Below are 112756 nucleotides of genomic sequence, written 5' to 3' on the forward strand. Positions count from 1 at the left end.
GCAAGGACCCGGTGCCGCCCCTAAGGGCAGCACCGGCGCTATGCTTTGGTATGAATTTACAGATACCCCAGCTCCGCAAAGGAGACACATCCCTCGCTCCCGACCACGATGTGATCGATGACCCGGATCTCCACCAACCCCAGCGCTTCCTTCAGCCGCTGAGTGATGCGCCGATCGGCGTCGCTGGGGGCTGGATCCCCGCTGGGGTGATTGTGGACCAGCACCACTGCGCCGGCGTTGTGGGCCAGCGCCCGCTTGACCACCTCGCGGGGGTAGACGCTGGCCGAGTCGAGGGTGCCGCGAAACAGGGTCTCGAAGCGGATGACGCGGTGCTGGGTGTCCAGGAACAACACGCTGAACACCTCGTGCTCGTAGCCCTGGAACAGCACCTGCAGGTAGTCGAAGACCAATGCCGGCTGGGTGAGCTTGCGGCCCCGGGCCAGCTTGCGTTTGGCGAAACCCTGGGCGATGCCCATCAGCTCGGCCTCGGTCACCGGGGCAGTGACGTGGTAGGTGCCGGCGACTTCGCCAGCGGTCAGTTTACGATGATTCATGGTCTCGCTCCTCAGGCCGCCATCACCAGCGCCATGCGGCGCTCCAGTTCGTCGTAGAACGCCGCGACCCGCTCGGCGATGGTGCGAATCATCACCTCGTCGCGGTAGGCCCGCTTGACGAACAGCGGCATGCCGGGCCAGTAGCTGACGAAGTCGATCCACTCGCGCTCGCTGACCCACAGGCCGCCCTGGCACTGCGCCACATGCTCCGGGGGCAGCTCGTCGGCCAGCAGCAGCTCGATCTGATACCTGGGTAGCTTGGTCTTGATCTCGACCAGGCCGTGGCTGTCGACCAGGCAGTCGGGGGAATAGCCGACCCCGTGGTTGAGAAGGATGCCGACCTGCTCGAGCCGCGGCAGGCCCGTCGCCTCCTGGTAGAGCTCACGGGCGACGGGCTCCAGTGCGTGACCGCGCTGGGTGTGGCCATTGCCCGAAAAGGCATCGCTGGGTTCACCGGTGATGCGCTCACCGATCAATTGGTGCATGTAGCTCAGCGCCCCGGCACCGAAGCCGGCCGGTCCCTTGCCCTTGACCAGCAGGGTCTTGAGCTCGGACATGGTGACGATGCCCAGGCGCGCGGCATGCCATTCGGGCGTGCCCTGGTCCAGGGTGAGGATCTGCATGACGCTCTCCTTATGAATAGAGGATATCTCGCGGGGTGGTGAAGTCGGCATAGACGGCATAGCGGCGAGGGCGCTGCCCTCGCCTGCCGTCAGTGGTGCAGTGACGTGATGGATCAGTGGCGATCCACGGGCTCAGTGGTTCAGTGACGTCATGGATCCGTGGCGATCCACGCGGTCAGTGGGCTTGCCGGTGGGGTTGAGCCCGCTTGTGCAGCGAGGCGCGCAGCTTGTCGAAATCGCCGCGGGGGACCCGCTCGGCTTCACCGTACTTGCCGACGAACCATTCCTGGGTGGTGGGCGGACAGGCAGCGATCAGCTGCTTGAGCTGACTCGCCTGAAAGGTCGTGACGCCCTTGACCGCGGCCGCGGTCTGGCCGTTGTCGTCCTGGCCGCGGGTGGTGATGTTGAGCAGCGCACACAGCACGTAGCGCTTGCCGTAGCTGGTCGAGGAGCCGAAGGCCTGTACGGCGTTCTTGCTGCCGCTGGTATCGGCCGGCAGCAGCATGCTGGTTTCCTCGCGGTGGCCGTCCTGGTGCATCAGCACCCCGGTGATCTGGATACCGCGCTCCTGGGTCTGGATCCGGAAGCTCACCGCGAAGCCGTGGCGTTGCATGATCGGGCGCACGGTATCGACGATGTCCTCCAGGGTGGCGTAGGCGCCGTTGTTGCCCTGGCCACGTTCGGCAATGCTCGGCAGCTCGGTCTGCATGGCCGCCATCGCGGCGCTGTAGGCCATCAATGCCTGGCGATCCATGACGCGCTCCTGCATCTGCAGCAGGCGCTCCATCTTGTCGATGTCGACCTCGGGATTGAGGGCGGCCCTTTCGATCACCTGGATGATCGCGGTGCTTTCCTGGAGCGGCTGAGCCGCTGCGCTGGTGGAACGCTGGCCGTTGGCCGGGGGGTGTTGAGGTTGAATCCGGGTTGCCATGGGGCTCTCCTTACAAGTATTGGGTGATGACGTCCTGAAGCTGGTCCTCCGGGACCGGCTCCAGCGACACGACCACGCGATAGACCCGGCCCTGGGCCAGCACGTGGGTGTGGGTCTGTGACTCACCGGCCTCCAGCAGCTGACGCGTCAGCAGGGTCAGGGCGTGGCAGGTCTCGAATGACAGGGACGGTGGCATGGGTGCCTCCTATCAACGCAAACGCCCGGCCGTGAGGGACCGGGCGCGATGCCGTGGTGGGGGAAGGAAATAAGTGAATAAAGGGAGTGAAGAAAGTAGAGGAAACGAAGGGTAGGAAGCGCGGGGAAGAAAGCAGCACGCCAAGCACGCGAGCCGTGACGAACGGCCCCCCGAAGCTCAGCTCACCAGCGCCATGGCCGAGGCCAGCGCCTTGTCCTTGAGACTCGCCCCCTGGCCGAACCAGGCGGAGTCCATGCGGGTGTCGTTGCTGCGTGCGCGCTTGTCGTGGTCCACGTACTCGGTCACCGCGTTGAGCAGCCCCCAGGCGGTGTCCCGGGCGGTACACAGCTTGGAACCGCGCCCTTCGCCGTGGTAAAGCGCCTGCACGCGATTCATGGCGCGATAGTGGGGCAGCTTGGAAGGATCCTCCAACGGTGCCTCGGCGTTGCAGATCACCGACTGGAAGTACGCCTCAGCCTCGGCGCGGGTCACCCGGCGCTCGGCCAGCGCCTTCATGCGCTGCATGAAGTCGTCCCATTGCGAGACCGAGATGCCCAGCTGCTGCTTGACCAGTTGCGGGCGGAACGCGGTGCTGTGCGGGACCCTCACGCCTTGGGTCATACCATCGACGGCGATGGTCAGGGTGTTGTTGCACACCACCCGTACCGAGGTGGGCGTGGCCACGGTAGCCAGTGAGCCATCACAGGAGGTGGCCAGCAACAGGTAGGCATTGACCTGATCCTGGCCTTTCAGGGCCGTGCCCAGCCCGCTACGCGCCAGCGCCCAGAACTTGCGCCCGCCCTTGAGCACCCCGGCGGTCTCCAATTCGTAACCGGCGTACTCGGTCAGATCGCGGTAGAACTCCAGCACCTCTTCGGGCTGGACCACCTTGTAGCGGTTTGAAACGACCGAAAGCGGTGCCTGCGTATCGGAGCGATAGAGCACCTTCTGCTCGGGGAAGGCATGGATGCTGCCCAGATGCCCCGCCCCCTCGGCGATAAAACGCACTGCGGCCTCCTCGATGTGCCAGTCCATGCCGGCCTGCTGCCGCCAGATCTCCAGCGGTTGATGAGGCGAAAGTTGCTGCCCCAGGCCGTGCCAGGGGGTGTCGCCGACGTAGGCCATGTGTTCGAGTTGATGGGCCATGAGAAAACTCCTTGACGAAAAAAAGCCGGCTGAGGGCCGGTAAAGGGAATAACGGGAGGGTGGAAACCGGGGTATCGGGGAACCGGGTCAGGCCAACTCGCGGAAGGCGTGACCACACCCCAGGCACAGCCAGGGGGTACCGTCACCGGGAGGAAACAGATGCTTGACCAGACGATGCCCGGCGGCGGCACCGGCGATGCCACCCGAGGCGCCGGCGACGACGGCCACGGCGATGCGACTGAGCGGGAAGTGCGGCGACGCGACGAGGGTCTCGCTTCCATGAGCATAGAGCGACACATAGGCGCTCTGGAGGGTCCCGACCAGCGCACCGGTCGCGACCCCGAGCTGGCGGGCGGTCTCGAGGTTGATGACGCGCCGCGATTCGCAGCGCAAGCAGGATGGGGACATGTCACAACTCCTGTGCCGGTGGAAGAAGCCCGGGGAAAGGCTTTGCTCACAGGAGTGATATAGATCTGAAAAAAAGTACAAACGTCGCCTATGTTGTGAGCGTATACCGAGCCTCCCCGGCTCGTCGCTATCTCATAGATAAAAATGGAATTATTTTCCAGCGTTCAGGCTGGATAGATAGCGGGGATCGAAACGACGCAATGGCTCATGGAAAGCGGGATACCTCTCGATATTTCCATCGGTCAGTCCACTGCGAGAGTGACGGTACTTAGTAATATGCATACGCAGAACCTAGGGGGATACCACCAGGGAGGAGGAGGCCTAACAGAGCCGACGACCCCTCCCCATAGAACCAGAGGAGATACCCCGTAGGGGGAAGGCAATGGACAATCGTAGGAGGTCGCTAGAATAAGCGACCCTTCCTGAGAGATATCTACCGACAGAGGCACCAGCAACGAACCTTCCGGAGAACCAGGTGACCGGAACCCGTCAGGGATACTGACTCCCCTATCAGGGCTTTAAAGTAACTGAGTGCCTGACACGTGGCGTGGGGCCGAAGGCCATGACCACGCTCGTATCACTACTCGCCAGGACCTATCCCTTCCTGCACCGGACGATGGCTACGCGTTGTGGCGCGCCATCGCCTGGGTATGGGCTAACCCTTCGCCTCTTTCACAATGACACCATCCCATGAAGGACACGGCCTCAGTGCCGTGGGCATCCGCGTGGGTGTGTACCAGGAGACAGATGACCATGGATTTTACGCCAAACGTCGGACTGCGCTTGCGCAAATGCCACCCGGACAATCCCCACCTACGCCTGTGGTTTGATCCGACCTACCATGACATGCGGGTCCAGACCTCACGGGGACCGTTGATCGAGAACTACCTGCATACCCTCCGCCGAGTGATGAACCAGGCTCGCCGTGCCAATAGCCGAACCTTTGCGATTCGCATAGATCTGCGCTTCCCCGCGGCCATGCCGGTCAGCTCCCTGCATGCCAGCAATGCCGCGATGAACAAATACTTTACGAGACTGTGCTGGGAGCTCGATCTGATCAAGCTCAAGTACCCGCATGACATGCGCTACGTGTGGGTTCGGGAGCAGAAGAACAGCGACAAGCCCCATTACCACGTCTTGCTGTTGTTCAACGGCAATGCCCTGCGCAGCCTCGGGACATTGAGCGCCTACGCCGAGGAGGGAGACATGGAGGCGTATGCAGGGGACAACCTCTACCACCGACTCGTGCGCGCGTGGGAAGGGGTCGTTGGCTGGCCAGCGGAGCAGATGAAGGGACTGGTGGAAGTCACCGAAGATACGATCACCGAAGAGATCGTAACGTATCACTTTTATCGTGATGACCAGGCCACGTTCGAGAAGCTCTTCTACGCGGCTAGCTATATGTGCAAGGCGCACACCAAACCCATCGCCCAAGGGATGCATTGCTGCGATGGGAGTCGTCGCTAGGCTTTTCAATGAGGTAGCCCCCATCCTGCGAACCACCTGACAGGTCATCTTCAGACCGGGTCATCATCAGTATCCAGCCGTGATTCCTCTACTCCCTGTACCCCTCTATCGACAGTCCGCGACAGCTTCCACTCTCGGTGGCAAAGCACTCAACATGCCAAACAGCGACCCTCGGAAAGCCTATAAAATAAATTGCATATAACAAAAATATCTAAACCACTTTTTAACCAACCAGCAGGCCAGGTGCTCAGCGACATGGAGCCTGACTCCAAACGTCCACTGGAAACCGGTTATTTCGGCTATCAATAGCCGAAATAACCACTTCGGTTGGCCTCGCAATCTTAGCGCCCTCATTTCCGCACAGCATTTATCGCCTAATGTCAATAGCTCTTCTTATTCAGCTTCCGCTTTTTAGGTAGCGCCTATTTCATGCCGCACTCAAAGCGTCACTCTCTGCCCTGCCACTGGAAAAGGTCTGGTGGCACACCCCAACCCGTAATAGGAGAGTGACAATGAGCTATCCCTTTCACCCGATACTGCCTGCCCCCGGCAGCTTCAATCCTCAGCGCGTCGGACCCACTCTATTGTGGCGATCCAGCCATGAGCTCAGTCAGAAATGTCAGGTGCCGTTGGACCTTACTGTCCTGACCCTGTTAGCAGGGATCAGCATAGTGGCTCAAGGCCGCTACGCCCTGAAAATGCCCAATGGAGCGTTCAAACCGACCACAGTCAACGCACTGGGTGTCGCCGGCTCCGGTGATGGCAAAACGCCGCTTGTCGACAACGTGCTCAACCCCATTCAGGAAGTGCAACGTGAACAGCGCCGTGAGTGGCGCGGGCGATTGGATACCTATCAGGGAGAGTTAGAGGAGTGGCGCACCGAGGAAAAGGTGCTGACCCAGGCGATCTACCGTAAGCAGACCAAGGGCGGTACGGCGGAGAGTGAGCGTCAATCGCTGCGTGAGTTGTATCAGCGTCGGCCCGAGCCGCCCCGCGAGTTCCGACTGCTGTATGAGGACACTACACCGGAGGCGCTCTTCTTGGGGCTGGAGAAGGCGATTCCCACCGCCGCTCTGGCCACTGACGAGGCGGAGGTCTTTTTCAAAGGCGCCATGAACCGGGCACGCAGCCACATCAACTCACTGTGGAGTGGCGGCAGCACGGTCATTACACGGGCCACCAAAGAAGATATCGTGCTGGACGATGCTCGCCTAATGCTGCTGCTGATGGTGCAGCCCGGCATCCTGCAGAAGTACATGGAGACACAGGGTCAGCAGGCTAGGGACTCTGGAATGCTCGCCCGTTTCCTCGTCTGCGCACCGCTATCGATTCGCGGCCAGCGCTTCTACTCGCTAAATACCCCCACGGAATGGAAAGCCTGGGAGCAGGCTGAGGCACGCTTGACCACCTTGGCGCGGGAGAACCTGGTCCTGGTCCACGCGCCTGACACGCCGCGCGAAGTGCTTGAGTTCACACCAGAAGGGGCGGCCTGTTGGGTACAGGTGGCCAATGAGATCGAGCCACAGATGGGGCCGGGGGGGTACTTCGAAGCGTGCCCCGACCATGGCTCGAAGCTGGCAGAAAACGTGGCTCGCGTCGCGGCGCTGATACACTTGTTCGAAGGGCATGAGGGTGGCATCACCCCGGAGACAGTGTTGATGGCAATGGATATCTGTCTCTATTACTCCGGACACTTCCAGCAGGTGTTCATGCCAGCTCCCCAAGAGGAACAAGATGCCCATCAGCTAAACGAGTGGTTTAACGAGCTACGCCAATTCAACTGGCGCATTATGCGGTACAACGATGTGCGTCAACGCTCCCCACGCCCGCTGCGTGATAAAAAGCTCCTCAAAGCTGCCCTAGAAGTGCTGATTGCCCATCAGCAGGTGGTGGTTTTTACTCACCACCGGACGCGTTACATCGACTTGATGCCTTGGCTGGGGCCGCCGGACCTGAGCATGCTCTGATATTCGCTTTCCCTTGCCGCCCTGCGGGGCGGCAAGTGCTAACCAACTGAGCAGGCACGATGCAGTGCTATCTACCCAAATGCCTTCAATCATTCCGCCAGCTTTCCCAGTAAGACTGCCATGAACTTCACTGCGCATTTCACACAAATTTAATGGAAATCGATCAAGCTTCGCGCCTGCTTACCTTTCAACTACTCTTGATCATTATAACCAAATTTCACGATAACTCTTCGCATCTTTACAGGATCAACAATCGGCTCTTTAGCATTCGTTTCGTAAGCCTTCCTAAATCTTGAATCCTTAACAATTAACCGATGGATTTCCTGAGACATTTCATCTTTTCCCATCGAAAAACTTAGCGGCAAGTTATCGAAAATATCCACAATATATTTCGCAATATCTTGCGAAGCAAGGACTGGGGTTAGCCAACCACCCGGCGGACGTAGCCGTTCGATTGATGGCTCAATCATGCTGCGCAACATTACCTTTTTCTCTTCTTTTATTTCGTCCTTTACCCGGCTTGCATTCCGAGACCTTGCCTCAAAGCTCTTGTCACGCACCTCCTTCAGCAAACGCCATGCTGTTGCGTGCTGCTGAGCACAGGAGAGTGCATCAAGCATTTCTTCACCTGACCTCAAGAGCATACTACGCTGCGAAACTTCAGGGAAATTCGCTCTTATTTTCTGCATGTCATATTCAAAAATAACACGGACGAACACAGCCTGCCGCAATGCAATTTCGAAATGCTTTTCAATTTCCTCATCGAGCTTACTCTTTTTATTAACTGGCCGTATGATCACCGACCAATCTTCTCTCGGGTTGACCTCTCCGTATGCAATTTTCTTCAAGACGCTGACCACTTTCTCTTCAAAGTCCACCGCATCGAACTCACTCTTCGGTTGTTCGTGCAAAAGAGAGTCGGCTAGGTCACCGGCTTTATCAAAGATCATCTGCCAAGGGTCTGTTGTAGTCACGTCACTCATGCCTCTCTGCTTAATCCAGTGACTCTTATATAGCATCCGCTTCTGGCTGCGGCCACCTTGACCCACCCTCAGCCACATCGATGCAACGATGTCAATGGCGGTCCCTAAAATTCCGGATCGATTTAGGAGCGCTGATTCGCAGGCGACGGCGGGTCACTAAGATTGGGCCATCAAGGATAGCGAATTAGGGAAACTGCAATGGCAGGAGCACTACTACGCCCCGAGCAGGTCGCCGAAAGATTGGGCATGAGCCTGAGCTGGGTATACAGCAACAAGCACAAAATCGGGTTCGTCCATATTGGCACTTCGGTGCGCTTTGAGCAGAGCGCAGTTGAGAGGTACGCTGAGAGCTGCAAGCGCGGCCCTCAGCCTGAGGAACGCGACACATGGGAATTACAGTCAGATACAGGGAAAAAAGGATCCGGTGGGTGGTCACGGAAACTTACGACGGTCAGCGATATCAACGATCGTTTGCGGGGGATCGAGAGGGGGAGCGGCAGGCGCGGGAATACGCAGCGAAGCGCCAAGCCGAACTGAACGAAGCGGCCTTCCAGGGGGAGGCCATGGGGCGCCAGCCGCGGCGTACCTTCATCGAGGGGCTCGAACGATGGATCGACGAATACGACGTGGCCAGCCAGGTGAAGGCCATCCGCCCGGTGACCCACTACATGGGCGACCGGGTACTGCTCGGCATGGACAGCGTCGACAAAGCCCGCGAGATGGCCCGCGACCTTCGCAAGCAAGGACGTGCGCAGAGCACCATCAACAACCATCTGCAGGTGGTAAAGCGGGTTCTGAACCTAGCCTATCGGGAATGGGAATGGCTGGATCGCCCCTTGGGCGACAAGATCCGCAAGAAAATGCCGAAGAACGAGCGGCACGTGTACCTGACCATCGAGCAAGTGAGTCAGCTGCTACAAGCCATCCCCGATCACTCAATTGTCGAGAAACGGGTGATCGCCCTGGCAGCGCTCACCGGGCTGCGCCAGGGCGAGCTGCTGGCCCTGGATGCGCAGAACGTCCACGCTGGTCGCATCCTGCTGCGACCAAATCAGACGAAGAGTGGGAAGGCCCGGGTGGTGCCGGTACCGCAAGACGCCCAGGCTTGGTTGGAGGACCTGCCATTCGCCACGACCTATGCCCGACTGCGCAAGGTATGGGAAGACGCTCGCCAGGCCGTAGGGCGGCCCGACCTGCGCTTCCACGATTTGCGTCACAGCTATGCCAGCATGCTGGCCCAGGCCGGCGAGAGCATGACCACGGTGCGCGATCTGCTGGGGCATTCCAGCTTGATCGTCACCAGCCGCTACTCGCACATGTTCGATGCGGGTCTGGACGATATTGGCTCACGCTTGCCGAGCTTGAGCGCGGCCTTCTGCGACCAAACTGCGACCACGCAATAGAATGAGGGAAGACAGAAACGCAAACAGCCGCTCGTAAGCGACTGTTTTCTAAGTGGTGCCGGCGGTCGGACTCGAACCGACACACTGTCTCCAGCGGCGGATTTTGAATCCGCTGCGTCTACCAATTCCGCCACGCCGGCAGCGCGAAAGCATTATACGTGGCACGCGTGTCAGGTCAATCGCTCGGCTGACTTCACCGGCCTGAGACGGTATCCTTGCCCGCTTTGGCGGCTAAGCCATCCGGCCGCAAACCCGACTTTCTGGACTCAGGGACCGAAACGCCCCCATGCAGCGCGCCGCTTTCCACTTCGACCTCCCCGACGAGCTGATCGCCCGATACCCTTCGCAGCAGCGCAGTGACTGCCGCCTGCTGTGCGTCGAGGGTGAACGCGGCGCCATGGCGCATCGCCGCTTCCCCGACCTGGTCGATCTGCTCGAGCCCGGCGACCTGCTAGTGTTCAACGATACTCGCGTGATCCCGGCCCGGCTGCACGGGCACAAGGCCAGCGGCGGCAAGGTCGAGATGCTGCTCGAGCGCCCACTGGACGCCCACCGCGGCCTGGTCCACCTGCGCAGCAGCAAGTCGCCGAAGCCCGGCACCGAGATCCGCTTCGAGGGGGACGTTCGCGCCGTGGTCGAAGGCCGACGCGACGCACTCTTCGAACTGCGTTTTCTCGGCGAGACGCCGCTGATTGAGCTGCTGGAGCGACACGGCCATATGCCGCTGCCGCCCTACATCGACCGTGCCGACGAGCTCGCCGACCGCGAGCGCTATCAAACTGTCTATGCCCGCCGAGATGGCGCCGTGGCCGCCCCCACGGCGGGACTGCATTTCGACGAGCCGCTGCTCGAGGCGCTCGCCGCCAAGGGCGTCAATAGCGCCTTCGTCACGTTGCACGTTGGGGCCGGCACCTTCCAGCCGATGCGCGTCGACGACATCCGCGAGCATCAGATGCACAGCGAATGGATCGAGGTCACCGAGGCGGCCTGCGAGCAGGTGCGCGCCACCCAGGCGGCCGGGCGCCGCGTGGTGGCCATTGGCACGACGAGCGTGCGTTGCCTGGAAAGCGCCTGCCTGATGAGCGACAGCGGTGAAATCGCCCCGCTTCGCGGCGAGACCGATATCTTCATCTATCCGGGATATGCATGGCGCTGCGTCGATGCGCTGGTGACCAATTTCCACCTGCCGGAATCGACCCTGATGATGCTGGTGGCGTCCTTCATCGGATTCGAGACCACCATGGCGGCCTACCGCGAAGCCGTGACCGAGCGCTACGCCTTCTTCAGCTACGGCGATGCGATGTTTTTAACCCGCCAGCGTTCCTGACTCGAGACTTACATGCGCGACGAAAGCTTCATGACCTTCGAACACTTGGCAAGCGATGGGCGCGCCCGTCGCGGCCGCCTGTCCTTTCCCCGTGGCAGCGTCGAAACGCCGGCCTTCATGCCGGTGGGCACCTACGGCACCGTCAAGGGCATGACGCCCGCTTCGGTGGAGGAGATCGGTGCCGAGATCATCCTCGGCAACACCTTTCACCTGTGGCTGCGCCCCGGCACCGAGGTCATCGAGGCTCACGGCGACCTGCACGACTTCGCCCAATGGCAGAAACCGATCCTCACCGACTCCGGCGGCTTCCAGGTTTTTTCCCTCGGCGAGACGCGCAAGATCACCGAGCAGGGCGTGCATTTTCGCTCGCCGGTGGATGGCGCCAAAGTGTTCATGGGTCCCGAGGAGTCCATGGCGGTGCAGCGCGCATTGGGCGCCGACGTAGTGATGATCTTCGACGAATGCACGCCCTATCCGGCCACCGAGCAGGAGGCCGAGGTGTCGATGGAGCGCTCGCTGCGCTGGGCGAAGCGCTCCCGCGAGGCCCATGGCGACTCGCCCTCGGCGCTGTTCGGAATCATCCAGGGCGGCATGTACCCCGAGCTGCGCCGCCGTTCGCTCGAGGGCTTGCTGGAGATCGGCTTCGACGGCCTGGCCATCGGCGGTCTGTCGGTTGGCGAGCCCAAGCACGAGATGATCGCCGCGCTCGACACCCTGCCTGACTGGATGCCCGCTCAGTACCCGCGCTACTTGATGGGCGTGGGCAAGCCCGAGGATCTGGTGGAGGGCGTGCGCCGCGGCATCGACATGTTCGACTGCGTGATGCCCACCCGCAACGCGCGCAACGGCCACCTGTTCACCTTCGATGGCACCGTGAAGATCCGCAATGCCAAGCACCGCCACGATACCCGGTCGCTGGAAATCGGCTGTGACTGTTACACCTGCCGGCATTTTTCGCGTAGCTATCTCCATCATCTGGAGCGTTGTGGCGAGATGCTTGGCTCGATGCTTAACACTGTCCACAATCTGCGTCACTACCAGCGGCTTATGGCCGGTTTGCGCGGTGCCATCGAAGCGGGTACATTGGCCAACTTCGTGGAAGGCTTCTATGCGCAGCGTGGGCTGCCGGTTCCTCCCGCACCGAACTGATTTCAGGGCCGGTGCCATCCTGGATGGCACTGGCTAGCGTAGACACGAACCTCGTTCCTGTCGCGCCAATCTCGGCTCTCTCACGCCACTTTCCGTCAAACCATCAGGAGACTCACCTTCATGCTGGACTTCTTCATCTCACCGGCCATGGCCCAGGACGCGGGCGCCGCGGGCGGCGGTATCGCCCAGATTGTCATGCTGGTCGGCTTCGTCGCGATTTTCTACTTCCTGCTGTGGCGCCCCCAAGCCAAGCGCGCCAAGCAGCACAAGCAGCTGATCGCCAGCCTCTCCAAGGGTGACGAGGTTGTCATCGGTGGCGGCATGCTGGGCCGGATCACCAAGGTCTCCGATGACAGCGACTTCCTGACCATGGAAATTGCCGAGGGCACCGAGATCAGCGTGCAGAAAGCCGCCGTTGCGCAGGTGCTGCCCAAGGGCACCATCAAGTCCATCTGACGCCCGCTGACACCGTCGCACGCCCTTCCCGATGGCGCACGACCCCGGAACGAGGCCATCTGCGGATGGCCTCGAGCTATTATTTCCCTGCGAGCGCACCACGCTAGCTACGAGGCAGGCCTTGCATGCTTAACCGTTATCCCCTGTGGAAGTATCTGCTGATAGTCGTTGTCCTTCTTACCGGCCTGATCTACTCCCTGCCCAATCTTTTCCCCCAGGACCCAGCGGTACAGGTCAGCAGCGCTCAAGGCGATATGCGTATCAACGAGCGCCAGGTCGAGCGCATCCGCTCCGCACTGGAAGACGCCGACATCGCCATCAAGGCCATGGATGCCGAGGACGGCCGGCTTCTGGTGCGCCTGGATGATGACGATGACCAGCTCGACGCACGCGACCGTATCGCCGAGATCCTCGACGACGATTTCGTGGTGGCCCTGAACCTGGCCGAATCGACACCGTCATGGCTCGAGGGCCTCTCTGCGTCGCCGATGACCCTGGGTCTGGATCTGCGGGGTGGGGTGCATTTCCTGCTCGAAGTCGATATGGCGGCCGCCCTCGAGCAACGCCTCGAAGTCAACGCCAGCGCCATGCGCGAGACGCTGCGCAGCGAGCGAATTCGCTATCGCGATACCGAGATCGACGATCGCACCATCTCGATGACCTTCGCCAATGCCGAGGATCGCGATCAGGCCCGCAGCCTGATCAGCCGCGAATTTCCCGACTTCGACTACGCCAATGAAGGCGAGGACCGTGGCGCCCGGCTGGTGATGACCATGACCGATCAGGCGGTGGACGCGCTGCAGGACTATGCCATCAACCAGAACCTCACCACCCTGCGCAACCGCGTCAATGAGCTGGGCGTGGCCGAGCCGCTGGTCCAGCGCCAGGGTCCGGATCGCATCGTGGTCGAGCTGCCCGGCGTTCAGGACACCACCGCCGCCAAGCGCATCGTGGGGGCGACCGCCAACCTGGAGTTTCGTCTCGAGGCGCGCTCCGACACACCGGACAACGAGACCCAGAGCTTTCCCTTCCGCAACGACGAATCGCGCAGTGCCGACCTGATGCGCGATGTGATCATCACCGGGGACAGTGTTTCGAGCGCCAACCATAGCTTCGACGAGAACGGACGTCCCCAGGTCAACATCGACCTGGACGGCACCGGCGGCACCCTGATGAACCGTGCCACCCGCACCAACATCGGGCGTAACATGGCGGTGCTGTTTATCGAGCACAAGAGCCGCGACATCACGGTGATGGAGGATGGTGAGCCGGTGGTCGAGCGCGAGACCTATACCGAGCGCGGTATCATCAGTCTGGCAACCATCCAGAGTGCGCTGGGCAACAGTTTCCGCATCACCGGACTCGACTCGCCCACCGAGGCCGCCGAGCTGGCACTGCTGCTGCGTTCGGGCTCGCTGGCCGCACCGATCTACTTCGCTCAGGAACGCACCATCGGGCCGAGCCTCGGCGCCGAGAACATCGAACGCGGACTGCTCTCGGTGCAGATCGGCCTGCTGCTGGTCGTGGCGTTCATGCTGGTGCGCTACAAGGTGTTCGGCGTGTTCGCGACGGTCGCGCTCGGTCTCAACCTGACGCTGCTGATCGCGGTCATGTCGATGCTCGGCGCCACCCTGACGCTGCCCGGCATCGCCGGTATCGTGCTGACGCTGGGCATGGCGGTCGACGCCAATGTGCTGATCTTCGAGCGAATACGCGAGGAGTTACGCACCGGCCTGTCGGTTCAGCAGGCGATTCAAGCCGGCTACGAGCGTGCCTTCACCTCGATCGTCGATGCCAACATCACCACCCTGCTCGTGGCGGTGATCCTGTTCTCGATCGGCACCGGGCCGGTCAAGGGCTTTGCCGTGACCCTGTCCATCGGGATCCTAACCTCGCTGTTTACCGCACTGATGGTGACCCGGGCGATGGTGAATCTGACCTACGGTGGCAAGCCGGTCAAGAAGCTCTGGATATAAGAGGTGGTAATGAAAACCCTCGTGACTCGACAGTTCGACTTCATGGGCAAACGCCGCATCGCCTTCGCGGTATCGGGTCTGATGTTGCTGGTGTCTTTGGCCGCACTGCTGCTACAGCAGCTCAACCTCGGCCTGGACTTTACCGGTGGCACCCTGGTCGAAGTGCAATATGCGACAGCACCGAGCCTGGATGCAGTTCGCCAGCTGCTTGAGGACGCCGGCTTCCGCGATGTCTCGGTGCAGACCTTCGGCGCCTCCACCGAAGTATTAATTCGCCTGCAGCAGGCCTTCGACCCCGACGTCGGCGAGCAGGTGGTCCGCATGCTGCGCGACACAGGCGAGCAGGTGGAGCTGGTGCGCGCCGAGTTCGTCGGCGCCCAAGTGGGCGACCAGTTGCGTGATCAGAGTGGCATGGGCCTGCTGGTGGCCCTGGGCGTGGTGATGCTCTATGTCGCTTTTCGCTTCCAGTACAAGTTCGCTATCGGCGCACTGCTTGCGCTGATCCATGACGTGATCATCGTGGTCGGCATCTTCTCGCTGTTCCAGTTAGATTTCGACCTGACGGTGCTGGCGGCCTTGCTGGCGGTGATCGGCTATTCGCTCAACGACACCATCGTGGTCTACGACCGCATCCGCGAGACCATCCGCAAGTCACGCATCGACGACATGCCGGCGATCTTCAACGAAGCGATCAACATGACCCTGTCGCGCACCCTGGCGACGTCCGGCACCACCGTGCTGGTCCTCCTGGCGCTTCTGCTGCTGGGTGGCGACATGATCGAAGGCTTCGCCATCGCCCTGCTCATCGGCGTCGTGATCGGCACCTTCTCGTCCATCTACGTGGCCTCGGCCCTGCTGTTGACCGTGCATCTGGATCGCGAGGACCTGATTCCTCCAAAGAAGGAAGCGGACGACGAGGAAGAACAGCTGCCCTGAGGCCTACCTTGCGCCGCCAGTAGGCGTTACTCATGCGAAGACGCCACCCGGCTAACCGGGTGGCGTCTTTGTTTCATGCACAACTATATATCAGGCGGCTCTCGCCAGTGTCAGGAGGCCTCGCTGAAGCGGATACGCGGTCCGAAGATCTCGTAGTGGAGCTGGTCGTCACCGTAGCCCATCCGCTTGAGCAGGATGTTCAGGCCTGACATAAAGGCGGTGGGCCCGCAGAAATAGACATCACCACGACCCTCGAAGGGCAACCACTTTTCGAGGATGTCCGTGTCCAGGTAGCCGAGATGGTCGGCTCCCTCCCCCTGCTCATAGGCGACATAATACTTGAAGCCCTTCTGCGCACTCAGCGCACGAAGCTCGTCGTGCATGACATGGTGCGAGCGGTCGCGACAGCAGTGGATAAATACCAGATGCTCGAGTTCCCAGCCTTGCTGTACAGCATTGAGCAGCATACTGACCAGCGGCGTGATGCCGATCCCCCCGCCGATCAACACCGGCCTCTCGGAACGCTTTTCGACGACAAAATCGCCGGTGGGCGGCCGTAGCCAGATCCTGTCGCCGACACTGGCATCGTGCAGGAAGTTGGAGACCTGGCCGGGGGCCGAGGTGCCGGCGGCCTCCGCCTTGACGGTAATACGATAGTATGGATCCCCCGGGGCACTGGACAGCGAGTACTGGCGGATCTCGTCAAATTCCGAGGAAGGCGGTTGGGTCTTGACCCCCACGTACTGACCGGGGCGGAAGCCCGCGATCGGCTGGCCATCTTCCGGCCGCAGGTAGATGGACTTGATCTCGTCAGTCTCGGGTTCGGCCCTGTCGATGATGAAGGTCCGATCGCCTCGCCAGCCACCGGGCGCGGCCTCGTTCGCCTGGTAGATCCCCTCCTCGGTCTGGATGAAGATCGCCGCCAGGGCCTCGTAGGCCTCTGCCCACGCCGTAAGCACCGGATCGTCGTCGTGCAACTTGAGGTGGTCACGGATCGCTTCCAGCAGGTATTTGCCGACAATGGGGTAGTGTTCCGGGGCTACCTGAAGGCTGGCATGCTTCTGGGCGATGCGCTTGACCGCCGGTCCCAAGGCTTCCAGCTGGTCGATATGGCTGGCATAGGCGAAGACCGAATCGGCCAGGGCGCGCGCCTGATCACCCTTCGCCTGGTTGGCCATGTTGAAGACGTTCCTGAGCTCGGGGTGATGATGGAATAGCTTTTCGTAGAATAGCCGGGTGATTTTTTCCCCTTCATCCGCGAGTAGCGGGGCGGTGCTCTTGACCGTATCGATGGTGGACTGGGTCAGCATACAACCCTCCGGGATGATGTGCGGGTTTAAAATGGTATATAAAATGCCTCTTTCAGGCTAGTCAAACAAGAGGCGACCACGCATCGTGCTCGATGGAACGGTCTCACGGGGCCGGTGCAGCCTGTCCCACTGCGCGGCATCGAGGCAATCGTCCCTGCTGTTGGCCGTGTATCTGGGGCGCGGGAACCCGATTCCACCGAAAAGGGAAGTGGACGATGGAGAAGTTCAGCTAGCCTGGCCACCGCCATGATAGTAGTTGATGTTGATGTTGAGGACGGGCCCATTAGCGATGATGGGCCCGTCTTTGTTTGCCAGCCTTGAAAGGATCGGTGATGATTCGCCGATAGTCACTACATCCCCAACCCTTCGCCACCCCCCGAGGCACCATGTTCCTGCTGGCTACCTTTGCCATTTTATCGATCAGCGTATCCTTTGTTTGCTCCCTGCTCGAAGCGGCGCTGCTCTCCCTGACCCCAAGCTATATCGCCAGGCTGCGCGATACCCGGCCCGCACTGCATACCCGGCTCGCCAAGCTGAAACAGAATATCGACCAGCCACTGGCGGCGATCCTCACGCTTAACACCATCGCCCACACCGTGGGGGCAACCGGTGTCGGCGCTCAGGTGACGGTGGTGTTTGGCGAAGCCTGGCTGGGGATTGCCTCGGCGGTGATGACACTGCTGATCCTGGTGCTTTCCGAGATCATCCCCAAGACCATCGGCGCCAGCTATTGGCGTCAGTTGTCGCCTATGCTCGCGCCGACGCTGGATGGCATGGTGTGGATTCTCAAGCCCTTCATCTGGCTCTCCGAGCGAATTACCAACCGTATTGGCAAGGATAACCAGGACACGGACATGCGCGGCGAAATCAAGGCACTGGCGCAGATCGGCCTGGAGGAGGAGTCGCTGGACCCCGACGAGACCCGGGTGATCACCAACATCCTCAACCTGCACGATATCCCGGTGAAGGAGGCGATGACCCCGCGCACCGTCTGCGTGACGGTCAAGCCACAGATGACCGTAGCCGAGTTCGACAAGGCACTCGGGCGCTCGGCGTTCACCCGCTTCCCGGTGATGGATGGCGGTGAAAACGCCATGGGTTACGTGCACAAGGCCGACACCTACCATGCGGACGATACGGCCGAGCTCAAGTCGATCATGCATCCGGTGACGTCGGTGAACGCCGAGGATAACGTCGAGCACATCTTCACCTCGATGGTGCTCGAGCGGCAGCATATCTGCGTCGTCTACGACGAACTGGGCACCTGGGTCGGGATCATCAGCATGGAGGATGTCATCGAAACCATCCTCGGTCAGGACATCGTCGACGAGACCGACAACGTGGCCAACCTTCGCAAGTACGCCAAGCAGCGCTGGACCAAGGGGCGCCGACACCAGGGCGCCTGAATCAGGCCATAACGCAGCACGTAACGTCGCCCCAACCAACACCGCCCCCGCAGCATCGCTGCGGGGGCGGTGTTATTTCGGCGTCAGACGTCGCGCCGTCTCTACTTGGCAATGCGTCAGAAATGCCTCAGAAATGCGGTTTGAGCTGCTGCACCAGCGACTTGTAGAGCCGCGGGCCGGCGGCCATCAGTTGACCTTCGATCTTGATGTCGGGCTGGCCGTCGGGGGTGCCCATCAGCGCGCCGGCTTCCTTGAGTAACAGCGAACCGACGTGCATGTCCTGCTCCTCGAGGCCCAGTACGAAGGCGGCGTCGACGCGGCCCGCGGCCAGGTCGGCCAAATCGAGCAGGCCGCTGCCGGAGGCGCGCTGCACCTCGATCTGGGGGCCGAGTTGCTGCGCCAGTGTCAGGTAGGTGGGCATGTGCCGGGCGCGCAGCCAGGTCTCGGGCAGGCCCAGGGCGACTCGCGCACCGGCGACGGCCGTGGTGCGCGGCACGCGGATGCGCTTGCCGTTGAGCTGAGCGCCCCGACCACGGCTGGCCAGGTACTCGTCGTCGCTGAAGGGGGAGATCACCACCGCATGCTCGGGACGGCCCTTGACCAGGCAGACCAGCGACAGCGCGAAGGACGGCGCGGCCACCGTCAGGTTGGAATAGCCATGGAAGGGCTCGATCCTCCAGAGGGTGTCCTGGCCCTCACCTTCCCCGTCCCGGTGGGGCGTGAAGCGACCCACCACGCCATGCTGGGGATAGCCACGGGAGAGCTGATGGGCGATCAACGACTCGGCATTGCGGGCGGCGTCATCGAGGAGGCGGTCGAGGTTGTGCTCCTGGTGGGAGTTCTCGATTCTCTCGCGGATGCGCAGAAACTGTTCGGCGGCGCTGCGCGAGGCGCGCAACGCGAATTGGACCATCGGGTGCATGATCGGGCCTAGGCGTCGGTGGTGTTAAAGAACGGATCGGCGCGAATCCTAGCAGAAGCCGAGAGGCTTCGCCATTCGATGCGCCTCGCCGACATGCTAGAATCGCCCGCCATTGTTTCGACACTTCGACCCGAAGGCTCCCCCATGCTCGAGCGCATCCGCATCGTCCTGATCGGCACCAGCCACCCCGGCAATATCGGGGGCACCGCGCGCGCCATGCACAACATGGGACTCGCCGACCTGGCGCTGGTCGCCCCGCGCTGCGAGCCGATCAGCGCCGATACCGTGTCGCGCGCCTCGGGAGCCGATCCGATCGTCCATGCGGCGAGCCAAGTGGCGACGCTGGAAGAGGCGGTGGCCGACTGCACCCTGGTGGTAGGCGCCAGCGCCCGTTCGCGCACCCTGCCCTGGCCGATGACCACGCCACGCGCGCTCGCCGAGTCGCTGCCCGACGAGCTCGCCGACGCGAGCGCCCGGGTGGCCCTGGTGTTCGGACGCGAGGACAGCGGGCTTTCCAACAGCGAACTGCAACGCTGTCATGCCCACGTCAATATTCCCGCCAACCCTGACTTCAGCTCGCTGAACCTGGCGACGGCGGTCCAGGTGCTGGCCTACGAGTGCCGGCTGGTCTGGCTGGCGCAACAAGCGGCGGAGACAAGCGACACCCCCGAGCCCGCTGCGCGCACGCCCCACGCACTGGCCAGCCACCAGGAACTCGAGCTTTATTTCGCGCACCTGGAACGCACGCTTGTCGCGATCGGCTTTCACGACCCGGCCACCCCGCGACAACTCATGGCCCGGCTGCGGCGCTTCACCCTGCGGGCCCGTCCCGAACGCATGGAGCTCAACATTCTGCGCGGCATTCTCACCGCCACCGAGCAGCGCACCCGACGCCCGAGTGCCGATGAGTGAGCCGGCTTGAAGCCGGCTCGCTGCGCCCCCACTATTAAGATTGCTCAAGTAAAATTGCTCAAGCGAAACTCAGCCAATAGTGAGCACCAGCCAGAGCGCTCCTCTTCGCCCCGCCACCCAAGGATCGCCGCATGTTTCAACGTCTGCGCGAGGACATCAACAGCGTATTCACCCGCGACCCGGCGGCACGCAATTTTTTGGAAGTCCTGACCAACTACCCGGGGCTGCACGCGCTGCTGATCCATCGCCTCGCCCACTGGCTATGGCAGAAGAACCTCAAATGGCTGGCGCGCAGCCTTTCGACCTTTTCGCGCTGGCTAACCGGCATCGAGATCCACCCCGGCGCGGTTATCGGCCGCCGCTTCTTCATCGACCATGGCATGGGCGTGGTGATCGGCGAGACAGCCAAAGTGGGCGATGACGTGACCCTCTACCAAGGCGTGACGCTCGGCGGCACCAGCTGGAGCAAGGGCAAGCGCCACCCCACGCTGGAGGATGGTGTGATCGTCGGCGCCGGGGCCAAGATCCTCGGCCCCTTCAGCGTCGGCACCGGCGCCAAGATCGGCTCCAACGCCGTGGTCACCAAGGAAGTGCCCGCCGGGGCAACGGTGGTCGGCATCCCGGGAAAGGTTGTCCAGCGCCTCGACCCGGACCAGGCCGAGGAACTGGACATCGACCCGGCCAGGCGCGAGGCCATGCAGGAGAAATTCGGCTTCGATGCCTACGGCATCAGCCAGGACATGCCCGACCCGGTGGCCCGCTCGATCCAGGCCATGCTCGACCACATGCACGCCGTGGACGAGCGCATCGAGCGCATGTGCACCACGCTGCGCAAGGTCGATGCGAGCTATCGCGATGGCCAATTGCCCGAACTGCGTGACGAGGACTTCGCCGACATCCTCGCCGATGTCGACAGCTGCTGCCCTCCCCCCGATCACGACGCTCCGTCGCAAGCGGACGAGACAAGCCATCGGTCCGCCGGGCCTCGTCGGCGCAATGGTTGACCGGAACACTCGGTCTTTCCCATAATGCGTGTATAATTCCTTCGGTTCTCTGCCTGCAGAATGCCGCTTTCGTCATCAGTCGCCGACTCGGCGCCGAGGTTCCTACTGGCATGCGCCTGACCACCAAGGGACGTTACGCCGTCACCGCCATGCTTGATCTGGCCGTGAACGCTGCGGCAGGGCCCATCAGCCTCGCCGATATTTCTCGGCGCCAGGAGATTTCGCTCTCCTACCTAGAGCAGTTGTTCGCGAGACTGCGGCGTGCACGTCTGGTGGAAAGCGTGCGCGGCCCAGGTGGCGGCTATCTGCTCGCCATGGCCCCGGAGCGCATCTCGGTGGCACAGGTGATCGATGCGGTCGACGAGTCCGTGGACTCCACCCGCTGCGGCGGGCTCTCCGATTGCCAGCAGGGTGATACCTGCCTGACCCACCACCTGTGGTGTGAGCTATCGGAGCAGATCCACGGCTTCCTCGATGGCATCACCCTGGGTCAGCTGGCCGTTCGCCAGGAGGTTCAGACGATCGCCAGCCGCCAGCGGCGACGCCTGGGCAACGACGGCATTCTAGCCTCGGCGCCCTGATGGCCCGCCGGCCCGTCTGCCAACCCGAGATGATCCCGAGCCCATGAATGCATTCGTCTATCTCGATTACGCCGCTACTACGCCCGTCGACCCGCGTGTCGCCGAGGTCATGAGTCGCCATCTGACTCAGGAGGGCATCTTCGCCAATCCCGCCTCGCGCAGCCACATGCTGGGCTGGCAGGCAGAGCAGGCGGTGGAGATGGCCCGCCGCCAGGTTGCCGAGCTGATCGACGCCGACCCGCGCGAGATTGTCTGGACCAGCGGCGCCACCGAGGCCGACAACCTGGCGCTGACCGGTTTCATGCGCGCCAATCGCGCCCGGGGCCGGCATCTGGTGACCTCGATCATCGAGCACAAGGCGGTGGTGGATACCGCCAAGGCACTCGAAGCCGAAGGCTTCGAGGTCACCTGGCTGACACCGGGGCGTGACGGACGGATCACCCCGGACCAACTGCGCGAGGCCATGCGTGGCGACACCGTGCTAGTCTCGCTGATGGCAGTGAACAACGAACTGGGCAGCATTCACGACCTGGCGGCACTGGCCGAGGTCGCCCACCAGGGCGGTGCCGCCTTCCATACCGATGCCGCCCAGGCGGTAGGCCGCACGCCACTTTCGGTCGACACGCTCGGCATCGACCTGATGTCGCTGTCGGGCCACAAGGCCTATGGTCCCAAGGGCGTCGGGGTCTTGTATGTCAGGCGCAGCCCTGACATCCGCGTGGAAGCGCTGATCCACGGCGGTGGACATGAACGCGGTATGCGCTCCGGCACCCTGGCCACCCATCAGATCGTCGGCATGGGTGAGGCCTTCGCGCTGGCAGCCGCCGAGGGGGAGGCCGACCAGCGTCGCATTGCTGCGTTGCGCGACCGCCTGCTGACGGGGCTGGCGGCCCAACCAGGTGTTCATCGCAATACCGATATACAAGTGGCGGTGCCCAACATTCTCAACCTGGCCTTCGAGAGCGTGGATGGCGAGTCGCTGTTGATGGCACTGCGCGACGTGGCGCTTTCGACCGGCTCGGCCTGCAACTCGGCGAGCGTCGAGCCGTCCTATGTGTTGAGGGGCATCGGGGTCACGCGCGCGCTGGCGCTTTCCTCGCTGCGCTTCAGCTTCGGCCGCTTCACGACCCCGGCCGACATCGACCACACACTGAATGCCCTGCGCCATGCCCTCGACGGGCTGCGGCGCCGGGCCGTCTGACCCATCACCCGAGCAGGAGTTACATCATGGCGCATCTTTCTATCACCAACGCCGCCGCCGACCAGATCCGCCGGGTACTCGACGAACGCGGCCACGGCCTGGGGCTGCGGGTCACGGTCAAGCCCAGCGGCTGTTCCGGCTACAGCTACGTGCTAGACTTCGCCGACGAGGCCGCCAACGACGACGTGACCTTCGAGGATCACGGCGTGACCGTCTACGTCGCCCCCGAGGCCCTGGAAATGCTCGATGGCAGCGAAGTCGACTATGTCTCGGAAGGGCTGAACCGCTTTTTCCGTTTCAACAACCCCAACGTCAAGGACCAATGCGGCTGCGGCGAAAGCTTCAGCGTCTGACCATCATTGGGCGTCAAGCGACGCCGCGCCCGGCCTGAGCTCCCGGAAGGGAGGGCGAATAGGTCGACGATTGTTCAACGCCCTTCCGGACGGTATACTCATCGCCCCGTCGGCGAGCTTGCCGCAACGCCGGAACGCTTTATTCGATTCGCCGCGCCGCCCCTCGCTCTCGATTCAGGAGCCAACGGGGCGGCGTGGTGCTATTCAACGCTTACTCGCTTTTTTAACCGGAGATATGCCCATGGCTAACCAGCGCACCCTGTCCATCATCAAGCCCGATGCCGTCGCCAAGAACGTGATCGGCGAAATCGAGACCCGCTTCGAGAAAGCGGGCCTGAAGATTGTGGCCGCCAAGATGCAGCAGCTAAGCCAGGCACAGGCCGAAGGCTTCTACGCCGAGCACAAGGAGCGCCCCTTCTTCAAGGACCTGGTCGGCTTCATGACCTCCGGTCCGGTGGTGGTTCAGGTGCTCGAAGGCGAGAACGCCATTGCTGCCAATCGCGACCTGATGGGCGCCACCAACCCCAAGGAAGCCGAGGCGGGCACCATCCGTGCCGACTTCGCCGACACCATTGATGCCAACGCCGTGCACGGTTCCGACTCTGCGGAATCCGCCGAGCGCGAGATTGCCTATTTCTTTCAGGATAGCGAGATCTGCCCGCGCGGTTGATCGACGCCCAAGCGGGGGTCGATCGCCCCCGCGCCCTGCCCCACCGAACGCTGACTGCCATGACCTCCACGACCGCTCCCCGCCTCACCAACCTGCTCGGCATGTCCCGCCAGCAGATGGAAGCCTTCTTTCTCTCCATCGGCGAGAAGAAATTTCGAGCCGCTCAGGTGATGAAGTGGATTCACATCGAAGGCTGCGACAACTTCGCGGCCATGACCAACCTTTCCAAGGCGCTGCGCACGCGACTATCCGAGGTCGCCGAAGTCCGTGGCCCCGGAGTGGTCTACGAGGGCAGCTCCAGTGACGGCACCCGCAAGTGGGTCCTGGAGGTCGAAGACGGCAGTTACGTCGAAACCGTGCTGATCCCTGCCGACGACGGCAAGCGTCGCACGCTCTGCGTTTCCTCCCAGGTGGGCTGTTCGCTGGATTGCAGTTTCTGCTCCACCGGCAAGCAGGGCTTCCAGCGCAACCTGACCGCCGCCGAGATCATCGGTCAGGTGTGGGTGGCGCAGCGCAGCGTGGGCCCACGCCGCGACACCGCCAACCGGCCGGTCACCAATGTGGTGATGATGGGCATGGGCGAGCCGCTGATGAACTACGACAACGTCGTGCCGGCGATGAAGCTGATGCTCGACGACGACGGCTACGGCCTCTCCAAGCGTCGTGTCACACTCTCCACCTCCGGAGTGGTGCCGATGATCGACAAGCTCGGCGATGAAATCGACGTCAGCCTGGCCATTTCGCTGCATGCCGCCACCGATGAGTTGCGCAGTGAACTGGTGCCGCTCAATCGCAAGTACAATATTCGCAGTCTCCTCGATGCCTGCCATCGCTATCTCGCCAAGTGCGCCGATACACGCATGATCACCATCGAGTACACTCTGATCAAGGACGTTAATGATCAGCAGGCGCATGCCGAACAGCTTGCCGCGCTGCTCAAGGAACTGCCGTGCAAGATCAACTTGATCCCTTTCAACCCTTTCCCGCACTCGGGTTATGAGAAACCCTCGCGCAACCAGCAGATGCGCTTCCAGCAGTGGCTCTACGACCTGGGCTACACGGCGCACATCCGCACCACTCGAGGCGATGACATCGACGCTGCCTGTGGCCAACTGGTAGGTCGCGTCAAGGATCGCACACGACGTCACGAACGCTACATCCAGTCGATCCAGATCGATGCCGACTGAGCGGAGGATGGCTTGACTTCAACCGGACTCGACGCTTTGATGGACAGGCATTTTTTGCTGGCGGCGCGGCGCCTCTCCGGCGAGCCGACGCCCACGACCGAGAGGATGCCATGATCCCCCGCTCCCGTTCACCCGGACGCCTGCAGTCCCCCGCTGTCATCCTGCTGGGGTCGATGTGGCTGGCCGGCTGCGTGAATCAGGACATTCGTCCCGGGGGCAATGAAGGCAACCCGTCGGAGGCCTATACGCGTCTTGGCGTGGCCTACCTGGAGCGTGGCAATATTCAGCGGGCCATGAACGCTCTCGACCGTGCGCTGGCGGTGGACCCCGACGATGCCGAGGCGCTGCAGGCCATGGCCATCGTCTATCAGCGTCAGGGCGAGGAAGACCTCGCCGACGCGACGTTTCGCAAGGCGATCGAGGCCGATCCAGGCTACACCCGTACGCGCAACAACTACGCCGCCTTCCTGTTCGATCGCAACCGCATACGCGAGGCCTGCGAGCAGCTCGAGCAGGCCTCGCGGGATACGCAATACGACAATCGTGCCCAGCTTTTCGCTAATCTGGGCCAGTGCCAGCGCGAGTTGGGCAACCCCGAGGCCGCGAGGCAGAGCCTCACCCGCGCGCAGTCCATCGACCCCCGAAGCGCCCTCAGTTACCTGATGCTGGCTGAGCTCGAGTTCGCGCAAGGCAATCTCGACCGCGCCGAGCAGCAGCTGGAGCGTTTCATGCGTTTGGCAGGCCCCAATGCAAATGCCCTGCGCCTGGCCCGTGATATTGCCCGGGAGCGCGGCGACCCGGCCACCGCCAGCTTTTATACCGACCAGTTGGAGTGATGCCATGCCGGGTCCTGACCACCGTTTTCTTATGAAGGATGCTCAGCCATGAGCGACACCCATTTCCCCGAGGAGGCCACCCTGTCCTCGCCGGGCGAGCAACTGAAACGTGAACGCGCTAACCAGGGGTTGACGCTCGAGGAGGTCGCCGCCTACCTGAACCTGCGTCCCGCCGTGATCCAGGGGCTTGAGAACGACAGCTACGCGGAAACTCCCGTCGCGACCTACCGACGTGGCTACCTGCGCGCTTACGCCCACTTGTTGGGCATCGACGATGGCCCGGTGCTGGAGGCCTATCGGGCCCGATTCGCCATGGAGGACGCCGAGGAGCGCAAGGTAACGCCGGTGCACATCACTCGCCCCCCTTCACGCCTGGGCGCTTGGCTGTTCCGACTGGTGACCCTGCTGGTGATTGCCGGTCTGATCGGCCTGACCTTGATGTGGTGGCAGAGCCGCGGCGGCAACGAGGTGCCTGACGTGAGCAATAATGATCCGGTATCGGTCGATAACATGGACGGGACTGCCGCCATCACCGAGCGCGACGCGCCGGGGGTGGCCGACGACCCCGACGCCCCGGTGGCCCCGGCGGAAAGCGGCGATGGCGACTCCCTGCCGCCACTGCCCCAGGAAGAGAGCGAGCTTGGGCTGGTCACCACCCCGGAAGCCGAGGGCGAGGCCACCTCGTCCGACGACGAGACAGTCGCCTCCGAAACGCTCGCCGCCGATGGTGAAGGCGCATCGGTTACCGATGAAGCGGCTAGCGATGAAACGAACGCCGAAGGGCCGGGCGCCGCTGCGTCGGGCGCCGATAGCGACACCGCCAGCGCCGATGACTCGACCACTGACGACACGTCTGGTGATGAGGGTCGAGTCATCGAGTTGACCTTCAATGAGCAGTCCTGGACCGAGGTCTTCGACGCCGGCAATGAGCGCGTCTTCGTGGGCCTGCAGGAACCTGGTACCACGGCACGCATCGAAGGCGAGCCCCCCTTTCGCCTGACCGTGGGTAACGCCACCGGCGTCGAGATGCGCTGGCGCGGCGAGAGCATGAACCTCGGCCCGCGCGCCGGTGCCAACAACGTCGCCCGCTTCACTCTGGGAGAATGAACAAGCCGCCATGCATTCCCAATCGCCTATCATTCGTCGCAAGTCACGCCAGATCCATGTCGGCAAGGTACCGGTCGGGGGCGACGCCCCCATTTCCGTGCAGAGCATGACTAATACCGACACCCTGGACGTGGCCGCCACCGTGGCCCAGATACGCCAGCTCGAGAAGGCCGGTGCCGACATCGTGCGCGTCTCGGTCCCCGACCTGGACGCTGCCGAGGCCTTCGGGCGCATCAAGCGCGAGGTCGAGATACCGCTGGTCGCCGACATACATTTCGACTACAAGATCGCCCTGCGTGTCGCCGAACTCGGCGTCGACTGCCTGCGTATCAACCCCGGCAACATCGGCCGCGAGGATCGCGTCCGGGCCGTGGTCAGCGCTGCGCGCGACAACGGCATTCCGATACGCGTCGGCGTCAACGCCGGCTCACTGGAGAAAGACCTGCAGAAGAAATACGGCGAACCGACCCCAGCCGCACTGGTCGAGTCCGCCATGCGGCATATCGATCATCTGGAGCGTCTCGACTTCCCCGACTTCAAGGTCAGCGTCAAGGCCTCAGACGTCTTCATGGCCGTGGCCGCCTATCGTGACCTGGCCGCTCGCATCGAACAGCCCCTGCACCTGGGCATCACCGAGGCCGGCGGGCTGCGCTCGGGCACCGTCAAGTCGTCGATCGGGCTTGGCATGCTGCTGATGGACGGCATCGGCGACACGATTCGCGTCTCGCTGGCGGCCGACCCGGTCGAGGAGATCAAGGTCGGCTTCGACATGCTCAAGAGCCTGCGCCTGCGCAGCAAGGGCATCAACTTCATCGCCTGCCCCAGCTGCTCGCGCCAGAACTTCGATGTCATCGGTACCATGAACGCCCTGGAGGAGCGCCTCGAAGACGTCATGACACCGCTTGATGTCTCGGTGATCGGCTGCGTGGTCAACGGCCCGGGTGAAGCCAAGGAGGTCGATGTCGGCCTCACCGGCGGCAGCCCCGCCAACCTCGTCTACCTCGACGGCAAACCCGCCACCAAGCTGCGCAACGACCATCTGATCGACGACCTGGAGCGGTTGATTCGCGACAGGGTCCGCGAGAAGCAGCAGGCCGAACAGGACGTGATCGCCCGCGAGACGTGAGGCGGACGATGACAAGGAGCATGCATTGAGCACGAAGAAGATCCAGGCCATTCGGGGCATGAACGACCTGCTGCCGGAGCAGTCGACTCTCTGGCAGTATTTCGAGGGACAGGTACGCGCCCTGATGCAGCGCTACGGCTACGACGAGATTCGCACGCCCATTGTCGAGCTGACGGCGCTCTTCAAGCGCTCGATCGGTGAAGTCACCGACATCGTCGAGAAGGAGATGTATACCTTCGAGGATCGCAACGGCGATAGCCTCACGCTGCGCCCCGAAGGCACGGCGAGCTGCGTGCGCGCCGCCATGGAGCATGGCCTGCTGCACAACCAGACCCAGCGTCTCTGGTATCAGGGGCCAATGTTTCGACACGAGCGTCCCCAGAAGGGCCGCTACCGCCAGTTTCATCAGATCGGTGTGGAAACCTTCGGCCTCGAGGGCCCCGACATCGATGCCGAGCTGATCCTGCTCTCGGCGCGGCTCTGGAAGCAGCTCGGTCTCTTCGAGCATGTCACCCTCGAGCTCAACTCCCTGGGCTCGAGCGACGCGCGTGCCGCCTATCGCGAGCGGCTGGTGGCCTATTTCGATCAGCACTTCGACCAGCTCGACGAGGACTCGCGGCGCCGGCTGTCGAGCAACCCGCTGCGCATCCTGGATGCCAAGAATCCCGCCATGGCCGACATGCTGGCCGGGGCGCCGCGGCTGATCGATCACCTCGACGAGGAATCCCGCAAGCACTTCGCGGCGCTCACCGGCATGCTCGACGCCGCCGGCATCGAGTACCTGATCAACCCGCGACTGGTGCGCGGACTCGACTACTACGGTCGCACCGTCTTCGAATGGACCACTAATGCGCTCGGCAGCCAGGGTACGGTCTGCGCCGGTGGCCGCTACGACGGCCTGGTCGAGCAGCTTGGCGGCAAGCCAACGCCCGCGGTGGGCTTCGCCATGGGCATCGAGCGGTTGATCCTGCTGCTCGAGACCCTCGCGCTGGTGCCCGATGCCGTCCGCGGCGAGCTCGACCTCTACCTGCTGCCTATGGACGATAGCGCCACGTCTCAGGCGCTGTTGCTCGGTGAGCGGCTACGCAGCGCGCTGCCCGAACTGGCCCTGCAGCTGCACTGTGGGGGGGGCAGTTTCAAGAGCCGCATCAAGAAAGCCGACAAGAGCGGCGCGCGGCTGGCTCTGCTGATCGGCGAGGATGAGCTGGCCAACGGGACAGCGACCGTCAAGTTCCTGCGCGACAGCCGCGACCAGCTGACCCTGGCCCAGGACGAGTTGATCGCCACACTGACATCCCTGCTGGCAGACGCCTCCGCCTGATGCCCGACCCACAGGCGTGCAAACACGCGTCTCACGACGCTGGAAGTTCAGTCCCTGTGTCGCCAGGCCCTATTCTCCAGACCAACAGACCCTATTCTCCAGACTAAAGAGGAGACCGCCCGTGGCGGAGCTGAGAAGCGAAGAAGAACAGCTTGATGCGATCAAGCAGTGGTGGAAGCAGAACGGTACCTCGCTGATCGCCGGCGTAGCCCTCGCGGGCGCGGGGGTTTTTGGTTGGAACGCCTGGCAGGATTACCAGGCTAACCAGGCCGAAGCGGCTTCCATGCGCTACCAGCAACTGCTCTCGCTGAGTGGTCAGGACGCGCTGGACGAGTCGGCACGCTCGCGCGCCAACGAATTAGTCGCCGAGATCACCGACGAACACGACGGCACCCTCTATGCCGACCTGGCATTGCTGATCGATGCCCGCCTCGCCGTCGGCCAGGGTGATCTTGCTGCCGCACGGGATGCCCTCGAAGCAGTGATCGACACCAGCAGCCGCGACTACCTGCAGGGACTGGCTCGGCTGCGATTGAGTCGCCTGCAGGTCGCCGATAACGATGCCGAGGCCGCCCTCTCCACCCTCGAGACCGGCGTACCCGAGACGCTGGCCGCCCAGCGCGCCAATGTACGCGGTGACGCCCATTTCGCCCAGGGCGACGAAGACGCCGCACGACAAGCCTGGGAGGAGGCCTTGACGCTGGCGCAGGAGCGCGGCCAGCCGCTCTACGGCGTAGAACTCAAACTCGATAACCTGGGTCATGATGAGGCCACGCTATGAAACCGATACTCCTGATCGCTGCCATCACCAGCGTCGCCCTGCTCGCCGGCTGTGCCGGTAAGGTAGAGCCCCAGTATCCACCCAAGGAACTGCGCGACTTTGCGGAGAGCGCCACCCTGGATAGCGTCTGGAGCGAGCAGATCGGCGATGGCCTGAGCCGCGCCACCTACCCCATTACCCCGGCGCTTGACGGTGATCGTGTCTTTGCTGCTGACGCATTCGGCACATTGATGGCGCTCGACACCAATGATGGCGATACGGCGTGGGAAACTGACCTGGAAGTACCCGTGTCCAGCGGCCTGAGCGCGCTTGTCGGGGAGATCTACCTGGGTACCCGCGATGGCGAGGTATTGGCCATCGACCAGCGCGACGGCAGCGTCAACTGGCGTGCCCGCGTGCCCAGCGAAGTGCTGGCTGCGCCACAAGCCAACCAGCAGCTGCTGGTGGTGCAGAGCATCGATGGCAGCGTCACCGCGCTGGACCGCAACACTGGCCAGCAGCGCTGGGTCTACACCGCTAATCGGCCGTCGCTGACCCTGCGCGGCACCGGCACGCCCCAAGTCATCGACCCGGTCACCTTCGCCGGTTTCGCCAATGGCCGCCTGGTGACGCTCGACAATCGCAATGGCCAGGTGTTGAACGAGCAACGTATCGCCGTGCCTCAAGGCCGCAGTGACATCGAGCGCCTGGTCGATATTGCCGGCCAACCGGTGCTGACTCAGGATGGTCGCCTTTTCGTCACCAGCTATAACGGCAGACTGGTGGCGCTGGACGCCACTCGCGGCGAGCTGTTATGGGAACGCGAACATTCCAGCTACCTGACCCCGGTGCTGGTCGGCGACACCCTCTTCAGCGTCGACGAGTCGGGCGAAGTGCTGGCGTTTAACGCCGAGAATGGCAACGAACTCTGGCGTAACGACGACCTGACGGGACGCAAGCTTACCACCGCCGCTTACGCCGGCGACCATCTGGTCTTCGGTGACTTCGAAGGCTATCTGCACCTGATCGAGCCGAGTACTGGGGCGATCGTCGGGCGTGAGCGGATCGACGGCTCAGGCATCAGCGTTCGCCCCCTCACCGAGGGCCGGCGCATTTTCGCACTGGCCAATGACGGCAGCCTCGAGGCTCTGGACATCGCTGAATGACACCCGTGATCGCCCTGGTCGGCCGCCCCAATGTGGGCAAGTCGACCCTGTTCAACCAGCTCACCCGCACCCGAGACGCCCTCGTGGCCGACTTTCCGGGTCTTACCCGTGACCGCAAGTACGGCAACGGCATGCTGGGCGGCAAGGCCTACACGGTGATCGACACCGGCGGCATCAGCGGCGACGAGGAAGGCATCGACGGCGCCATGGCCGAGCAGTCCCTGGCGGCCATCGACGAGGCCGATATCGTGCTGTTCATGGTCGATGCCCGGGCCGGCCTCAACATGGCCGACGAGGCCATCGCCAACCACCTGCGCGTCAACCAGAAGAAGACCTGGCTGGTGGTCAACAAGACCGACGGCCTGGAAGAGCACAGTGCCATGGCGGACTTCTGGGCGCTGGGCATCGGCGCCCCTTATCCCATCGCCGCCACTCACGGCCGCAACGTCACCGGCCTGATCGATATCGTGCTCGAGCCCTTTCCCGAGCGCGACGAGAGCTTTCCCGCCGATACCGGCACCAAGGGCATTCGCATTGGCGTCATCGGCCGGCCCAATGTCGGCAAGTCGACCCTGGTCAACCGCCTGCTCGGTGAGGAGCGCGTCGTGGTCTTCGATGAGGCGGGCACCACGCGCGACGCCATCGAGATTCCCTTCGAGCGGCGCGGTAAGCCCTATGTGCTCATCGATACCGCCGGTGTGCGACGTCGCAAGAACGTCAGCGAGATCGCCGAGAAGTTCTCGATCATCAAGACGCTTGAAGCGATCAAGCAGTGCCATGTCGCAGTGACAGTGCTCGATGCGCGCACCGGCCTGGTGGAACAGGACCTTCACCTGCTCGACTATGTGCTTACCTCCGGCCGTGCGCTGGTGCTGGCGGTCAACAAGTGGGACGGCCTGGAGCACGAAGCCAAGGACAAGATGCGCGCCGAGATCAAGCGGCGGCTGGGCTTCGCCGACTACGCCGAGATGCACTTTATCTCGGCGCTTCACGGCACCGGCGTCGGTGATCTCTATCCGTCCATCGAGCGCGCCTTCGACTCGGCCAACAGCCACTGGTCGACCAATCGCCTGACCAACATCCTTCAGGACGCCGTGACCCAGCATCAGCCGCCGTTAGTGCATGGCCGGCGCATCAAGCTGCGCATGGCCCACCAGGGCGGCAGCAATCCACCGATCATCGTCGTCCACGGCAACCAGACTGGCTCGCTCCCGGAGTCCTATCGCCGCTACCTGACCAATACCTTTCGCAAGGTGCTCAAGGTGCGCGGGACCCCCATGCGCTTCGAGTTTCGTTCGGGCAACAATCCATTCGATGCCATGGCCGGCGCCAGCGACAAGGAAAAGGCCAAGAAGCGCGAACTCGGTCGCACCCGCGAGGCGCGCAAGAGCCGCCGTTGAGCTCAAGTCAAGTGCCTCCTACGTTTTATCTGAGCGCTATTCCGACCGGCATGCCCGGCCTGGCCAAGAGTAAAGGGGCGCTGCTGCCATTGCCGCCTGCCGCCAGACACAGCAGGGGCTCAGCGCTCGGTATCGAGGCGGCGCGCGCCGACCCACTGGCAGGCAAACTGCCAGGCCACCCGGCCGCTGCGCCCGCCACGCAGGGTCGCGAAACGCACCGCCGCGTCACCGGCCTCGGGATCCCAGTCATCGCCGTGGCCCAACTGGCCGACCCAATGGCGACAGGTTTTCAGGTAGGTTTCCTGGTTGAAAGGACGAAAGCCGAGCCAGAGCCCGAAGCGATCCGACAGGGATATCTTTTCTTCCACGGCGTCGCCGTGATGGAGTTCGTCGCCCACCAGCCGCGAGCCCTCGTTGTCGCTCATCGACTCCGGCAGCAGGTGCCGGCGGTTCGAGGTGGCATAGAGCAGCACATTGGGCGGCGGGCCAGTCAAGGTGCCATCGAGCACGCTCTTGAGCGCTTTGTAAGCATCGTCGTGGCCCTCGAAGGAAAGATCGTCGCAGTAGACCACGAAGGAGTGCGGCTGATGGCGCAATTGCTCCACCAACGTCGGCAGGCCGGCCAGATCGTGGCGGTCCACCTGCACCAGACGCAGCCCCTCGGTGGCCAGGCTGTTGAGCAGCGCACGCACCAGCGACGACTTGCCGCTACCCCGCGACCCCCATAACAGGGCATGATTGGCCGGATGGCCCTGCAGGAAAGCACGCGTGTTATCGATCAGAGCGCGTTTCTGGCGCTCGATACCCAGCAGGTCATTGAGGCTCAGCGCATCGCGCGGCGGTACAGGTACCAGTCGACCGCCCAGCGGGTGGCGTTGCCACAGGGCAGCCACATCACGTTCCCAATTCACGTCCACCGGCGTCGGCGGCAACCAGTGCTCAACGTGATCCAGCAGTGTCAGCAGGCGGCGCGATAGCTCTGCATCCATAAATCTCTCCTTGGCTGTCGATAGGACAGAACGGTGTTGACCCGACAAGTGGTCGGGGTATCTTGTAGCGAACTTTCATTTCACGTCCAGCATCGTCAGGTGCCTGGTCAACGGAGGAATCACCCCATGCGCTGGACGCATTATCTCGCCATCGGCATCCTGAGCCTGTCGCTTGCCGCCTGCACCACCTCGCCGACCGGCCGCTCGCAGCTGACCCTGGTCTCCGACGATCAGCTCAACCAGATGGGCGCCCAGGCGTTCGAGCAGTATCAGCAGGACCTGCCCGCGGCCGATGCCGCTGCGCAGCGCTATGCCCAGTGCGTGGCCAATGCCCTGGTGGCACAGCTTCCCGACAGCCAGCGCGACCAGAACTGGCAGATTCGCGTGTTCGAATCGGAGCAGGCCAACGCTTTCGCCCTGCCGGGCGGGTACATGGGCGTCAATACCGGCCTGCTCGACGTCGCCGACAATCAGGACCAGCTGGCGGCCGTAGTCGCCCACGAGATCGCCCACGTGCTGGCGCGCCACGCCAATGAGCGGGTTTCGACCGAGACGGCGACCAAGATGGGCCTATCGGTGCTGTCATCGGCGTCGGGCCTGCAGGGCGCCGGTGGCCAACAGCTGATGGGCGCCCTGGGGCTCGGGGCCCAGTACGGCATCCTGTTGCCTTTCTCTCGCAGCCACGAGAGCGAAGCCGACGTCATCGGCCTGCAATTGATGGCTGACGCCGGCTTCGACCCGCGCGCGAGCCTGGCGCTGTGGGAGAACATGAGCGCCGCCAGCGGCGGCCAACCACCGGCCTGGATGTCGACCCACCCGAGCCACGGCCAGCGCATCGGCGGCCTGCAGGCGCAGATGGATAGCGCCCTGGCCCGCTACCAGCAGGCCGGACAGCACCCCAACTGTCCTCGCCCATGATGCCTCTATCCTTGGCATGCCCCTGCGAACAGGCTAATTAATGTTGAAACTTGGACTCTTGCTGTTGATCCTTCCCATCTTCGCACTGATGGGGGTGTATTTCTGGGAACTCGGCGACGTGCGCGCCTGCACCCTGGACGGCGGCTACTGGGATTATCAGGTCGGCACCTGTCGGGAAGCGCCGCAACCCTTCGTCTCCTGGCTCGAGCGCTATCCCTTGCTGGTCAATGGCGGCATGCTGCTCTCGGTCGCCGGGATGGCGATGTGCATGGTCGGGCTCTACGTCAAGCGACGCTGAGACCTCGTCCGGAGGCGCCTCACAGCGAGCGCCTCAGCCTCTCCAGAACCGGGGCAGTATGAGGGCGCTTGCCCCGCCATTGGAAAAACGACTCAGCGGCCTGCTCGACCAGCATACCGAGTCCATCCATGGGCGTTGCGCCCTGATCGGCCGCCCAGCGCAGGTAGACCGTCGGCTCGGCGCCATACATCATGTCGTATGCGCCGGCACCCGTTGAAAATAGCGCATCCGGCAGCGGCGGCAACTCACCGGAAAGACTCGCACTGGTGCCGTTGATCACCAGGTCGAACGGGCCTTCAACCGCCTCGAAGCCGCTGCCGACGATCGCCCCCAGATCGTCGAAGTCATTGGCAAGCGCCTCGGCCTTGGCCGCCGTGCGGTTGGCTACCTGAAGCGATCGTGGCGCCGCCGCCAGCAGCGGCTCAAGCACGCCGCGCACCGCACCGCCGGCCCCCAGCACCAGGATTCGGGCACCCTTGAGTTCAATGCCGTGATGCGCCAGGTCGCGCACCAGGCCGACGCCATCGGTGGTGTCGCCATAGACCTTGAAATCGTGGTTCTTGCCGTTGCCACCGAGAATCAGGGTATTCACCGCCCCAGCGCGCCGCGCGCGATGGCTCAGCACCTCGCAGCAGCGAAAGGCGTCTTCCTTGAAGGGCACCGTGACATTGGCGCCGCGACCGCCTGCGGCGACGAAGCGCTGCCAGGCGCCGGCGAAGTCGTCCAGCGGCGCCTCGATGGCGATGTACTCGAGGGCCTCTCCGGTCTGCTCGGCGAAGGCGGTGTGGATCGCCGGGGATTTGGAGTGGCCGATGGGATGGCCGAACACGCAGTAGCGATCCGTCATGGGGTCTCCTCCCGGTCCTCGTCTTCCCCCAGCCAGTCGCGGGGGCGTAGATAGTCGTCGTAGAGGCGCGCCTCGGGGCTGCCCGGCTCGGCTTGCCAGTCGTAGCGCCAGCTCGCCAGCGGCGGCATCGACATCAGGATCGACTCGGTGCGCCCCCCGCTTTGCAGGCCGAACAGGGTACCGCGGTCCCACACCAGGTTGAACTCCACGTAACGGCCACGTCGGTAGAGCTGGAAATCGCGCTCGCGCTGGCCCCAGGCGGTGTCGCGACGGCTTCGCAAGATGGGCAGGTAGGCGTCGAGGAAACTGTCAGCCACGGCCCGCTGGAAGGCGAAACTGCGCTCGAAGCCCCAGTCATTGAGATCATCGAAGAAGAGCCCGCCGACGCCGCGCGTCTCGTCGCGATGCTTGAGCATGAAATACTCGTCGCACCACGCCTTGTAGCGCGGATAGACATCCTCACCGAAGGGCGCGCAGGCGTCACGGGCCACGCGATGCCAGTGCAGCACATCCTCGTGAACCGGGTAGAAGGGCGTCAGGTCGTAGCCACCACCGAACCACCATACCGGCGCCTCGCCCAGTTTCTCGGCGATCAGAAAGCGCACATTGCCATGGCTGGTCGGCACGTGGGGGTTCTCGGGATGCAGCACCCACGACACCCCGACCGCATGGAAGCTACGCCCGGCAAGCTCGGGTCGCGCCGCGGTAGCCGAGGGCGGCAGGCGCTCGCCGAACACATGCGAGAAGTTCACCCCGCCTTTCTCGAACACACCACCATGCTCGATCACACGGGAGCGGCCGCCACCGCCCGCCTCACGGGTCCAGGCGTCCTCGCGAAAGTGGCTACCGTCCTCGTCGGCCAGGGCCGTGCAGAGGCGCTCCTGGAGATCGAGCAGATAGGTCTTGACGTCTTCGAGATTGGCGTAGGCCAACGCAGCCTCCGGCAGTGGGTCAGGAACGCAGTACCCGGCCGGTCGCCAGGTCGCGAATGGTACTGGGACGCTCGAGGCCACCCAGGGAGCCGTCAAGCACGTTGTCGAGCTCATCGCCGAAGATTGCGCGAACTGCTTCGGCGGTCATGGCCGGGGGCTCGTCCGCGCGATTGGCCGAGGTGGAGACGAGCGGGCCACCGAAGGCCTGGCACAGCGCCACCACCAGCGGATGGTCGCTGACGCGCAGCGCCACGCGGTCGTGTGCACCACGCACCAGCGGGCGTGAGCGGCCATTGTCGGGGACCAGCCAGGTAGTGGGCCCCGGCCAGCTGGCCACCAGCGGCGCATGCTGCCCAAAGGGCAGCCCCTCGAGCCAGGGGGCGAACTGGTCGATGCTCGCCGCTACCAGAATCACGCCTTTGATCGGATCCCGCCGCTTGAGGCGCAGCAGGCGGATCAGAGCCAAATCGTCATCCGGGTCGCAACCCAGCCCCCAAACCGCCTCGGTGGGATAGGCGATCACGCCACCCCCACGCAGGGCGGCCACGGCGCTGTCGAGCTGGCGGGCCTCGGTCATGTCGCTCCTCACAGTGTCTGTGCTCCGATACGGTACCCGAGTACGCGTTGCTGTGTTTCGCATAGCCGTCTTGGGCATTTTTGGGCGGTCGCAGTCGTCGACTCGCTCGGAGCCGTAGCAGAGGGGCTTATGCTATCACGCTGACGGATGGTGAGGCAGGCGAACCCAACCACCCGCTGCCTGGGTCGCCTGCCCCTCCAGCTCGAGTTCCAATAGCCCTCGCTGGCACTCGGCGATCCCAAGCCCCGAGAGGCCAACCAGGGTATCCACCGGAGTCGGCGAACTGCTCAACCAGCGCAACAACGGACCCGACGGAGCACCGGCTTCGTCCTCGGCTCGAGTCACAGGAGGCGCAGTCGTTGAGGTGGCGTGGGGTGCCGGCTGCGCCCAGTGGCCAAGCTCGGCGAGCATGTCGTCGACATCGCGCACCAGCACGGCCCCGTCGCGGATCAACTGCAGACATCCACGACTCTGCGGATTGTGCAACGAACCGGGCAGCGCGAAGAGTTCGCGATTCTGTTCGCCGGCCAGCCGTGCACTGATCAGCGAGCCGCTCTTTTCTGCCGCCTCGACGACCAGCACGCCAAGCGAGAGGCCGGTGACGATGCGATTGCGACGCGGAAAGAAACCGGCGCGGGCGCGCGTACCCGGGGGATGCTCGGAAAGCAGCAGGCCGCCCGGTGCCTGCAGGCGCTCGTGAAGCCGATGATGGCGCGGCGGATAAACCACATCGACCCCGCAGCCCAACACCGCCACGCTGCTTCCACCTGCCTCGAGAGCGGCCTGCTGGGCCGCACCATCGATACCCAACGCCATACCACTGACCACGCGCCAGCCGCGCCGCGCCAGTTCGCTGGCGAAGGCCACGGCATTGCTCTGGCCTTCCCGGGTCGGCTGTCGCGAGCCGACCATCGCCAAGCGGGGCGGCTCGAGGGCGGCGAGGTCACCCATCGCCCAAAGCACCGGTGGTGGGTCGGGAATCTCGTCAAGCAGCGCCGGCCAGTCGGGATGACCTCGATACAGCAGCTCGCGCGCCGGCGCGGCCTCGAGCCAGGCCATGTCGGCATCGAGGCGCGCCGACAGAGGACTCTTGGCGGGATGGTCGAGCCATAGTCGTAGGGCGCTCGCCGCCTCGCCGGGCAGGGCTGCGAGCCAACCGTGTGGCCAGTCGGGGGTGCTTTCGGCCAGCAGCGATAGCTGCCGGCTACCCACCCCGGGTAGCCGCGCCAACGCCAGCCATTCACGAGCCTGCATCGCGCCTCCCTCTCTCGTCTGCGCTATTCGCATCGCTTCCCTTAAGTACCAATGTCAGCGCAGGGCGGCACCCAGAACGCGGCGGGGATTTTGCACCCGATCGCCCACGGCCAAGGTGCGGGAGGCTTCCATCACCAAGCCATAACTCATCTTGTCGTAGGGACGGAAGATCATCACCAGACCGGCATCCTCGCCGGGCAAATTCAGCATCTCGCCGGTACGGGGGTCCTCGACCAGCTCACCGCGCTGCTCGACCATCAGCACATGCCCGCTTTCCAGGCCATCGCGCCGACCGCGATCAATCGCCACCACTTGCAGCCGGCCAATGAAGCGCACGCCGCCAGGCACCGCCAGGATGGTGCCGTCGACGTCCCGTTCGGGGGGCCGGGGGTAGAACTGGCTCGTCAGCCCACGATCTTCCAGCGGCAGGACGATATCGTTGTTGCGCACCTCCTGGTTCGCCGTCGTGACCTCGAGCACCACGATGTCATCCTCGTTGCGTTCGCGACGCGCCTGGCCAATGCTTTCCAGCTCCAGGCCCAGAGTTTCACCGCTGGCACTATCGAAATAGCGCTCACCGATGCGATAAAGGCCGACACGGCCGGCTCGTTCGACGCTGCCCCGGGCGTAAAGCCGGTCGCCCGCCCCGCTGATCAGCCGACGATCGTCGCCACCGACCACGTAGGCCAGTTCGTCGAGCGCGTCGGGATTCTCGATCACACGATGCTCGCGCAGGAACTGACCGATCGCCTCCATGGGGATCGGTTCGACGGCTTCGCGATGCGGCGTGGTGCGCATGGTCGGCGAGAGCGTCACCTGGCCCTGACCACGCTCCAGGCCCAGACAGGGGCGCCCGTTGCAGTCATATAGATAGACCACATCGCCGGGATAGATCAGGTGCGGATTCTCGATCTGCGGATTGACCTGCCACACCTCGGGCCACTGCCAGGGACGGCGCAGGAAGCGCCCCGAGATGTCCCAGAGGGTATCGCCTTGGCTGACGGTGTAGCGGTCGGGAGCATCGCTGCGCAGGCCATCGTCCCAACTCAGCGCCTGAGCACGGGCGCTGCCCGAGTCGGACATCATCGCCCCGGGCATCACCGCCGGCACCAGGCTCAACGCCACGATCAGGCCCAGCCCCGCCGCCGAACAGCCCCACCGCCGGCGCCCTGCCTTGCCATTTGTCCTCTGCTTCATCCCGTCTTCCCCTGCGTTGATCGCCTCGCGCACCGCCATGGAACCGCGGTGACGTGATATAATCCAAGCATTATTGATGACATCGACGCTCGCCTGCATTGCCCGGTCACGTCTTATCATGACCGTCATGTTTCTGCCCATGCACCGGTAGGACGTCTTGGTGGCATGCCTTACTGAACAGTGTGACGCTAAAACAGCCCCAACTTGTAAACGACAGCATAACGGTGATTTCAACGCCATGGCCAAATTACCCATCCTCGAATTTCCCGATGAGCGGCTGCGCACCAGAGCAGCACCGGTCGAGGCGGTCGACGACGAGGTGCGACGGCTAGTCGACGACATGCTCGAGACCATGTACGACGCTAGCGGTATCGGTCTTGCCGCCACCCAGGTCGACGTGCATCGCCGCGTCATCGTCATGGACGTCAGCGACGACCGTTCAAGCCCGCGAGTCCTGATCAACCCCGAAGTCACGACGCTCGGTGACGAGCGCGAGCCGCTGCAGGAAGGCTGTCTGTCGATCCCCGAGTACTACGCCGAGGTGCCTCGTGCCTTGCGCGTTCATCTCAAGGCCCTGGACCGTGATGGCACGCCCTACGAACTCGAGGCAGATGGCTTGCTGGCGCATTGCATCCAGCATGAGCACGACCATCTCGAGGGCATCCTCTTCGTCGACTACCTCTCGCCGCTCAAGCGCGATCGGGTGGCGAAGAAAATGCTCAAGCGCCACAAGCAGTCGCAGTCGGCCTGACGGCCTGACCCTCATGCGATGACGAAGACCGATGCTCGAGCGTCGGTCTTCGTCGTTTGTGGCCGCCTCCGCTATCATGAACCCTGTCTCTCACCGGCAAGGCCATCCGAGATCATGTCCCAACCCCTTAGCGTCATCTTCGCCGGCACCCCAGACTTCGCCGCCGAAAGCCTGGCGGACCTGCTGGCCAGCCAGCACCGTGTCGTCGCCGTCTATACGCAGCCGGACCGGCCCGCTGGTCGCGGTCGCAAGCTCACCCCGAGCCCGGTCAAGCGGCTGGCGCTCGCCCACCAGCTCCCGGTACATCAACCCGAGACCTTGAAAGCCCCCGAGATTCAGCGCGAGCTGGCCGCCCATGCGGCGGACGTGATGGTCGTGGTGGCCTACGGCCTGATCCTGCCCCGCACTGTGCTGACGATCCCCAGGCTGGGCTGTCTCAACGTGCATGCCTCGCTGCTGCCGCGCTGGCGCGGCGCCGCCCCCATCCAGCGCGCCATCGAGGCCGGTGACGATGAGAGCGGCGTGACCCTCATGCAGATGGACGAGGGACTGGATACCGGCGATATGCTGCTGGTGCGTCGCACGCCGATCACCGCCACTACCACCGGCGGCGAGCTTCATGACCGCCTTGCCAGCCTCGGTGGCGCAGCCCTCACCGAAGCGCTGGACGCCCTGGCCGCGGGCGAACTGTCCGCCACACCCCAGCCCGAATCAGGCGTCACCTACGCCGCCAAGCTCTCCAAGGCCGAGGCGGAGCTCGACTTCGGCCGCCCCGCCGCCGAACTCGCCAACCGGGTGCGCGCCTTCAATCCCTGGCCCGTGGCCTGGTGCGCCCTCAGGGAAGAACGCCTGCGCTTGTTGATGGCCGAAGCCGCGCCTCTTGCCGAGGGCGAATCCCCGGCGGCGTCCGGCACCCTGTTTTCTCCCGATGCCGACGCATTGCGCATCGCCGCAGGCCCCAAGGGCGACCAGGTGTTGCGCGTCACGCGGGCCCAGCTGCCGGGCGGCAAGCCGCTGCCGGTCCGCGAGTTGCTGCATTCCCGCGCCGAGCGCCTGCCACCCGGCCTGCGCCTCGGCCGTTATGACGAGGAGACGCCGGCATGAGCAACGATCGACCCGGCAACCGCCGACCGCCTTCTCGCGGCCTGCACAACGATACCGGGGTGGTCGTGCGCGCCGCGGCCGCCAGCGCCCTGGTGCCAGTCATCACCGGCAAGGGCTCGCTGAACGATCTTGACGACCATCAGGTCGTCGCCCGCGACCGTGCCCTGTTCAAGGCGCTTTGCTACGGCTGTTGTCGCACCCTGCCGCGGTTGGAGGCGCTGGCCAGCCAGCTGCTGGTCAAGCCCTTCAAGGCCCGCGACGCCGACATCCAGGCACTGCTGCTGCTCGGCATCTTCCAGCAGCTCTACCTGCGGGTTCCGGCGCATGCCGCCGTGGGCGAGACCGCCGGCGCCGCGCGCCTGCTCGGCAAGGAGTGGGCGACGCGGGTCCTCAATGGTTGTCTGCGCCGGCTACAACGCGAGTCCGCCGCCCTGCAGGCCGAGGTCGACCGCGACCCGGCGGTGGCGCTGCTGCACCCGCGCTGGCTGCTCAAGGCCCTGCGCCAGGCCTGGCCCGATGACTGGCGTGACATCGCCATGGCCAACAACGACCCCGGCCCCATGACCCTGCGCGTCAACCGCCGCCACGGCGACCGCGAGGCCTATCTGGAACAGCTGGCAGGCGCCGGACTCCCGGCTCGTCTTTGCTCCCATGCCCCCGACGGCGTGACCCTCGAGACGCCCTGCGACGTTCACCAATTGCCGGGCTTCGAGGAAGGGCTTGTCAGCGTACAGGACGAGGCGGCCCAGCTTACCGGCGTGCTGCTCGGGCCGGCGCTGGCGCCACGCCCGGGAGCGCGGGTGCTGGATGCCTGCTGCGCGCCCGGCGGCAAGACCGCCCAACTGCTCGAGGTCTACGATATCGATCTCTGCGCGGTGGACAGCGATGCCGCGCGCCTATCGCGGGTCGAGGACGCCCTGGCGCGGCTGGGACTGGCCGCCACACTGCTGCATGGCGACGCGACCCAGCGTGATTGGTGGGACGGCTCCCCCTTCGATGCCATCCTGCTCGACGCACCCTGCTCCGGCAGCGGCGTGATTCGCCGCCATCCCGACATCAAGCGACTGCGTCGACCCTCCGATATCGTCAAACTGGCCCAGCTCCAGGAACACCTACTCGACAACCTCTGGTCGCTGCTGCGGCCCGGTGGGACGCTGCTTTATGCAACCTGTTCGGTGCTGCCCGAAGAGAATGCCGAGCAGATCGCGGCCTTTCTCGAACGCACGCCCAACGCCCGCGCCACCACGCCCGATGACGTCGCCTGGGGGCGCCCTGCCGGCCCCGGCCGACAGCTGCTGCCGGCCCCCGGCAGTCACGATGGCTTCTTCTATGCCAGACTGGTCAAGCAGGCCGGCCGAAACCGCCGACCGGCTTGATGACAACACACAGTGAAAGCGATAGCGAAAGGAGATAGCCATGAGCCAGCACGTCTACAAACACATCGAACTCACCGGGTCCTCCGAAAAAGGCATCGAGGACGCCGTCAACAACGCCATTACCAAGGCCTCGGACAGCCTGCACAACATGCGCTGGCTCGAGGTCACCGATACGCGTGGCCACATCGAGAATGGCCGCGTATCCCACTGGCAGGTGTCCGTCAAGGTCGGCTTCACGCTGGACTGACCGGCGGCTGACACGCTTGCCCCTGTTCCCGGAGCGACGCCTGGTTTAAGCTGCTCTTTCTGTTGCGGCGCACAAGAGGCGTCCCCGGGAACGGAAGCGGACACAACAATCATGAAAATCATCATTCTCGGCGCCGGCCAGGTGGGAGGCACCCTGGCCGAGCACCTGGCCCGCGAGGAGAACGACATCACCGTGGTCGACACCGACGGCGATCGGCTGCGTGAGCTGCACACCCGGCTCGACATCCGCACCGTGGTTGGGGCGGGCTCTTACCCGATGGTATTGCGTCAGGCCGGCTGCGAGGACGCCGACATGCTGATCGCGGTGACCAGCCGCGACGAAGTCAACATGATCGCCTGCCAGGTCGCCCATACGCTGTTTCGCACGCCGACCAAGATCGCCCGGGTGCGCGCCACCGCCTACCTGACCCGCAAGGGGCTATTTGCCCACGAGGCGGTGCCCATCGACGTGCTGATCAGCCCCGAGCAGGTGGTCACCGACCACATCCGCCGCCTGATCGAGCACCCCGGCGCCCTGCAGGTGCTGGAATTCGCTGGAGGCCTCGTGCAATTGGTGGCGGTCAAGGCCATCTACGGCGGTCCGCTGGTCGGCCAGGACCTGGCCTTCCTGCGCCGCCACATGCCCAGCGTCGATACTCGCGTGGCGGCCATCTACCGCCGCAACCGCCCGATCATTCCCCGTGGCGACACCGTTATAGAGGCCGACGACGAGGTGTTCTTCATCGCCGCGCGCCGCGACATCCGTGCGGTGATGAGCGAGCTGCGCCGCCTCGACCGTGACTTTCGCAGCGTGGTCATCGCCGGGGGCGGCAACATCGGCGAGCGCCTCGCCGAACACCTCGAGCACAGCCACCAGGTCAAGATCATCGAACATAGCCTCGAGCGCTGCACGCAGCTTTCCGAACGCCTCGACCGCACCGTGGTGCTGCATGGCAGTGCCACCAGCAAGCGGCTGCTCGAGGAAGAGAACATCGAGGACTGCGACATCTTCTGTGCGCTGACCAACGACGACGAGGTCAACATCATGTCGTCGATGCTCGCCAAGCGCATGGGTGCCAAGAAGGTACTGACGCTGATCAACAACGCCGCCTATGTCGACCTGGTCCAGGGTGGCGAGATCGATATTGCCATCTCGCCGCAGCAGGCCACCATCGGCAGCCTGCTGACCCACGTGCGCCGCGGCGACATCGTCAACGTGCACTCGCTGCGGCGCGGCGCCGCCGAGGCCATCGAGGCCATCGCCCATGGCGACGTCCAGTCCTCGAAGGTCGTCGGCCGCCCGATCGGCGAGATCGACCTGCCCAAGGGCACCACCATCGGGGCGGTGGTGCGCGGCAAGAACGTGCTGATCGCCCACGACGACGTCGTGGTCGAATCCGGCGATCATGTCATTCTGTTCGTGATCGACAAGCGCCGCATCCGCGACGTGGAACGCCTCTTCCAGGTCGGACTGACATTCTTCTAATGCAGCCAAGGCATTTGCTGCCGCCGTCACGGTGTTTTCGATGAGGAGAGCCGCGCAATGAGCCTGCGCATGATCCTGCGCATCCTGGGCCTGCTGCTGATGCTGTTCAGCCTGACCATGATGCCGCCGATCCTGATCTCGCTGCTTTACGCCGACGGCCTTTGGGATGCCTTCGCCACCGCCATCGCCATTACCGTGGTGACGGGTGCGCTGATGTTCCTGCCCAATCGCAACGCCCGGCGCGAGCTGCGCACCCGCGACGGCTTTTTGATTGCCGTGCTGTTCTGGAGCGTACTGGCTCTGTTCGGCTCGCTGCCGTTGATGCTGACCGGCACCGATGCGCTGTCAATTACCGATGCGGTGTTCGAGTCCTTCTCGGGGCTCACCACCACCGGGGCCACGGTGATCACCGGCATCGAGTTCCTGCCCAAGTCGATTCTCTACTACCGCCAGCAGCTGCAGTGGCTGGGGGGGATGGGGATCGTGGTGCTGGCGGTGGCGATCCTGCCGACTCTGGGCGTCGGCGGCATGGCGCTATATCGCACCGAAATACCGGGGCCGCTGAAGGATTCCAAGCTGACCCCGCGCATCACCGAAACGGCCAAGGCGCTGTGGTACATCTATGCGAGCCTGACGATTACCTGCTTTCTCGCCTACCTCGCCGCCGGCATGGACTGGTTCGATGCGCTGGGCCACAGCTTTTCCACCGTCGCCATCGGCGGCTTCTCCACGTATGACGCCAGCATCGGCTACTTCGACAGCGCCGCCATCGAGCTGATCTGTACGGGCTTTCTGATCATCTCGGCGATGAGCTTCAGCCTGCACTTCGTGGCCTGGCGCCAGCGCAGCGTGGCGCACTATTTCCAGGACCCCGAGGCACGCTTCTTGCTGCTGTTCCTGAGTGGACTGACGGTGATCACCGTGATCTCGCTGTGGCTCTCGGGTCAGTACGGCACCGAGATGGGGCTGCGCCACGGCTTCTTCGAGGTGGTCTCGATCGCCACGACGGCGGGATTCGCCGTCGCCGACTTCTCGGCCTGGCCCGGCGCCCTGCCCTTCCTGTTGTTCGTTGCCGCCTTCGTCGGCGGCTGTTCGGGGTCGACCGGCGGCGGCATGAAGGTGATCCGCATCATCCTGATACTCAAGCAGGGCATGCGCGAAGTGATGCGCCTGATTCACCCCAACGCGGTGATCGCGGTCAAGGTCGGCAAGGTCAGCGTGCCTGACGGCATCGCCCAGGCGGTGTGGGGCTTCTTCTCGGCCTACGTGATGCTGTTTTTCCTGATGCTGGTGGGGGTGATGGCCACCGGTGTCGACCAGGTCACTGCCTGGTCCTCGGTGGCCTCGGCGCTCAATAACCTCGGCCCGGCGCTGGGCGATGCCTCCGCCAACTACGGCGACCTGCCGATGGCGGCCAAGTGGATCCTCGTGGTCGCCATGCTGCTCGGGCGCCTGGAAATCTTCACCGTCCTGGTACTCTTCACCCCCGCCTTCTGGCGTCGCTGACAAAGGGGTATCGAGAGTTTGGCGTGACCAAGCCCTTCATGGATAATCACCCTCTTCGACCATTGCACACCGAGCGTCCATGACCGACTCCCAGGAATCCGTGATCGCCGAACACCAGGATGGTAACACCAGCGGCCCACGCCGCATCGTTCAGGTCGGCGACACCCGCTACACCCTGCTGGGTACCGCCCATGTCTCCGCCGAGAGCGCGGCTGACGTGCGAGCGATGATCCGTTCAGGGGATTATGATGCCGTGGCGATCGAGCTTTGCGACTCGCGACGCCAGAGCCTCGCCAATCCGGACGCCATGGGCGAACAGGACCTCTTCCAGATCTTTCGTCAGGGCAAGGCCGGCTTGGTCGCCGCCAGCCTGGCGCTGGGCGCCTTCCAGCAGCGCCTCGCCGAGCAGTCCGGCATCGAGCCCGGCGCCGAGATGCGCGCCGCCCTGGAGGAATCGCGCCGCTCCAGGCTGCCGCTGGTGCTGATCGACCGCGATGTGGGCGTGACCCTCAAGCGCATCTACCACAACGTGCCCTGGTGGCAGCGGTTTGGGTTGTTCTCGGGCCTGCTCGGCAGCGTGCTGTCACGCCAGGAAGTGTCCGCCGCAGACATCGAGCGACTCAAGGAAGGCGACGTGCTGGAGTCTACCTTCAGTGAGTTCGCCGCCGAGTCGAAGAACCTCTATGTGCCGCTGATCGCCGAGCGCGACCGCTACATGGTGCTGCGCCTGGCCGAGGAATGCCCGCCGGATCGCTACCGCAACGTGCTGGTGGTAGTTGGCGCCGGTCACATGAAGGGCATGGCCGAGCAACTGGAGGCTGAGATTCCCGCCTCGCCGGTTGCCGAACGCGAGCAGTTGGAGGTCACCCCGCCGCCGTCGAAACTCTGGAAGGCACTGCCTTGGCTGATCACCGCGCTGGTACTGACCGGCTTCGCCATTGGCTTCTCGCGCAATACCGATCTGGGCTGGCAGCTCGTCATCGAGTGGTTCCTGATCAACGGCGTGCTCTCGGGGGCTGCCACCCTGGCGGCGCTAGCCCACCCGGTGACCGTGGTGGCGACCTTCTTCGCCGCCCCGCTCACCTCGCTCAACCCCACCATCGGTGCCGGGTTCGTCGCCGCAGGTGTCGAGCTCTACATGCGCAAGCCCAAGGTGCGTGACTTCTCGACACTGCGCCACGATGTCACCGAACTCAAGGGCTGGTGGCGCAACCGTGTCTCACGCACCCTGCTCGTGTTCATCCTGGCCACGCTAGGCTCGGCCGCCGGCACTTGGATTGCCGGCTTTCGCATCGTCGGGGCGCTTTTTGGCTGAAGGTCATGTTTAGTTCACAGCTCCTTGGCCCAGCTTTCGCGCCCTAGTGCCATGACGCGCTCCACCTCGTCCGCCGACACCACCTCGGTGTTGCCGAGTTCCAGCGGGTCGTAATGAAAGACATACAAGCGGGAGGTAAACTCGGCGATGGGCAGCGAGGCTTCGCCAGGGCGCTCGCCGTGGCCTTGGGTTTCGCAGGTAATGTTCTGCCCCCAGTCCTGACCGCTGTCGTTGTTGGGGTTGAAGAAATACACGCGCATCTCCGCATCCGGATCCAGCGCCACCCGCAGGATGGTAATGGCGTGCCGGCCGACGAAACGCGCGGCACTGTCGGTCACGGCGATACCTGCGGGCTGAGGGTGGATCAGCGGCAGATTGCCATTGTAGTAAGGGTGATAGCGCACGTAGAACTGCCGCACGAAGCCTTCGTAATCGTCGAGCTTGCCGGTGTGAATGTCGGCCACGACCCGAAAGCCGTAGCCCACCCACCAACCGTAGAACTCTGGATTGATCCAGCGATGCAAGTCGTCATCGCGCTCTCCGCAGAGCCGCCCCATCTCCATGTAGATGCGGTCGAGGTGAGGCACCAGAATCAGTGACACCGGGTCGACATCCAGCGGCGCCTCCTTGGCCAGGCCCGCTTCCAGACCCCGGGACGACACGTGTTGACCCTCGAAACGCGCCAGCACCTCATCGTCGCGCGCCGCCCAGGCCACCAGCTGCAACAGGTAATCGGCATCGTTGTAGGCCCACATGGACAGCCCGATCACCGACTGACAAGTTGGGTTGTTGCCCTGCCCGACGCCCAGTGGCTGACCCAACAGGCTCAGCACTCCCGCGAGCAGGAATACCCTTGGCGACCTGGCCTCGCCGAAGACGCGCCGCAAGGCAGTCGCGGGCTGCTCGGCCAACGGTAACTCGATCTGGCGCCACAGCGCCGCGGCGACCGGCGGTGTGAACAGAGCGCCGCGCTCGAGCAGCTGCGTCAGGCCGTAGACTGCCTGACTGGTCTCGGGAAATATCGCCTTGTCGATCAGCGCTTGCACCAGTTGCGGGTAGCACCGCAACACCTCATGGCCGGTACTGCTGAGCCCCAGGGCCGCCGGCAGCAGGTCGTCGCGTTGATGCAGGTGGCGCACCAACACCGGGTGGTAAGGCGATACCAGCCCGGTGTCATGCACGGCGCGCGCGAAGCCGCTCGCCTCCTCGCCCAGCGCGGCATCGTCCATGCCCGCCAGGCGTTGGGCATAGATATCAAGGCCCGGGTCCTCGCGACAGCCCGGGGTCGGGCCGAATACTGCACTCACCAGGCGCGCGGCGCTGTGCATGCCGGCGGTTTCGATGGCGGGATCGAAAAGGCACTTGGCGATCTGGCTGATCATCTGCTTGATACCGTCGGCCTGCAACGGGCGCTGGGCCAGCAGACGCCAGACCTCCTCGACCAGGCTTTCAAGGATGCTCTCGTAACCCAGACGCGCCAGCATGTACTGGTAAAGCATGTGGACGAGAGTACCCAGACACTCAGGTCGCTCACGGTCGGCCTCGCTCATCTGTTCCGACAACAGATCCAGGTTCAATGCCATCACCTGGGTCAGGAAGTTTCTCGCTTGCTCGGCCGAAATGCCCGGATGGAAATAGTCGCCCGACGCGACCGCCAGCAGGCGGATCTCGCTGAGCGCTTCAATAGCCGTATAACTCGGCTCGCCATGGCGAAGGGTGCGCTCGGCCAGAACGGGCTGGAGAATGGACGGCTGCCCCCAGTCGCTGTTGGCAAAGACCCCGGCAGACTCGACGGCGGGCACGCGGGCGTAAAGCGCCTCAAGCCCGCCAGGGACGATCATCAGGGCCTGCGCCGAGGACAGAACCTCGGTTTTTGGTGCCTTGGGATCGGCCAGGCGGGTCTGCACGAAGCGTTCGAGCGCGGTATCGAACTGCTCAAGCGCCGGTTGGAGCGCGTCATTGCGGTAGTCAGGGGTCATGAGGGCCAAGTTCCTTGCCTTGCGGTGATCTTGCCGAATCATTTCGGCAGCATAGTGGACGACGAGCCCATAGCCTGAGCCAGCGATGTCAGCCTTCAGGCCAAGGGGGCCACCGTGATAATTATCACAAGATAGCGACCTTCCGCACGCGTCGCACGGCGCCTTGTGCAGCGTCGACTGGATGACTCCTAAGGGTGGGCATTCTGGCAACGTCGCCTCAATCAGGCATCGACCTGGCGCGAGCGCAAGCGCCGCATTGCAGCTGTCGGCGTCTCGAGCTTCTCGAAGCCACGACTGGCGGCATAACTGTCGTTGAAGACGTCGAAGTAGTCGTCGAGCACCTCGCCCGCCACGACGTCGCCAGATTGCGTCAATAACTCGGCGGCGACCTCGGCGGTGCAAAGATGGGCCGCGGACGCCGGCTTACGCAGCCGGTAGCGGGTCAGCCGCTCGGTTGCCAGGGGCAGCACCGGCAGCGAGTCGAGGTAGGGGCTCTTGCGAAAAATGCGCCGGCACTGCCGCCAGGTGCCGTCGAGGATGATGAAGACCGGAATCCGCCCATGCGCCTTCTGCGCTGCCACCGTGTCCATCCCCACCACGCTGGCGGCGTAGTCCGGCTGGTCGTCAGGAAAGATCACGAATGGCGCGTAGCGGCTGTCGGCGAGCAGGGCCAGCAGGCGCTCGTCCGGCACCGTGCGATACCAGGTGAAGACCTCGGTATCGGGCAGCACGTCACGGATCAGCCGACCGGTGTTGGTGGGCTTGTGATGCTCCAACGGGTGCGTCAGCAACCAGACCCGCGCGGTGCTCTCTGCGCCGACCCGGTAGGGGCACAGGCAGTTGAGCGCCGGCAGGTTGCAGCCCGGACAACGCCGGACCAGACTGCCGCGCGCCTTGAACTCGCGGCGTGGCGGTCGGGGATGGCCGGTTGCGGGGTCGCGTTCGATAAGCTCGGAAGAGGCGTCGTCTTGCATGGCACGGCTCGAAGAAATGGCCGGGCATTCTAGCATATCCGCCGTCTCAGCCCAGTAGCGTCTCGGGCAGCCAGAGGCGACCCTCGCGCTGCCAGTGGCCGACTAGCGCCGGCACGCCCTGGCCCGCTGACTGGCTGAGTCGCGCCACGCCGGGAGGCGCCAGCATCTGAGCGTCGGGGTCGACCAGCACGCAGGGCGCGTCCAGCGGGGCATGGTCGAGCAGCAAGGCGGCCGGCATCACGGCAAGCGAGGTGCCGACCACTAGCAGCAAATCCGCCTCGGCGGCGATCTCGCAGGCCTCCACGAAGTGCGGCACGGCCTCCCCGAACCACACCACGTCGGGGCGCAGCTGACTGCCCTTGTCACACAGATCGCCGAGGGCGATGCCGCCACGGGGCAGCGGATAGTGCATGCGCGGATCGATTGAGGAGCGCGCCTTGAGGATCTCGCCGTGCAGGTGCAGCACCTGGCGCGAACCGGCCCGCTCGTGCAGATCATCGATGTTCTGGGTGACGATGCTCACCCGAAAGCCCTGCTGTTCCAGGCTGGCCAGCGCCTGATGGGCGGAATTGGGACGTGCTCGGCGTACCTGGTCACGCCGCTGATCGTAGAAACGCAGCACGCGCCCCGGGTCGCGTCGCCAGGCCTCAGGCGTGGCAACATCCTCGATAGCATGATCGGCCCACAGGCCATCGCTGGCCCGAAAGGTCTGGATGCCGCTCTCGGCGCTGATTCCCGCGCCGGTGAATACCACCAGATGCGGCGCTCGCTGCTTCGCCATTTACCACCTCCCGCCAACTACTCGCTTTCCCTGAAATTATCATTCTGGACCCCAGTGCGACCAGAGAGCACCGTCCGGCCCGGAAGTGGGTCGAAGAAGTCATCAAGAAAGGTGGGTAACGATGGCCAAACATCAGCCTTACTTGGCGAATCGGTCGCCGTGCGGCAGATTGTGATGATCTCGATGAAATGCTAATCTGTGTATAGATAACGCAAATCATACACACAGGTGTCACATGAGAACCAACATTGTCATTGACGACCAGTTGATGGCGGAGGCTCTGAAGGCTTCTGGCTATACCACCAAAAAAGAGGCCGTCGAGCAAGGCCTGAAACTCTTGGTGCGACAGAGCAAGCAGCAGGAAATTCGAAAGCTACGCGGTAAGATCAAGTGGGAAGGCGACCTGGATGAAATGCGGAGTGCTAGATGATACTGGTGGATACCAGCGTCTGGATCGACTATTTCAACGGACTCGTTAACCCACAGACTGATCTGCTGGATGCCTCGATAGTCGAGGGCTCAGTTGCTATCGGCGATCTAATATTTCTGGAAATCCTGCAAGGCATTCGCAACGACAAGGATTACCGCAAAACCAAACAAAGCCTGCTGACGCTGGATCAGTATGAAATGTTTGGCAAAGAAATGGCAGAAAAGTGCGCCGATAATTACCGATCACTTCGCAAAAAAGGCATTACGATCAGAAAAACCGCTGACGTCATCATCGCGACTTTCTGTATAGAGAGCCGGCTGCCCCTGCTTTTCCTTGATCGCGACTTCATTCCCTTCATTGATCACCTTGGGCTCGAACCTGCTCTGAGAGAAATATAATGCCTGCAGCATGCGCACCCTTGTAATGAAGCCGAAGGCGCAATCTTGCTCTACCGTCCCCGTTTTGTGACGGCAATATCCACACTCTAGCTCAATAAACTTTAGTTCGTTATCGGATAGAGAGCAGTTAACTTTGGCGGAAAAACGGTGTCGCCTGGGCGGTAAAACGCCAGCCGCGGCTGGCGTCCTGGTTGGCGGATGGCGCGGCAACGTCAGGCTCCGTGATAGCCATCCTCTTCGGGGCTCTCGTGATTCCCCTTGGGCAATTCCCCGGCCCAGGCCATGGCCGCAACGTGATCGCGCATGGGAAAGGTGCGGATCTCCACGGCCTTGAACAGTCGCTTTTCCAGGTGGGCGAGTTGCTTGACCCACTCCTGGTCGGTGACCACGGCGGCTCGGTGATAGTGTTCGAGATCGCCAAGCTGGGTCAGGCCGTAGCCGACATCCTTCATCAAGGCGGTCAGGGTCATAAAACGCAGGGTGTCGATCTCGACCACCAGGCTGACCTTGGGATGCGCCTGCTTGGCGGCCTCGATGGCATCGATGGCGCGCTGCAGCTCATGGGCGGTCACGACACCCCCCGCTTTCATCGCCACGACATGGTCAGCCGGATGGGAGATGAGGTCCAACATGGGCGTTCTCCTTGGGGTTATGGGAAAAGCAAAGCAGCGTCGGTCTCTTTCAGCATAGCGCGCCGTGACAACTACTGGTGCCCAAAGGACGCTGCTGGGAAAGTCACGAAAACGTCACCTAACCGCGCAAGCATAGGGCTGAATGCCACAAGAGAGTCACACAGCATGCCTCTGCGCGCGCGCGAACCGCTTAGCGAAGCGGAAGTTGAGCAGCTGATCCGGCTGGCTCGCGGCAATGCACTGACCCAGCATCGCCAAGCCGAGCGAGCGGCCCAACAGCCCGCGGCCACCACCGCCTTGCGGTCGAACACGCCGAGCTCAAGGACAGATTTTCAACCTCTGAGAATCCTGATGCTAGCGGATGTGTTCTTTCCACGCATCAACGGGGTCTCCACTTCCATCGCCAGCTTCCGTGGGGCGCTCGAACGTCAGGGCCACGCGGTCATCCTGATCTGCCCCAACTACCCGGTGGGCCAGATAGACGCGCCGGGCGTGCTGCGCATCCGTTCGCACGGATTGCCAGGTGACCCTGAAGATCGCATGATGCGCTACCGTGAGCTGATGGCTCTGACGCCGCAGCTCGCCGCAACAGCTTTCGACCTGATCCATGTGCACACGCCCTTCGTGGCCCACTACGCCGGCATCGCCCTGGGGCGCCGGCTGGGCATTCCAGTAGTGGCCACCTACCACACTCTCTTCGAGGAATACCTGCACCACTATGTGCGCTGGCTGCCGCGTCGCTGGCTGCGCTTCGCCGCCCGTCGCCTATCGGTGCGCCAATGCCAACAGGTTAGTGCCCTGGTAGCGCCCTCCCTGGCCATGCAAGAGGCGCTGGAGCGCTATGGCGTCACCACGCCCATGGCAGTCATTCCCACCGGCCTGGCACTGGAGACCTTTACCCATCCCCATGAGGCGAGCGATTTTCGCCACTGCTACAACCTGCCGCCGGAGGCCAGGCTGCTGCTCTTCGTGGGCCGTGCGGCCAACGAGAAGAACATTGGCTTTCTGATCGAGATGCTACCCCAGGTACTGGCCAAGCACCCTGCCACTCGGCTGATCATCACCGGCGAAGGCCCGGCCCAGGCGGCGCTGGCCCGACAGGCACGTCAGGCAGGGCTTGGCGAAGCAGTGATCTTTCTCGGCTATCTCGACCGCGATGGCCCCTTGCAGGCGGCCTACCGCGCCGCTGATGTGTTCGTGTTCGCGTCACGCACGGAGACACAGGGGTTGGTGCTGCTGGAAGCCCTTGCCCTCGGCACTCCGGTGGTCTCCACCGCAGTAATGGGCACCCGCGATATGCTGGAGGACGGCGCCGGCTGCCTGATCGCCGAAGAGCGCTACGACGACTTCGCCACCAAGGTAAACCGCGTACTCAGCGACCCGGTGCTGCAGACAGAGCTTGCCCGCCGCGGCCCCATCCATGCCGCTCGGTGGCACGAAGATGCCCTGGCGGCGGAACTGGCACGGGTGTATTGGCAGTGCGTTGGGGCGGCAGCAAGCGGAAGGTGACGCACCACAGCCTGACTAGTAGACCAAGGCGTTGCCTTCGGCGCCGGCGAAGCGCTGCTTGTTGCGATACGGGTAGACATCAATCACCCGACCGTCGCGGATCGCCTGCTGCAGGCTCTTCCAGTAGTCGGCATCGAAAAGCTCAGGATGCAGCTCGAAAAACAGCTTTCGCAACCGTACGTCGGCGAACAGGAAGGGGCCGAATTCCTCGGGAAAGACATCATTGGGTCCCACCGAGTACCACGGTTCGTCGGCGAGTTCCTGCTCGGGATACATGGGCTCGGGAATGTGGCGGAAGTTACACTCGGTCAGGTAGCTGACCTCATCGTAATCGTAGAAGATCACTCGGCCGTGGCGGGTCACGCCGAAGTTCTTGAGCAGCATGTCGCCGGGAAAGATATTGGCCGCCGCCATCTGCTTGATGGCGTTGCCGTAGTCCTTGAGCACCGCGCGGATCTCATCGGCGTCGCACTGCTCCACGTAGAGGTTCAGCGGCGTCATCATGCGTTCGGTGTAACAGTGCTCGATGATCACCTTGTCGCCCTTCAGATGCACCGTCGATGGCGCCACCTGAAGCAGGTGCTCCAGACAATCGGGGGCGAAATGGTCCTGGCGGGCGATAAAGTGCGAGAACTCCTGGGTATCGGCCATGCGTCCCACCCGATCGTGGCGCTTGACCAGTCGGTACTTCTCGCGCACGTTCTCGCGACTCATCTCCTTGGTAGGGTCGAAGCGATCCTTGATGATCTTGAACACGGTGCGATAGGACGGCAGCACGAAAACAGCCATCACCATACCCCTCACCCCGGGAGCGATGATGAACTGGTCTTCACGCTTGGCAACATGGTGATTCAGCGCGCGAAAGAACTCGGTCTTGCCATGCTTGAAGAAACCGATGGCGGCGTATAGCTCGCCTTCCGGCTTGTCGGGCATCAGCTCCTTTAGGTAGCGGACGAACTCGCGAGGCACCTGGACGTTCACCTGGAAATAGGCGCGGGTAAAGGAAAAGATGATCGACACCTCGTCGGGCTCGATGATCACGGTATCCAGATGCAGCCCCTTGCCGTCGTCGTGCAGTACCGGCAACACCAGCGGCACCTGCTCCCCGCCCCCCTTGATGCGACCCACCAGATAGGCGCCCTTGTTGCGGTAGAACACGCTCTTGAGCAGTTCGATCTCGGCATCCGGGGCGTCGAGGATGGCGCCCGGCAGATGATGGCGGAGAAACTCCCCGCCCTGGTGGGCGTCGTGCTCAAGATCGTCGTAGTCCGTCTCGAACGGCGCCTCCTTCAGGGCCCAGCGAATCGCCGCCTCCCAGTCGCTGTTGATCTTTACCCGACGGCAGCGCTCGATGCCCGAATGGTGGGCAGCGCCGTCCCGCGAGCTGTAGACGAACATCCAGTCATTGCGGATATGACGATGATGGAAGAGCGAGCAGAACATTGAATTGAAGTAGGTCTCGGCCAGCTCGTAGTCGAGACGCTGACTGATCAGCTCGGCATAGTGCTGCTTGGCCTCGCGCCAGCACTCGCAGTGGAGCAATACATCCTCGTCGAAGGATCGCCTCAGGCGTTCGCGAGTCTCGTCGACTTTCTCGCCATAGAGGTTGATCCGCTCCGCCGAGGCTTGCTGAGCCTCCCGCCAGGCGGCGTCACGGAAGCGCCGGCTGGCATCCGCGGTAATCTGCTTGAAACGTGAACGATACTCGTCGAAACCGTGCAGCACGGTGGCGGCGAGTCGATAGGCGGGCGAATGCTTCATGGGTTCACTCCTGGCAGCGTCGACGTCAAGCATCCCCGATATCGCAGCGCAGCGCGAGACGACCATGGTGGGGATAACTCCGGAGGCGATAACGGTTAAGTGTCATCGTCGGGTCACGGGATGGTCACGCGAACAACCTAGATATGTCATCAAGGACTTCCACGATGAGGACTGTCGTTCGCAAATCTTGATCATCATCCTTTCCAGGAGACTCTCATGTCGACCGTCCCGATGCCCCGCCCCCTGCTCTGCGCCGCCGTTGCCGCCGCGCTCTTCACCGCCGGCACGTCCGTCGTTCACGCCGAATTCTCCCTCGGCGAGGGCTATACCGATGACGACGGCGACATGGTCGCCGATATTCCCGAAGACGAGTCCCAGTGGCTCGACCCCGACACCCTGGTGTTCGCCTATACGCCGGTGGAAGACCCGGCCGTCTACGCCGATGTCTGGGCCGACTTTCTGGATCACATGGAGGAAGTCACCGACAAGAACGTACAGTTCTTCCCGGTGCAGTCCAACGCCGCCCAGATCGAGGCGATGCGCGCCGGTCGCCTGCACGTCGCCGGCTTCAATACCGGCTCCAACCCGCTGGCCGTCGCCTGCGCCGGCTTCCGACCCTTCGCCATGATGGCCGCCGAGGATGGTTCCTTCGGTTACGAGATGGAGATCATCACCTACCCCGGCTCGGGCATCGAGGAGGTCGAAGACATTCGTGGGCGCACCCTGACTCACACCTCGGAAACCTCCAACTCCGGCTTCAAGGCCCCCACCGCGCTGATGGCCTCCGAATTCGACATGGTGTCCGGTGAGGACTATGAGGTCGACTTCTCCGGCAAGCACGACAACTCGGTGCTCGGTGTGGCCAATCAGGACTACGAGGTCGCCACCGTCGCCAACTCGGTCAAGAACCGCATGATCGACCGCGACGTCGTCAGCGACGACCAACTCGAGGTCATCTACCAGTCCGACACCTTCCCCACCACCGGCTACGGCACTGTCTACAACCTCGCGCCGGAACTGCAGGAGGTCATTCAGGACGCCTTCTTCAGCTATGACTGGGAAGGCACGCAGCTGGCCGAAGAGTTCGGCCGCAACGGCGAGTCACAGTTCATCCCCATTACCTTCGAGGAGCAATGGGCGGTGATTCGTCAGATCGATGAGGCCAACGACGTGTCGTATAACTGCCAGTAACGCGTCCCTACCAGTCGACATGCGGGCGGCCCAACCGTCCGCATGTCGGCGTTTGCATCGGGGGCTCCCGTGTTAGAACTTCACCATCTTTCCAAGACCTATCGCTCCAAGACTGGCGCCACCGGCGACACGGCATTGAGCGATGTGTCATTTCGCGTGCCGCGCGGCGAGGTCGTGGGCCTGATCGGCCCCTCCGGGGCCGGCAAGTCGACGCTGATCCGCTGCATCAATCGCCTGGTTGAACCGACCCAAGGCGAGATTCGCCTGGGCGACACGAACCTGGTCGGCCTGGGCACCGGCGAACTGCGCCGCCAACGCCGTCGCATCGGCATGATCTTCCAGGAATACGCCCTGGTCGAACGGCTGACAGTCATGGAGAACGTGCTTTCCGGCCGGCTCGGTTACGTGCCCTTCTGGCGCAGCTTCACGCGGCGATTTCCCGGCCAGGACATTGAACGCGCCTATCGCCTGCTCGACCGCGTCGGCCTGCTCGACCAGGCCGACAAGCGCGCCGATGCCCTTTCGGGCGGCCAGCGCCAGCGGGTGGGCATCGCTCGCGCCCTGGCACAGGAACCGGAGCTGCTGCTGGTCGACGAACCCACCGCCAGCCTCGATCCCAAGACCAGCCGCCAGATCATGCGTCTGATCACCGAGATCTGCGCCGAGCACCTGCTACCGGCCATCGTCAACATTCACGACGTGCCCCTGGCGCAGCAGTTCACGAGCCGCATCATCGGGCTGCGCAGTGGCAAGGTGGTGTTCGATGGGTCACCGGCTTCGCTCAGCGACGCCGCACTCACCGAGATTTACGGCGCCGAGGACTGGACGGCCATGCAGCAGGAGCACGAACAGGACGAAGCCGCCGATGCCGACGCCCGGCTGCGTCTCGCGGGAGTCGTCAAATGACCACGGCCTACCCGCGCCGCTGGCGCCGCCCGCCGCAGATCGTCCCCGATCGCCGCTGGCGAATTGGCCTGCAGCTCTTGATTCTCGCCTACCTGGTGCTCGCGGTAGGCTCGGTTGAGGTCGACTGGACCCGCGTCGCCGAAGGGCTGGTGCGCGGCCAGCGTTTCGCCATGGGCTTTCTACAGCCCGACTTCACGAGCCGCTGGACAGACATTCGCCAGGGCCTGATCGAAAGCCTGACCATGACCCTGACCGCCACCGTGGTAGGCGTGCTGATCTCGGTGCCCATCGGCATCGGCGCGGCGCGCAACCTGGCGCCGCCGCCGGTCTATCTGGTCTGCCGTTCGATCGTCGCGGTGAGCCGCTCGCTGCAGGAGATCATCATCGCGATCTTTCTGGTGGCGATGTTCGGTTTCGGCCCTTTCGCCGGCTTTCTGACGCTCTCCTTCGCCTCGATCGGCTTCATTGCCAAGCTGCTCGCCGACGACATCGAGGAGATCGACGCCAGCCAGGCCGAGGCAATTCGCGCCACCGGCGCCAGTTGGTGGCAGCTGGTGCACTACGCCATCCAGCCTCAGGTGATGCCCCGGCTGATCGGGCTGTCGCTGTACCGCCTGGACATCAACTTCCGCGAGAGTTCGGTGATCGGCATCGTCGGCGCTGGCGGCATCGGTGCCACCCTCAATACCGCCATCGACCGCTACGAATACGACAGTGCGGGCGCGATCCTGCTGATCATCATCGCCATCGTCATGGTCGTCGAATACAGCTCCAGCTATCTGAGGAAGTTCCTGCAATGAGCGATGCCAATCCGTTCTACCGCGAGACGTCTCACCGCAAACCCGGCTCGCGACCCGGCGAGCCCAGGCACTACTCGCAGATATGGACCTTCCGCACCCCGCATACCCGGCTGGCGATGTGGGTCGGCTGGCTGGCGCTGGTGGCGCTGTTCGTCTATTGCTGGCAGGTCATGAACGCCAACACCATGTGGGTGTTTGTCAACGATACCCCGAGCCAGGCCGCCGACCTGGGCAGCCGCATGCTGCCGCCAAGCCTTGGCTACCTGCCGGAGCTGCTCCCACCATTGTGGGACACGCTCAACATCGCCACCCTGGGCACCCTTGGCGGGGTGATCATGGCGGTACCCGTGGCCTTCCTGGCGGCGCGCAACACCACGCCCTCGATCGCCTTCGTGCGGCCCATTGCCTTGTTCATCATCGTCACCTCGCGATCGATCAACTCGCTGATCTGGGCACTACTACTGGTGGCAATGATCGGCCCCGGCATCCTCGCCGGCATCGTCGCCATCGCCCTGCGCTCCATCGGCTTCGTCGGCAAGCTGCTCTATGAAGCCATCGAGGAGACCGACGCTCGCCAGATCGAGGCCGTTACCGCGACCGGCGCCGGCAGGGCCCAGGTACTCAACTACGGCATCGTGCCCCAGGTGATGCCGGCCTTCTGGGGCATCTCGGTCTTCCGCTGGGACATCAATATTCGCGAGAGCACGATCCTCGGGCTGGTAGGCGCCGGCGGTATCGGCCTCAAGCTCCAGGCGTCGATCAACACCCTGGCTTGGCCTCAGGTCAGCACGATCCTGATCGTGATACTCGCCACGGTGATCTTCAGCGAGTGGGTTTCCGCCCGCGTGCGCCACGCCATTCTCTGACTAGGCAAGCCTGCTTGTGAAGTGGCTGAAATCGGCGTTTTTCAAATCGGTACCTTTTTGGTACTCTTTGAAACGCGTGGCCATCCGCGCCCCGGACACCACCCCGTTCAGGAACGCCTTAGATGTCGACCCACCCAGAGCACCATCAGGCCACCCGCCGGGTCACTTACCTGTCCATCTGGGTCAACTGCCTGCTGGGCATCGCCAAGGTCATCACTGGAACGATTGTCGGCTCGGCCGCACTGGTCGCCGACGGCGTGCACTCCTTCTCCGACCTGGTCACCGACAGTTTCGTGCTGACCGCCGCTCATTACGGCCGCCAGGGACCCGACCAGGACCACCACTATGGCCATGGCCGCATCGAGACGCTGGCCACGCTGTTCCTGGGGAGTGTGCTGATCTTCGTCGCCGGCGGCATCGCCTGGTCGAGCCTCAACCGCCTGCTGGTGGGGGCCGATATCCCGCCACCGGGGCTCTGGGCGATGCTGCTCACCGCCTTCGCTCTCCTCGCCAAGGAGTGGCTCTATCATGTCACCCGCCGGATAGCGCGGCGTATCGACTCCAAGCTGCTCGAGGCCAACGCCTGGCACCACCGTAGCGACGTGCTTTCCACCGGCGTGGTGATGATCGCCTTGGTCGGCAGCCAGTTCGGCGTCGCCTGGCTCGACACCGCCGCGGCCATCCTGGTCGGCCTGCTGGTCGGCAAGGTCGGCTGGGAGCTGCTGTGGGATGCCGGCCGCGAGCTGGTCGACACTGCCCTGCCGGAGGCCGAGCAGCAGCGCATGCGCGAGGTGGCCTGCGAAACGCCTGGGGTGGAGGGCGTGCATGACCTGCGTACCCGCCAGTCCGCCGGCCGCACCATGCTCGACCTGCACGTGGTGGTTTCGCCGCGCATCAGCGTCTCGGAGGGGCACGAGATCGGCAATGAGGTGAGTCGACGCCTGCGCAATGCTTTCCCGGCGCTGACCGACCTGACCTTTCACGTCGACCCAGAAGACGATTCCGGTGAGGGCGACCCTAGCCGCTTCCCCGGGCTGCCACTGCGTCCGGACATCGAAAGCGAACTCGCCGATCGCTGGTCCGGGCACGAGGTCTGGCCCCAGATCCACGAGCTGGAACTTCACTATCTCGATGGTCGCGTGACCGTGGTGGCCTGCCTTGAGGAGTCCGCCGCGGTGGATAGCGAACAGGCCCGCCGAGAACTCGACGCCGCCGCACGCGACCTCACCTGGTACTCACATCTGGAATTTCGTCGCCTGCTCACCGCCAAGGCGTCATGATACCGCTCGCGCGCCTCACTGCTGCTGCTCGCCCAGCCTCAACACATGATTGACGGCGCGCCATAGCCCCCAGCCGTCGCGCCATCCCGGCGACACCGCCACATGCTCAAGCCCACTGGCCTCGAACAGACGCGCCTGCCCCTCCGGCAGCGCATCGCGTAGCCGCCGGCTATGGCTGAACGGAATCACCCGATCCTGCGGCCCGTGGATCAATACCAGCTCCGCCTCCAGCCTGTCGAGGTCGCGCTTCGAGAGATCCAGCGCCTCGAGCTCGGCGATCAACGACGGCGGCAGCGCGTCGATCAGCACCTCCACCCGCGCCGGGTCCTGGTTGGTCACCAGGGCGTAGAGCGCCCTGCCTTGCGGGCCGAGTCCTTCCAGTTCCTCGGCTGTTTCTGTCACTACTGGCTCGGCTTCTGCTGAATCAGCCTCGGAAGCCAGCCTGCGCCTCGCGATGGCGCTAAGCTGCTCTCGGTCGCGTTCGTCATCCAGCCAGTGCAGCTGGCTCATAAGCACCGCCCAGCGCGCCTCCCGCTGTGGTGGCGGTGCCGCCTCGCCCGCGCCGTGGCGATCCTCACCGGTGGTGACATAGCGCAGCATGTCCGTCAGGTCATAATAGCCGCCCACGGAGACTATGAAGCTCACCCGCGCCTTGGTGTCCTCCTGCAGGGAGGCAATCACTGCCGGCCCGACCGCAAAGCTAATGGCCGCCAGCGCCGCCTTGGACTCCTCCTCTGGCAGTGACTGCGTGGAGTGGCGAATGGCGTCGGCGATGGCCTCGACCTCGCGCGTGCTGATCGAATAATCGCGCAGCCCCTCAAGCTCAGGCACCATCACCGTGAAGCCCACGCGCGACAGCGTGGTCGCGAACTCCACCAGGCGCGGGTCGCGACGACCGTCCTCGGTGAAGCCATGCACCAGGATCATCACGCCCCGCTCTGGCGTCGCCGGGTGATAGACATCCGCCCGGTAGTCACGACCCTCCTGCGCATAACGGATGCCCTCGCGGGTCGGGGCCTGGGTACGCGCCTTGAGCCGGCTTTCCTCGCTGCCTGCGGATAGATCACCCAGCACCAGCAAGGCCTCATGACCCCGACTGAGGCTGCTGCACCCCGCTAGCGGGAAGAGGATGACGACCAAGACCGCCAGAAAGACGGATTGGCGCAGAGAAAGACGCAACGCGGCTCGGCTCGCTTGTGCCGTCAGGTGACATCCTCCCGGTAGGTCGCGTCCGCGAACTCGATGAGACAGAACCCATGGCCGAAGGGGTCCGAGAAAGTGACGCATTCTGGAATTGTTCTTACGGCTTTAAGGCGTATCGTTTCAAGCTAGTGACCCGCCGTAAGGGCGTCAAACGGGGGCGAAAGGCCTGGGTGAAGGACCATCAGCAGAAGGCAAGAAATAAATGAAGCTCCGTAACATTGCCCATTACGCGACAACCCGCAGGATTACAGCCGTTGTGGCCCTAGCCATCCTCTTCCTCGCTTTCAGGTTCTTCCTGACGGAGCGCATGGAGGGCGGGCCCTTCGTCAGCATGCTGACACTTGGACTGGGCTTGCTTGGCATTTCTTTGGTATGGGATCGGGTCGAGCAGTTCACGCTGTTTGGAAGCGAGATCAAGCTTAGAAACTTGACCAAGAGTGCCGAGCACATGCTTTCGAACCTGAGTGAGAGCAGGGTCTCTCTGTATCGAATTGCACTACACCTCGTTAAGCGGGAGGCTGGGGGTCCTGATGACCTTTTTGACTCTCGCGACGAACGAAGCGTTGATGCTTTAGACCTGCTCAGGGAAATCGACAAAGCCGACCTGATTGAGCCGCTAGCGTCCGATATTACGGCAACGCTTGATGTGATCATCGACAAGACGCATTCCAGGCTACTCGAAGCCCCGTTATTCGAGCGGCAAGGCGCGGCGCCAGGTCCTGACGAGATACTCAGGCTCTATGACGAGCACGCCATTGGCAATTTCACCGCTGTACGCCAGGAAATACCGACCGACACACGCCTCTCCGAAACCGTCGAACAACTCCGGCTGATGCTTGAGTACCGCCACAAGGCGTCTACTGCGCTCCGGGCCAGTAGACACTAGCACTGCGCCGATTCCATCCATGAAGCGGGCGTGGCGGTTCAAGGGGCATTGGCGAATGGCGCGGGAGGCATCACACTGGTGGCACGCCCCAGAGGGGCGATCATTCGTTTCATTACCCAGCGCACAGGAAAATCCATGACCATTAGCCAGGGCGACAAGATTCCCGACGTGACGATCAAGACCAACGGCCCGGAAGGCCCGCAGGATATTTCCACCGGTGAGCTCTTTGCCGGCAAGCAGGTGGTGCTCTTCGCGGTGCCCGGGGCCTTCACGCCCGGCTGCTCCAACACCCATATGCCGGGGTTCGTGGTCAACGCCGACAAGATCCTCGCCAAGGGCGTGGACACCATTGCCTGCATGGCGGTGAACGATGCCTTCGTGCTCGACGCCTGGCAGAAGGCCCAGAACGCCGAGGCTTTCACCATGCTGGCCGACGGCAACGCCGAGTTCGCCCGGGCGCTGGGCACCGAAATGGACGCCTCCGGTGGCGGCATGGGCATCCGCAGCCGGCGCTTCGCGCTGATCGCCAATGACGGCGTGGTCGAGTACATCGGCATCGACGCCAAGGGCGTAGACAAGAGCAGTGCCGACAGCGTGCTTGCCCAGCTCTAGCCAACCGGGTATTAACTGGTCTACTCGTTACCCGACATCCACACGGCTAGACAACGCATCACGCATCCCAGCTGGGGGCGAAGTCCGGGTCGGCGATGCGCTCGCCGCGATCCAGGGCGGCGATGGCGTCGCGTTCGGCCTGGCTCAGCTCGATCCGCAGGGCCTCCATGTTGCTCTGCAGGTTCTCGGCCTTGGTGGAAGACGGAATCGCCACGATGCCCCGCGAGACGACCCAGGCCAGGGCGATCTGCGCCGGGGTGGCGTCGTGCTCGTCGGCGATGCGCTTGAGGGTGTCGTCCTTCATCACCTTGCCGACCGCCAGCGGCATGTAGCCGGTCACGGTGAGGCCCAGGCGCTGACAGTGCTCGACGAGCTTGTGGTTCTGCAGGAAGGGATGCACCTCGACCTGGTTGGTCAACAGGGCATCGGCGCCGAGGAGTTCGACGGCCTGGTCAACCTGAGCGATGGTGAAGTTGGACACCCCGATATGCCGCGCCTTGCCGGCCTGCTGTACCTCCCGCAGGGCGCCCAGGTATTCGGCCATGGGCACCGCGTCATCGGGTGAGGGCCAGTGGATCAACAGCAGGTCTACGTAGTCGGTACCGAGCTTGGCCAGACTCTCGTCGACGCTGGCCTTGAGCACCTGAGGCTCGAGCCTGTCGTACCAGACCTTGGTGGTGAGGAAGATGTCCTCTCGCGACAAATCGCTTTCGGCAATCGCCGCCCCGACGTCGGCCTCGTTTCCGTACATCTGGGCCGTGTCGATGTGGCGAAAGCCGCATGCCAGCGCGGCATGAACCGACTGCTTGAGGGTGTCGCCCTCGAGGCGGAAAGTGCCGAGACCGGGATTGGGTAGGGTGGTGAAACTCATGGGGACTCCTTGTCCAAGCGAATGGCGAAACGCGCGATGGCCATGTTAGGTAGATGCGGGAGCCTCGCCCCAACTTCAAGGCCATGATATAGGCTGTCGATGAGATACACCGTTCATCCCGAGGATGGCCATGAAGCATCTATTCCTGATCCGACACGCCAAGGCACGCCGCAGCGCTACCCCCGACCCACAACGCCAGCTGCAAAAGCGTGGTCAGCGCCAGCTAGCTGCCATGGGGACACCGCTGCAACGGCTCGGTGCCTTCGCGGGAGACATTCATGTCAGCACGGCGACCCGGGCACAACAGACCCTTCAGGAGCTGGATGCCGCCCTTCCCGAGCTCGACCTGGCCAGGCGCGCCCAGCACGATGGCGCCCTGTATACGTTCGACGAAGCGACGCTGCGCGGATGGCTGAAAACCACCAACGCCGATCCTGCCACCCTCACCCTGATTGGCCATAATCCGGCCCTGCTGGACCTGGCTCGGCGACTTGCCGACTCGCCACCCGAGCGCTTGCCTACGGCGGGCATGCTCCATATCACCCTGCCGAGCGAGACCTGGCGCAAGCTCGGCAAGGGCCACGGTACCCTGGTGGCAAGCTTGACACCCGCAGAGGCGAGTCATGCGCTGTTCAAACGCCGCGCCCCCAAGTCACCCAAACTCTCGGGTAGCAACCTCCCCAAGCGCATCAGAGGGCAGCTGCGCCATCAGTACCGGATGATTCGTGCCCTCGAGCCCGGCGTCCGCGCCGGCTGGGACCCCGAGTTCCTGCACCAGTACCGAGTCAATCTGCGTCGCAGTCGCGCCATCACTGAGTCGCTGCTGGCCGTCGCCCCCGCGCCCAAGGTGAAGAAGGCACTCAAGGGAGTGAAGCGTCGCGCCCGCGCCACCAGCCGGTTGCGTGACCTCGAGGTCTTCCTCGAAACCGTGGTGAAAACCAAAACCACTACCGAACACGACAACGATGCCATCCAGGCCTTACGGGACTGGTTGCGACAAGAGGCGGCGGCAGAACACGCCGGGCTCCGCCGGCAACTCGCCTCACGAGACTACGCCAGGAAAATGCAACACTGGCGACGCTGCCTGGACACGAAGGCTTTCCACAACCTGCTGGCCGCCGCCAACCAAGAACGAATCGAAGCGGTGCTGGACCAGCGCATCGCTCGCCACGACGACCAATGGCGAGACCTGGACGCGTCGTCTTCGGACGAGGCCCAGCATGAGCTGCGCAAGACGGTGAAGCGCATCCGTTACCAAGCAGAGCTAGGCCCCGATCGACACCACGACCTACTCCAGCGCCTCAAGACCCGCCAGAAACTGCTTGGTGACTTCCAGGACCTGACCACTCAACTCGGGTTAATGCTTGAATTCAGCGGCTCGGAAATGGCCCGGCGCCTTTCGACTGAGGCAAACCAGGCTTTCGAAAACTGGCAAGAGCAACTGAGCGCGCGGCACCAGACCTTGCGACAGGAAATCCGGCAACTGGGGCCACTAGGATGACAGTACCGCCTCGGGCAGCGACAATAGTGCCCTCTCTATCGTTTCTTTACCCTTGCCCTTGTGCCTTTTATCCTGTGCCGACGCTGCCATGACACCACCGCTGACTCTACTCTACCGCGACGATCACCTGGTCGCTGTGCACAAGCCGGCGGGCCTGCTGGTGCATCGAACGGCACTCGCCCACGGCGAGCGCGAGTTCCTGTTGCAGCAGCTGCGTGACCAGATTGGCCAGCGGGTCTATCCGGTGCATCGGCTGGACCGCCCGACATCCGGGGTGATGGTGTTCGCGCTGTCGCCCGAGGTGGCCACCCCCTTGGTTGCGGCCTTTTCGGCGCGCCGGGTGGCGAAGCGCTATCTGGCGGTGGTGCGCGGCGTGGGCCCCGAACAGGCACGCCTCGACTACGCCCTACGCGAGGAGGACGGCCGACGCCCCAAGGCGGAAATGCCGGCACTGGCCGCCATCACCGAGGTTAGGCGACTGGACAGCGTCGAACTACCGGTGAACGTCGATCGCTATCCCCAGGCGCGCTATTCACTGATGGAGGCGCGACCAATGACCGGGCGACGTCACCAGATTCGCCGCCACCTCTCGCGCCGCGGCTATCCGATCATCGGCGATGCCAAGCACGGCAAGAGCAACCACAATCGCTTCTTCAAGGAGCAGTTGGGCTGCCCTCACTTGTTATTGGCGGCGGTCGGCCTGGTCTTCGATCACCCGGTCGACGGACGCCCGCTGCGGCTGACCTGCGGCCTCGAGCCGACGATGGCGAGCCTGCTTGAACGTTTCGGCTGGGCCGGTCACCTGCCGGTGAACCAGGCGCGGTTCGAAGCGTCCACTGTCGACCCTGCCCCGACCCCATGACGCTCCATCCGATGACACCCATGCCCATAAGCGATTCCCCGACCTCATTTGAAAACGACTCCTTGAGCGACGCCGTGACACAAGACCTGCCGCCTTTCACCAGCCATCCTGGTGATGACCACGAGCTGCGCTTCGGGGGTATCCGCCGGCTCTACGGCAATCGCGCCTTCGCGCGTTTTCGCCGTGCGCATGTGGTCGTGGTCGGCGTGGGTGGAGTGGGCAGCTGGGCGGTCGAGGCGCTGGCCCGCTCGGGTATCGGCAAGCTGACGCTGATCGATCTGGACGATGTCTGCGTGTCTAACGTCAACCGCCAACTGCACGCGTTGGACGGTACCATCGGGCGCCCCAAGGTCGAGGTACTGGCAGAACGCTGCCGGGCCATCCAGCCGGAGATCGAGGTGGTCGCCGACAGCGCCTTCGTCACGCCGCACAATCTTGCCGTGCGCCTCCCCGATGATGCCGACCTGGTGCTCGATGCCATCGACAGCGTGGTGGCCAAGGCGGCGCTGATCGCCTGGTGCAAGCGCCGCAAGCTGCCGATCGTAGTGACCGGGGCGGCCGGCGGCCAGACCGACCCGACGCGCATTCGCGTAGCGGATCTGTCGCGTACCGAGCACGACCCACTGCTCGCCAAGGTGCGCGCGCGATTGCGTCGCGATTTCGGCTTCTCGCGTAATCCCAAGCGGCGCTTCTCGGTGGAGTGCGTCTATTCCGACGAACAATTGGTCTATCCTGCCAGCGATGGCGAGGTGTGCTTCCAGAAGCCGAGCACCGGCGAGGCCACCCGGCTTGATTGCGCCTCGGGATTCGGCGCCGCCACCTTCGTCACCGGCAGTTTCGGCTTCGTCGCCGCCTCCCGTGCCCTGGCGCGACTGGCCAAGCAGGCGGCTATCCGCCCCCCGACCGAAGGAGCCACGACATGAGCCAAGCCCTCCCTGTTCCCGGCATCTACTCTCACTACAAGGGCCATTACTACGAGTTGCTTGGCGTCGCCCATCACAGCGAGACCGAGGAGCCGTTGGTGGTCTATCGCGCGCTCTACGGCGATTACGGCCTATGGGTGAGACCGCTGGAGATGTTCACGGAAACCGTCGAGGTACAGGGCGAGCCGGTGCCGCGGTTCGCGCTGGAGAAGGCCTTTTCTTGACAAGGACGTTGCCTGACGCGGCAGCCTTGAGCCCGCCCGTTGCCTGCCGAACACGACAAAACGCCCCGCTACAGACAGCGAGGCGCTAAAGGCAGGCAGTAGAGGCCGCTAAGATTACTCGTCGCCGGCTTCCTGCATCTGCTTTTGCATGTAGTTCTCGATGCCCACCTTGTCGATCAGGCCGAGTTCGGTCTCGATATTATCGATATGGTCTTCCTCGTCAGCGAGGATGTCGCGGAAGAGATCACGGCTGACGTAGTCCTTGACCTGCTCACAGTGGGTGATCGCCTCGATGTAGTCCTGGCGGCCCTCGTGCTCGATCTTCAGATCGCATTCGAGCATCTCGCGCACATTCTCGCCGATGTGCAGCTTGCCGAGATCCTGGAGGTTGGGCACGCCCTCGAGGAAAAGGATGCGCTCGATCAGCTTGTCGGCGTGCTGCATCTCCTCGATGGACTCATCGTATTCCCACTTGGTCAATGCCTTGAGGCCCCAGTCCTTGTACATCTTGGCGTGCAGGAAATACTGATTGATGGCCACCAGCTCGTTGCCGAGCGCGGTGTTGAGATATTCGATGACCTTGATATCACCTTTCATCGTCGTGCTCCCTCATTGTCGCGGTCAGGTGTCGGGGCTTGCCGAGGCAGTACTGCCGAGCATGCATTCCATGCCACTCAGTATGAATGACACACCTTGGTATTGGCTAGTCGACGTAAGAAGGGCCGACAACGACAACAGTCTGGGGCCAGCTTTGGAGCGGTTTGAACGGTACGAAGCCCCGGTGGCGCGTGCCGCTGCCTGGGGGGAAGGCAGCGCGGAGAAGCCATCATGCAATCATACCGCGTAGGCGAGATCGGCGGTGGCAGCGTTAAGCTCTCTGACCACGGCCTCGCGGGTCACGTTCTTGCCCAGGCAGGCGCATTTTCCGCACTGGGTGCCGCAGCCGGTATCGGCCTGCACCTCGCGCCAGCTGCGCGCCCCATCCTCGACGGACTGGCGGATCTGGTGGTCCGTCACACTCTTGCAGATACAGACATACATTCGCCTCACCTCGTTCGTCAGCGCTACCCGAAGACCGTGATATCAAATGTAAACGATTCGCATGGTGTATTACAACAAGAATCCGTACCTTTTTTGTCCTGTTTATTTCGAACGCGCTAAACGGCCGAAGTTTCAGCGCCTCTTGTCGGGCTTGGGCAGCACGACGACCTGGCTTCGCGAGACGATATCGCCCCAACTGCGTCGCTGAGGATCGAACAGCGTCCACCAGTAACCAAGCCCCAGGGCAGCCAGCGATACCCAAGCCATCAGAAAGCGCACCATTGCCTGAACCGGGGTGATCGAGGCGCCGTCGAGGGTCTGCACACGTAGCCGCCAGGCTTGCATGCCCAGGGTCATGCCGCCACGCACCCAGAAGAAGGCGAAGAAGGCATAAGCACTGAGCAGCAACAGCCCCCGCAGCGACAGCACCTGAGCCAGCCCGCTACCGACCTCCTCGGGCGGCAGCCCCAGCACCAGGCGCATGGTGACCAGGTGCAGCGCCGTGACCAGCAGCCATATCGCCGCAACCAGAAAGCCGTCGTAGAGCATGGCGCCCAGCCGCCGGCCGAGACCGGCGGGCCAGACGTCGTCGAGTTGGTCGAAGCGTCGTTGCATGTCGAGCCCTTAGCGGTTCAGGTAACGCCCTGGCGGGGCGGAGAGTACAGCGTCTCAGCCGGTGCGTCGCAGCAGATAGAGCCCCAGCACCGCGCAGATCAGCGTCGGCGCCAGCACCGCCCAGGCCGGCGAAAAACCGAAGATCGTCGATGCCGGGGCCAGCAGATCCTGCAGATACTTGAAGGAAAGCCCGGTGATCACCCCGTAGAACACCCGCGTGCCGGCGGCCACGGTGCGCAGCGGCCCGAACACGAACGACGCCGCCACCAGCACCAGTGAGGCCAGCGTCAGCGGCAACAGCAGCTTCTGCCAAAAATGCAGCAGCGGCGCGGAGGCCTCCTGGCCCTGGGTGCGAAGGTAACGGGAAAGCGCCCACAGCTCGCTTGGCGCCTGGCTTTCGACCTCGCGCAACAAGCGGCCAAGCTGGTCGGGCGTCAGGTCTGTCTCCCAAACCAGGGTGTCGTGGTGTTCGACCTCGGTGCTCGATTCTTCGAAACGCGTCACGGCCGCTTCCTCGAGCTGCCATTGATCGCCTTGCCACACCGCCCGTTGCGCACTGACGGCCTCGCGCAGCTGCTGCCCGTCAAAGTGGTAACGGGTCAGGTCGAGCACGGTGTCATCGGCGCGAATGGCGCCGAAGCGGTAGAAACTGTCGCCCTCGCGCTGCCAGCCGCCGCGCTGGGTGACCACGGCGCCTTCGCCCTGGATTTGCTCTAGCCGCCAGGCGCTGGCGAACTGTTCGGTCCGCGGGCTGACGTATTCGGCCATCAGCAGCAACAGCACGACGACCAGCAACACCGGTTTCATCACGCCCCATAGGATGCGAGTCAGCGAGCGCCCGGCGGCACGCATCACCGTCAGCTCGTTGCTCGAGGCCATGGTGCCAAGCCCGATCAGGGCACCGATCAGCACGCCCACCGGGGCGTATTGATAGAAGCGCCAGGGCAGACGCATCAGCAAGAAGACGAAGACCTGAAATGCGCCATAGTCGCCCTCGATGTCGCCAAGGTCGTTAATGTAGGTGATCACCAGATCGAGCCCCAGCAGCACCACCTGCACCACGAGGATAGCGCCGAGTACATGGCGGGCGATGTAGCGGTCCAGACGGTCGGTGATCATCCGCTCATCCCCTTGCGCTGTGCGTTGGCCATCATCGCCAGGCCGAGGGCCAGAAACCCGGCGTGTATTGGCCACATGCCCACTGCCACCGGCAGGCTGCCGCGGCCGATGGCGTCCAGGGCGGCGAGCAGCAGGCTAAGGTAGGCAATATGCAGGAAGATCGCCGGCAGCAGCTTGGCGAAGCGTCCCTGACGTGGGTTGACGCGTGACAGCGGCATGGCGAGAAGCGTCAGCACGAACACCATCAGCGGCATGCTAAGGCGCCACTGAAGCTGCGCCTGGGCTTCCGGGTCGTCATCATCGAACAGGGCGGCAGTGGTGGCATACTCCGGCGAGTATAGCTCTGCACGATCCTCGGCCCGCGACAGGCGTACGGCATAGGTCTCAAAGATCAGCCGCTCGGCCTGATGGCGGCCCGGTTCGACGCTGTAGCGCTCACCGTCGGCCAGCACCAGAAAGCGGCTGCCGGTCTCGTCGTCGACCACCTGATAGCCCTGATCGGCGCGGGTGACCACGCTCTCGGGGGTGCCGTCGCGGCGTTGCTGGCGTTCACTGATAAAGACGCTCTGCATGCGAGTGCGGTCATCGTTGTAGGCTTCGGTATAAGCGGTACGGCCGCCGCCAAAGTCCTGGAAGCGCCCCGGTGCCAGGGCCGAGAAATCGATCTGGCTGCGCTGATCCTCGATCATTACCTCGTTCTGCAGGGCTCCCGCCGGCGTGAGCAAAAGGCTGCACAGTCCTACCAGTACCGCCACCACGGCGGCCGGCACCAGGCTCACCTGCAGCAGCTTCAGCGGGCTGGTCCCACAAGCCACCAGCACGGTGATCTCGCTGTTCAGGTAGAGCTGGCCATAGGCCAGCAGAATGCCCAGAAAGAACGCCAGCGGCAGGATCAGCTCCAGAAATCCGGGCAGATGAAAGAGCATCAGGGTACCGAGAATGCTTGCCGGAATCTCGCCCTCGGCGGCATTACTGAAGTAGCGAATGAAGCGACTGCCCATGATCACCAGCAGCAGCACGCCGGCGACCGCCGTCATGGTCAGCAGGATCTCGCGGGTCAGGTAACGAAAGATGATCATGCAGCGGCCTTCCATGCATTCGGGCCATGTGTTGGGTACACTGACGTGACACGGCCGAGTGCCGGCATTATCCAGAATCCCCCTATTTTTGTAACCCTTGGCTTTGTAAACCTTGAGTGTCGTTACTCTTGGGCTTGCTAGCCCCCGGACCGCAACCCTATCGCTTGTCTTGTGGAGACACCATGGAATTCCCAGTTCAGACCGCCAACCCCGTCAAGACCGAGACGTCCTGTCTTGTGGTACCGGTGTTCAATGACGGCGAACTGTTGCCCACCGCGGCCAAGCTCGACGACGCCACCGAGCGCCTGATCGGCCAGTTGATCGAGCGCGGCGACTTCGAGGCCAAGCTGGGCAACTTCCAGATGATCCCCTTCGCGCCAGGCATCGGTGCCGAGCGCCTGCTGCTGGTGGGCCTGGGAGAACGCGACAAGCACCGGGAAGGTGCCTTCCGCAAGGCGTTGGACGCCGCTTTCACCGCCCTGGCGAAACTGCCGGTGGACGCCGCCGCCGTGGCCTTCACTGATGTGCCGCTGCCCGAGCGCGCTTGCCACTGGAAGGCCCGCATGGTCGCCGAGGCGGCCCATCGCGCCATCTACCGCTTCGACGAGTTCAAGTCCGAGAAGACCCCGCGCTCGCGTCTCGAGCAGGTGACCCTGCTGGTCAGCGAGAGCGGCGATTCCGCGGCTGCCCGGGAAGGGGCGCGCATCGGTGACGCCATCGGCGAGGGCGTCGCCTACACGCGCACCCTCGGCAACCTGCCGCCCAACGTGTGTACGCCGCGCTACCTGGCCGAGCAGGCCGAGACATTGAGCGCGGCATCGGACGGTGCGCTCTCGGTCGACATCCTCGATGAAGAGGCGCTGGAACGCCTGGGCGCCAATAGCCTGCTCGCCGTGGGTCGTGGCAGTGCCGAGCCGTCGCGGCTGATCGTTATGAGTTACCAAGGCGCGGAAAGCCCCGACGACGCCCCGCACGTGCTGGTGGGCAAGGGCATCACCTTCGATACCGGCGGCATCTCGCTCAAGCCCGGCGAGGCCATGGACGAGATGAAATTCGACATGTGCGGCGCCGCCAGCGTCTTAGGTACCGTCAAGTCGATACTCGCCATCAAGCCCAAGCTCAACTTGGTCTTCGTCGTCGCCGCGGCCGAGAACATGCCCGACGGTCGCGCCGTCAAGCCCGGCGACATCTTGAAGACCCTCAAGGGGCTCACGGTCGAGGTGCTCAATACCGACGCCGAGGGGCGCCTGGTACTCTGCGACGCCCTGACCTACGTCGAGCGTTTCCAACCGGCGAGCGTGGTCGATATCGCCACCCTCACCGGCGCCGCCATCGTGGCGCTTGGCCACCACGCCACCGGCCTGCTCGCCAACGACGACGACCTGGCCCTCGACCTGCTCGACGCCGGCACCACCGCCTGGGACCGCGCCTGGCACCTGCCGCTGTGGGACGAATATCAGGAACAGCTCGACTCCAACTTCGCCGATCTCGCCAATATCGGCGGCAAGCCGGCGGGCACCATCACCGCCGCTTGCTTCCTGTCGCGCTTCGCCGACCAGTTCCCCTGGGCGCACCTGGATATCGCCGGCACCGCCTGGCACTCCGGCAAGCAGAAAGGCGCCACCGGCCGCCCGGTGGGGCTGCTGACCCAGTACCTGCTCGACCGTGAGGAAGTGGCCCGCAGCGTGGAGAACGGCAAAGAGCTGTAAATGACCCAGGTCGATTTCTACATCCTACCCGACACCACCCTTGAGGCACGTCTCGGCTTCGCCTGCCGGCTGGCCGAGACGATCTACCGCAAGGGCTATCGGCTGCACCTGCACGCCGAGGACGAGGCCATGGCCCGCGACTTCGACGAGCGGCTATGGTGTTTCCGCCCGGACGCCTACGTGCCCCACGCCCTGCTTGACAGCGACATGGCGGACAGCGTGCCGGTGACCATCGGCTGGTCGGACCCGCCGGCGCCGGACTTGAGCGTCCAGGCGATGCTCAACCTGCACCCGGGCATTCCGGAATGGTTCTCGCGCTTCGAACGGGTCGCCGAGATCATCAACCAGCATCAGGATGTGCTCACCGCCAAGCGCGAGTGCTGGCAGACTTACCGCAAGCGGGGTTATCCGGTCACGCCGCACCACCTGAAAGGCCAGGCGCAACGCTAGCGCAAGCGTGAGCTGCGGCTAACGCCGTGCCATGACGGCGCCCCGGCACAGGGGGTATAATCCTCTCCATTTTCGCCACCTGCCGGCGACGCCCCGTGCGCCGACGACACGCCAGAGCCGACCGATTCCATGGACAAGACGTACCAACCCGAGCAGATCGAATCCCGCTGGTATCAGCGCTGGGAAGCCGACAACCGCTTCGCCCCTTCTGGCGAGGGCAAGCCCTACTCCATCATGATCCCGCCGCCCAACGTCACCGGCAGCCTGCACATGGGCCATGCCTTCCAGGTCACCATCATGGACACCCTGATCCGCTGGCGACGAATGCAAGGCCACAACACCCTCTGGCAGGTCGGGGCCGACCACGCCGGCATCGCGACGCAAATGCTGGTCGAGCGCAAGATCGCCACCGAGGAAGGCAAGACCCGCCACGACCTGGGGCGCGAGGCCTTTATCGACAAGGTATGGGAGTGGAAGCAGGAATCCGGCGGGCATATTACTCGCCAGCTGCGCCGCATGGGCGCCAGCGTCGACTGGAGCCGTGAGCGCTTCACCATGGACGACGGCTTCTACAAGGCGGTGCAGGAAGTCTTCGTGCAGCTCTTCGACGACGACCTGATCTATCGCGGCAAGCGGCTGGTCAACTGGGACCCGACCCTGCTTACCGCGATTTCCGATCTCGAGGTGGAGAACCGCGACCAGCAGGGCCAGTTCTGGCATTTCCGCTATCCGCTGGCCGACGGCGTGACCACCGACGCGGGCCACGACCATCTGGTCGTTGCCACCACCCGTCCCGAGACCCTGCTCGGTGATAGCGGCGTTGCCGTCAACCCGGAAGACCCCCGCTACGCCTCGCTGGTCGGCAAGTTCGTGACGCTTCCGCTGGTCGGCCGGCGCATCCCCATCGTCGCCGACGAGCACGCCGACATGGACAAGGGCTCGGGCTGCGTGAAGATCACCCCGGCCCACGATTTCAACGACTACGAGGTCGGCCGTCGCCAGACCCTGCCGTTGATCAACGTCTTCACCCAGGACGCCCGCATCCTCGAGCGCGCCGAGGCCTACGACATCCAGGGCCGTCCGCTGCCCGACATCGACCCGACCCTGCCCGCCAAGTACGCCGGGCTCGACCGCTTCGCGGCGCGCAAGCAACTTGTTGCCGACATGTACGCCGCGGGTCTGCTCGAGCAGGTCGAGACGGTCAACAACACCCTGCCCTATGGCGACCGCTCCGGCGATATCATCGAGCCGCTACTGACCGACCAATGGTTCGTGGCGGTGGAGAAGCTGGCCCGGCCCGCCATCGAGGCGGTGGAAAACGGCGACATCCAGTTCGTGCCCAAGAACTACGAGAACATGTACTTCGCCTGGATGCGCGACCTGCAGGACTGGTGCATTTCGCGCCAGCTGTGGTGGGGCCACCGCATCCCCGCCTGGTACGACAAGGCCGGCAACGTCTATGTGGCCCGCAGCGAAGCGGAGGCCCGCGACAAGCACGGTCTCGCCGCCGACCTGACGCTGACCCAGGACGACGACGTGCTCGATACCTGGTTCAGCTCGGGCCTGTGGACCTTCGGTACCCTCGGCTGGCCCGAGAAGACGCCGGAACTCGAGACCTTCCATCCCTCCAGTGTCTTGGTCACCGGCTTCGACATCATCTTCTTCTGGGTCGCGCGGATGATCATGCTGACCCTGAAGTTCACGGGCGAGGTGCCCTTCAAGCAGGTATACGTGCATGGCCTGGTGCGCGACGGCCAGGGCCAGAAGATGTCCAAGTCCAAGGGCAACGTGCTCGACCCCATCGACCTGATCGACGGCATCGCCCTCGAGGATCTGGTCGAGAAGCGTACCGGCAGCCTGATGCAGCCGCAGAAGGCCAAGGCCATCGCCAAGGCCACCCGCGACGAGTTCGCGGGCGGCATCGAGGCCCACGGCACCGACGCGCTGCGCTTCACCTTCCTGTCGCAGGCCACCACCGGGCGCGACATCAAGTTCGACATGGGCCGCCTCGACGGCTACCGCAACTTCTGCAACAAGCTGTGGAACGCCTCGCGCTACGTGCTGATGAACGCCGAGGGCGAGGATTGCGGCGTCTCTCTTGAAGGTCAGGACAACAATGAGGTCGAGCTGTCGCTGGCCGACCGCTGGATCGTCTCGCGCCTGCAGCAGACCGAGGCCCAGGTGACCAGGGCCATGGAGGATTTCCGCTTCGACCATGCCTCCCAGGCGCTCTACGACTTCGTGTGGAACGAATACTGCGACTGGTACCTCGAGCTCTCCAAGCCAGTGATGTGGGACGACGGGGCCAGCCCCGCCGCCAAGCGCGGCACCCGTCGCACCCTGGTGCGCGTACTCGAGACGATCCTGCGCCTGGCCCACCCGATGATGCCGTTCATCTCCGAGGAGATCTGGCAGCGCGTCGCCCCCCTGGCCAGCAAGGCGGCAGGCGATGGCAGCGAATCGATCATGAATCAGCCCTGGCCGCAGGCCGAGGAAGCGAGGATCGACGAGGCGGCCACGCGCGACATCGAGTGGGTGAAGGACGTCATCGTCGCGGTGCGCAACGTTCGCGCCGAGATGAACCTCTCCCCTGGCAAGCCGCTGGACGTGCTGCTGACCAAGGGCAGCCCGGGCGATCGCGAACGCCTCGAGGCCAACCGGCCGTTCGTCGCCAAGCTGGCCAAGCTGGCGCGCATCGAGTGGCTCGAGGACCCCGAGCAGGCGCCGCTCTCGGCCACGCAGCTGGTCGGCGAGATGGAAGTGCTGGTGCCCATGGCCGACCTGATCGACAAGGACGCCGAGCTCGCCCGTCTCGCCAAGGAAATCGACAAGCAGGACAAGCTGATCGGCGGCATCGAGAAGAAGCTCGGCAATGAAAGCTTTGTCGCCAAGGCCCCCGAAGCGGTCGTCGAGAAGGAACGCGGCAAGCTGGCGGATTTCCATGCCGCCCGCACGCTGCTCGTCGAACAGCGCGACAAGATCGCCGCAATGTAATCAGCAGCCCACTGCCCTTTCCAACCGTCCTAGATGCCAACGGCCCGCCGATGCGGGCCGTTGGCGTTCCGTGCTGGCCAGAATGTCATCGCGTTTGACATCGTCGGGTGTCTTGTATTTATATAGAATGGTCTATATAGGAATAATCACCGATGCCAGCCTCCAAGCGCGACCAGCTGCTCGCCACGGCCGAGCAACTCTTCTATGAACAGGGATTCCACGCCACCGGGATCGACCGCATCGTGGCGGCTGCCGGGGTGGTGCGCATGACGCTCTACAACCACTTCGCCTCCAAGGAGGCCCTGGTGGCGGCCGTGCTGGCGGCCCGCCATGAGCGCTTCATCGCCAGCCTCGATGCGGCAGTCGCCGCGGCATCGCCGGGCCAGGCGACACGTGCCCTGGTCGATGCGCATAGCGAATGGCTGGAACGCTACAGCCAGCATGGCTGCATCATGGCCAAGGCGATGGGCGAGTTCGAAGAGCACAGCCCCGAAATCCACGCCCTGGCGGCGGCCGCCAAGACCGACCTGCTGGCACGCCTGGAAGCCGCCGTGGCGCGCGACGGGCTGGATCACCACGCCGGCCTGGCGCGACGTCTCTTCATGGTGTTGGAAGGCAGCAATACGGCGGTGGCCCTGCTGGGGGCCCAGACGGCCCTGGCCGACACGCTCGCGATAGTCGACACCCTCCTCGCCACTGCCCGGAGCGAGACCCGATGAAAACTCTCTCCCCCCCTCGGCATGGCAGCCCTCGGCAGCGGGGTCATTGCCATCACCTACGGCCTGGCCCGCTTCGTGTTCGGGCTCTTCTTGCCCGCGATGCGCGACGAGCTGACGATCACCCCGACCATGGCGGGGGTGATCGGCGCCCTGCCTTTCCTGAGTTTCGTCTTTGCGATCCTCGCCGCTACCTGGGTGATACGCCGCCTCGGGGTTCGTCGCACGGGGGTCGCGGCCGCCGGCCTGGCCGTGATCGGGCTGGTGACGATCGCCCTGGCGCCGTCGTCGTGGCTGCTGGCCGCCGGCGTGCTGATCTGCGGCATCAGCACCGGTCTGTCATCGCCGGTCATGGCGGAGGCGGTCCACCGGGTCGTGCCGACCTGGGTGATGCGCGGGCGGGTCAACGCCACCATCAATGCGGGCACCAGCTTGGGGATCGCGATCGCCATGCCGGCGGTGCTGATCTGGGCGGAGGCCTGGCGCAGCGCCTATCTTGGGTTCGCCGCCCTGGCGGCCCTGGGCACCCTGGCGGCTCTCTGCTATCTGCCGCGGGATGGCCAACACTCCTTTTCCTCGCAGCCTCGCCCGGCTGCCCTGTCGGCGAGCCGCTCACAGTGGTTCGGGATCGCCCGGCTGAGCGGCCTGGCCGTCGGCATGGGAGGCGTGAGTGCGGCCTACTGGGTGTTTGCCCCCGATGCGGTAATCAATGCCGGGGGGCTCGCGCCGAGCCAGACCGCCTGGATGTGGCTGGCCGTCGGCGTCGGGGGGCTGGCGGGCGCCGGCGCCGGTGACCTCATCGCGCGCCTCGGGCCTTCCCCCAGCCATGTGGTCGGCCTGGTGGTGATGTCTTCCAGCCTCGCGCTGCTGGCACTCGATCCGGGAAATTTCGCCCTTGCGCTGGCATCGGCGGCCCTGTTCGGCGCCGGGTACATGACGCTCAGCGGTTTCTACCTGGTCAGGAGCACCCAGATCATGACCGAGGCGCCCTCCTTCGCCCCGGTGCTGCCACTGCTCGCCACCTCGGTCGGCCAGGTTGCCGGCTCTCCACTGGCCGGCTGGCTGGTCGGGGCCGAAGGCCATGTCACTGCCTTCGTGCTCTTCGCTACCTCGGGCCTCGCTGTCGCGGGAGTGGGAGCGTGGTTACTGAAAGCGCGAGGCACCGTCGATTGGCACGCCAGTTGATAGGAGCGTTTTCTTTACGCTCGTGCGTAGGCTTCCCAGGTTAATGTTGAGGCGGCGTTCCTTGCGGCTCACAGACCGTACGGTTACGGCCTTGATCCTTGGCCTGATAGAGGAGCTCGTCGGTTTTCTGCAAGCACTCGTCCAGATTGCTGGAGCCGGTCAGTGAGCAAATCCCGATGCTGGCGGTGATGTACAAGGGAGGGGAGATGTCATCCAGCATTGCAGTGGTGGCCAGAATCTGGTGAAGCCGCTCCGCGGCGAGATGGGCTTCCGCTACGGAAGACCTCGGCAACATAACCACAAATTCCTCGCCGCCCCAGCGGCCTATCACATCGGCCTGCCGAAATACCTCCCGACACAGCTCGGTGAAGCGCACGAGGACTTCATCCCCGGCCTGGTGGCCCAGGGTGTCGTTGACCGTCTTGAAGAGGTCCAGGTCGATCAACATCAGAGCGGCAGGGGGAGCACCGCGCTGCATCAGCGCCACTTCCTGGTTGAGTCGCTGCTCGAAGGCCCGACGGTTGAGCAGGCCGGTGAGCGGGTCGGTAGCGGCACGCTTGGCCAGGTCGTGCCGCGCTGTCTCCAGCTCGCGGATAAGCTCGGCCTGCTCGCGGTGCGCCTGCATCAATTCCAGGTGGGCCATCACCTGGTTGGCAAGAGCTTGGAGGGCGAAACGTTGGCGTTCGCTCAGCTCGCGAGGCTGATAATCGAGGACACACAGCGTCCCCAGCGGATAGCCATCCTGGCTCTCCAGTAGCGCACCGGCATAGAAGCGTAAATGGGGTTCGCCGGTCACCAAGGGGTTGTTGGCGAAACGCGGGTCCAGGGTAGTGTCGGGTATGATGAATAGCCCCGGCTGCAGGATCGCGTGCGCACAGATCGAGATATCGAGTGGGGTCTCACGCACTCCGAGACCCTTTTCCGACTTGAACCACTGCCGATCGCGGTCAATGAAATTGATCACCGAGATGGGAGCCTCGCAGATGAGCGAGGCCACCTCGACGATATCGTCAAATGCAGACTCCTCTGGCGTGTCGAGGATCCGGTAGTCGGCCAGCGTCTGCAAACGCTGCGTTTCATACGCGTATGTGCAGAGAGGGGAGTTGTCAGTCATTAGCAGGAAGGCGTTCCGGCAAGACAATAAGAGGACGAGTCGAGCCCCACAGCCTCATCCCGCTCCAAGTCCAACAACGCGAATTTATTGGGCACTTCTGTACCTCTCTACGCGGAGTTCTGTTCGGATCGTTCCTGAGATACACGGAAGATAGTGAATGAGCCTCCTGTCATGAGCAAGCAGAACCTGGCCTGTGCGGCTTGCCTGTCAAACCAATAGCGAGCGGGCGGTGAAATCGATGAGCACCATCTGGCGACTCAGGCTTGGAGCGACTGAAGGTGGCGAGTCAGATCGCCTTCTCGAACGGTCGCAACCAGTTGGCGAGTCTGGTTCTCGAAGGTGAGATTCGACCGCCACACCGGTCAGCTGGCGCGGCGAAAGCCTCCCAACACTCGCTGGTTCGGGCCGAAGAACACCAGGCGGTCGTGATCGATCAGATAGCGATAGGCCGTCTCGAGCATCTCCCTGACGCGCTCGGCGTCCTCCGCCTCAGGGCAGCTCCGCCGAGTTGTAGCGAAGTCCTGGAACTCGATTCGCTGACGCTCGCCCAGGCGCACCTCGCCGCGAAGCGGGTTGCAGCCATCGCTGCCGCTGACGCTGCCGTCTCGAGCGATCACGAAATGTGCGCTCTCCGGCAACGAGAGTCGCTCGTGGGTTCCCACCAGCAGCAGGTTCCAGCGCGGCCCGACGATCGGCCCCGAGAGCTCGCCGCCTGGCTCTAGGCCCTCAGAGGCGGGCTGACTGCTGCACGCGGCAAGGGTCAGCACGCCGAGTAGCACGGCCAACGACTTGCTTAAACGATTGATCTTCATGGTATCTTCCTTGAGGCACACGGCGTGAACGAAAGCGCCAAGCTTGCCCCAATCGGGACACCGAGACAATTCCCGCCCTTCGACGAGGTCCCTACATGTTGCGTGCGATTCACAACGACGCCCTCGGCAAGCTGATCCTGCGCCTGGCCGTGGCCGGCCTGCTGCTGCCCCACGGCCTGACCAAGCTGCTGAACCCGGGCAGCCTGACCTGGATCGGTGACACCCTGGCCGGCCAGGGCCTGCCGACCTTTCTCGCCTATGGCGTGCTGGTCGGTGAGATCGTGGCGCCGGCCATGGCGCTGATCGGCTGGCAGACACGGGTTGCCGGCGCGCTGATGGCCATCAACATGCTGGTGGCCATCTTCCTGGTGCACATGAACGAGCTCAGCGTCTTTTCCGGCAACGGCGGCTGGGCACTGGAACTGCAGGGCCTGTTCCTGTTCGGCGCCCTGGCGCTCGTCTTTCTCGGCAGCGGGCGGATGGCCTGGCGACCAGACTGATCCGCCCTTCAGAGCGACAGCGCAACGAGCTTTGCCTGGATATCACCAGGTGCCGGTGTTTTCCATTGACGCCCAAGGCTCCTTCGGGGCCAGAGCGTCACCCTTCTGCAGCAGCTCCACGGAAATGTTGTCCGGGCTGCGCACGAAGGCCATATGGCCATCGCGCGGCGGCCGATTGATGGTCACGCCGTTGGCCTGCAGATGCTCGCAAAGGGCATAGATGTCGTCAACGCGATAGGCCAGGTGGCCGAAGTTGCGACCGCCCGAATACTCTTCAGGGTCCCAGTTGTAGGTCAGCTCGAGCTCCGGCGCCTTGAGCTCGGCAGAGCGTGACTCATCCTCGGGGGCGGCGAGGAAGACCAGGGTGAAGCGGCCCTTTTCGTTCTCCTTGCGGCGCACTTCCTTGAGACCCAGCAGGTCACAGAAGAAATGCAGCGAGGCGTCGAGGTCGCTGACGCGAATCATGGTATGAAGGTATTGCATGGCAGGATGTCTCCGGGTTCACTGATCGATCACGGTATCCTGACAAGCCTGGCCGCCCTTGCCAATCCCGGCGGGTGACAACGAGAGCCTTTCAATGAGCGACTACTGCGATCTCGCGCCGGGGCATCCATTTCACGGCCCCTATCACGACCACGAATACGGGTTTCCCGTGACCGACGACGACGAGCTCTTCGAACGCCTGGTGCTGGAGATCAACCAGGCGGGACTGTCTTGGCTCACCGTGCTCAAGAAGCGTGAGGCCTTCAAGAGAGCGTTCGAGGGCTTCGCGGTCGGTCGCGTGGCGACCTACGGCGAGGCCGAACGCACGCGCCTGCTCAGCGATGCCGACATCATCCGCAACCGCCTCAAGGTCGATGCCGCGATCCACAACGCCAAGGTTATCCGGCGTCTCCAGGCCGAGCACGGCAGCTTTCGCGCCTGGCTGGAAGAGCAGCATCCGCTGGCGCATGGCGACTGGGTCAGGCTGTTTAAGCGCACCTTTCGCTTCACCGGGCCGGAGATCGTCAACGAATTCCTGATGAGCACCGGCCACCTGCCGGGCGCGCATCACGATGGCTGCCCGGTGCAGGCGCGCATTCTGGACGCCGGCCCGGCCTGGACACGCATTTAACCAAGGACCTACGCGATGGATTCGATTACGCAGGCCGCCCTGGGCGCGGCGATCGGTGGCGCCGTGCTGGGCCGAAGGCTGGGCCGCAAGGCGGTGCTGATCGGCGCGGTGCTCGGCACCCTGCCCGATCTCGACGTGGTCATCGACTATGGTGACGCCGTGGCGAATGTCACCGAGCACCGTGGCTTCAGCCATTCGCTGTTCGTGCTAGCGGGGCTGGCAACGGCGCTGACCCTGCTGGCCTCGCGCTTCGCGCCGGCCCGCGATATCGGCCTGCGCCACTGGGGGCTGTTCTTCGGGCTCATCCTGCTGACCCACCCGCTGCTCGATGCCCTGACCACCTACGGCACCCAGATCTGGTGGCCACTCGACGTGCGCCCCACCGCCTGGCCGATCGTCTTCATCATCGACCCGCTGTATTCCCTGCCGCTGCTGATCGGCATCGTGGTGGCCCTCATTACCGGTAATGGTCGGCGCGGCCCCGCCTGGGGACTGGCGCTTTCGTGCGTGTATCTGGTGTTCGCTTTCGGCGCCAAGGTGGCGGTGGAACAACGGCTGGCGCCGGTGCTCGCCGAGCAGGGCCTGGAACAGGCGCCCCGGCTGGTGCAGCCCACGCCGTTCAATACCCTGTTGTGGCGGGTCACGGTGGCCGATGGCGACGTTTACCACGAAACCCTGGTGGGCCTGTTCGATGGGGACGAGGCACCGGCGTTCGAGACATTTTCGCGGGGCGCCAACCTAGAACCGATCGCGCTGGCAAGCCAACATGGCCGGCAGCTCGACTGGTTCGCCGGTCCGTTCCTGCGCTACGAGACCCGCGAGCTCGAGGGTCGCGAGACACTGATTGCCACCGACATACGACTGGGCTTTCCGGGCTTTCACCCCTTCGCCTTCACCCTGGCGACCCGCCAAAACGACACCTGGCAGCCCGTGGCGGTCACCACCCAATTACCATCGCCATCGCGGGGCAACCGCGAGGCGCTGACCCGGCTGGGCTCGCGAATCCTGACGCCGCAGCCGATGCTGTGCACCAGCGACTTCGTGCCGCCTCAGTGGCGGGTCTCGGCTCCATCGGCGTGCGGGTGAGATCGTCGATCAGGGCTTTGCCGGTCAGGGCGCAATGCCCTGACCGCAACCGCGGTAGGTCTCGCCGTCGAGGGTCAGGGTCACGCGGGTCGGGAAAGGCTCGCCGCTCATGCTGTCAAAGCAGGCGGCGGCCTCCAGGCGCAGCTCGAAGGGCGTGTCGGCCCGGCCGCTGGCAAGCTGCATCCGCCCCTCGGCGTTATCAAGCGCCGTTACCCGATAGGGCAGGGTCAGCTGACGTTCGCCGTAATCGAGCAGCAGGTCGAGTTCCGGCAGGTCGCTTGGCAGGCTGAGCGTCCAGCCCGGCTCCTGGCCCCGGGCATGGAACATTACGCCGGGGCGGTCCTGGCGGGTCATCGCCTCGCGCGTCATGTCGCGGGTGCAGTCGAGTCGCCCGCGCGGCCCTTCCACCACGGCCTCCTCGCCCTTGTCCCAGAGGCTCAGCTCGCCCTGTTGATAGCTCGCGCCACTGGCCACCACGGCCGGCGCCAGCCGCCAGGCGCCGTGCGCCGACCAAAGCCGCAGCTCATCGTCGCCATACGCGGTGACCAGGTCCTGGTCGGGGGTACAACGCCAGGCGACGAAGGCCTCCGCCTCACTGGCGAAGAAGCTCGAGGGCATCAGCGGCGCCGTGGGCGTGACGACCTTGTCGCTCGACGAGTCGTCGCGGTCGGCTACCTCGGGCGGTGCGACCGGCTCGCTTGACGATACGGCACAACCGGCCAACAGCAGGCCGGCAATGAGCGGCATGAAACGCGGCGTGAGACCACGGGCGACAAGCGAAACGGGGGGCAGCATGGCAGCTCCTAGGGTGCGACGAATGTCCATAAGGAAAACAGGATACCAGTCACCGCAACATGACGTACGTGCTACCGACTCAACGCCCGCCTGATACGCCACGCTGTCAGCCATGGCGCTGTCTGAGCGTCCTGGCGGCCTCGACCATATTGGCCAGCGCCGGGGCGACTTCTGCCCAGCCCCGCGTCTTGAGACCGCAGTCGGGGTTGACCCAAAGCCGCTCGGCGGGGATGCGCTCGGCGGCCTTTTCCATCAGGGCGACCATCCAGTCGACCTCGGGAATGTTGGGCGAGTGAATGTCGTAGACGCCTGGGCCGATCTCGTTCGGGTAGGCGAAGTCGCGAAAGGCGTCGAGCAGTTCCATGGCCGAGCGCGAGGTCTCGATGGTGATCACGTCGGCGTCGAGGGCGGCAATCGCGTCGATGATGTCGTTGAATTCCGCGTAGCACATGTGGGTGTGGATCTGGGTCGCGTCGCTGACCCCGGCCGCCGTCAGGCGAAAGCATTCCACCGCCCAGGCGAGATAGCTCGGCCACTCGGCGCGACGCAGCGGCAGTCCCTCCCTTAGCGCCGGCTCGTCGATCTGGATGGCGCGGATGCCCGCCGCCTCCAGGTCGAGCACTTCATCGCGCAGCGCCAGGGCGATCTGACGACAGGTGACCTCGCGGGGCTGGTCGTCCCGAACGAAGGCCCATTGCAGCATGGTCACCGGGCCGGTCAGCATGCCTTTCATGGGCCGGTCGGTAAGCGACTGGGCATGCTCGCTCCAGCGCACCGTCATGGGGCCGGGCCGACTGACATCACCGACGATGATCGGTGGCTTGACGCAACGCGAGCCATAGCTCTGCACCCAGCCGTTGGCGGTGAAGACATAGCCTTCGAGCTTTTCGCCGAAGTACTCGACCATGTCGTTGCGCTCGGCTTCACCGTGCACCAGCATGTCGAGTCCCAGCGACTCCTGACGCACCACGGTCTCGGCGATCTCCTCGCGCATCCGCGCCTCGTAGGCCTCCGCCGATAGCGCACCGCGCTTGAAATCGCGTCGGGTCGCACGAATCTCGGTCGTCTGGGGGAAGGAGCCGATGGTGGTGGTGGGAAACAGCGGCAGATCCAGTGCCCGTCGCTGCGCCACGGCGCGCTGCGGATAGGCGCTCGCTCTTTTTGTATCCTCCGGGCTGACCCGACCAAGCCGTTCAGCCACCGCGGGACGGTGCAGTTGTGCGGCCTCGCGGCGGGCCTGTAGCGCCAGGCTGGCGGCCTCGAGACGCTCGCGCTCGCGTGGCGTATCGCGACCATCGAGCAGCCGGGCGAGGGTCACGATCTCATCAAGCTTCTGGCGTGCGAAGGCCAGCCAGCGCTTCATTTCGGGATCAAGATCGCGCTCGTTGTCGAGATCCACCGGCACGTGCAGCAAGGAACAAGACGCCGACAGCCATAGCCGCTCGCCCAGGCGCCGGTGTGCTTCCCTTAAGCCTTCGCGTAGCCGGGCCAGGTCGGCTCGCCAGACATTGCGTCCATCGATGGCCCCCACGGAGAGCACCTTGTAGGCGGGTAGGCGGTCGAGCACCGCTTCAAGTTGCTCGGGGGCGCGTGCGGCATCGATGTGCAGTCCCGCCACCGGCAGGTTGACGGCGAGACCCAGGTTGTCGCCCAGGCCGCCATAGGCACTGGCCAGCAGCAGCTTCACCGGAGCGCGGCTCAGCACGCTGTAGGCGGCCTCATAGGCCTGCTGCCAGGCACGGGGCAGGTCCTGCACCAGAGCCGGCTCGTCGAGCTGCACCCACTCCACGCCTTGTTCACCAAGCCGTGCGAGGATCTCGCCGTAGACCGGCAACAGCGATTCCAGCAGGGTCAGACGGTCGAAGGCATCGCCTGTCGAAGGCTCGCCCCTGACCTTGCCCAGCCAGAGCCAGGTCAGCGGCCCGAGCAGCGTCACCTTGACCGGATGGCCTGCCGCCAGTGCCTCATCGACCTGGTCGAACAGCGTTGAACTGGCCAGGCGGAAGGTCTGACCCGCGTGCAGCTCGGGCACCAGATAGTGGTAGTTGGTATCGAAATACTTGGTCATCTCGCAGGCGGCGGCCGACTCGCCGGAGGGCGCCCGGCCACGTGCCATGCGAAAGGCGGTATCCAGGTCCACCTGGCCGTCGGCTATTTCCCCATCGGCCTGGAAGCGCGCCGGCACTGCGCCGAGCATGACTGAAAGGTCGAGCACCTGATCGTAGAAAGCGAAATCGCCTACCGTCACCCAGTCAAGCCCCGCCTTACGTTGCTCTACCCAATGACGCTGGCGCAGTTCAGCGCCCGTGGCCTCGAGCGCGGAACGTTCGATTTCTCCCTGCCAGTAGGCTTCGGTTGCTTTCTTCAGTTCGCGTCCGGCGCCGATCCGCGGATACCCGGCAATATGAGTCAATGTCATGTTAGTTCCTCTCTGCATAAGCAATTCGGAACAGTCTTGCTGGCATGCAGAGGTGAATCAAACTAAACTTTCACATCTTCACTATGAAGTGAGTTCATTGTCATGCTTGAGCTACGCCATCTGCGCACCCTGATCGCCTTGCGGGATGCCGGTTCGCTGGTCGAGGCTGCCGAACGGGTGCACCTCACTCAGTCGGCGCTCTCGCACCAGATCAAGGATCTGGAGGAGCGGCTGGACGGCCCGCTGTTCGTGCGCAAGACACGCCCCGTGGAGTTCACGCGTGCCGGGCAACGATTGCTGAACCTTGCCGAGCAAATCCTTCCCCAGGTGCGCATGGCCGAGCGTGACTTGGCGCGACTGGCCGGCAGTGAGCAGGGACGCCTGCACATGGCCATCGAGTGCCATAGCTGCTTCCAGTGGCTGATGCCGACCATCGATCACTTCCGCAACCACTGGCCGGAAGTGGAGATCGACATCCCCGGAGGACACCATTTCGATCCGCTGCCGGCGCTTGCCCGCGAACAGCTCGACCTGGTGATCACTGCCGATCCTCAGGCGTTGGCCGGAATCAGCTACGAGCCGTTGTTTCGTTACGAGGGGCTGCTCGCGGTGTCCCGCCAGCACCGCCTGGCCAGCAAGGACTTCGTCACGCCCGGGGAGCTAGCCGCCGAGACGCTAATCACCTATCCCGTCGAGCATGCCAGGCTGGACGTCTTCACCCAGTTCCTTGATCCCGCCGGCCTGCGACCACGAGAAGTGCGAACCGCGGAGTTGACCATCATGATGATGCAGTTGGTGGCCAGCGGTCGGGGGGTCTGTGCGTTGCCTAACTGGGCACTGACCGAATACCTAGAACGTCGCTACGTGAGCGCCGTGGCGCTCGGCGAGAAAGGCGTGTGGAGCACGCTGTTCGCCGCAATCCGCGACGAGAGCCGCGGTGCACCGTGGATGGAGGATTTCCTGCGCACCGCACGCGAGACCTCTTTCGCGGTGCTGGAAGGCATCAAGCCGGCATGACTGGCCGGCGCGGCAGCAGGAGTGTAAAACGGGCTCCACCCAAATCCGGGCTGTCATCCACTGCCACACTGCCGCCATGCCAGGTCATGACTTTCTGCACGATGGAAAGTCCCAGGCCATAGCCGCCCGAACGACGAGCGCGACTGTCATCGAGCCGTGCGAAGGGCTTGAAGACTTCCAGGCGCTCGGCGACCGGCACGCCGGGGCCGTCGTCTTCCACGTCCATGCGTACCAGACGCGGTTCGCCGTATAGTCGAATCACGACCCGGCTCTGCGCATGCCGGCAGGCATTGGCCACCAGGTTCTGCAACGCCCGCTGGAGATAGCGCGGCTCGGCGTCCACTTCCACTTCGCCCCCATCGGCCAGCTCGATCGACAGATGACCATGCAGGGGCCGCAAGGCCTCGATGACCCGCAGCGCCATGGCCTGACAGTCGACCAGTGACGCCGACATTTCCTGTCCGTTGACCGCTTCGCTGCCCAACCGGGCATAGGTCAGGATTTCATCGATCAGGCCGTCGAGCTCCTCGATATCCCCGTCGATGCCTTCCAGCTGCCGCCGGACTGCGGGATCGTCGGTCATGTCCTCGACCATCTGCATGGCGAAACGAATGCGCGCGACCGGCGTGCGAAGCTCGTGGGACACCGCGCGAATCATGTCCTGCTGCGCACGCAATAGTGACTGGACCTGCGCCGCCATGCCATTGAATGCCATGCCCAGACGGCCCAGGAAGTCGCCGCTCTCGACCTTGACGCGCGTATCCAGACGTCCCGCGGCGATTCGTGAGGCCGCCAGTTCCAGCCTGGCCATACGCGCCTCGAGGGCACTCATCACCAGATAGATCGGAATGGCCGACATCCCCAGGATGAAGAGTATCAACAGGAGATGCAGCGACCATGGCATCGGTTCGAAAGGCAAAAACGGACCGACTGACAACCAGCGTGGCAATCCGGACGGGGTGGTCACCTGTTGATAGACGTTGAGACCGCCCTGGCGGCTGATCAGCTTGATCAGCGGCTCGCCCGATGCCAGCTCGGTCAACTGGGTTTCTTCCAACCCCTCTGGCGGCTGGCTGGTCAACGTGACCGGCATATCCGCCGCCTGTAGGCGCCCCACTCGATACTGTCGCCGTATTGCATCGCCATCGGCTAACCAGCTGCCCATGTGATGGATCACCCGGCCCAGCTGTCGCTCGTCGAAGCCGCTGAACCAGGCCTCGATCACCCGTGACTCGTCGGGCAACCCCTGACTGAGACGCCAGCCTCCCTCGGCGCGATTGACCAGTACCCGCCCACTCTGCAGCCGCTGACGATCAAAGAAGCCGTGATCGCTTTCTCGGAGAGGCGACAAGCGCATCTCGATATCGAGTTCACGCGCCATCCCGGCCAGCCACTGGTCACGCTGCGCCGGCTCAAGGTCGGCGAGACGACCGCTCAACCAGCGCATCGGCGCCTGCGCAAGATCCTCACGGTACTGCTCGAGGCGCACCTGCTCGATCAACATGCGCCCCGTCATGGCCAGGGCGCCCGCCGCTAGCAGGATCATGGCCAGGATAAGGTAGAACCGCTGGAAAGAACCGATAGACAAGGATGACCTCGACATCGCGCTCAACCATCCCTGACGAAGAGGTAGCCCTTGCTGCGTACTGTTTTAATGCGATGCGGATGATTCGGATCGTCGCCGATCTTGGGGCGGATCCGTGAGACTCGCACGTCAATGGAGCGATCCTGTCCGTCATACTTGATGCCGCGCAGTTGGGAAAAGATCTCTTCACGCGTCAGGACTCGGCCCGCATTGCTGGCCAACAGCCATAGCAGGTCGAACTCGGCGCTGGTCAGATCGATTCGCTCACCGGCTAGCCAGGCTTCCCGGGTCGCGCTGTCGATGTCGAGGTTATCGAAGACGAGACGGGGCTCACCACTCACTTCGCTGATATCGGTGCGCCGCAGCAGAGCCCGCATGCGCGCCAGCAAGACGCGGGGCTGAACCGGCTTGGGTACGTAATCATCTGCGCCCATCTCCAGCCCCAGCACCTGATCCATGTCATCGGTGCGTGCGGTGAGCATGAGGATCGGCCCCTGATACTCGCCGCGCACCCTGCGGCAGATCGACAGGCCGTCCTCGCCGGGCAGCATCAGATCGAGAATCACTAGATCGGGATGCAGGGTCAGTATCCTCTCGACCCCGAGAGAGCCATCGGGCTCGACCGTGACACGAAAGCCGTTCGCCTCCAGATAATCGCGCGTTAGGCCAGCAAGCCGCTCATCGTCCTCGATGATCAGCACATGATCTTGTTCCTGGTGTTCCAAGCTGTCTTCCATCCTCTATATCCATCCTGACAGGCAGGTGATCGGGTCGTGACGCGCCCCCATCGCCGGGTGGCAACCGTCAATGGCTGAAGGATACCCGAAAAAGGCCATGTCGCCTTCACGTGGACAAACAACGACACCAAATCCTGCGAGAAATAGCGACGGCATATTGATTGCGGCACGCGCGAGGACTAACGTGATGTGGGTATGTTAAACAGCCAGATCAGGAGACTTTCGCCATGAGCGAACCCAAGAGCGTGATCAAACGGGTTTTCGTTCCCTCCCATGTCCGTGACCTGCCCAACGGCGAACGGGTGCGGGTTCCTGGCCACTACAAGCCTCCCGAGCAATGACCCACAGCCTCTGCCGTTTATCTGATGCAGCAACCCATTATCGGTTATCACCGCGACGACGAGCATCACTGGGTGGCGGAACTGGCGTGCGGCCACCACCAGCATGTGCGCCATCAGCCACCCTGGGTTGAACGGCCCTGGGTGACGACCCAGGCCGGCCGTCGGTCGAGACTGGGCATACTGCTCGACTGTGTGAAATGCGACCAAGGTGAACCGGAGGACTTTCGCCCCACCCGGTCCGCAAAATCATCGTCCTGAACGAGAACGGGCAAGCGTAAGCCTGCCCGATCAAACCGGTGCCCGTCAGGATCGCTACCCCTTGGGACCGAACAGGAACCAGATGATCAACCCGACCAAGGGGAAGAAGAGCAGAACGAGAATCCACAATAACTTGGCAAGGCCACCCGCCGAACTCTTGGCAACCTTGACGATCGCCCAGATGACGATGATAAGCCAGATTAGACCCAGCAAACCGCCTATTTCGATACCCATTCGACGTCTCCTTGTCAGTTCGGCACATTGCCACCCCTTCATTACCATAGCGCGATAGTGCTGTACAAATCTTGCGGCGTGGCCACCCGACGTCCCAACACACCAAAAGGCGTCACGGGCGGCGCGGCGCGAAGGGCCGGGTGAGGTAGAATAGCGCCTTCGCTTGTCGCTCGAAACGTTGCTCGCCAGTCGAAATTTTTGCTCGTCAGTCGAAAGGAGACGCCCTTGGCCATTGGATTGCTGCTCAACATCCTCATCTTTCTCGCCGCCGCGGTGATGATCGTGCCGATCTTCAAGCGGCTGGGGCTGGGTGAGGTGCTGGGCTACCTGGCCGCCGGGGTGGTAATCGGTCCCTCGGTGCTGGCGCTGGTCCCCGATGCTGATGGGGTACTGCAGTTCTCTCAGGTCGGCATTGTCTTCCTGCTGTTTGTAATTGGCCTGGAGCTCAAGCCTTCGCGCCTGAAGGTGATGCGAAAATCGGTTTTCGGCTTCGGTAGCCTGCAGGTGGCCGTGACCACCACGCTGCTTTCCATGGCTGCCTGGTGGCTGGGCCTGGCGCCAGCGGCCGCGCTGGTGGTGGGGTTCAGCCTGGGGCTCTGCTCCACCCCCCTGGTGCTGCATCTGCTCGGCGAACGCAAGGAGCTGCAGACCCGCCACGGTCGCAATTCCTTCGCCCTGCTGCTGTTCCAGGATCTCGCGGCTATTCCGGTGCTGGCGGCGATCCCCATGCTGGCCGCCGACAGCCTGATGGCCAACGGGGCCCTGCCGCTGCTGCGCGAAGTGGTGGTTGCAGCGGGCGCCTTCGCGGGCCTGATCATCGGCGGCCGCTTCCTGCTGCGCCCGCTGTTTCACTACGCCGCCGCTACCCGCAGCCGCGAGGTGTTCGCCGGCACCGTCCTGCTGGTGGTCATCGGCGCCGCCCTGCTCATGGAACTCGCCGGGCTGTCCATGGCGCTGGGCGCCTTCGTGGCCGGCGTACTGCTCGCCGATTCCGAATACCGCCACAGCATCGAGGCGGATATCGAACCCTTCCGAGGGCTGCTGCTGGGGCTGTTCTTCATGGCCGTGGGCATGACCGCCCAGATTGCCCTGCTGGCCGAGATGCCGCTGACGATTCTCGCGCTGACGCTGGGCCTGGTAGTGTTCAAGGGTATCGCGGTGGGCCTGGCCGCGCGCCTCTATGGCCGCGGCTGGAAGGAGTCGATCACCCTCGGCGTGTTGCTCTCCCAGGGCGGTGAATTCGGCTTCGTGCTGCTATCCGCCGCTGCCACCGCGACCCTGCTAGACGCCGATCTGGTCGGCCTGCTGATCCTGGTGATCACACTTTCCATGGCGACCACGCCGCTGCTCTTCCAGGTGCACGTCCACGGTGTGCGCAAGCTGTTCCGCAAGCGCCGCGAGAAGACGGTCTTCGACAGCCCGGCCGACGAGTCTCCGGAAATCCTGATCGCCGGCTTCGGCCGTTTCGGGCAGATCATGGGCCGCGCCCTGCAGGGGCTGAAGATTCCCTACACCGTGCTGGATATCAACGCCGACCAGGTGGAGTTCGTGCGCCGCTACGGCAACAAGGTATATTTCGGCGATGCCTCGCGCACCGACCTGCTCGAGGCCGCAGGCGCCAGGCGGGCCAGGATTCTGGTAGTCGCCGTCGGCGACCCCCCGGCCTCGATGCGTATCGTCGAGCAGGTCAGGCGCCACTTTCCGCATCTCAAGCTCTATGCCCGGGCGCGGAACCGCTATCACGCCCACCTGCTGATGCGCGCCGGGGTGACGCATATCGTGCGCGAGCTTTTGCCCGCGAGCCTCGAGTTGACCCGCGACGCGCTGATCGGACTGGGCATTCCTGCCGAGCAGGCCCAGCACACCGTCGATACCTTTCGTACACACGACGAGCAGGCCCTGCTGCGCCAGCTCGAGGTGTTCGGCAACGAGAAGAAGCTCATCCAGACGATCCAGGAGGCCGCGCGGGAACTGGAGACGCTCTACGAGGCCGACGAGGATATTGCCACGACCAGCCCCGCCATCAAGAGCGCCACCAAGTCAGCCGGCGGGTAAACGCCACCACCCCGGTAGCCGCGAACGCACCTCGCGGCGCGCGAAACGATCGTCCATCAGCACCAGGGTACCGCGATCTTCGGGGCCACGAATTACCCGCCCCGCCGCCTGCACTACCTTGATCAGACCCGGCACCCGGTAAGCGTACTCGTCGCCACGGCCGAAGCGAGCCTCGAGCCTGGCCTTGAGCGCCTCGTTGAAATCATCAAAGGGCGGCAACCCCAGGGTGGCGATGAAGGCGCCGATCAGCCGCTCGCCGGGCAGGTCGATTCCCTCGGCGAAGGCGCCCCCCAAGACCGCAAAGCCGATGCTCCGGCCGCCGCTGGCGAACCCAGCCAGAAAGGCGTCGCGCTCGGCTTCCGGCATGCCGCGCCGCTGGGCGCACACCGGTATCTCTGGCGCCGCCTCACGAAGCCGCGCCATTACTGACTCGAGATAGGCAAAGCTGCTGAAGAACGCCAAATAATGGCCGGGCCGCTGGTGATACTGTCGAGCGAGCTCCTCGACGATGGGCGCGATCGAGGCGTCGCGATCGCGCAGCCGGGTGGAGATATCCGCGCGGATACGCACCTCGAGCTGGTCCGCGACAAAGGGTGAATCGACCTCCTGCCACACGGTGTCGACCGGAAGCCCCAGCAGGTCGCGATGATAGTGAGCGGGCGTCAGCGTCGCCGAAAACAACACCGCGGTTTGCGCCGCGGTGAAGCGTGGCATCAGGAAGTCCGCCGGTATCAGGTTGCGCAGCCCCAGCACCGCACGGCCGCGCCCCGCGCAGGACAGGTCGCAGAGCGAGTGGTCGCCGAAGGACTCGGCGAGCCGACAGAAGGCGAGCGCCTCGAACAGCACCTCCTGCAGCTCGGTGCCGGCTTGCTCCGGGTGTTCGCCGAGGTACTCGGTGATCGCGCTGGCCAGCTGCTGCATCGCGGCGACCAGCTTGCCGGGAAGCGCCTCGAGGATGCGATAGTTCGACGCGCCCTGCTCTTGGGACGCCGACTCGCGCACGAGGGCCTGCCACTGCCGCGACGCGCGTGCCAGTGGCCGGGACAACGCCTCGGGTGCGAAGCGACGCAGGCGGTTGAGGCGCCGCTGGTCCAGCTCGGCGCTGTACATGCCCCTGGCCCGTGCCACCAGATTGTGCGCCTCGTCCACCAGCACGCCGAACCGCCAGCCGTTGGCTTGGGCCAGGCCATGCAGCAGGGCATTAGCATCGAAGTAGTGGTTGACGTCACCGACGATCACGTCGCACCAGCGCGCCAGCTCCTGGCCCAGATAATACGGGCAGACCCGATGCGCCAGGGCGACCTCGCGCAGGCCCTCGCGATCGAGCCAGCCCTGCGCGACCGCGGCCTCACGTGCCGCCGGCAGCCGGTCGTAGAAGCCCGCCGCCAACGGGCAGGCCTCGCCATGACAGGCGCGGTCGGGATACTCGCAGGCCTTGTCGCGGGCCACCAGTTCCAGCACCCGCAGCGGCAAGGCGCCTTTCTCACCTTTCTCACCTTTCTCACCTTTCTCATCTCGCTCAGCTCTCGCATCGCGCTCACCGTCGTTATTCGTCGGGCTCGTCTGTTTTTCGACACCCAGGCTGACCAGCGCGTCCAGCGCTAGCCGCCGCCCCGGGGTCTTCATGGTCAGGAAGGCGATGCGGTCAAGCGACTGGCGTGGCATGGCCGCGAGCAGGGGGAAGAGTGTCCCCAGCGTCTTGCCAATACCGGTGGGCGCCTGGGTGAGCAGGCAGCGTCCGGTGGCCGCCGCCTTGTAGACGCCCTCGGCGAGTTCGCGCTGGCCGACGCGAAACGACGCGTGCGGAAAGCGCAGCCGACGCAGGGCGGCGTCGCGGTGAACGCGATGCGCGGCCTCCTGCCAAGCCCAGGCGAGAAAGCGGCGACACTGCGTGGTGAAGAACGCCTGCAGGTCATCGGCAGTGGTGGTCTCGGCCAGCACCGTCTCGCGCCCGGTCGCCACCTCCAGATAGACCAACGCCAGGGTCACCGAGCCAAGGCCCCGCTCGGCGCACAGCAGCGCCCCGTAGACCTTTACCTGCGCCCAATGCAGGGCGCGCTGATTCTCGGCCATGCGATCCAGCCGTCCGCGGTGGGTCTTGATCTCCTCCAGGCGATTCGCCGTTGGATCGTAGCCGTCGGCGCGGCCGGACACGGTCAGCCCCTCGACCCGGCCGGTGAGCGTCAGTTCGGCCTCGTAGGCATCGCCACGGCGCCCCGCGACCAGCGCATGGCCGGCGATGCCTTCCCGGGCACTGGGCGAGGGCGTGAAGCGGTGGTCGAGATCGCCGCTTCGCGCGGTAAAGTCGCACAATGCGCGGACGGCAACGCGGTAGTCCTCCCTTGGAGTCATGGCTCCGCCTGCCAGGTCACATGGCAAACGACGGCGGGCATGGCATGGCGGTGGAAGAACGCCAGCCAGCGGCGCTGGTTGTCCTGGAGACGATCCCCCGGTCCCTTGACCTCGATGAACCGATAGCGCGGCGCCACGCCGCCGGCCTGCGGCAGGAATTGGATCAGGTCCGGCAGACCGGCGCGGTTGGCCTTGAGATCACTGAGCAGCCGCTCGAAGCACAGTTGCAGGTGCTCGGCCGGCAGGCCATCCAGCGCCTGATCGATCAAGCTTTCGTTAAGCACGCCCCAGCTCACGAAGGGTGATACGAGGCCGTATTTCTCTCGCCAGGTGGCGCGGATCGCCTCCCGGTAGCTGCCGTCGGCAAGCTTGCCCAGGCAGGCAGCGAAACGCTCGCGGCGACGCTTCACGAAATCCTCGCGATAGAGATCGGCCGGGCCGCTGTGAAAGGGATGGAAGAAGGCGCCGGGCAGGGGCGCGAAGACCGCCTCCCAGCAGAGCAGGCCGAAGAGCCCGGTGAGCAAGGTGTTTTCCACGTAATGCACCGGCGCCCGCTCGCGTGATAGATAATCGCGCACGGCCAGTTCCACACAACACGCCGTGCCGTCACGGCCGAGCGACGGCAGACACAGCGACCAGCGTTCGGTGACGGGTTCGACCGCACGCGGCAGCGCGGGGCGACCCAGCCGACGGCGGAGCCGCGGCAGCAGGCGCTCAAGCGCCTGAGCCTCGGCGTCATCGCCCGAGCCATCAGCTATCGTACCCAAAGCACGCTCGGCGAGGGTATGCGCGCGCGCGTGTTCGCCGCACCGCTCCAGCAGGCGTAAATGGCGGATGCGTGCCTCGCGCTCGCCGGTCTCGCCGTGCCCTGCCTCGGCATATAACGCCACGGCCGCATCGAGCTGCCCTGCCCGTTCGGCCTCGCGCCCCAGCTGGTAGAGCAAGCGATTGCGCCGCCCGTACAGCCAGGCATTGTCCGGGGGGATATCGGGCAGCTCGGCGTGTAGCGAGACCGACGCCTCGCCCTCCTCCAGACGCTCACGCAGCCGGTGCATGGCGAGATAGGCATCGACCTCATGGCGGTGCTGGAACACGCGGGACGACGACGCGAAGGGGACACGCTCGAAGCGCTGGAGGCCCAGCTCGGCAAGCACGAATTCCGACCAGTCCTGGCGCAGGTTACCGAAGAACATCAGCCGCAGCCGGTCACAAGTCGCCATGACGGTGAGGCGTACGATCCGATCCGCTGCCGACGGCCACCAGTCAGTGAGCCGGCGAGGCTCGGTAAGCCGCGGCGACAGCGCCTCGTGCAGCTGCGCCTTACCCGCGGTGCTCGTCAATCCTGCCGCCGCGGATTCGCCGGCCAGGGCGTTACGCAGCTCCTTCAGGCGCAGCTGACGAAACAGGACCTCCAGCGACAGCACCGGGTCGGGATCGACCCAGCCGGCCTCGACCAGCGACGCAAGCGCCGCGGACGTGTCGCCGATCTCGGCATAGGCGAGTTTCGCCTGGCGAAAATGCTCACCCTTGCGCATCACCATGCGCACCAGCAGCGCCTGGGTCGGCCGCGGCAGCACAGCGAAGCCGATGATGAAATCGCGCTCCGTCTCGTTCAGCAGATCCCCATGGCGCTCGGCAACCCACTCCAGCACGAAGCGGAAGTTCACCAAGTAGTAGAAAGGATCGTCCAGCGGCGCGGTCACCGCGGAAGGAGGGAAAGCACTGTTCATGCATCCATGATACCAAGCCCGCCGGGGCCGCGACAGCAGGTGATGCCTGACGCAGCGTTTACAACCCCTTCTACAGCCCCGTCGCCAACGCCTTTACCACCTCGGCCGCCGGTATCGCGCGACAGGCGCTGGCATTCTGCCCGGCCCATAGCGGCGAAAAGTCGCCGCTGCCCTGCGCCTCGGCGGCGGCGCGCAGCGGGGCGATGGCGGCAGTGGCAAGCGGAAAGGCGGGGGCGGCTGCGCTGATCGGGCCGAGTTCGCGCATCAGCCGGGTGACGATGCCGCGGGCCGGACGACCGCTGTAGAGGTTGGTCAGCGCCGTATGGCGTGCCGCGTCGCTTTGCAGTGCCTGGCGATGTAGCGCCGAGGTGGTGGCCTCGGGGCAACACAGGAACGCGGTGCCGACCTGCACCGCCGAGGCGCCAAGTGCGAGTGCCGCGGTCACGCCACGAGCATCGGCGATTCCGCCGGCGGCGATGACCGGCACCTCGACCGCGGCAACGATCTGCGGCAGCAGCGCGAAGGTGCCGACCTGGCGGGTAAGCTCGTCACTCAGGAACATGCCGAGATGACCGCCGGCCTCGAGGCCCTGTGCAATCACCGCGTCGACACCACGCGCCTCCAGCCACCGCGCCTCCTCCACCGTGGTCGCCGACGACAGGACGACCGCGCCCCAGGCCTTGACGCGCGCCAGCAATTCCGGTGCCGGCAGACCGAAATGAAAGCTCACGACCTCGGGACGAAACACCTCGAGCGCGTCGCAGGCTTCATGATCGAAGGGCCGGCGCCCGGGCACCGAGGCCACGCTGTCGATATCCAGGCCGAACTCGGCGTAGTAAGGGGCCAGCGCGGCGTGCCACCGGGCCTGGCGGTCGGCGTCCGGCACGGGCGGGGTGTGGCAGAAAAAGTTGACGTTCAGGGCCCGGGTGGTGCGCTTGCGAATCAGCGCGAGCTCGTCGGCCATGGCGTCAGGGCCGAGCATCGCACAGGGCAAGGCGCCCAACGCGCCGCTCGCCGAGACGGCGGCGGCCAGTGTACTGCCTTGCACACCCGCCATGGGCGCCTGGAGAATCGGCAGGTCGATGTCGAGCCGATCGGTCAGTGTCATGAAGAATCTCCTCGATCGTCAGCGTTTTGATCGGGGGCGTTTTGAACGGCTGAGTGGCGTTTCCGGCCGACACGCCGCCAGGGCCACTTGCGCCCCAACGTGTCGGCGGCGTAGGCATTGCGCTCGCCCGGGGGACGTGGTTCGCCGACGGTGGTATCGCGGTAGGTCTGGCGCTCCATTTCGGCATTAAACTCCGCGCCCAGCAACACGACGAACGCCGAGAGCCAGAACCACAGCATCAGCATCACCACCGCACCCAACGAGCCATAGACCTCACTCAGATTGACCACCCGGCTGAAATAGAACGATAACCCGCCGGAGCCGATCAGCCACATCAGCGTCGCGATGATGGAGCCGACACTGAGCCAACGCCAGCGCGGCGGCCGCCGATAGGGTCCGAAACGGTAGAAGACGCCGATGACCAGCATCATCACCAGCAATAGCACCGGCCAGCGTAGCCACACAATCACCGTGACCAGCTGTGTATCGAGGCCCAGCATGCCGATAGCCAGCGGGAAGAAGGCGACGAAGGCGATGGTGATGAGCAGCACCAGGATCAACCCCAGCGTCAGCGCCGCGACGATCAAGCCGCGGTGCAGCGGCCCTCGGCGGTCCGCTTCGCCATATACCACATTCAGCCCCACCACCATCCACAGCACACCCTTGGAAGCAACGAACATCGCCACCACCACGCTGCCAAGGGCCGTCAGGCTAAGGCCTGTGCTGGTGCTCCCCCCTATCTTGCGAGCTTGGTCGTTGATCAGGCTCGACGCCTCGGGCGGCAGATAGCGGCTGAGCTCGACAATTTGATTCGCCAAGTCCTGGGGGTTCATCACCAGCGCCCAGATCGAGATGATCGCGGCGATGGTCGGAAAGAGCGCCAGCATGGCATTGAAGGCGATGCCAGCGGCCATCATGGCGACGAGATCCTGAAGCGTCTCCTGCTTGACGCGCCACAGGATATCCAGCCATCCGGCCGCGGGGATCTGACCGGGCTTGCCGGCGCAGCGACCGCGTTTGGGCTTCGCCATAAGCACCTCAGTTGCGTTGCGAAGGAAGAAGCATCATCCGCGAGTCACGAATCTCGATGTCGAAACGGTTGAGGAAGCTCATTCCCAGCAGCGCCGTATCACCGTCCAGGCCCGGGCTGATGGATCCTCGTACCTGGCTGGCAGAAAAGCCGCCCAGGCTCACCTCATCGAGGGTGGTGAGCTCGCCGCGCACCAGTCCGTTGGCGGTATTGAACCAGGCGCTGCCGCTTGGGGCGAGCCCCAGCCGCTCGGCCAGGTCGCCGGGCACCGCCACGTAGGTCGCCCCGGTATCGAGCAGAAAATCTACGGGCTCGCCATTGATGCGCCCGGTGGCCACGAAGTGGCCCGAGCGGTTGCGCTCCAGCACCACCGGCTCGCCCTCACCGCCCACGGCATTGACCAGGTGGGCATTCGGATTGCGCTGGCTCTCCAGATAACCATGGAACCACCAGCTTCCGGTGCCCAAAAGCAGCATCCAGAACAGCAGCATCATGCCGAACCCGGCACGCCGGGTAGAACGCTCTTCGCTCATGACAGACCCTCCCGGCCGACCATCAGCCGCTATCCGTTATGACCATCATGGTACATCGTCATTCCCAGCGAGGGTCAGCCCAGCAGCGAACGTATCGTGAGATAGCCGCCCATGGCCAGCAAGCCGGCAAAGAATACGCGGCGAAAGACGACCTCGGAAAGCCGGTGACGCAACCGCTGCCCCAGCTGCATGCCGACAAGGGCCGGCACCAGGGCCAGCGTGGAGAGCCCGAGCAGTTGGCCGCTCAGCAGGTTCTGGCCGCCCATAGCCAGTCCCAGCGCCAGCGTCGAGCCGGTGAACAGGATGCCCATGGCCTGGATCAGGGCATCACGTGGCAGCCCCAGCGCCTGTAGATAGGCCACGCCCGGAAATACCGACGACCCGGTCATGCCAGTGAACAAGCCATTGACGAGCCCCGACAACAGGCCGGCGCGGCGCTCATGGTGCACCGGCAAGGAGAGCCGGGCAGCGCCGAGGTTCATCAACGCATAGCCGACGATCAGCAGGCCCAGCAGCAGCGACAGCCAGCGCGGGTCGACACGCGCCAGCACCATCACACCCGGCCAGACGGCCACCACCGACGCCAACAGGAACGGCCAGAGACGGCCTACGATTGCAGCGAACCGGCCGCCGATCAGCGCCTGCCAGACGTTGGTTACCATGGTCGGCACCAGCAACAACGCCATAGCGGGCTGCAACCCCAGGGTCGCGGTGAGCAGCGCCAGCGAGACCGTGGGCATGCCCATGCCGATCACCCCCTTCACGCTGCCGGCGGCCAGAAAAGTCGTAGTGACGAGCAACAGCAACAGCGGGTCGCTCATTGGGCGAGGCCCGCCTCGGGGCCGGCCTCCCCTCTCGAGGCTTCGCGGTCACGCATTGCCCAATCCCGTGCCGCCTGCTGACCCCTTGTCTGGTCGACGCCCAGGCAAATGACGATCGCCAGGATGAACAGCGCCGCGCAAAGCAGAATCGAGGCCTGCAGCCCCACCACCGACTGGAGAACCCCCAGGCCGATGATACCGATCACCCCGGCGAGCTTGTTGGCCAGCCCCCAGAAGCCGAAGAACTCGGCGGCCTTGCGCGTGGGCGAGAAAAGACCCACCAGGGCGCGGCTGGCCGACTGGCTGGAACCAAGGGAGAGCCCCGCCAGGCAGCCGACCACCAGAAACAGATGCTGGGCCTGCCAGTCGAGACCCAGGCGGCCATTCAGGAAAGTCGTGAGCTGGGGCGTGGCCCAGATGGCAATGATCGCCGCCACCCACAGCATCAGGGTGAACAGGTAGGTGACCCGGGTGCCGATGCGATCCTGTAGGAAGCCGAACCCCAGCGCGCCCGCCGCCGCCGTGACCTGCACGATGATGAACATGATATTGCGGGTCGCCGCGTCCCAGCCGATCACCTGGGCGCCATAGATGAAGGCGAAGGCGATGATGATGTAGATCCCGGCCATGGAGAACAGCAGCGATACCAGAAAGAGACCCAGATCACGAAAGCGTTTGAGCTCGTGCAGGGTCGTGGCGACGCGCTCCATGGCGATCTGCCGATAGGGCTTGCCGGGCGGCTGCGGCGTGCCGCGCTCCTTCACCCACAGAAAGGTCGGAATGGCGGTAATCAGGAAGAAACCGGCGGCAAACGGCCCGACCCAGCGAACGCGTTCGAAGTTTTCCGCCGTCGCCTCACCCAGCACCAACAGCGTGAAACCGGCGGCGAACAACCCACCCACATAGCCTAGCGCCCAGCCGAAGCCGGAGATCTTGCCCAGATCTTCTGGCGGCCCCAGGTCGGGCAGGAAGGCGGCGATGAAGGACTCACCCATCGAATAGGCGTAGTTGGACACCACGATCAGCAGCAGGCCCAACAGCACATAGCCCGGCGCCACGAAATAGAGCATGGCCGTGGTCGCCACCGTAGCGACATAACTGACGAACAGAAAATGCTTCTTGGCGGCCTGGTAATCCATCACCGCCCCGCACAGCGGCCCGGTGATCACCACCAGCAGGTAGCTGGTGGCCAGCGCCAGGCTCCACAGCAGGTTAGCCAGCCGGTAGCCATCGCCGCGTTCGCCGACGATGACCGTGGTGAACAGCTCGCCGAACACCACGGTGATGATCAGCAGGGTATAAGCCTGGTTGGCGAAGTCGAACATCGCCCAGCCGAGAATCTCCTTCTTCGAGGCACGCGGTGTCGCCGGCAAGGGAACAGGGGATAGGCTCATACGGGACGTCCCGGTAAAAGTCAGGACGCCACGATAGCAGCCTCGCCAAGACTAGACGAGGTCACGGGGAATCGTCTCGTCCCAGGTACGCGCATAGATTCGGGTCTCACCTTCCCAGGCATCGAGGGTGGCACGAATGCGGAAGTTGTCGGCATCGCTGGTCAGCAGGGTGCGCGTCAAAGTGTGCACTTCCCAATCGCCGCGCTTGAAGCTGCGCTGCCACTCGGTCCAGCCGCTAAGGTTGTCGTAGCTGCCGTACGAATAGCTGTAGCGTTCGGTGACTTTAGCGGCGATTTCCAGATTGATCTCGTCGATGCGGTAACGCCCCTCGTCGTTGACCACCTCGAGGGTGGTCTTGTCGTTGGCGAGATCGCGGATCACGCGCCAGCTCTCTTGAGTCGGCTGCAGCAGCGTCTTGGCCAGCGGAAGCGCGCCCTCAGGCTCTCCAAAGGCCGGCAGTGCGGCCTCCTCGGCAGGTCGCGGCGCACGCACCGGCAGCACCAGGCGACAGCGGCTCGGCAGGATGGTCAGCCGCACCGGCCGAGGCGCCGGCCAGGCAAGCGGCCAGTAGCTGGTGGAAACTGCCAGGCGAATGGCGTGTCCGGCGGCGAATTGCTGGGCAATGTGTTTGAGGGGAATCTGTACCCGATAGCGTTTGCCCGGTTCCAGGGATTCGGGGAATTCGTTGCTATCGCGGTGAGTCAGGTTGAGCAAACCATAGGAGACCCGTGTGGCCTTGTCGTCCTCGGCAATGTCGGAGAGACGCAGCGCCACCATGGCCACGGGCTGGTCGGCCGAGAGTTCAAGCTCGACGATCGGCGAACCGAAGATCTCCAATGGCGCGTCCAGGCGAGGGGTCTGAAAGATCAGCGAACCGCCGTCCTCATCGCGCTGGTCATGGGGCAGGTCCGGCGGGGCATTGTAGGAACACCACTTGCCGGCATAGAGCCCCACCGAGAGCGGGGAACGGATGTCCAGGGTGGTGTCATCGTCCTGGCCGTCGGCTTCGGGCAAGAGGTCGTGGCCGGCGGTGAGCCGGAAAGAGCTTGGCAGGATATTCGGCGATGGCCACTCTGGCTCGGCGATCCAGCGACCGGGACGCTCATCGTAACGCGCCGAGGGCGCTACCGACTCCTGCATCCAGACCCGCACCATGGGTTCGTCCATGATCCCGGTGTCGATACCCTTGAGCCAGCGATCCCACCAGCGCAGCGACTCTTGCAGGAAACCGATGGCCGGCCCCGGCACGCCCAAGTGGGGATACTTGTGAGCCCAAGGACCGACCAGCCCCTTGCGGGGCACCGAAAGTTTCTCCAACACCCGAAAGACGGCATTGCAGTAGCCATCGGCCCAGCCGCTGACGGCATAGACCGGGCACTGGATGGCCGAGTAGTCCTCACACACCGAGCCGTGCTTCCAGTAGTCATCGCGTCGCTGGTGTTCGAGCCACTGGGCCAACCAAAGGCCACTGCCGTCCAGCCGCTCAAGCCACATGTCCCGCCATTGCTCACCGACCAGTTCTGGGTCCGGCGGGCAGGCGTTGCCGTCGAACATGGTCGAGGCCCAAGAGAGGTTGTCGCCCAGCAGGCAGCCCCCCATGTGGTGGATGTCGTCGGCGTAGCGGTCATCGGTAAAGCAGAGCGTGATCACCGCCTTGAGCTGGGGCGGGCGCAGCGCTGCGATCTGCAGGCCATTAAAGCCACCCCAGGAGATGCCGATCATGCCGACATCGCCGGTGCACCATGGCTGGGCAGCCAGCCACTCGAGGATCTCCAGGCCATCGTCGAGCTCCTGGGGAAGATACTCATCGGTTAGCACCCCATCGGACTCGCCGGTGCCACGAATGTCGACCCGGACCCCGGCATAGCCGTGACCCGCCCAGTAAGAGTGCATCTGGACATCGCGCTCGGCGGTGAGGTCACGCTTACGGTAGGGGAGGTACTCGAGGATGGCGGGTACCGGATGACGAACAGCATCCGTCGGCCGCCAGATCCTCGCGGCCAGGCGAGTGCCGTCCGCCAGGGGGATCCAGGTCTCCTCTTCCTGCACCCGGCGGGGAAAATCGGTAACGATACGCATGGCCTTGCACTCCTGATTCCTTGTGGTCTTGCGTGTGGTCTTGCGTGCCGCTCCCGGAAATCTCAGCCCTGGATGCCGTCGAACTCGAAGGGCAGCCGCGCCACCAGGCGGTCAAAGTCAGCGAGCAACTGCTCGGCCGATGACGCGCCCATATAGACATGCGCCAGCGCGAAGCTGTAGGCATCCTGCTCGGGGAGAGTGGAGAGTTGTTGCCCTTCCTCCACCTGAACGGCGATATGGCAACCGGGGAAATCAGCCTGGAGTTCCGTGAGTTCCGCATCGGTGGGGACCCGTGTCACCACCGCATCGGTAAAGAATACCCGGTGGAAGAACTTGGCCGCCATGGCGAATTCACCCTGCCGGTGTGGCATGTCAGGCCGCCGGCCCAGCCCCAAATCGATGGTGACCTGCTGGTTGCTGATTCCGTCGACCTTCTCGAAGAGGTCGCAGTGCGACTGGGAGATACGCGTATTGATCTCCAGCAGCCAGACACGCCCCTGCACCTCATCCCAGAAATACTCGACATTGAAGGCGGCATTGTCGTAGCCGATATGGCGCATGATGGTGTCGGTCAGCTCCACCATGGTGGTCTGGATATCGTCCGGCAGCCCCGAGGGATAGCGGTAGTGGAAGAAGCTGAGTACGTGGGGGTAGCGCAGCGAATCGACGATGCCATAGCTGACCACCTCACCATCGAAGACATAGCCCTCCACGGTGCACTGCCAGCCACCGATGATCTCCTCGGCCATGCAGAAATGGCCGTCCACGGCGGCGATTTCCGGTGGCAGGTTGGCATGCTCCAGCACCGTATTAAAGGGGTCAGCGATGGTCCCGATGGAATCACGAAGCTGCGCGATGGCGTGATAGAAGTCCTCGGGGGTCTCGATGCGAAATCCCAGCCGCGAGCCGGACGACTTGATCGGCTTGACGAAGAAGGGGAAGTAGAGCCCCGCTTCGCCGATGTGGGTCATCGCCTCGTCATCGAAAGGGTCGAAGGCGGTGAACGCCGGGATGTGGGCCGGGATCACCTCGTGCTGGACGCGGCGGCTCCAGTACTTGTGCTCGCACTTCAGCAGGCTGGCAAGCGAGGTACTGCGAATACCGAAACGCTCGCAGAGGATCGGCAACATGGTCGAGACCGGGAAATCCATGTAGCCGACGATGGCATCGATGGAGCCATCGAAGGCCTCGAGTTGGGCCGTGGCTTCCTCCAGCATGGCGGCGATATCAAATATCTCGGTATCGTAGACCGCCTCGGGGGCAATCAGCCCGTGAAAGCGCCAGCCCTCGGCCCCTCGCAGGGTTTCGAGGCGCTCACGGTTGAAGTCGTTAAGTCCTACTACGAAGATGTTCTTGGCGTCATCCATTACATTCACCTCAAGTCGACCGCCGACAGACTCGGCTGGCCAGTGACAAGACAAGCTTCCATGGAGCAGCATAACCCAGCCGGGACGACAGGGAATCCCCGCCAGCAGAATGATCGTTAACAGGAATATCTTGCCAGCGTCGGAGAAAAGACCATGTCAGGGGACACAGCATGAACCAGCACGACGACGTCATCGAGCGAATGAAGGCCAACCTCGCCAGATGGAACGCCGAGATCGACACGTTGACGTTGGCAAGCCGCCTCAGCCCCGGGAGCTGTCCCCCGTCGCACTGTCTGGCTCGATGGCCCGAGTCGGCCGCGCATCATTGCCCCGCTGCAAACGGTCAATGGCGCCACTGCCCTGACTCGCCAGTGTCGCCAGGCGATCGATCTGATCGTCTAGCTTGGGTAGCGCTTCCTGACGATAGCGCGACAGGTCATCGATCGCGCCCATCACATCGCCGAAGGCCTGCTCGAGGGCCTGCATGTCAAGCATGGAGGCGGAAGCGCGCTTCTGGATATCCACGCCCTGCTGACGCAACGCCTTGGCAGTGCCGCTGATCATCTCCGAGGTCGTGGTATTGAGCGCCTCGACACGGTCCAGCACCAGCCGTTGATTGGCGATGGCAAGCGCGACAGTCACCGCCACGGTCAGCGCCGAGACGGTGACGTTGATGGCGCGATCGACGCCGCGCATCAGCTCACGATTGTTGCGGATGATCACTTCCAGCGCCAGCACGCCCTGCTGGCTGACCGCCAGTTGCTGCTGTAAATCGACGACACGCTGGCGCAGCGGAAACAGCAATTCCTCCTCGAGGAAGCCACGCTGCGGGTCATCTTGGTCACGGCGCGCGATCGCGACCTGGAGACGCTCGTCGATCATGCGCCCCAGCGTCACCTGCCGATTCAACTGGGTTAGGCTCTCGCGCAGGGCTTGCTGGTCATCGCTCAGCGTGAGGTTGTCGCGATACAGCATGTCGCGCCCACCTTCGAGGTCGGCGATGATCGCATCCAGGGCCTGCTGCGCATTCTCGAACTTGCGAAAGTAACGCTGCAGGCGGCTGCCGGCGCCGGGGATCAGCGCCAGCACACGATCCAGCGGGCTGGGCGAGAGGCGATGCCGGGCGGGGTCCAGCGTCTGCATCCTGCCGCGCAGATCGACCAGCGCCTTGGCGACCGGCCCGCCTTCATCGCCGTGGTGGGCCAGCTTGCGCAGAGGCGTCTGCAACATCGCGCTCTTGTGGGCGGCCTGCTGTTGCAGCTCGAGCCCCATCTCGTCGACGGCACGGCGCTGGCGCGCCAGCGACCCGGTGTCGCCCCCGGCGATCACCTCCTCGACGAAGGCATCGGCCTGGGCCGCCAGCGCCGGGTCGCCATCGCCATCGCGCGCGATGGCGGATCCCTCGTCCAGCTGGCGGGAGATGTCCTCCACCGGTGGCAGCGACAGGCGGGACTTGCCTTCGAACTCCTGACTCATAAACACCTCTTGCGACGTAAAATCCTCGTGCCGATGTCCGACATGACGGACGGTGCAGTTCCTGCACTTGCTATGCTCTCAGCGCTCACTGCGTCCATAACGGTCGGCTCGCTCGACGAAATGGCGCAACTCGCTCAACGCCCGGTCGGTGGTGACCGAGGCCTGGGGTCGTCCGGTTTCGATACGCGCCATGGAGACGGCCGTGTCGTCGAGCACCGTGAGGGCCGACTCATTGCGTGCCGCGAGCTCCTCCAGGCGCCGTTCAGTCTCGGCGAGCAGTTCCAGCCGGCGCACCAGGGCAACGCGTTCTTCCTCGCCCAAGCGCTTGCTTTCCTTGGCCAGGCGACGCCGCACAAAGTCTCCGTCCACGCTCACCACGCCACTGGCCTGGGAGGCCATGGAGTTGAGGGTATCCACCGCGCCCAGGCAGACCTCGCCGACCAGGCTACGCGAGCGCTCAAAGGCCAGCTCGCCGCTGTCAAAGCGGCCGCCGAGCACCTCCATCACATGCCGATAGCGGCTGTAGAGGCGGTCGGCCTGGATGGCCAGGTCGGGGCGACGGACGTCGAGAAGCGCCTGCTTGGCCCGGCACATGGCCAGCACCAGGTCATCGGCGCCCACCGGCGGATGGGCGGGGTCGAGCACGGCAACGCCTGCTTCCTGGGCCTCGCGCTCTTGCTGCGCGCGACGGCGTTCGGCCTCGGCCGCCAACCTGGCTTGCCGGCGACGTTCCCGCCGGCGGCCCAGCCAGCCCCGCAGGTGGCGTTCCAACGGCAGCGCCGCAGGAATCGCGACGAGACCCGCAATCCAGCCGAGCAGGCTCGGCCCGAAGCCGCCCCACAGCGAGGTCAACCACAGCAGCATGCTGACGAAAGGCACCATCAGGCAGTAACGCACGATCACCTGCAGGCGACCAAAAGGCTCGCTCGGCAAGGCCAGGCGCGGGTTGACCAGACCCACCAGCAGCCAGGGCAGGCAGGTCATGAACAGTCCATAGGAAAACCCCTGCAGAAATGCCAGCATAGGTGTCGTGGTCCTTTACCTCGGGTGAGCAGTCTCAAGTGTAGAGTAAGCGTGTCAGCAGGATAAGCGCTGGCATCACTGTGCTGTGCCGCTGTCGCCTCGCGCACTCAACGACAAAGGTGGAAGCCGCGCATGCCGAAATGAAAATGGTCGGCATGCGCGGCATTGTAATCCGGCCCCAGCACATTGCCGAAAAGATCGCATGCGCCGTCCCGCGCCTTACGCAGAAACATCCCTGCCTCACCCTCGTCCGCCCAGTCGCCCAGCAGCGTGATGCGCCGCCCATCGGCCAGCCTGAACGCCGCCACGTCCAGCGCCTCGGCGGTGGCGTGTTCGCTCAGCCGCCCGGACGCGCGACCGTAGACATTGCGACAGCTGTAGCTGCCATAATGTTCGACGCCGACCAAACGACTGCCGAACACCGCCTCGGCAGCGGGCTGCAAGCGTTGGCGCTCAAAGACCACCCAGGCCAGCGCCAAAGGGCAGCTGGCGACGAAGCTGGCATTGAAATCGACGCTGCTGCCTTGCACGCGCACCACATTTTCCAGCGGGCAGCCGGCCACCGGCGCGTGGTCGTCCAGCACGGTATAAGCGAATTCATCGTTGGGCACCGTATCGAGCGCCGCCAGGCAGCCCCGTGGGTCATCGGCCAGCCGGCGCAGTTTCCATTGGCTCACCGGCGTCAGCGGATCGTCTACCGCCAGCGGCGCCCACGGCGCCCAGTGGCGTGGCACTGATTCCCACACGCGCTGGTGGGCCGCCGAGACCGCGGCGGCGATGAGCAACAACACGATGAACTTGCCCATATCGGTCCGTCAGCTTTAGTCAACAAGGGAGACACCAAGTACCTCAGCCAACCCCTTCACCCGCGATTAACTGAATGCTGACGAGAGCATCGTCAAACGCGATGGCGCTTCACAGCAGTAAATGGAGCGCCAGGGCCACGGCGCCCACCAACATGGCCGTGATCACGGCGATATCGACCAAGCGATCCAGCCAGCGGTCAAAATTGGCTAGACCCCGGCGGCGTGCCGGACGACGGCGAGTGGCGCCGCGCCGCGGTTGGCCATGGGAGACGCTGACACGAGGCATTAGACAAGTCCGATTCATCCCTGTTTTGCTGGAGCTTACGGGGTCTTAGTATTACCTGGCCAGCATCTTCGTCAATCCCCTGCCTTGCGATCTTCGACAGCGGTGTTAATGATTGATGCGGCGATTGACGATGCTGGGGGCACGCCGTAGGCGTTCCTCCTCGCCGATCTGCTCGGCCTCGAAGGCATCGACCACCACAAGGTCCCGCCCTATCAGGTGCAAAGCAGCATTGCATTCCTGACCCAGCGCCCCGATGCTATAGATGATGAAAAGCCAAGCAGGCTAACAATCCTTCTCGACGGATATACCCTATGCCCCGACTCGCCGATACGCCACTCTCCGTGCTCGATCTGGCCCCGATTCGCCAGGGTGGCAGCGTAGCCGACACCTTCCATGAAAGCGTGTCTCTCGCCAGACTCACCGAGCGACTCGGCTTCACGCGTTTCTGGCTCGCCGAACACCACAGCATCGAAGGCATCGCCAGCGCCGCCACGGCCGTGCTGATCGGCCACGTCGCCGGTGCAACCGAACGTATTCGCGTCGGCAGCGGCGGCATCATGCTGCCCAACCACCCGCCGCTGGTGGTCGCCGAGCAGTTCGGCACTCTGGAAACCCTCTATCCGGGCCGCATCGATCTGGGTCTGGGCCGCGCGCCGGGTTCCGACGGCCATACCATGGCCGCCATGCGCCGCGACCCTTATGCCGGCGTCGACGACTTCCCCCAGCGTCTGGCCGAGCTGCAAGGCTTTCTCGAGGAAGCCAAACCGGGCCAGCGCGTCCGCGCCGTGCCCGGCCAGGGCACGCATGTGCCGCTGTGGCTGCTTGGCTCCAGTGACTTCAGCGCACGGCTGGCGGCGCGCGAGGGACTGCCCTTCGCCTTCGCGGCCCAGTTCGCCCCGGCGCAGTTGTTCGAGGCCCTGCAGCTCTACCGCAAGAACTTCCGACCCTCCGCGGTGCTCGACAAGCCGCACGCCATGGTCGGCCTGCCGGTGATCGCCGCCGAGAGTGACGCGCGCGCAGAGTTCCTGGCCTCCACCGCCCGGCAGAAGTTCCTCAACCTGATCCGCGGTGCCCGGACCCTGTCGCTGCCGCCGGTTGAACAGCTCGACTGGACACCCAGGGAGCGCGCCCAGGTCGAGCAATTCCTGGGCGCCGCGATCATCGGCGGCCCCGAGACCGTTCGCGACGGGCTCGAGCGCATTCTCGAGCAAACCGGTGCCGACGAGTTGATGCTCAACACCGATGTGTTCGCCGCCGCCGATCGGCTGTCGAGCTACGAGATCGTCGCCGACGTGTGGCGGTCATGACTCCCGAGCATGACTCGCGGCTGACCCTGGACCATCTCGTCAGCGGCTTTCGCCGCATGGCGCCGCTGTCGTTGTTCGTCATTGTCTTCGGCCTGGCCTTCGGGGTGGCGGCCCTGCAACAGGGGCTTTCCGGCCTGGAAACGATGATGATGAGCGGCCTGGTGTTCGCCGGGGCGGCCCAGTTCGCGACGCTGGAGCTGTGGGGGGAGACGGTCCCGTTGCTGCCGCTGGTGGCCATCACCCTGGCGATCAACGCCCGCCACCTGCTGATGGGCGCGGCCTTCTACCCCCACCTGCGCGAACTGCCCGTCGGCCGGCGCTATGCCAGCCTGATCCTGCTCACCGACGCCAACTGGGCGATGGCCATGACCGGCGGCTCCACGGCAGCGCGCCTGGGCATCCTGGTGGGAGGCGGCATCGCCCTGTGGTCTACCTGGATGATCGGCACCGGCCTGGGCGTGGTCTTCGGCAGCGGCATCAGCGAGCCGGAAAGCTTCGGGCTGGACGCCATCATGGGCTGCTTTCTGCTGGCCATGCTGGTAGGCGACAAGCGTGACCTGAGCGTGCTGCTGCCCTGGGGCGCCGCGGCCCTGGCGGCGCTGGCGGCGATGGCCTGGCTGCCGCCCCACGCCCATGTGATCGTGGGTGCCCTGGCGGGCGGCGTGGTGGGACTGCTGCTGCCGTCTCGACAGGAGGGCCGGGTATGATGCTGGACGCCACGCGCGGCGGTGTGATGCTGGCCATCGTGATCATGGCCCTGGCGACCTACCTGACCCGCGCCGGTGGGGTGTTCGTGATGTCGCGGGTGCCCATCGGGCCGCGGGTCGAGCGATTCATTAACGCTATGGCCGGCTCAGTGTTGGTGGCCGTAATCACCCCCATGGCCGTGAATGGCGACTGGGGCGCGCGAATGGCGCTGGTGGCCACGCTGGGGGTGATGCTGGTGCTGCGAAAGCCGCTGCCGGCCATCACCGCCGGGATCCTTACCGCCGCGCTGTGGCGTCTTTTCTAATTCTCGGCACCTGGCTTACAACGCTACGCCGCGTTACCCCGCCCGGAACGATTGTCGCCAGCCGTCCTCCAAAGGGCATAAAATAGGGGTAAGCGCGCTGTGCTCCCCTAACCGAAACGTCGAGGAGCCCACCATGCCTGATTCACCCAATTCAAACCGCGACCCTCGCCAGAATGCCGCCTGGCAGGCCGCCCAGCAATGGCGTGAACGTGCCCGCCAGACCCGCCCCACCGGCCTTGCCGGCAGTTTCAAGCTGTTGCTTACTTGGCTGCTGTTCGGCGCCATGATGATCATCGCCATGGTACTGGGGTTATTCCTGCTGCTGGTCGGCTGGGCCATGCTGCCCTTCCTGCGCCTCCGCATGAAAAAGCGCATGGAGCAGATGCGTGCCGACCAGGCCCAGGGCGTTGGCGGCGGCGTTCACTATCGCGAGACCCATTACCGGGAAACGCGAACCAATGGCGACGCCTATCGCGAACAGTCCTATCGCGAACAGTCCTACGGCGAGCAACAGGTGCTGGAAGGCGACTACGAGGTGAAGCCCGAGCAGGACACCTCCAAAAGGGATACCACCTCCCGATAGCGGCAAGTCCGATAGTCTCTCAGCCCAGGTAGGCCAACACACCGACCGCCATGGCCTCGATGCCAGTACGCAGCGTTACTGGGTTGCCCGGGAAGTAATACGGTGAATGGGGCATTTCCAGGTGGCGCATCTTCTCCGCCACGCTTCCCCCCGGCGTGGTCTGCCACCGCTCCGCGGGGGTCGCCCCGATGAACCAGTAGACGTAGGGGATATCCTCGCCACCGAAGCCCCCCGCCTCGGCATTGCCGAAGTAGGGAAAATCCTCGCTGCCGTTCAGACGCGGCATGTCATAAAGGCTTGTCTCACCGAAGTGCTCGCCATGGGCCCGACGAACGTGCGTTACCGCCGTGGCGTCGTTGTGCAGGGCGATGGTTTCGTTGAGCACGCGGAACTCCGGCGGCGTCGGGGCACGGCCGGCCTCGCACTCGGCACGCACGATGCGCTCGATGGACGCCACCACCTGGCGGTGAAGGGCGTCGTCGAAGCTGCGGATGTTGATCTCGAGCTCCGCGGAGTGGGGGATGATATTGGCCTGAGTGCCGGCGTGCAGCTTGCCGACGGTGACCACCACGGTCTCCTCCGGCGGCACCTCGCGGGAGACGATGGTCTGCAGGCGCGTGACCACATGGGCGGCGATCACTACCGGATCCACCGTCTGGGCGGGCATTGAGCCGTGACCACCGGCGCCGTGGATGGTGACAGCCA

The 112756-nt window shown here is 64.1% G+C and carries 111 protein-coding genes and 1 tRNA gene (1 of these 112 cut by a window edge); 62 read left to right on the forward strand and 50 right to left on the reverse strand.

Annotation, left to right across the window (positions count from 1 at the left end; genetic code table 11):
* Positions 1-56: 56 nt before the first annotated feature.
* From radC to KG088_RS08700, 6 genes are all read right to left on the reverse strand, one after another.
* Complete coding sequence (gene radC, locus KG088_RS08675) at positions 57-476, reverse strand: RadC family protein (protein WP_455026609.1); 420 nt, start codon at positions 474-476, stop codon at positions 57-59.
* An 89-nt stretch (positions 477-565) separates the two neighbouring features.
* On the reverse strand, positions 566-1177 hold the full coding sequence (locus tag KG088_RS08680; protein ID WP_213825126.1) for a lambda exonuclease family protein: 612 nt from the start codon (positions 1175-1177) through the stop codon (positions 566-568).
* Positions 1178-1352: 175 nt separating this feature from the next.
* Entirely contained in the window at positions 1353-2108 is a 756-nt protein-coding gene (locus tag KG088_RS08685) for an ERF family protein (RefSeq protein ID WP_213825127.1), read from the reverse strand.
* A 10-nt stretch (positions 2109-2118) separates the two neighbouring features.
* The gene (locus KG088_RS08690) at positions 2119-2304 is read right to left on the reverse strand and encodes a hypothetical protein (RefSeq protein WP_213825128.1); all 186 of its coding nucleotides are present in this window, start codon (positions 2302-2304) and stop codon (positions 2119-2121) included.
* Positions 2305-2481: 177 nt separating this feature from the next.
* Positions 2482-3450, reverse strand: coding sequence for a DUF932 domain-containing protein (locus tag KG088_RS08695; RefSeq protein ID WP_213825129.1), 969 nt, complete (start codon positions 3448-3450; stop codon positions 2482-2484).
* 87 nt (positions 3451-3537) lie between these two features.
* Positions 3538-3858, reverse strand: a complete 321-nt coding sequence (locus KG088_RS08700; RefSeq protein WP_213825130.1) for a hypothetical protein — start codon at positions 3856-3858, stop codon at positions 3538-3540.
* Between the two features lie 753 nt (positions 3859-4611).
* Here KG088_RS08700 and KG088_RS08705 point away from each other — a divergent pair.
* Complete coding sequence (locus KG088_RS08705; RefSeq protein ID WP_213825131.1) at positions 4612-5325, forward strand: YagK/YfjJ domain-containing protein; 714 nt, start codon at positions 4612-4614, stop codon at positions 5323-5325.
* 512 nt (positions 5326-5837) lie between these two features.
* The gene (locus KG088_RS08710) at positions 5838-7292 is read left to right on the forward strand and encodes a YfjI family protein (RefSeq protein WP_213825132.1); all 1455 of its coding nucleotides are present in this window, start codon (positions 5838-5840) and stop codon (positions 7290-7292) included.
* A 191-nt stretch (positions 7293-7483) separates the two neighbouring features.
* Here the strand turns inward: KG088_RS08710 and KG088_RS08715 are convergent, their stop codons facing one another.
* Complete coding sequence (locus KG088_RS08715; protein WP_213825133.1) at positions 7484-8275, reverse strand: hypothetical protein; 792 nt, start codon at positions 8273-8275, stop codon at positions 7484-7486.
* Between the two features lie 198 nt (positions 8276-8473).
* Here KG088_RS08715 and KG088_RS20040 point away from each other — a divergent pair, with 198 nt between their 5' ends.
* On the forward strand, positions 8474-8812 hold the full coding sequence (locus KG088_RS20040; RefSeq protein ID WP_406565599.1) for a helix-turn-helix domain-containing protein: 339 nt from the start codon (positions 8474-8476) through the stop codon (positions 8810-8812).
* Positions 8704-9678, forward strand: coding sequence for a tyrosine-type recombinase/integrase (locus KG088_RS19945; protein ID WP_319941410.1), 975 nt, complete (start codon positions 8704-8706; stop codon positions 9676-9678). Before KG088_RS20040 ends, KG088_RS19945 begins: the two co-directional genes overlap by 109 nt.
* A gap of 53 nt (positions 9679-9731) precedes the next feature.
* On the opposite strand, the gene KG088_RS08730 is transcribed toward KG088_RS19945, so the two are convergent.
* Positions 9732-9818 (reverse strand) — tRNA-Leu (locus KG088_RS08730).
* Positions 9819-9964: 146 nt separating this feature from the next.
* Between KG088_RS08730 and queA the strand changes: the two genes are divergently transcribed.
* The 5 genes from queA to secF all read left to right on the forward strand — a co-directional run bounded on the left by queA (position 9965) and on the right by secF (position 15522).
* Complete coding sequence (gene queA, locus KG088_RS08735; protein WP_213825136.1) at positions 9965-11005, forward strand: tRNA preQ1(34) S-adenosylmethionine ribosyltransferase-isomerase QueA; 1041 nt, start codon at positions 9965-9967, stop codon at positions 11003-11005.
* Between the two features lie 30 nt (positions 11006-11035).
* Positions 11036-12154 carry a tRNA guanosine(34) transglycosylase Tgt gene (gene tgt, locus KG088_RS08740; protein ID WP_213825319.1) on the forward strand — a complete coding sequence of 373 codons (1119 nt, stop codon included), beginning with the start codon at positions 11036-11038 and terminating at the stop codon, positions 12152-12154.
* Between the two features lie 120 nt (positions 12155-12274).
* A complete protein-coding gene (gene yajC, locus KG088_RS08745) occupies positions 12275-12610 on the forward strand; it encodes a preprotein translocase subunit YajC (RefSeq protein WP_213825137.1) in 336 nt (111 codons plus the stop codon).
* A gap of 125 nt (positions 12611-12735) precedes the next feature.
* Positions 12736-14586 carry a protein translocase subunit SecD gene (gene secD / locus KG088_RS08750; protein ID WP_213825138.1) on the forward strand — a complete coding sequence of 617 codons (1851 nt, stop codon included), beginning with the start codon at positions 12736-12738 and terminating at the stop codon, positions 14584-14586.
* Positions 14587-14595: 9 nt separating this feature from the next.
* The gene (gene secF, locus KG088_RS08755; RefSeq protein ID WP_213825139.1) at positions 14596-15522 is read left to right on the forward strand and encodes a protein translocase subunit SecF; all 927 of its coding nucleotides are present in this window, start codon (positions 14596-14598) and stop codon (positions 15520-15522) included.
* A gap of 110 nt (positions 15523-15632) precedes the next feature.
* On the opposite strand, the gene hmpA is transcribed toward secF, so the two are convergent.
* A complete protein-coding gene (hmpA, locus tag KG088_RS08760; RefSeq protein WP_213825140.1) occupies positions 15633-16832 on the reverse strand; it encodes an NO-inducible flavohemoprotein in 1200 nt (399 codons plus the stop codon).
* A gap of 386 nt (positions 16833-17218) precedes the next feature.
* On the opposite strand from hmpA, the gene KG088_RS08765 reads away from it, so the two are divergent.
* Positions 17219-18238, forward strand: coding sequence for a CNNM domain-containing protein (locus KG088_RS08765; RefSeq protein WP_213825141.1), 1020 nt, complete (start codon positions 17219-17221; stop codon positions 18236-18238).
* Positions 18239-18365: 127 nt separating this feature from the next.
* Here the strand turns inward: KG088_RS08765 and KG088_RS08770 are convergent, their stop codons facing one another.
* Positions 18366-19160, reverse strand: coding sequence for an inositol monophosphatase family protein (locus KG088_RS08770; protein WP_213825142.1), 795 nt, complete (start codon positions 19158-19160; stop codon positions 18366-18368).
* Positions 19161-19304: 144 nt separating this feature from the next.
* Between KG088_RS08770 and KG088_RS08775 the strand changes: the two genes are divergently transcribed.
* The 14 genes from KG088_RS08775 (at position 19305) to der (ending at position 32784) form a co-directional block, all read left to right on the forward strand.
* The gene (locus KG088_RS08775) at positions 19305-20072 is read left to right on the forward strand and encodes an RNA methyltransferase (RefSeq protein ID WP_213825143.1); all 768 of its coding nucleotides are present in this window, start codon (positions 19305-19307) and stop codon (positions 20070-20072) included.
* Between the two features lie 131 nt (positions 20073-20203).
* The gene (gene cysE / locus KG088_RS08780; protein ID WP_213825144.1) at positions 20204-21076 is read left to right on the forward strand and encodes a serine O-acetyltransferase; all 873 of its coding nucleotides are present in this window, start codon (positions 20204-20206) and stop codon (positions 21074-21076) included.
* A 110-nt stretch (positions 21077-21186) separates the two neighbouring features.
* Positions 21187-21657 carry an Rrf2 family transcriptional regulator gene (locus KG088_RS08785; RefSeq protein WP_213825145.1) on the forward strand — a complete coding sequence of 157 codons (471 nt, stop codon included), beginning with the start codon at positions 21187-21189 and terminating at the stop codon, positions 21655-21657.
* Positions 21658-21700: 43 nt separating this feature from the next.
* Positions 21701-22858 (forward strand): aminotransferase class V-fold PLP-dependent enzyme, encoded by a 1158-nt coding sequence (locus tag KG088_RS08790; RefSeq protein WP_213825146.1) that lies wholly within the window; start codon positions 21701-21703, stop codon positions 22856-22858.
* 26 nt (positions 22859-22884) lie between these two features.
* A complete protein-coding gene (locus tag KG088_RS08795; protein WP_213825147.1) occupies positions 22885-23211 on the forward strand; it encodes a HesB/IscA family protein in 327 nt (108 codons plus the stop codon).
* Between the two features lie 241 nt (positions 23212-23452).
* On the forward strand, positions 23453-23881 hold the full coding sequence (gene ndk, locus KG088_RS08800) for a nucleoside-diphosphate kinase (protein WP_213825148.1): 429 nt from the start codon (positions 23453-23455) through the stop codon (positions 23879-23881).
* Between the two features lie 59 nt (positions 23882-23940).
* Positions 23941-25068 carry a 23S rRNA (adenine(2503)-C(2))-methyltransferase RlmN gene (gene rlmN / locus KG088_RS08805; protein WP_213825149.1) on the forward strand — a complete coding sequence of 376 codons (1128 nt, stop codon included), beginning with the start codon at positions 23941-23943 and terminating at the stop codon, positions 25066-25068.
* A gap of 110 nt (positions 25069-25178) precedes the next feature.
* Entirely contained in the window at positions 25179-25904 is a 726-nt protein-coding gene (gene pilW / locus KG088_RS08810; RefSeq protein ID WP_213825150.1) for a type IV pilus biogenesis/stability protein PilW, read from the forward strand.
* 48 nt (positions 25905-25952) lie between these two features.
* Positions 25953-27011, forward strand: coding sequence for a RodZ domain-containing protein (locus tag KG088_RS08815; protein WP_213825151.1), 1059 nt, complete (start codon positions 25953-25955; stop codon positions 27009-27011).
* A 10-nt stretch (positions 27012-27021) separates the two neighbouring features.
* The gene (ispG, locus tag KG088_RS08820; protein ID WP_213825152.1) at positions 27022-28137 is read left to right on the forward strand and encodes a flavodoxin-dependent (E)-4-hydroxy-3-methylbut-2-enyl-diphosphate synthase; all 1116 of its coding nucleotides are present in this window, start codon (positions 27022-27024) and stop codon (positions 28135-28137) included.
* A 25-nt stretch (positions 28138-28162) separates the two neighbouring features.
* Positions 28163-29458, forward strand: a complete 1296-nt coding sequence (gene hisS / locus KG088_RS08825; protein WP_264759048.1) for a histidine--tRNA ligase — start codon at positions 28163-28165, stop codon at positions 29456-29458.
* Between the two features lie 121 nt (positions 29459-29579).
* Complete coding sequence (locus KG088_RS08830; protein WP_213825153.1) at positions 29580-30239, forward strand: YfgM family protein; 660 nt, start codon at positions 29580-29582, stop codon at positions 30237-30239.
* Complete coding sequence (gene bamB, locus KG088_RS08835) at positions 30236-31384, forward strand: outer membrane protein assembly factor BamB (RefSeq protein WP_213825154.1); 1149 nt, start codon at positions 30236-30238, stop codon at positions 31382-31384. The genes KG088_RS08830 and bamB overlap by 4 nt, the downstream gene beginning before the upstream one ends.
* A complete protein-coding gene (gene der, locus KG088_RS08840) occupies positions 31381-32784 on the forward strand; it encodes a ribosome biogenesis GTPase Der (RefSeq protein ID WP_213825155.1) in 1404 nt (467 codons plus the stop codon). Before bamB ends, der begins: the two co-directional genes overlap by 4 nt.
* Before the next feature lie 119 nt (positions 32785-32903).
* On the opposite strand, the gene KG088_RS08845 is transcribed toward der, so the two are convergent.
* Positions 32904-33773 carry an ATP-binding protein gene (locus tag KG088_RS08845; RefSeq protein WP_213825156.1) on the reverse strand — a complete coding sequence of 290 codons (870 nt, stop codon included), beginning with the start codon at positions 33771-33773 and terminating at the stop codon, positions 32904-32906.
* Positions 33774-33899: 126 nt separating this feature from the next.
* Here KG088_RS08845 and KG088_RS08850 point away from each other — a divergent pair, with 126 nt between their 5' ends.
* Both KG088_RS08850 and KG088_RS08855 read left to right on the forward strand, forming a co-directional pair.
* Positions 33900-34691: a M48 family metallopeptidase gene (locus KG088_RS08850; RefSeq protein WP_213825157.1), complete on the forward strand. Its 792-nt coding sequence runs from the start codon at positions 33900-33902 to the stop codon at positions 34689-34691.
* 40 nt (positions 34692-34731) lie between these two features.
* Positions 34732-34989: a hypothetical protein gene (locus KG088_RS08855; protein WP_213825158.1), complete on the forward strand. Its 258-nt coding sequence runs from the start codon at positions 34732-34734 to the stop codon at positions 34987-34989.
* Between the two features lie 19 nt (positions 34990-35008).
* Here KG088_RS08855 and aroE read toward each other — a convergent pair whose 3' ends face one another.
* The 5 genes from aroE to KG088_RS08880 form a co-directional block, all read right to left on the reverse strand.
* The gene (gene aroE, locus KG088_RS08860) at positions 35009-35836 is read right to left on the reverse strand and encodes a shikimate dehydrogenase (protein WP_213825159.1); all 828 of its coding nucleotides are present in this window, start codon (positions 35834-35836) and stop codon (positions 35009-35011) included.
* On the reverse strand, positions 35833-36768 hold the full coding sequence (hemF, locus tag KG088_RS08865; RefSeq protein WP_213825160.1) for an oxygen-dependent coproporphyrinogen oxidase: 936 nt from the start codon (positions 36766-36768) through the stop codon (positions 35833-35835). The genes aroE and hemF overlap by 4 nt, the downstream gene beginning before the upstream one ends.
* Positions 36769-36787: 19 nt before the next feature.
* Complete coding sequence (locus KG088_RS08870) at positions 36788-37345, reverse strand: L-threonylcarbamoyladenylate synthase (protein WP_213825161.1); 558 nt, start codon at positions 37343-37345, stop codon at positions 36788-36790.
* Positions 37346-37480: 135 nt separating this feature from the next.
* Entirely contained in the window at positions 37481-38599 is a 1119-nt protein-coding gene (dprA, locus tag KG088_RS08875) for a DNA-processing protein DprA (RefSeq protein ID WP_213825162.1), read from the reverse strand.
* A 54-nt stretch (positions 38600-38653) separates the two neighbouring features.
* Entirely contained in the window at positions 38654-39685 is a 1032-nt protein-coding gene (locus KG088_RS08880; protein WP_455026610.1) for a LysM peptidoglycan-binding domain-containing protein, read from the reverse strand.
* Between the two features lie 349 nt (positions 39686-40034).
* Here KG088_RS08880 and def point away from each other — a divergent pair, with 349 nt between their 5' ends.
* The 7 genes from def to KG088_RS08915 all read left to right on the forward strand — a co-directional run bounded on the left by def (position 40035) and on the right by KG088_RS08915 (position 47580).
* The gene (gene def, locus KG088_RS08885; protein WP_213825163.1) at positions 40035-40547 is read left to right on the forward strand and encodes a peptide deformylase; all 513 of its coding nucleotides are present in this window, start codon (positions 40035-40037) and stop codon (positions 40545-40547) included.
* Positions 40548-40661: 114 nt separating this feature from the next.
* Complete coding sequence (fmt, locus tag KG088_RS08890) at positions 40662-41651, forward strand: methionyl-tRNA formyltransferase (protein WP_213825164.1); 990 nt, start codon at positions 40662-40664, stop codon at positions 41649-41651.
* On the forward strand, positions 41648-43027 hold the full coding sequence (gene rsmB, locus KG088_RS08895; RefSeq protein WP_213825165.1) for a 16S rRNA (cytosine(967)-C(5))-methyltransferase RsmB: 1380 nt from the start codon (positions 41648-41650) through the stop codon (positions 43025-43027). Before fmt ends, rsmB begins: the two co-directional genes overlap by 4 nt.
* 40 nt (positions 43028-43067) lie before the next feature.
* Positions 43068-43274 carry a dodecin gene (locus KG088_RS08900; protein WP_213825166.1) on the forward strand — a complete coding sequence of 69 codons (207 nt, stop codon included), beginning with the start codon at positions 43068-43070 and terminating at the stop codon, positions 43272-43274.
* A 111-nt stretch (positions 43275-43385) separates the two neighbouring features.
* Entirely contained in the window at positions 43386-44759 is a 1374-nt protein-coding gene (trkA, locus tag KG088_RS08905; protein WP_213825167.1) for a Trk system potassium transporter TrkA, read from the forward strand.
* 57 nt (positions 44760-44816) lie between these two features.
* Positions 44817-46265 carry a TrkH family potassium uptake protein gene (locus tag KG088_RS08910; RefSeq protein ID WP_213825168.1) on the forward strand — a complete coding sequence of 483 codons (1449 nt, stop codon included), beginning with the start codon at positions 44817-44819 and terminating at the stop codon, positions 46263-46265.
* Positions 46266-46344: 79 nt separating this feature from the next.
* A complete protein-coding gene (locus tag KG088_RS08915) occupies positions 46345-47580 on the forward strand; it encodes a TraB/GumN family protein (protein ID WP_213825169.1) in 1236 nt (411 codons plus the stop codon).
* 14 nt (positions 47581-47594) lie between these two features.
* On the opposite strand, the gene KG088_RS08920 is transcribed toward KG088_RS08915, so the two are convergent.
* The 3 genes from KG088_RS08920 to KG088_RS08930 form a co-directional block, all read right to left on the reverse strand.
* Positions 47595-49559, reverse strand: a complete 1965-nt coding sequence (locus KG088_RS08920) for a hypothetical protein (RefSeq protein ID WP_213825170.1) — start codon at positions 49557-49559, stop codon at positions 47595-47597.
* Positions 49560-49780: 221 nt separating this feature from the next.
* Entirely contained in the window at positions 49781-50533 is a 753-nt protein-coding gene (locus KG088_RS08925) for a tRNA-uridine aminocarboxypropyltransferase (protein WP_213825171.1), read from the reverse strand.
* Positions 50534-50579: 46 nt separating this feature from the next.
* Positions 50580-51314 carry an SIR2 family NAD-dependent protein deacylase gene (locus tag KG088_RS08930; RefSeq protein ID WP_213825172.1) on the reverse strand — a complete coding sequence of 245 codons (735 nt, stop codon included), beginning with the start codon at positions 51312-51314 and terminating at the stop codon, positions 50580-50582.
* A 235-nt stretch (positions 51315-51549) separates the two neighbouring features.
* On the opposite strand from KG088_RS08930, the gene KG088_RS08935 reads away from it, so the two are divergent.
* Both KG088_RS08935 and vapC read left to right on the forward strand, forming a co-directional pair.
* A complete protein-coding gene (locus tag KG088_RS08935; protein ID WP_213825173.1) occupies positions 51550-51744 on the forward strand; it encodes a type II toxin-antitoxin system VapB family antitoxin in 195 nt (64 codons plus the stop codon).
* Positions 51741-52142 (forward strand): type II toxin-antitoxin system VapC family toxin, encoded by a 402-nt coding sequence (gene vapC / locus KG088_RS08940; protein WP_213825174.1) that lies wholly within the window; start codon positions 51741-51743, stop codon positions 52140-52142. Before KG088_RS08935 ends, vapC begins: the two co-directional genes overlap by 4 nt.
* Before the next feature lie 212 nt (positions 52143-52354).
* Here vapC and KG088_RS08945 read toward each other — a convergent pair whose 3' ends face one another.
* On the reverse strand, positions 52355-52774 hold the full coding sequence (locus KG088_RS08945) for a SpoIIAA family protein (protein ID WP_213825175.1): 420 nt from the start codon (positions 52772-52774) through the stop codon (positions 52355-52357).
* Positions 52775-52939: 165 nt separating this feature from the next.
* Here KG088_RS08945 and KG088_RS08950 point away from each other — a divergent pair, with 165 nt between their 5' ends.
* Complete coding sequence (locus tag KG088_RS08950) at positions 52940-54283, forward strand: glycosyltransferase (RefSeq protein WP_213825176.1); 1344 nt, start codon at positions 52940-52942, stop codon at positions 54281-54283.
* Between the two features lie 15 nt (positions 54284-54298).
* Here the strand turns inward: KG088_RS08950 and aceK are convergent, their stop codons facing one another.
* A complete protein-coding gene (gene aceK, locus KG088_RS08955; RefSeq protein WP_213825177.1) occupies positions 54299-56044 on the reverse strand; it encodes a bifunctional isocitrate dehydrogenase kinase/phosphatase in 1746 nt (581 codons plus the stop codon).
* 216 nt (positions 56045-56260) lie between these two features.
* Between aceK and phnD the strand changes: the two genes are divergently transcribed.
* The 5 genes from phnD to KG088_RS08980 all read left to right on the forward strand — a co-directional run bounded on the left by phnD (position 56261) and on the right by KG088_RS08980 (position 61087).
* Entirely contained in the window at positions 56261-57235 is a 975-nt protein-coding gene (gene phnD / locus KG088_RS08960) for a phosphate/phosphite/phosphonate ABC transporter substrate-binding protein (protein WP_213825178.1), read from the forward strand.
* 69 nt (positions 57236-57304) lie between these two features.
* Positions 57305-58141: a phosphonate ABC transporter ATP-binding protein gene (phnC, locus tag KG088_RS08965; protein ID WP_319941411.1), complete on the forward strand. Its 837-nt coding sequence runs from the start codon at positions 57305-57307 to the stop codon at positions 58139-58141.
* Positions 58138-58941 carry a phosphonate ABC transporter, permease protein PhnE gene (gene phnE / locus KG088_RS08970; protein WP_213825180.1) on the forward strand — a complete coding sequence of 268 codons (804 nt, stop codon included), beginning with the start codon at positions 58138-58140 and terminating at the stop codon, positions 58939-58941. The genes phnC and phnE (KG088_RS08970) overlap by 4 nt, the downstream gene beginning before the upstream one ends.
* On the forward strand, positions 58938-59807 hold the full coding sequence (phnE, locus tag KG088_RS08975; protein ID WP_213825181.1) for a phosphonate ABC transporter, permease protein PhnE: 870 nt from the start codon (positions 58938-58940) through the stop codon (positions 59805-59807). Before phnE (KG088_RS08970) ends, phnE (KG088_RS08975) begins: the two co-directional genes overlap by 4 nt.
* Positions 59808-59929: 122 nt before the next feature.
* Positions 59930-61087 carry a cation diffusion facilitator family transporter gene (locus tag KG088_RS08980; RefSeq protein WP_213825182.1) on the forward strand — a complete coding sequence of 386 codons (1158 nt, stop codon included), beginning with the start codon at positions 59930-59932 and terminating at the stop codon, positions 61085-61087.
* A 15-nt stretch (positions 61088-61102) separates the two neighbouring features.
* On the opposite strand, the gene KG088_RS08985 is transcribed toward KG088_RS08980, so the two are convergent.
* The gene (locus KG088_RS08985; protein ID WP_213825183.1) at positions 61103-62266 is read right to left on the reverse strand and encodes an alpha/beta hydrolase; all 1164 of its coding nucleotides are present in this window, start codon (positions 62264-62266) and stop codon (positions 61103-61105) included.
* A gap of 226 nt (positions 62267-62492) precedes the next feature.
* On the opposite strand from KG088_RS08985, the gene KG088_RS08990 reads away from it, so the two are divergent.
* Both KG088_RS08990 and KG088_RS08995 read left to right on the forward strand, forming a co-directional pair.
* Entirely contained in the window at positions 62493-63176 is a 684-nt protein-coding gene (locus tag KG088_RS08990) for a hypothetical protein (protein ID WP_213825184.1), read from the forward strand.
* Between the two features lie 135 nt (positions 63177-63311).
* On the forward strand, positions 63312-63788 hold the full coding sequence (locus KG088_RS08995; protein WP_213825185.1) for a peroxiredoxin: 477 nt from the start codon (positions 63312-63314) through the stop codon (positions 63786-63788).
* A 58-nt stretch (positions 63789-63846) separates the two neighbouring features.
* Here the strand turns inward: KG088_RS08995 and dkgB are convergent, their stop codons facing one another.
* A complete protein-coding gene (gene dkgB, locus KG088_RS09000) occupies positions 63847-64659 on the reverse strand; it encodes a 2,5-didehydrogluconate reductase DkgB (RefSeq protein ID WP_213825186.1) in 813 nt (270 codons plus the stop codon).
* Positions 64660-64789: 130 nt separating this feature from the next.
* On the opposite strand from dkgB, the gene KG088_RS09005 reads away from it, so the two are divergent.
* The 4 genes from KG088_RS09005 (at position 64790) to KG088_RS09020 (ending at position 68169) form a co-directional block, all read left to right on the forward strand.
* Positions 64790-66160: a CHAD domain-containing protein gene (locus KG088_RS09005; RefSeq protein WP_213825187.1), complete on the forward strand. Its 1371-nt coding sequence runs from the start codon at positions 64790-64792 to the stop codon at positions 66158-66160.
* Positions 66161-66248: 88 nt separating this feature from the next.
* Complete coding sequence (locus KG088_RS09010) at positions 66249-67022, forward strand: pseudouridine synthase (protein WP_213825188.1); 774 nt, start codon at positions 66249-66251, stop codon at positions 67020-67022.
* Positions 67023-67096: 74 nt separating this feature from the next.
* Positions 67097-67945, forward strand: coding sequence for a tRNA cyclic N6-threonylcarbamoyladenosine(37) synthase TcdA (gene tcdA / locus KG088_RS09015; protein ID WP_319941412.1), 849 nt, complete (start codon positions 67097-67099; stop codon positions 67943-67945).
* Complete coding sequence (locus KG088_RS09020; RefSeq protein ID WP_213825190.1) at positions 67942-68169, forward strand: DUF1653 domain-containing protein; 228 nt, start codon at positions 67942-67944, stop codon at positions 68167-68169. The genes tcdA and KG088_RS09020 overlap by 4 nt, the downstream gene beginning before the upstream one ends.
* A 114-nt stretch (positions 68170-68283) precedes the next feature.
* Here the strand turns inward: KG088_RS09020 and bfr are convergent, their stop codons facing one another.
* The 5 genes from bfr to lptF form a co-directional block, all read right to left on the reverse strand.
* Positions 68284-68766, reverse strand: coding sequence for a bacterioferritin (gene bfr, locus KG088_RS09025; RefSeq protein ID WP_213825191.1), 483 nt, complete (start codon positions 68764-68766; stop codon positions 68284-68286).
* A 237-nt stretch (positions 68767-69003) separates the two neighbouring features.
* Complete coding sequence (locus tag KG088_RS09030; RefSeq protein WP_213825192.1) at positions 69004-69210, reverse strand: (2Fe-2S)-binding protein; 207 nt, start codon at positions 69208-69210, stop codon at positions 69004-69006.
* 132 nt (positions 69211-69342) lie between these two features.
* Positions 69343-69825, reverse strand: coding sequence for an RDD family protein (locus KG088_RS09035; protein WP_213825193.1), 483 nt, complete (start codon positions 69823-69825; stop codon positions 69343-69345).
* Between the two features lie 54 nt (positions 69826-69879).
* The gene (gene lptG / locus KG088_RS09040) at positions 69880-70944 is read right to left on the reverse strand and encodes an LPS export ABC transporter permease LptG (protein WP_213825194.1); all 1065 of its coding nucleotides are present in this window, start codon (positions 70942-70944) and stop codon (positions 69880-69882) included.
* Positions 70941-72023: an LPS export ABC transporter permease LptF gene (gene lptF, locus KG088_RS09045; RefSeq protein ID WP_213825195.1), complete on the reverse strand. Its 1083-nt coding sequence runs from the start codon at positions 72021-72023 to the stop codon at positions 70941-70943. The genes lptG and lptF overlap by 4 nt, the downstream gene beginning before the upstream one ends.
* A gap of 182 nt (positions 72024-72205) precedes the next feature.
* Here lptF and KG088_RS09050 point away from each other — a divergent pair, with 182 nt between their 5' ends.
* The 5 genes from KG088_RS09050 (at position 72206) to KG088_RS09070 (ending at position 79077) form a co-directional block, all read left to right on the forward strand.
* Positions 72206-73732, forward strand: a complete 1527-nt coding sequence (locus tag KG088_RS09050; RefSeq protein ID WP_213825196.1) for a leucyl aminopeptidase — start codon at positions 72206-72208, stop codon at positions 73730-73732.
* Positions 73733-74182 carry a DNA polymerase III subunit chi gene (locus KG088_RS09055; RefSeq protein WP_213825197.1) on the forward strand — a complete coding sequence of 150 codons (450 nt, stop codon included), beginning with the start codon at positions 73733-73735 and terminating at the stop codon, positions 74180-74182. It abuts the gene before it with no gap.
* Between the two features lie 129 nt (positions 74183-74311).
* Entirely contained in the window at positions 74312-77176 is a 2865-nt protein-coding gene (locus tag KG088_RS09060) for a valine--tRNA ligase (protein ID WP_213825198.1), read from the forward strand.
* Between the two features lie 152 nt (positions 77177-77328).
* Positions 77329-77895 (forward strand): TetR/AcrR family transcriptional regulator, encoded by a 567-nt coding sequence (locus KG088_RS09065; protein ID WP_213825199.1) that lies wholly within the window; start codon positions 77329-77331, stop codon positions 77893-77895.
* A gap of 21 nt (positions 77896-77916) precedes the next feature.
* Positions 77917-79077, forward strand: coding sequence for an MFS transporter (locus KG088_RS09070; RefSeq protein ID WP_213825200.1), 1161 nt, complete (start codon positions 77917-77919; stop codon positions 79075-79077).
* A 40-nt stretch (positions 79078-79117) separates the two neighbouring features.
* On the opposite strand, the gene KG088_RS09075 is transcribed toward KG088_RS09070, so the two are convergent.
* A complete protein-coding gene (locus KG088_RS09075; protein WP_250148170.1) occupies positions 79118-80143 on the reverse strand; it encodes a sensor domain-containing diguanylate cyclase in 1026 nt (341 codons plus the stop codon).
* Positions 80144-80553: 410 nt separating this feature from the next.
* A complete protein-coding gene (locus tag KG088_RS09080; protein WP_213825202.1) occupies positions 80554-81003 on the reverse strand; it encodes an META domain-containing protein in 450 nt (149 codons plus the stop codon).
* 95 nt (positions 81004-81098) lie between these two features.
* On the opposite strand from KG088_RS09080, the gene KG088_RS09085 reads away from it, so the two are divergent.
* The gene (locus KG088_RS09085) at positions 81099-81503 is read left to right on the forward strand and encodes a DoxX family protein (protein WP_213825203.1); all 405 of its coding nucleotides are present in this window, start codon (positions 81099-81101) and stop codon (positions 81501-81503) included.
* A gap of 42 nt (positions 81504-81545) precedes the next feature.
* On the opposite strand, the gene KG088_RS09090 is transcribed toward KG088_RS09085, so the two are convergent.
* Positions 81546-81986, reverse strand: coding sequence for a VOC family protein (locus tag KG088_RS09090; RefSeq protein WP_213825204.1), 441 nt, complete (start codon positions 81984-81986; stop codon positions 81546-81548).
* A gap of 94 nt (positions 81987-82080) precedes the next feature.
* On the opposite strand from KG088_RS09090, the gene KG088_RS09095 reads away from it, so the two are divergent.
* A complete protein-coding gene (locus tag KG088_RS09095) occupies positions 82081-82617 on the forward strand; it encodes a DNA-3-methyladenine glycosylase I (protein WP_213825205.1) in 537 nt (178 codons plus the stop codon).
* Between the two features lie 15 nt (positions 82618-82632).
* Positions 82633-83703 carry a metal-dependent hydrolase gene (locus tag KG088_RS09100; RefSeq protein ID WP_213825206.1) on the forward strand — a complete coding sequence of 357 codons (1071 nt, stop codon included), beginning with the start codon at positions 82633-82635 and terminating at the stop codon, positions 83701-83703.
* Between the two features lie 24 nt (positions 83704-83727).
* On the opposite strand, the gene KG088_RS09105 is transcribed toward KG088_RS09100, so the two are convergent.
* Positions 83728-84498: an MliC family protein gene (locus KG088_RS09105; RefSeq protein ID WP_250148171.1), complete on the reverse strand. Its 771-nt coding sequence runs from the start codon at positions 84496-84498 to the stop codon at positions 83728-83730.
* Between the two features lie 106 nt (positions 84499-84604).
* Complete coding sequence (gene metE, locus KG088_RS09110) at positions 84605-86917, reverse strand: 5-methyltetrahydropteroyltriglutamate--homocysteine S-methyltransferase (protein WP_213825207.1); 2313 nt, start codon at positions 86915-86917, stop codon at positions 84605-84607.
* 102 nt (positions 86918-87019) lie between these two features.
* On the opposite strand from metE, the gene KG088_RS09115 reads away from it, so the two are divergent.
* Complete coding sequence (locus KG088_RS09115) at positions 87020-87934, forward strand: LysR family transcriptional regulator (protein ID WP_213825208.1); 915 nt, start codon at positions 87020-87022, stop codon at positions 87932-87934.
* On the opposite strand, the gene KG088_RS09120 is transcribed toward KG088_RS09115, so the two are convergent.
* Both KG088_RS09120 and KG088_RS09125 read right to left on the reverse strand, forming a co-directional pair.
* Positions 87921-89537 carry an ATP-binding protein gene (locus KG088_RS09120; protein ID WP_213825209.1) on the reverse strand — a complete coding sequence of 539 codons (1617 nt, stop codon included), beginning with the start codon at positions 89535-89537 and terminating at the stop codon, positions 87921-87923. The two genes, KG088_RS09115 and KG088_RS09120, sit on opposite strands and share 14 nt — an antisense overlap.
* A 5-nt stretch (positions 89538-89542) precedes the next feature.
* Entirely contained in the window at positions 89543-90256 is a 714-nt protein-coding gene (locus tag KG088_RS09125; RefSeq protein WP_213825210.1) for a winged helix-turn-helix domain-containing protein, read from the reverse strand.
* A 365-nt stretch (positions 90257-90621) separates the two neighbouring features.
* Here KG088_RS09125 and KG088_RS09130 point away from each other — a divergent pair, with 365 nt between their 5' ends.
* Complete coding sequence (locus KG088_RS09130; protein WP_213825211.1) at positions 90622-90855, forward strand: DUF3565 domain-containing protein; 234 nt, start codon at positions 90622-90624, stop codon at positions 90853-90855.
* Between the two features lie 54 nt (positions 90856-90909).
* Here the strand turns inward: KG088_RS09130 and KG088_RS09135 are convergent, their stop codons facing one another.
* Positions 90910-91089, reverse strand: a complete 180-nt coding sequence (locus KG088_RS09135) for a PLDc N-terminal domain-containing protein (RefSeq protein WP_213825212.1) — start codon at positions 91087-91089, stop codon at positions 90910-90912.
* A gap of 225 nt (positions 91090-91314) precedes the next feature.
* On the opposite strand from KG088_RS09135, the gene KG088_RS09140 reads away from it, so the two are divergent.
* The gene (locus tag KG088_RS09140) at positions 91315-93144 is read left to right on the forward strand and encodes a monovalent cation:proton antiporter-2 (CPA2) family protein (RefSeq protein WP_213825213.1); all 1830 of its coding nucleotides are present in this window, start codon (positions 91315-91317) and stop codon (positions 93142-93144) included.
* On the opposite strand, the gene KG088_RS09145 is transcribed toward KG088_RS09140, so the two are convergent.
* The 13 genes from KG088_RS09145 to KG088_RS09205 all read right to left on the reverse strand — a co-directional run bounded on the left by KG088_RS09145 (position 93130) and on the right by KG088_RS09205 (position 109149).
* Complete coding sequence (locus tag KG088_RS09145) at positions 93130-95496, reverse strand: ATP-dependent DNA helicase (protein ID WP_213825214.1); 2367 nt, start codon at positions 95494-95496, stop codon at positions 93130-93132. The genes KG088_RS09140 and KG088_RS09145 overlap by 15 nt on opposite strands.
* Entirely contained in the window at positions 95493-97226 is a 1734-nt protein-coding gene (locus KG088_RS09150) for a VRR-NUC domain-containing protein (RefSeq protein ID WP_213825215.1), read from the reverse strand. Before KG088_RS09150 ends, KG088_RS09145 begins: the two co-directional genes overlap by 4 nt.
* A gap of 70 nt (positions 97227-97296) precedes the next feature.
* Positions 97297-98334, reverse strand: coding sequence for an NAD(P)H-dependent flavin oxidoreductase (locus KG088_RS09155; RefSeq protein ID WP_213825216.1), 1038 nt, complete (start codon positions 98332-98334; stop codon positions 97297-97299).
* Positions 98331-99365, reverse strand: a complete 1035-nt coding sequence (locus KG088_RS09160) for a YihY/virulence factor BrkB family protein (protein ID WP_213825217.1) — start codon at positions 99363-99365, stop codon at positions 98331-98333. The genes KG088_RS09155 and KG088_RS09160 overlap by 4 nt, the downstream gene beginning before the upstream one ends.
* Before the next feature lie 7 nt (positions 99366-99372).
* Positions 99373-99897: a retropepsin-like aspartic protease family protein gene (locus tag KG088_RS09165; RefSeq protein ID WP_213825218.1), complete on the reverse strand. Its 525-nt coding sequence runs from the start codon at positions 99895-99897 to the stop codon at positions 99373-99375.
* Positions 99898-99971: 74 nt separating this feature from the next.
* Positions 99972-100718 carry a sulfite exporter TauE/SafE family protein gene (locus KG088_RS09170; protein ID WP_213825219.1) on the reverse strand — a complete coding sequence of 249 codons (747 nt, stop codon included), beginning with the start codon at positions 100716-100718 and terminating at the stop codon, positions 99972-99974.
* Positions 100715-102112 (reverse strand): MFS transporter, encoded by a 1398-nt coding sequence (locus KG088_RS09175; protein WP_213825220.1) that lies wholly within the window; start codon positions 102110-102112, stop codon positions 100715-100717. Before KG088_RS09175 ends, KG088_RS09170 begins: the two co-directional genes overlap by 4 nt.
* 51 nt (positions 102113-102163) lie before the next feature.
* Positions 102164-104191, reverse strand: a complete 2028-nt coding sequence (locus KG088_RS09180) for a CocE/NonD family hydrolase (RefSeq protein ID WP_213825221.1) — start codon at positions 104189-104191, stop codon at positions 102164-102166.
* Positions 104192-104253: 62 nt separating this feature from the next.
* Positions 104254-105558 carry an ATP-grasp domain-containing protein gene (locus tag KG088_RS09185; protein WP_213825222.1) on the reverse strand — a complete coding sequence of 435 codons (1305 nt, stop codon included), beginning with the start codon at positions 105556-105558 and terminating at the stop codon, positions 104254-104256.
* A 261-nt stretch (positions 105559-105819) separates the two neighbouring features.
* Entirely contained in the window at positions 105820-107034 is a 1215-nt protein-coding gene (locus tag KG088_RS09190) for a toxic anion resistance protein (RefSeq protein WP_213825223.1), read from the reverse strand.
* Between the two features lie 78 nt (positions 107035-107112).
* Entirely contained in the window at positions 107113-108057 is a 945-nt protein-coding gene (locus tag KG088_RS09195) for a cobyrinic acid a,c-diamide synthase (RefSeq protein ID WP_213825224.1), read from the reverse strand.
* Between the two features lie 107 nt (positions 108058-108164).
* A complete protein-coding gene (locus KG088_RS09200) occupies positions 108165-108863 on the reverse strand; it encodes an extensin-like domain-containing protein (protein WP_213825225.1) in 699 nt (232 codons plus the stop codon).
* 109 nt (positions 108864-108972) lie between these two features.
* Positions 108973-109149 carry a hypothetical protein gene (locus KG088_RS09205; protein WP_213825226.1) on the reverse strand — a complete coding sequence of 59 codons (177 nt, stop codon included), beginning with the start codon at positions 109147-109149 and terminating at the stop codon, positions 108973-108975.
* Between the two features lie 311 nt (positions 109150-109460).
* Between KG088_RS09205 and KG088_RS09210 the strand changes: the two genes are divergently transcribed.
* The 4 genes from KG088_RS09210 to KG088_RS09225 all read left to right on the forward strand — a co-directional run bounded on the left by KG088_RS09210 (position 109461) and on the right by KG088_RS09225 (position 112051).
* Positions 109461-110456, forward strand: a complete 996-nt coding sequence (locus KG088_RS09210) for an LLM class flavin-dependent oxidoreductase (protein WP_213825227.1) — start codon at positions 109461-109463, stop codon at positions 110454-110456.
* Positions 110453-111163, forward strand: a complete 711-nt coding sequence (locus tag KG088_RS09215) for an AzlC family ABC transporter permease (protein WP_213825228.1) — start codon at positions 110453-110455, stop codon at positions 111161-111163. Before KG088_RS09210 ends, KG088_RS09215 begins: the two co-directional genes overlap by 4 nt.
* Positions 111160-111468 carry an AzlD family protein gene (locus KG088_RS09220; protein WP_213825229.1) on the forward strand — a complete coding sequence of 103 codons (309 nt, stop codon included), beginning with the start codon at positions 111160-111162 and terminating at the stop codon, positions 111466-111468. The genes KG088_RS09215 and KG088_RS09220 overlap by 4 nt, the downstream gene beginning before the upstream one ends.
* A 133-nt stretch (positions 111469-111601) precedes the next feature.
* Positions 111602-112051: a hypothetical protein gene (locus KG088_RS09225; RefSeq protein WP_213825230.1), complete on the forward strand. Its 450-nt coding sequence runs from the start codon at positions 111602-111604 to the stop codon at positions 112049-112051.
* 19 nt (positions 112052-112070) lie between these two features.
* On the opposite strand, the gene KG088_RS09230 is transcribed toward KG088_RS09225, so the two are convergent.
* Positions 112071-112756, reverse strand: partial view of an amidohydrolase gene (locus KG088_RS09230; RefSeq protein WP_213825231.1) — the 3' portion only. The gene runs 613 nt beyond the window's last position; only the last 686 of its 1299 coding nucleotides appear in the window; its start codon lies off the right edge, out of view; the stop codon is at positions 112071-112073.

The organism is Halomonas jincaotanensis (assembly GCF_018448785.1).
Lineage (GTDB): Bacteria > Pseudomonadota > Gammaproteobacteria > Pseudomonadales > Halomonadaceae > Halomonas > Halomonas jincaotanensis.

Bases quoted from the DNA above. Each gene is read 5' to 3' on its own strand.
- radC (WP_455026609.1), bottom strand. From the start codon at position 476: ATGGGCATCGCCCAGGGTTTCGCCAAACGCAAGCTGGCCCGGGGCCGC.
- KG088_RS08680 (WP_213825126.1), bottom strand. From the start codon at position 1,177: ATGCAGATCCTCACCCTGGACCAGGGCACGCCCGAATGGCATGCCGCG.
- KG088_RS08685 (WP_213825127.1), bottom strand. From the start codon at position 2,108: ATGGCAACCCGGATTCAACCTCAACACCCCCCGGCCAACGGCCAGCGT.
- KG088_RS08690 (WP_213825128.1), bottom strand. From the start codon at position 2,304: ATGCCACCGTCCCTGTCATTCGAGACCTGCCACGCCCTGACCCTGCTG.
- KG088_RS08695 (WP_213825129.1), bottom strand. From the start codon at position 3,450: ATGGCCCATCAACTCGAACACATGGCCTACGTCGGCGACACCCCCTGG.
- KG088_RS08700 (WP_213825130.1), bottom strand. From the start codon at position 3,858: ATGTCCCCATCCTGCTTGCGCTGCGAATCGCGGCGCGTCATCAACCTC.
- KG088_RS08705 (WP_213825131.1), top strand. From the start codon at position 4,612: ATGGATTTTACGCCAAACGTCGGACTGCGCTTGCGCAAATGCCACCCG.
- KG088_RS08710 (WP_213825132.1), top strand. From the start codon at position 5,838: ATGAGCTATCCCTTTCACCCGATACTGCCTGCCCCCGGCAGCTTCAAT.
- KG088_RS08715 (WP_213825133.1), bottom strand. From the start codon at position 8,275: ATGAGTGACGTGACTACAACAGACCCTTGGCAGATGATCTTTGATAAA.
- KG088_RS20040 (WP_406565599.1), top strand. From the start codon at position 8,474: ATGGCAGGAGCACTACTACGCCCCGAGCAGGTCGCCGAAAGATTGGGC.
- queA (WP_213825136.1), top strand. From the start codon at position 9,965: ATGCAGCGCGCCGCTTTCCACTTCGACCTCCCCGACGAGCTGATCGCC.
- tgt (WP_213825319.1), top strand. From the start codon at position 11,036: ATGACCTTCGAACACTTGGCAAGCGATGGGCGCGCCCGTCGCGGCCGC.
- yajC (WP_213825137.1), top strand. From the start codon at position 12,275: ATGCTGGACTTCTTCATCTCACCGGCCATGGCCCAGGACGCGGGCGCC.
- secD (WP_213825138.1), top strand. From the start codon at position 12,736: ATGCTTAACCGTTATCCCCTGTGGAAGTATCTGCTGATAGTCGTTGTC.
- secF (WP_213825139.1), top strand. From the start codon at position 14,596: ATGAAAACCCTCGTGACTCGACAGTTCGACTTCATGGGCAAACGCCGC.
- hmpA (WP_213825140.1), bottom strand. From the start codon at position 16,832: ATGCTGACCCAGTCCACCATCGATACGGTCAAGAGCACCGCCCCGCTA.
- KG088_RS08765 (WP_213825141.1), top strand. From the start codon at position 17,219: ATGTTCCTGCTGGCTACCTTTGCCATTTTATCGATCAGCGTATCCTTT.
- KG088_RS08770 (WP_213825142.1), bottom strand. From the start codon at position 19,160: ATGCACCCGATGGTCCAATTCGCGTTGCGCGCCTCGCGCAGCGCCGCC.
- KG088_RS08775 (WP_213825143.1), top strand. From the start codon at position 19,305: ATGCTCGAGCGCATCCGCATCGTCCTGATCGGCACCAGCCACCCCGGC.
- cysE (WP_213825144.1), top strand. From the start codon at position 20,204: ATGTTTCAACGTCTGCGCGAGGACATCAACAGCGTATTCACCCGCGAC.
- KG088_RS08785 (WP_213825145.1), top strand. From the start codon at position 21,187: ATGCGCCTGACCACCAAGGGACGTTACGCCGTCACCGCCATGCTTGAT.
- KG088_RS08790 (WP_213825146.1), top strand. From the start codon at position 21,701: ATGAATGCATTCGTCTATCTCGATTACGCCGCTACTACGCCCGTCGAC.
- KG088_RS08795 (WP_213825147.1), top strand. From the start codon at position 22,885: ATGGCGCATCTTTCTATCACCAACGCCGCCGCCGACCAGATCCGCCGG.
- ndk (WP_213825148.1), top strand. From the start codon at position 23,453: ATGGCTAACCAGCGCACCCTGTCCATCATCAAGCCCGATGCCGTCGCC.
- rlmN (WP_213825149.1), top strand. From the start codon at position 23,941: ATGACCTCCACGACCGCTCCCCGCCTCACCAACCTGCTCGGCATGTCC.
- pilW (WP_213825150.1), top strand. From the start codon at position 25,179: ATGATCCCCCGCTCCCGTTCACCCGGACGCCTGCAGTCCCCCGCTGTC.
- KG088_RS08815 (WP_213825151.1), top strand. From the start codon at position 25,953: ATGAGCGACACCCATTTCCCCGAGGAGGCCACCCTGTCCTCGCCGGGC.
- ispG (WP_213825152.1), top strand. From the start codon at position 27,022: ATGCATTCCCAATCGCCTATCATTCGTCGCAAGTCACGCCAGATCCAT.
- bamB (WP_213825154.1), top strand. From the start codon at position 30,236: ATGAAACCGATACTCCTGATCGCTGCCATCACCAGCGTCGCCCTGCTC.
- der (WP_213825155.1), top strand. From the start codon at position 31,381: ATGACACCCGTGATCGCCCTGGTCGGCCGCCCCAATGTGGGCAAGTCG.
- KG088_RS08845 (WP_213825156.1), bottom strand. From the start codon at position 33,773: ATGGATGCAGAGCTATCGCGCCGCCTGCTGACACTGCTGGATCACGTT.
- KG088_RS08850 (WP_213825157.1), top strand. From the start codon at position 33,900: ATGCGCTGGACGCATTATCTCGCCATCGGCATCCTGAGCCTGTCGCTT.
- KG088_RS08855 (WP_213825158.1), top strand. From the start codon at position 34,732: ATGTTGAAACTTGGACTCTTGCTGTTGATCCTTCCCATCTTCGCACTG.
- aroE (WP_213825159.1), bottom strand. From the start codon at position 35,836: ATGACGGATCGCTACTGCGTGTTCGGCCATCCCATCGGCCACTCCAAA.
- KG088_RS08870 (WP_213825161.1), bottom strand. From the start codon at position 37,345: ATGACCGAGGCCCGCCAGCTCGACAGCGCCGTGGCCGCCCTGCGTGGG.
- dprA (WP_213825162.1), bottom strand. From the start codon at position 38,599: ATGCAGGCTCGTGAATGGCTGGCGTTGGCGCGGCTACCCGGGGTGGGT.
- KG088_RS08880 (WP_455026610.1), bottom strand. From the start codon at position 39,685: ATGATGTCCGACTCGGGCAGCGCCCGTGCTCAGGCGCTGAGTTGGGAC.
- def (WP_213825163.1), top strand. From the start codon at position 40,035: ATGGCCAAATTACCCATCCTCGAATTTCCCGATGAGCGGCTGCGCACC.
- fmt (WP_213825164.1), top strand. From the start codon at position 40,662: ATGTCCCAACCCCTTAGCGTCATCTTCGCCGGCACCCCAGACTTCGCC.
- rsmB (WP_213825165.1), top strand. From the start codon at position 41,648: ATGAGCAACGATCGACCCGGCAACCGCCGACCGCCTTCTCGCGGCCTG.
- KG088_RS08900 (WP_213825166.1), top strand. From the start codon at position 43,068: ATGAGCCAGCACGTCTACAAACACATCGAACTCACCGGGTCCTCCGAA.
- trkA (WP_213825167.1), top strand. From the start codon at position 43,386: ATGAAAATCATCATTCTCGGCGCCGGCCAGGTGGGAGGCACCCTGGCC.
- KG088_RS08910 (WP_213825168.1), top strand. From the start codon at position 44,817: ATGAGCCTGCGCATGATCCTGCGCATCCTGGGCCTGCTGCTGATGCTG.
- KG088_RS08915 (WP_213825169.1), top strand. From the start codon at position 46,345: ATGACCGACTCCCAGGAATCCGTGATCGCCGAACACCAGGATGGTAAC.
- KG088_RS08920 (WP_213825170.1), bottom strand. From the start codon at position 49,559: ATGACCCCTGACTACCGCAATGACGCGCTCCAACCGGCGCTTGAGCAG.
- KG088_RS08925 (WP_213825171.1), bottom strand. From the start codon at position 50,533: ATGCAAGACGACGCCTCTTCCGAGCTTATCGAACGCGACCCCGCAACC.
- KG088_RS08930 (WP_213825172.1), bottom strand. From the start codon at position 51,314: ATGGCGAAGCAGCGAGCGCCGCATCTGGTGGTATTCACCGGCGCGGGA.
- KG088_RS08935 (WP_213825173.1), top strand. From the start codon at position 51,550: ATGAGAACCAACATTGTCATTGACGACCAGTTGATGGCGGAGGCTCTG.
- vapC (WP_213825174.1), top strand. From the start codon at position 51,741: ATGATACTGGTGGATACCAGCGTCTGGATCGACTATTTCAACGGACTC.
- KG088_RS08945 (WP_213825175.1), bottom strand. From the start codon at position 52,774: ATGTTGGACCTCATCTCCCATCCGGCTGACCATGTCGTGGCGATGAAA.
- KG088_RS08950 (WP_213825176.1), top strand. From the start codon at position 52,940: ATGCCTCTGCGCGCGCGCGAACCGCTTAGCGAAGCGGAAGTTGAGCAG.
- aceK (WP_213825177.1), bottom strand. From the start codon at position 56,044: ATGAAGCATTCGCCCGCCTATCGACTCGCCGCCACCGTGCTGCACGGT.
- phnD (WP_213825178.1), top strand. From the start codon at position 56,261: ATGTCGACCGTCCCGATGCCCCGCCCCCTGCTCTGCGCCGCCGTTGCC.
- phnE (WP_213825180.1), top strand. From the start codon at position 58,138: ATGACCACGGCCTACCCGCGCCGCTGGCGCCGCCCGCCGCAGATCGTC.
- phnE (WP_213825181.1), top strand. From the start codon at position 58,938: ATGAGCGATGCCAATCCGTTCTACCGCGAGACGTCTCACCGCAAACCC.
- KG088_RS08980 (WP_213825182.1), top strand. From the start codon at position 59,930: ATGTCGACCCACCCAGAGCACCATCAGGCCACCCGCCGGGTCACTTAC.
- KG088_RS08990 (WP_213825184.1), top strand. From the start codon at position 62,493: ATGAAGCTCCGTAACATTGCCCATTACGCGACAACCCGCAGGATTACA.
- KG088_RS08995 (WP_213825185.1), top strand. From the start codon at position 63,312: ATGACCATTAGCCAGGGCGACAAGATTCCCGACGTGACGATCAAGACC.
- dkgB (WP_213825186.1), bottom strand. From the start codon at position 64,659: ATGAGTTTCACCACCCTACCCAATCCCGGTCTCGGCACTTTCCGCCTC.
- KG088_RS09005 (WP_213825187.1), top strand. From the start codon at position 64,790: ATGAAGCATCTATTCCTGATCCGACACGCCAAGGCACGCCGCAGCGCT.
- KG088_RS09010 (WP_213825188.1), top strand. From the start codon at position 66,249: ATGACACCACCGCTGACTCTACTCTACCGCGACGATCACCTGGTCGCT.
- KG088_RS09020 (WP_213825190.1), top strand. From the start codon at position 67,942: ATGAGCCAAGCCCTCCCTGTTCCCGGCATCTACTCTCACTACAAGGGC.
- bfr (WP_213825191.1), bottom strand. From the start codon at position 68,766: ATGAAAGGTGATATCAAGGTCATCGAATATCTCAACACCGCGCTCGGC.
- KG088_RS09030 (WP_213825192.1), bottom strand. From the start codon at position 69,210: ATGTATGTCTGTATCTGCAAGAGTGTGACGGACCACCAGATCCGCCAG.
- KG088_RS09035 (WP_213825193.1), bottom strand. From the start codon at position 69,825: ATGCAACGACGCTTCGACCAACTCGACGACGTCTGGCCCGCCGGTCTC.
- lptG (WP_213825194.1), bottom strand. From the start codon at position 70,944: ATGATCACCGACCGTCTGGACCGCTACATCGCCCGCCATGTACTCGGC.
- lptF (WP_213825195.1), bottom strand. From the start codon at position 72,023: ATGATCATCTTTCGTTACCTGACCCGCGAGATCCTGCTGACCATGACG.
- KG088_RS09050 (WP_213825196.1), top strand. From the start codon at position 72,206: ATGGAATTCCCAGTTCAGACCGCCAACCCCGTCAAGACCGAGACGTCC.
- KG088_RS09055 (WP_213825197.1), top strand. From the start codon at position 73,733: ATGACCCAGGTCGATTTCTACATCCTACCCGACACCACCCTTGAGGCA.
- KG088_RS09060 (WP_213825198.1), top strand. From the start codon at position 74,312: ATGGACAAGACGTACCAACCCGAGCAGATCGAATCCCGCTGGTATCAG.
- KG088_RS09065 (WP_213825199.1), top strand. From the start codon at position 77,329: ATGCCAGCCTCCAAGCGCGACCAGCTGCTCGCCACGGCCGAGCAACTC.
- KG088_RS09070 (WP_213825200.1), top strand. From the start codon at position 77,917: ATGGCAGCCCTCGGCAGCGGGGTCATTGCCATCACCTACGGCCTGGCC.
- KG088_RS09080 (WP_213825202.1), bottom strand. From the start codon at position 81,003: ATGAAGATCAATCGTTTAAGCAAGTCGTTGGCCGTGCTACTCGGCGTG.
- KG088_RS09085 (WP_213825203.1), top strand. From the start codon at position 81,099: ATGTTGCGTGCGATTCACAACGACGCCCTCGGCAAGCTGATCCTGCGC.
- KG088_RS09090 (WP_213825204.1), bottom strand. From the start codon at position 81,986: ATGCAATACCTTCATACCATGATTCGCGTCAGCGACCTCGACGCCTCG.
- KG088_RS09095 (WP_213825205.1), top strand. From the start codon at position 82,081: ATGAGCGACTACTGCGATCTCGCGCCGGGGCATCCATTTCACGGCCCC.
- KG088_RS09100 (WP_213825206.1), top strand. From the start codon at position 82,633: ATGGATTCGATTACGCAGGCCGCCCTGGGCGCGGCGATCGGTGGCGCC.
- KG088_RS09105 (WP_250148171.1), bottom strand. From the start codon at position 84,498: ATGCTGCCCCCCGTTTCGCTTGTCGCCCGTGGTCTCACGCCGCGTTTC.
- metE (WP_213825207.1), bottom strand. From the start codon at position 86,917: ATGACATTGACTCATATTGCCGGGTATCCGCGGATCGGCGCCGGACGC.
- KG088_RS09115 (WP_213825208.1), top strand. From the start codon at position 87,020: ATGCTTGAGCTACGCCATCTGCGCACCCTGATCGCCTTGCGGGATGCC.
- KG088_RS09120 (WP_213825209.1), bottom strand. From the start codon at position 89,537: ATGTCGAGGTCATCCTTGTCTATCGGTTCTTTCCAGCGGTTCTACCTT.
- KG088_RS09125 (WP_213825210.1), bottom strand. From the start codon at position 90,256: ATGGAAGACAGCTTGGAACACCAGGAACAAGATCATGTGCTGATCATC.
- KG088_RS09130 (WP_213825211.1), top strand. From the start codon at position 90,622: ATGCAGCAACCCATTATCGGTTATCACCGCGACGACGAGCATCACTGG.
- KG088_RS09135 (WP_213825212.1), bottom strand. From the start codon at position 91,089: ATGGGTATCGAAATAGGCGGTTTGCTGGGTCTAATCTGGCTTATCATC.
- KG088_RS09145 (WP_213825214.1), bottom strand. From the start codon at position 95,496: ATGACTCCAAGGGAGGACTACCGCGTTGCCGTCCGCGCATTGTGCGAC.
- KG088_RS09150 (WP_213825215.1), bottom strand. From the start codon at position 97,226: ATGAACAGTGCTTTCCCTCCTTCCGCGGTGACCGCGCCGCTGGACGAT.
- KG088_RS09155 (WP_213825216.1), bottom strand. From the start codon at position 98,334: ATGACACTGACCGATCGGCTCGACATCGACCTGCCGATTCTCCAGGCG.
- KG088_RS09160 (WP_213825217.1), bottom strand. From the start codon at position 99,365: ATGGCGAAGCCCAAACGCGGTCGCTGCGCCGGCAAGCCCGGTCAGATC.
- KG088_RS09165 (WP_213825218.1), bottom strand. From the start codon at position 99,897: ATGAGCGAAGAGCGTTCTACCCGGCGTGCCGGGTTCGGCATGATGCTG.
- KG088_RS09170 (WP_213825219.1), bottom strand. From the start codon at position 100,718: ATGAGCGACCCGCTGTTGCTGTTGCTCGTCACTACGACTTTTCTGGCC.
- KG088_RS09175 (WP_213825220.1), bottom strand. From the start codon at position 102,112: ATGAGCCTATCCCCTGTTCCCTTGCCGGCGACACCGCGTGCCTCGAAG.
- KG088_RS09180 (WP_213825221.1), bottom strand. From the start codon at position 104,191: ATGCGTATCGTTACCGATTTTCCCCGCCGGGTGCAGGAAGAGGAGACC.
- KG088_RS09185 (WP_213825222.1), bottom strand. From the start codon at position 105,558: ATGGATGACGCCAAGAACATCTTCGTAGTAGGACTTAACGACTTCAAC.
- KG088_RS09190 (WP_213825223.1), bottom strand. From the start codon at position 107,034: ATGAGTCAGGAGTTCGAAGGCAAGTCCCGCCTGTCGCTGCCACCGGTG.
- KG088_RS09195 (WP_213825224.1), bottom strand. From the start codon at position 108,057: ATGCTGGCATTTCTGCAGGGGTTTTCCTATGGACTGTTCATGACCTGC.
- KG088_RS09200 (WP_213825225.1), bottom strand. From the start codon at position 108,863: ATGGGCAAGTTCATCGTGTTGTTGCTCATCGCCGCCGCGGTCTCGGCG.
- KG088_RS09205 (WP_213825226.1), bottom strand. From the start codon at position 109,149: ATGCCTCGTGTCAGCGTCTCCCATGGCCAACCGCGGCGCGGCGCCACT.
- KG088_RS09210 (WP_213825227.1), top strand. From the start codon at position 109,461: ATGCCCCGACTCGCCGATACGCCACTCTCCGTGCTCGATCTGGCCCCG.
- KG088_RS09215 (WP_213825228.1), top strand. From the start codon at position 110,453: ATGACTCCCGAGCATGACTCGCGGCTGACCCTGGACCATCTCGTCAGC.
- KG088_RS09220 (WP_213825229.1), top strand. From the start codon at position 111,160: ATGATGCTGGACGCCACGCGCGGCGGTGTGATGCTGGCCATCGTGATC.
- KG088_RS09225 (WP_213825230.1), top strand. From the start codon at position 111,602: ATGCCTGATTCACCCAATTCAAACCGCGACCCTCGCCAGAATGCCGCC.